Source organism: Litchfieldella rifensis (assembly GCF_042646605.1).
Taxonomy (GTDB): domain Bacteria; phylum Pseudomonadota; class Gammaproteobacteria; order Pseudomonadales; family Halomonadaceae; genus Litchfieldella; species Litchfieldella rifensis.
The window spans coordinates 1-85,580 of the sequence record NZ_JBHRUG010000023.1 but is presented as its reverse complement, the minus strand read 5'-3'; the positions used below and the strand labels follow the sequence as shown (position 1 = coordinate 85,580).

Sequence of the window (85,580 nt, the reverse complement as noted above, 5' to 3'; positions counted from 1 at the left end):
ATGCCGAACTCAGCAGTGAAACCGCTCAGCGCCGATGGTAGTGTGGGGTCTCCCCATGCGAGAGTAGGTCATCGTCAGGCACCTATCCGAAACCCCCGATCTCGTTCGAGATCGGGGGTTTTTGCTTTTCGGGCATCGGAACATCAAGAGCTTGGCTGTCCACTTTGGTCGCGAACGTTCCCGGCGCAGACTTCCATCCGCTAGAATAGGGCTTTTCCCGGCTGGGGCAATTGTCATGACCATCGGTGACCTGATCCGCTTGCTGAGCGATGGTGACTTCCACTCTGGTGAACAACTGGGGGAGCGCTTGGGAGTGTCGCGTACGGCGGTCTGGAAGCAGCTCAAGAAACTCGAAGCCATGGATATCCCGCTGGAGGCGGTCAAGGGGCTTGGCTATCGATTGGCCGAGCCACTCGAGCTGCTTGATGGGACGATGATCGTATCTGGCTTGTCCCGGAATAGCCGACACCATCTGGCCAGATTGTTCATCGAACAGGAGCTGCCATCCACCAACCAGTATCTGCGCGGGCGCTTCGAGCAAGGTGCCGGCCATGGTGAGGTATGCCTGGCCGAAAGCCAGAGTGCTGGGCGTGGACGGCGAGGGCGAGGATGGACCTGTCCCTGGGGGCATGGTCTGTTGCTGTCCATCGGCTGGCGTTTCGAAAGTGGCGCTGCAGCGCTGGAGGGGTTGAGCCTGGCCGTTGGTGTCGCCGTCGCTGAAGTGTTGGAGCGTCACGGCATGCAGGTGGCGTTGAAGTGGCCCAACGACGTCCTGGTAGTGCAGCAGCATGCGTATCGCAAGCTGGCTGGTATCTTGCTGGAGATCAGCGGCGATGTGGCGGGTCCCTGTGAAGTCGTCGTGGGGCTAGGTATCAATGTGTCGCTGCCGGCGGGCGTTCGTGCGCATATCGATCAGCCGGTAGCGGCGGTACATGATCAACTGCCGGCATTGTCGCGCAACCAACTAGCATCGGAACTCGTGGATGCGCTGCTGGATTTGTTGGCGCGGTTCGAGGCCGAGGGGTTCGTACCTTGGCAGGCGGCCTGGAATCAGCGTAACGCTCATGCGGGAAAAGAAGTGGAGGTTCGTCAAGGGGAGCGTCGCTATATCGCAGAAGTCGACGGTGTTGACGCATCGGGCAATCTGCTGGTGTACACCGTGACAGGGGTCGAGCGCCTCGCCGGTGGTGAAATCAGTGTGCGTGGTCACTCATGATCCTGGATCTCGACATCGGCAATACCTTGTCGAAATGGCGCCTGAAAGATACCGCCAGCAGTGAGATTCGCTCGCGAGGAGCGGTATGGACCCGCGAAGAGTGGCGGCCTGGGGCGGACATTCCTGACCTGGATGTCGTCGAGGCAGTGCGCATTTCCAGTGTTGCTCGCCAGACGGTGTTACGAGAGACGGTGGGGTTGTTGCGCCGCCAGGTCGGGGCGGTGTACGTGGCGCGCTCCACGTCGGAGGCGTTGGGCGTGACCAATGGATATGGAAACCCTGGGCGGTTGGGGGTGGACCGCTGGATGGGCGTTTTGGCCGGTTATCACCTGGCCGGCGGTTGTTGCAGTGTCGATTGCGGCAGCGCCATTACCATCGATTTCGTGCTGCCGGGAGGTCGCCATCTGGGGGGGTATATCCTGCCTGGTCTGCGCTTGATGAAGGAAAGCCTCCAGCTCGGCACGCGTAATGTCGCCATCGATCCCGATAGCGAGGCCGATGAACTCCTGGCGCCGGGCAAGAATACCGTCGAGGCGGTCAACCATGGCATCTTCATGGCGGCGGTAAGTGCCGTCAATCGTATCTACAGTGAGGTCTGCGATCGCGAAGGGGTGGCCCTGCCGCTGTTGCTGACCGGCGGCGATGCCCGCGTCGTATCACGAGGCATCCGTGTGCCCCATGCGCTATGGCCGGATATGGTCTATGGCGGCCTGGAAGCCTGTTTTCCGTTGACCGCTGCCGAGCGTGCCGGCAAGCTGTCGGGCGCGCCAAGGGTGCCGTCGCCGGTGGCATTAGAAAAAATACGCGCTGGGCTTGCATTCTCCATGCTGCTTTGACACAATTTCGCGCGTTCGCAGCGGGAGTGCCGCCGGGATCAGTCTCGGAAAAAGCAAGATAAACACTTGACAGTGTTGCGAAAAGCGGTAGAATTTGCCGCCAGTTGGAGGGGTTCCCGAGTGGCCAAAGGGAGCAGACTGTAAATCTGCCGCGAAAGCTTCGAAGGTTCGAATCCTTCCCCCTCCACCAGTTTCGCCGAGACGCACTTGTGCTTCGGCTGCAGGAGTGGGTAGGCGGGTATAGTTCAATGGTAGAACCTCAGCCTTCCAAGCTGATGATGCGGGTTCGATTCCCGCTACCCGCTCCAGTACTTGCGAGACGCGTTGTGCTCATGTAGCTCAGGGGTAGAGCACACCCTTGGTAAGGGTGAGGTCGACGGTTCAAATCCGTCCATGAGCTCCATATTGTCGAAAAGGCGGGCGTTTGGCTCGCCTTTTCTCTTTCTCGGCCTTGCCGGGGTTGTCAGATGGGTGTGCTTTCGCTATGATAGCGCCCGCTGTTGCGCAGGCTGCCTGCAAGAGGTGCGCGCAAGCGTTGATACAGGCCAGTAGCTCAATTGGCAGAGCAGCGGTCTCCAAAACCGCAGGTTGGGGGTTCGATTCCCTCCTGGCCTGCCAGTCTTCCCCAGGCTGGCGAGATCTCGTATACTTTCATGTTTCGATTGCCACGCCCTGAGGAGTCTCGTTTTCATGAAACATAACGCCGAGGTGCAAGAGTCGCGCCACGACGGGCTCAAGTGGGCGGTTGTTGTCACTCTCGTGGTTGTTGCTGTCGTCGGTAACTCCTATTTTGCCGATCAGGCTATTCTCTACCGCGTGCTGGGTGTGGTGGCAGTATGCGCCTTGGCCGCCGTGGTGGCGCTGACTACCGCCAAGGGGCGGAATCTGGTTGAGCTGGCTCGCAGCGCGCGCAAGGAAATACAGCGCGTCGTCTGGCCGACTCGTCAGGAGACCGTGCAGACCACCGCCATCGTGCTGGTGGCCGTGCTGGTGGTTGGCCTGATGCTGTGGCTGATCGACACCCTTCTTGGCTGGGCGATGTCCGGCGTCATTGGTTAGGAGATTCCATGTCCAAGCGTTGGTATGTTGTGCATGCCTACTCCGGCTTCGAGAAGCATGTCATGCGCTCGCTCATCGAGCGCGTGAAGATGTATGGCATGGAAGATCGCTTTGGCGAGATTCTGGTGCCTACCGAAGAAGTCGTTGAGATGCGCGACGGCAAGCGCCGCAAGAGTGAGCGCAAGTTCTATCCCGGCTATGTGCTGGTCGAGATGGAGATGGATGATGCGACCTGGCACTTGGTCAATGAGACGCCTCGGGTCATGGGGTTCATCGGTGGCACCAAGGAAAAGCCGGCGCCGATCACTCAGAAGGAAGCCGACGCCATTCTGCGTCGTGTACAGGACGGCACCGATAAGCCGCGTCCCAAGACCGTGTTCGAACCAGGGCAGTCGGTGCGTGTCGTCGATGGCCCGTTCGCCGATTTCAATGGCGTCGTCGAAGAGGTCAATTACGACAAGAGCCGCCTGCAGGTCAGCGTGCTGATCTTCGGTCGCGCCACTCCCGTCGAGCTGGAGTTCGCCCAGGTCGAGAAGGAGTGATTCTCGGCCCGCTATCGTCAAGCATGTTTCGCTCGAGTCGCTGCGGCGACTCGTTAACCCGGGGAGCCGCAAGGCGCTACTACCCAACTGGAGTCCATCATGGCCAAGAAAGTACAGGCTTACATCAAGCTGCAGGTAGCAGCCGGTAAGGCCAATCCGAGTCCCCCCGTCGGCCCCGCGCTGGGTCAGCACGGCGTCAATATCATGGAGTTCTGCAAGGCGTTCAACGCCGCAACCCAGGATATCGAGCCGGGCCTGCCGACGCCGGTGGTGATCACCGTCTATTCCGATCGCAGCTTCACCTTCGTCACCAAGACGCCGCCTGCCGCCGTCCTGCTGAAGAAGGCTGCTGGCATCAAGTCCGGCTCCGGTGAGCCGAACAAGAAGAAGGTCGGTACCGTGACTCGCGAGCAACTCGAAGAGATCGCCAAGACCAAGGAGCCGGATCTGACGGCTGCCGATCTCGATGCCGCCGTACGTACCATTGCCGGCAGTGCCCGTAGCATGGGCCTCAACGTGGAGGGCCTTTGATCATGGCTAAGTTGTCCAAGCGCGCACAAATGATTCGCGACAAGGTCGATGCCTCCAAGGTCTACTCCCTCGATGAGGCGGTGGCGTTGCTCAACGAGCTGTCCACCGTCAAGTTCAAGGAATCCGTGGACGTGGCCATCAATCTGGGGGTCGATCCGCGTAAATCCGACCAGGTCGTGCGTGGCGCCACCGTCATGCCTAACGGTACCGGCAAGGACGTGCGTGTCGCCGTCTTTACCCAAGGTGCCAACGCCGATGCTGCCAAGGAAGCCGGTGCCGACATCGTCGGTATGGATGAGCTGGCCGAGCAGGTCAAGAAGGGCCAACTGGATTTCGATGTGGTCATCGCCTCACCGGATGCCATGCGCGTGGTCGGTCAGTTGGGCCAGATCCTTGGTCCGCGTGGCCTGATGCCGAACCCCAAGGTCGGTACCGTGACGCCGGACGTCGCCACCGCGGTCAAGAACGCCAAGGCTGGCCAGGTGCGCTTCCGTACCGACAAGAACGGCATCATCCATACCACGCTGGGCAAGGTCGACTTCGATGCGACTGCCATCCAGGGCAACCTGGAAGCGCTGGTAAATGATCTCAAGAAGTTGAAGCCCAGTACCTCCAAGGGCATCTACTTCAAGAAAATGACCCTGTCCACTACCATGGGGCCGGGTCTGACCGTCGATCACAGCGCATACGTGTGATCGACGTGACAACAGGCAGTGACTTTGCGGTCCCCGTGCGCTGTTTCGACATGCGTCGGCGGGGCACCGTCAAAGACCGCAGGTGCCGTCCCATGCCACACGGTGAGACGGCTTAATCTTCCCCAGGGGATGCCTGCGCAGATGGTGTGGCCGCCAGTGCGCTGGTGTGCACCATCACCCAAGAGTCCTTCGCCATGTGGCGAAGGACAGATGGTAACCACCGGGGTTCGCGGTGTACTCGTTACGCAGCCGCCCCGGCACGAAGGAGTGAACACAGTGGCACTAGCTCTCGAAGGCAAGAAGGCAATCGTTGCCGAGGTCAGTGAAGCCGCCAAGGACGCTCTCTCCGTCGTAGTTGCCGACTCTCGCGGTGTGGATGTGGGCGCAATGACCGATTTGCGCAAACAGGCTCGCGAGAATGGCGTGCAGATTCGTGTTGTCCGCAACACATTGGCACGCCGCGCCCTGTCAGGCACTCCTTGGGAGTGCCTGGACGAGACTTTCTCGGGTCCGACGATGTTGGCGTTTTCCTATGAGCACCCGGGCGCTGCCGCCCGTCTGTTCAAGGAGTTTGCCAAGACGCAGAAGGACTTCGAAGTCAAGGCGTTGGCCTATGAAGGTGAGTTCATCCCGGCGTCCGATCTTGACCGGCTGGCAACCTTGCCGACGTACGATGAGGCGATCGCCAAGCTGATGTCCGTCATGAAGGAAGCTTCTGCCGGCAAGCTGGTTCGTACCCTCGCCGCGCTGCGCGACCAGAAACAGGAACAAGCCGCCTGAGCGGCGGAAGATTGTTTCAGCGCTCCGCGACCATTGATACATCGAGCCCTTGCCCTTCAGGCTGCAAGGCTCCGCAAAGTTTAGGAATACGAAAATGGCACTGACCAAAGAAGACATCATCAACGCCGTCGCCGACATGTCCGTGATGGAAGTCGCCGAGCTGGTTTCTGCGATGGAAGAGAAGTTCGGCGTTTCCGCTGCCGCCGCCGTCGTGGCTGGTCCGGCTGCCGCTGGCGAAGTCGCCGAAGAACAGACCGAGTTCGATCTGGTGCTGACTTCCGCCGGTGACAAGAAGGTCAACGTGATCAAGGTCGTTCGCGAGATCACCGGCCTGGGCCTGAAGGAAGCCAAGGGTGCCGTCGACGGTGCTCCGGCGACCATCAAGGAAGCCATGTCCAAGGATGATGCCGAAGCAGCCAAGAAGAAGCTGGAAGAAGCCGGCGCGGGCGTGGAGCTCAAGTAACCCTTGTGCCCATGGCTTCACGCGCTGCGTAAGCTTCCACGGCTGGTGGCGGGACACCCGCTGCCGGCCTTTTTCTGTTGTTACTAGCTGGCCGCCAATGTGGCGTAGCCGCTAGCCGAATTCCGACGGCGAGCTCTCTTCAGGGGGCTTGCCGTCAGCGCCTGACGGAGACACTCCGTTCGGTGGCGCCGACACGCATCGGTCACCCATGGTGAACAAGCTGGGGAATACAGATGGCTTACTCATACACTGAGAAAAAACGCATCCGCAAGGATTTCGGCAAACTGCCCCAAGTGATGGATGTGCCCTACCTGCTGGCCATCCAGCTTGATTCCTACTACGACTTTCTCCAGCAGGATCGCGCGCCGGAAGAGCGGCTGGAGGTTGGCCTCAACGCCGCCTTCAAGTCGGTATTCCCGATCGAGAGCTTTTCCGGCAACGCCGCTCTCGAGTATGTCAGCTACCGTTTCGGCACGCCGGCGTTCGACGTCAAGGAGTGCCAGCTGCGCGGGGTCACCTACTCGGCACCACTGCGGGTCAAGGTCCGCCTGATCATCTACGACAAGGAGTCGTCCAACAAGGCGATCAAGGACATCAAGGAGCAGGAAGTCTACATGGGGGAAATCCCCCTGATGACCGAAAACGGGACCTTCGTCGTCAATGGTACCGAGCGTGTCATCGTCTCTCAGCTGCACCGCTCCCCCGGCGTGTTCTTCGATCACGACAAGGGCAAGAGCCACTCTTCCGGGAAGCTGCTCTATTCCGCCCGCGTGATTCCTTATCGCGGCTCCTGGCTGGACTTCGAGTTCGATCCGAAGGACAGCGTGTTCGTGCGTATCGACCGTCGCCGCAAGCTGCCGGCCTCGGTGCTGCTGCGCGCGCTGGGGATGAGCGCCGAGGAGATTCTCGAGGAGTTCTTCGAGACCAGCGTCTTCCATGTCGAGCCGTCCGGCTTCTCGGTGGACCTGGTGCCCTCGCGCCTGCGCGGTGAAACCGCGACCTTTGACATCAAGGACAGTGACGGCAGCGTGATCGTCGAAGAAGGCCGTCGCGTCACCCAGAAGCATATCCGGCAGATGGAAAAGTCGGGCCTCGAGCGTCTCGAGGTGCCGATGGAGTACCTGTTCGGCAAGACGCTGGCCAAGGATCAGGTCGATTCCAACACTGGCGAACTGATCTGCGAATGCAACACCGAGATTACCCCGGAGTTGCTCGAGAAGCTGGTCAAAGCCGGTATCTCCACCCTCGAGACGCTGTACACCAATGATCTCGACTGTGGTCCCTTCGTCTCCGACACTCTCAAGCTGGACACCACGCGTACCCAGCTCGAGGCTCTGGTGGAGATCTATCGCATGATGCGTCCCGGCGAGCCGCCGACCAAGGAGGCCGCCGAGACCCTGTTCAACAACCTGTTCTTCACCGAGGACCGCTACGACCTGTCCGGCGTGGGCCGCATGAAGTTCAACCGCCGTCTGCGCCGTGACGCCGATACCGGCTCCGGAGTGCTCGACAAGCGGGACATCCTCGATGTGCTCAAGGAGCTGATCGCGATCCGTAACGGCTTCGGCGATGTCGACGATATCGATCACCTCGGCAACCGTCGCATCCGCTGTGTCGGCGAAATGGCCGAGAATCAGTTCCGTGTCGGTCTGGTGCGTGTCGAGCGTGCGGTCAAGGAACGTCTGTCGATGGCCGAGAGCGAAGGCCTGATGCCGCAGGACCTGATCAACGCCAAGCCAGTGGCAGCGGCGGTCAAGGAGTTCTTCGGTTCCAGCCAGCTCTCGCAGTTCATGGACCAGAACAACCCGCTCTCCGAGGTCACTCACAAACGCCGTGTCTCGGCGCTCGGGCCGGGCGGCCTGACCCGTGAGCGTGCCGGTTTCGAGGTGCGTGACGTTCACGCCACCCACTACGGCCGCCTGTGTCCGATCGAGACTCCGGAAGGCCCGAACATCGGCCTGATCAACTCGCTGGCCACCTACAGCCACACCAACAGCTACGGTTTCCTTGAGACGCCGTACCGCAAGGTCGTGGATCGTCAGGTCACCGACGAGGTCGTGCACCTCTCGGCCATCGAGGAGGGCGACTTCGTCATTGCCCAGGCCTCGGCCACCGTCGACGAGTCGAACAAGCTGGTCGATGACCTGGTCCAGGTCCGCCACCGGGGCGAGACCACCTTCATGGCGCCGGACAAGGTCACCCTGATGGATGTGTCGCCGCGCCAGGTGGTATCGGTGGCCGCGGCCCTGATCCCGTTCCTCGAGCATGACGATGCCAACCGCGCCTTGATGGGCTCGAACATGCAGCGCCAGGCGGTACCGACCCTGCGTGCCGACAAGCCGTTGGTGGGTACCGGCATGGAGCGCTTCGTCGCCCGCGACTCGGGCGTCTGCGCCGTGGCGCGCCGCGGCGGGGTCATCGACTCGGTTGACGCCAAGCGTATCGTGGTGCGGATCAACGAGGACGAGATCATCGGCGGCGAAGCCGGCGTCGATATCTACAACTTGACCAAGTATGTGCGGTCCAACCAGAACACATGCATGAACCAGCGCCCCATCGTGCGCCCCGGAGATGTGGTGGCGCGCGGCGATATTCTCGCCGACGGCCCGTCCGTCGACATGGGTGACCTGGCTCTGGGTCAGAACATGCGCATCGCCTTCATGCCGTGGAACGGTTACAACTTCGAGGACTCGATCCTGGTCTCGGAGCGTGTGGTGCAGGAGGATCGCTTCACCACCATCCACATCCAGGAACTGACCTGCGTGTCGCGCGACACCAAGCTGGGTGCCGAGGAGATCACCTCGGACATTCCCAACGTCGGTGAGTCCGCGTTGTCCAAGCTCGATGAGGCCGGCGTGGTCTACATCGGCGCCGAGGTCGGGCCCGGCGACATCCTGGTCGGCAAGGTCACGCCCAAGGGCGAGACCCAGTTGACCCCGGAAGAAAAGCTGCTGCGGGCGATCTTCGGTGAGAAGGCCTCTGACGTGAAGGATACGTCCCTGCGTGCGCCGACCGGCATGCGCGGCACCGTCATCGATGTCCAGGTCTTCACTCGCGATGGTGTGGAGAAGGATTCCCGGGCCTTGGCCATCGAGCAGATGCAGCTCGATGAGGTCCGCAAGGACCTGCAGGAGACCTACCGCATCGCCGAGGATGCCACCTTCGAGCGCCTCAAGCGCACGCTGTCCAGCCAGGTGGTCAACGGTGGGCCCAAGCTCAACAAGGGTGATGTGCTCTCCGACGACTATCTGGAAGAGTTGCCGCGCCAGCAGTGGTTCAAGTTGCGCATGCAGGATGAAGCACTCAATGAACTGCTGGCTCAGGCCGACGAGCAACTCGAGAACCGTCGCAAGGAGATGGACGAGCGCTTCGAGGACAAGAAGCGCAAGCTCACTCAGGGCGACGACCTGGCACCGGGCGTGCTCAAGATCGTCAAGGTCTACATGGCGGTCAAGCGTCGCATTCAGCCGGGCGACAAGATGGCCGGCCGTCACGGTAACAAGGGCGTCATTTCGGCGATCATGCCGATCGAGGACATGCCCTTCGACGAGAACGGCGAGCCGGTCGACATCGTCCTCAACCCGCTGGGCGTGCCGTCGCGCATGAACGTCGGTCAGGTGCTCGAGACTCACCTGGGCATGGCGGCGCGCGGTCTGGGCATGAAGATCGAGCGCATGCTGCGCGAGGCTCGCGAGCAGCAAGTGGCCGAGATCCGCGAGTTTCTGGATAACATCTACAACTCGCCGCATACCCGCGAGGAGGACCTCGACTCGTTGTCCGACGAGGAGGTCATCGCCCTGGCCAAGAACCTGCAGGGCGGCGTGCCGATGGCTTCACCGGTGTTCGACGGGGCCAAGGAGCATGAGATCAAACACCTGCTGAACCTTGCCGAGTTGCCGGAATCCGGTCAGATGGCGCTTTACGACGGCCGTACCGGTGAGGCATTCGACCGGCCGGTGACAGTGGGCTACATGTACATGTTGAAGCTGAACCACCTGGTCGACGACAAGATGCATGCGCGTTCCACCGGCTCCTACTCGCTGGTCACCCAGCAACCGCTGGGCGGCAAGGCGCAGTTCGGTGGTCAGCGCTTCGGTGAGATGGAGGTCTGGGCCCTGGAAGCCTACGGCGCAGCCTATACCCTCCAGGAGATGCTGACGGTCAAGTCCGACGATGTGGAAGGGCGTACCAAGATGTACAAGAGCATCGTCGATGGCGACCACACCATGCAGGCGGGTATGCCGGAATCCTTCAATGTGCTGGTGAAGGAAATCCGCTCGCTGGGTATCGATATCGAGCTGGAAGGCTAAGTGCCGACGCACTCGAGAATGACGGTCCGCGGGGGCGGACGTATTGCCGCCCTCGCCTATGACAACTCCGCAACGGAGCCGACCCCATGAAAGATTTGGTGAAAGTCCTCAAATCGCAGGCACAGTCCGAAGAGTTCGACGCGATCAAGATTACGCTCGCGTCGCCGGACATGATCCGCTCCTGGTCCTACGGCGAGGTCAAGAAGCCCGAGACCATCAACTACCGTACCTTCAAGCCGGAGCGTGACGGCCTGTTCTGTGCCAAGATCTTCGGCCCGGTGAAGGACTACGAGTGCCTGTGCGGCAAGTACAAGCGCATGAAGCACCGCGGCATCATCTGCGAGAAGTGTGGCGTCGAGGTGACCAAGGCAGCGGTGCGCCGTGAGCGCATGGGCCATATCGAGCTGGCCAGCCCCGTCGCGCACATCTGGTTCCTCAAGTCGTTGCCGTCACGTATCGGCATGTTCCTCGACATGACCCTGCGCGATATCGAGCGGGTGCTGTACTTCGAGAGCTTCGTGGTCATCGATCCGGGCATGACGACCCTGGAGCGCGGCCAGTTGCTCAACGACGAGCAGTACTTCGAAGCGCTGGAAGAGTTCGGTGACGACTTCGATGCGCGGATGGGTGCCGAGGCCGTGCAGGCGCTGCTCAAGGACATCGACCTGGGCGAAGAGATCGACCGGCTACGCGAGGAAATTCCGCAGACCAACTCCGAAACCAAGATCAAGAAGCTCTCCAAGCGCCTCAAGCTGCTGGAGGCTTTCCACAAGTCCGGCAACGATCCGGCGTGGATGGTCATGGAAGTGCTGCCGGTGCTGCCGCCCGACCTGCGTCCGCTGGTGCCGCTGGACGGCGGTCGCTTCGCGACCTCGGATCTCAACGATCTGTACCGTCGTGTGATCAACCGCAACAACCGACTGAAGCGCCTGCTCGATCTCAATGCCCCGGACATCATCGTGCGCAACGAGAAGCGCATGCTGCAGGAGTCGGTCGATGCGCTGCTCGACAACGGACGCCGCGGCCGTGCCATCACCGGCTCCAACAAGCGCCCGTTGAAGTCGCTGGCCGACATGATCAAGGGCAAGCAGGGGCGTTTCCGCCAGAACCTGCTGGGCAAGCGTGTCGACTACTCCGGCCGCTCGGTGATCACCGTGGGTCCGACCCTGCGCCTGCACCAGTGTGGCCTGCCCAAGAAGATGGCGCTCGAACTGTTCAAGCCGTTCATCTATTCCAAGCTGCAGTCCAGCGGGCAGGCCTCGACCATCAAGGCCGCCAAGAAGATGGTCGAGCGCGAACTGCCGGAGGTGTGGGACATCCTCGCCGACGTCATCCGCGAACATCCGGTGCTGCTCAACCGCGCGCCGACCCTGCACCGCCTGGGTATCCAGGCGTTCGAGCCCCTGCTCATCGAGGGCAAGGCGATCCAGCTGCACCCGCTGGTGTGTGCCGCCTATAACGCCGACTTCGACGGCGACCAGATGGCGGTCCACGTGCCGCTGACCCTGGAAGCGCAGCTCGAGGCCCGTGCGCTGATGATGGCCACCAACAACGTGCTGTCACCGGCCAACGGCGAGCCGATCATCGTGCCGTCGCAGGATGTGGTGCTGGGTCTGTATTACATGACCCGTGAGAAGATCAACGCCAAGGGCGAGGGCATGGTGTTCGCCAACCTCAACGAGGTCGAGCGGGCGTTCGGCACCCAGAGCGTGTCGCTGCACGCCCGGGTCAAGGTGCGCCTGACCGAGCATCTGCCCGAGGAAGAGGGCGGTGAACTGGTCAAGAAGCAATCGATCTTCGACACCACCGTCGGTCGCGCACTGCTGTTCCGGATCCTGCCCAAGGGCGCGCCCTTCGAGCTGGTCGACCAGCCGATGAAGAAGAAGGCGATTTCCCGGCTGATCAACGAGGTCTATCGTCGCACCGGTCTCAAGGAGACGGTGATCTTCGCCGACCAACTGATGTACACCGGCTTCCGCCTGGCCACTTGGTCCGGTGCCTCCATCGGCGTCAATGACTTCGTCATTCCCGATGCCAAGAAGGGTATCGTCGATGCCGCCGAGGACGAGGTGAAGGAGATCGAGGATCAGTTCTCCTCCGGTCTGGTGACCGCGGGCGAGAAGTACAACAAGGTCATCGATATCTGGTCCAAGGCCAACGACAAGGTGGCCAAGGCGATGATGGCGGGTATCTCCAAGGAGACCGTCGTCGACCGCGAGGGCACCGAGGTCGAGCAGGATTCCTTCAACAGCGTGTTCATCATGGCCGACTCCGGGGCGCGTGGTAGTGCCGCCCAGATCCGCCAGCTGGCGGGCATGCGTGGCCTGATGGCCAAGCCGGATGGGTCGATCATCGAGACGCCGATTACCGCCAACTTCCGTGAGGGTTTGAACGTACTTCAGTACTTCATCTCCACCCACGGCGCCCGTAAGGGTCTGGCGGATACTGCGCTCAAGACCGCCAACTCCGGTTACCTGACCCGTCGCCTGGTCGATGTGGCCCAGGACCTGGTGATCACGGAAAGCGATTGTGGCACCGAGGAAGGCCTGACGCTGCATCCCATCATCGAGGGTGGTGACATCATCGTCTCGCTGGCCCAGCGCGTCCTGGGTCGCGTGGTGGCGCAGGACGTCATCGATCCGGCTACCGACGAGGTGCTGATTCCCAAGGGCACCCTGCTCGACGAGGCCTGGTGTGCCGAGCTCGATACCATGGGTGTCGATGAAATCGTGGTGCGCAGCACCATCACCTGCGATACCGCCCACGGCGTGTGCTCGGCCTGTTACGGTCGCGACCTGGCGCGCGGTCACCAGGTCAACATCGGCGAGGCCGTGGGCGTCATTGCCGCCCAGTCGATCGGCGAACCGGGCACCCAGCTGACCATGCGTACGTTCCACATCGGTGGTGCCGCCTCGCGGGCCTCGGCGGTGGACAGCGTTCAGGTCAAGCATGGCGGCAAGGTGCGTCTGCACAACATCAAGTCGGTGGAACGTGCCGACGGCAAGCTGGTGGTGGTGTCCCGTTCCAGTGCCCTGGCGGTGGCCGACGAACATGGTCGCGAACGGGAGTATTACAAGCTTCCCTACGGCGCCGAACTCTCCGTCAAGGACGGCGAGCAGGTCGAGGCCGGCCAGGCGGTGGCCAAGTGGGATCCGCACACCCACCCGATCGTCGCCGAGGTCGAGGGCAAGGTGCAGTACATCGACATGGACGAGGGCATCTCCATCCACCGCAGCGTGGACGAGATGACCGGTCTGTCATCGATCGAGGTCATCGAGTCCGCCGCGCGTCCGGCTGCCGGCCGTGACAAGCGGCCGATGATCATGCTCACCGATGACGGCGGTCAGCATGTCTCATTGCCGGGCTCCAATACGCCGGTACAGTATCTGCTGCCCGGCAAGGCCATTGTCTCGGCGGAGAACGGCGCCAGCATCGGCATCGGGGAGATCGTCGCACGTATTCCAGTGGAGGCGTCCGCCAACAAGGACATCACTGGGGGTCTGCCGCGAGTCGCCGACCTGTTCGAGGCACGCAAGCCCAAGGAACCGGCGATCCTCGCCGAGGTCAGTGGCGTTATCAGCTTCGGCAAGGAGACCAAGGGCAAGCGTCGCCTGACCATCACTCCGGAGTCCGGCGATCCGTTCGAGATGCTGATACCCAAGTGGCGGCAGATCGCGGTGTTCGAGGGTGAAATGGTCGAGAAGGGCGAGGTGATCTCCGACGGCCCCAGCAACCCGCACGACATTCTGCGCCTGCTGGGTGTCGCGGAGCTGGCCAAGTACGTCACCGCCGAGGTGCAGGAGGTCTACCGCCTGCAGGGGGTGGGCATCAACGACAAGCACATCGAAGTCATCGTGCGTCAGATGCTGCGCAAGGTCGAGATCACCGATGCCGGTGATTCGAGCTTCATCACCGGTGATCAGGTCGAGCTGGTGCGGGTGTTGGAAGAAAACGCACGGCTGGTCCAGGAAGACAGGTTCCCGGCCAAGTACGAACGCCTGCTGCTGGGTATCACCAAGGCCAGCCTGGCCACCGAGTCATTCATCTCCGCGGCCTCCTTCCAGGAGACCACCCGGGTGTTGACCGAAGCGGCGGTGACCGGCAAGCGTGACTACCTGCGCGGCCTGAAGGAAAACGTGGTGGTGGGACGTTTGATCCCGGCCGGTACCGGCCTTACTCACCATGCGGAGCGCAAGCGCAAGCGTGAAGACGCCGAGCGTACGCTCCATCCGTCGGCCTACGACGTCGAGCAGGAGCTGGGCGCCCAGCTCACCGCCCTCGATGCCGATGACGACGATATCTAGGCGAGCCTCGTGTCGGCCGGCGCCCATCGGGCGTCGGCCTTGACGACGGTCGTCACAAGACAGTAGAATGCGCAGCCTTTAATAGTGGGGTGGGTACGCCCGCGCCTGCTGTAAAAGGCCAAGGCAACCATTGGAGTCAGCTACAGACCATGGCAACTATCAATCAGCTCGTGCGCAAGCCGCGCAAGCGTCCCGTCGCCAAGAGCGACGTGCCGGCGCTGCAGGCCTGCCCGCAGAAGCGCGGCGTCTGCACCCGCGTCTACACCACCACCCCGAAGAAGCCGAACTCCGCACTGCGTAAGGTGTGCCGTGTTCGCCTGACCAACGGTTTCGAGGTGTCCTCCTACATCGGTGGCGAAGGTCACAACCTGCAGGAGCACTCTGTGGTGTTGATCCGCGGCGGCCGTGTCAAGGACTTGCCGGGTGTGCGTTATCACACCGTGCGCGGTGCCCTCGACACTTCCGGCGTCCAGAACCGTAAGCAGGGGCGTTCCAAGTACGGCACCAAGCGTCCCAAGGCGTAAGCCTGTCAGCAGAATCGGACGCCTTACACACAGAATCGCAACGGTCAGATAAGAGTAAGGTCGAGCGTCGCCCAGTCAGAGCCACTGCGGGCGGGAGTTTCGAGTTTACCTGAAGGACCCTTTACCTGAGGGCTTATCATGCCTAGAAGAAGAGTTGCTGCAAAACGCGAAATCCTTCCGGATCCGAAATTCGGAAGCGAGCGTCTGGCAAAGTTCATGAATCACCTGATGGTCAGCGGCAAGAAGTCCGTAGCTGAGCGCATCGTCTACGGTGCGCTGGACAAGGTTGCCGAGCGTAGCAAGGAAGAGCCGCTGGAAATCTTCGACAAGGCGCTGGAAAGCATCCAGCCGATGGTCGAGGTCAAGTCTCGCCGTGTCGGTGGTGCTACTTACCAGGTGCCTGTGGAAGTCCGTCCCTCCCGCCGTCAGGCGCTGGCCATGCGCTGGCTTGTAGACGCTGCCCGTAATCGTGGTGAGAAGACCATGGTGCAACGTCTTGCCGGTGAAATGCTGGACGCCGCCGAAGGCAAGGGCGCTGCTGTGAAGAAGCGTGAAGACGTGCATCGCATGGCAGAAGCCAACAAGGCCTTCTCTCACTATCGCTTCTAAAAAGCATCGCTTTTTAATCAACGGGGAATTCCATCGTGGCACGTAAGACTCCGCTCAAGCGTTACCGCAATATCGGTATCGTTGCCCACGTCGACGCCGGGAAGACCACCACTACCGAGCGTGTCCTGTTCTATACCGGCCTGTCTCACAAGGTCGGCGAGGTTCATGATGGTGCCGCCACCATGGACTGGATGGAGCAGGAGCAGGAGCGTGGCATCACGATCACCTCCGCGGCGACGACCTGCTTCTGGCAGGGCATGAACAAGCAGTTCGATGAGCACCGCATCAACATCATCGACACCCCGGGGCACGTCGACTTCACCATCGAGGTCGAGCGTTCGCTGCGCGTGCTCGACGGTGCCGTGGTGGTGCTGTGCGGCAGCTCGGGTGTGCAGCCGCAGACCGAAACCGTTTGGCGTCAGGCCAACAAGTACGAAGTTCCGCGCATGGTGTTCGTCAACAAGATGGACCGTGCCGGCGCCGACTTCTTCATGGTCGTCGATCAGCTCAAGGAACGGCTCAACGCCAATGCGGTGCCGATTCAGATCAACTGGGGCGCCGAGGACGACTTCAAGGGCGTGGTCGATCTGATCCAGATGAAGGCCATCCTGTGGAACGAAGACGACCTGGGCATGACCTATGACCTGGTCGAGATTCCCGACGAACTGCGCGAAACCGCCGAGCAGTATCGTGAAGAGATGATCGAAGCCGCCGCCGAGGCGTCCGAAGAGTTGATGGACAAATACCTCGAAGGGGGCGAGCTGACCAACGAGGAGATCAAGGCTGGCCTGCGTCGTCGCACGCTGGACAACGAGATCGTGCTGGTCACCTGCGGCTCGGCGTTCAAGAACAAGGGCGTGCAGGCCGTTTTGGATGGCGTGATCGAGTACATGCCGTCACCCACCGAGGTCAAGGCCATCGAGGGTGAGCTGGACGACAAGGACGGCACTATCGAAACCCGCGAAGCGGACGATAGCGCTCCCTTCTCGGCATTGGCATTCAAGATCGCCACCGATCCGTTCGTTGGTACCCTGACCTTCATCCGCGTCTACTCCGGGGTGTTGAAGTCCGGCGACAGCGTCTACAACTCCGTCAAGCAGAAGAAGGAGCGCGTCGGCCGTATCGTGCAGATGCATTCCAATTCGCGCGAGGAGATCAAGGAAGTCTACGCTGGTGATATCGCCGCCTGTATCGGCCTCAAGGACGTGACGACCGGCGATACCCTGTGCGACATCGAGAACAAGATCGTTCTCGAGCGCATGGAGTTCCCGGATCCAGTCATCTCGGTGGCCGTGGAGCCGAAGTCCAAGGCCGACCAGGAGAAGATGGGCGTGGCACTGGGCAAGCTCGCCCAGGAGGACCCGTCGTTCCGCGTCAAGACCGACGAGGAAACCGGCCAGACCATCATCTCCGGCATGGGCGAGTTGCACCTCGACATCATCGTCGACCGCATGCGTCGCGAGTTCAAGGTCGAGGCCAATATCGGCAAGCCGCAGGTGGCGTATCGCGAAACCATTCGCGGTAGCGTCGAGCAGGAAGGCAAGTTCGTGCGTCAGTCCGGTGGTCGTGGTCAGTTCGGTCACGTGTGGCTGCGCATCGAGCCGCTGACCGAGGCGGACAAGGGCGACGACGAAGACATGCACTTCAAGTTCGCGTCCGAAATCGTCGGCGGCGTGGTTCCCAAGGAATACGTGCCGGCCGTCGAGAAAGGGGCCTATGAGCAGCTGCAGAACGGTGTCATCGCGGGTTATCCGATGATCGACGTCAAGGTCACGCTGTACGATGGCTCCTATCACGACGTGGACTCCAATGAGACCGCGTTCAAGATCGCTGCTTCCATGGCGATCAAAGAAGGTGCCAAGAAGGCCAAGGCCGTGCTGCTGGAGCCGATGATGAAGGTCGAAGTCGTGACCCCCGAGGATTTCATGGGTGACGTCATGGGCGATCTTAACCGTCGTCGCGGTCTGGTGCAGGGCATGGATGACTCGTCTTCGGGCAAGATCATCCGCGCAATGGTGCCGCTGGGCGAGATGTTCGGTTATGCGACCGACCTGCGTTCTCAGACCCAGGGCCGCGCAAGCTACACCATGGAGTTTGCGAAGTACGACGAGGCGCCCTCCAGCGTCGTTGAAGCCGTCATCAACCAGAACGGTTAACCGTTAGCTAACGTAAAGAGGTTATAGCAGTGGCTAAGGAAAAATTTGAACGTTCCAAACCGCACGTCAACGTCGGCACCATCGGTCACGTCGACCACGGCAAGACCACACTGACTGCGGCCCTGACTCGCGTTTCTGCCGAGGTGTTCGGCGGCGAATGGCGCCAGTTCGACTCCATCGACAATGCTCCGGAAGAGCGTGAGCGCGGCATCACCATCGCCACCGCTCACGTTGAGTACCAGTCCGAGCAGCGCCACTACGCACACGTCGACTGCCCGGGACACGCTGACTACGTCAAGAACATGATCACCGGCGCGGCGCAGATGGACGGTGCTATCCTGGTGTGTTCCGCCGCCGACGGCCCCATGCCGCAGACTCGCGAGCACATCCTGCTGTCTCGCCAGGTCGGCGTGCCGTACATCGTCGTGTTCCTGAACAAGGCCGACATGGTCGATGACGAAGAGCTGCTCGAGCTGGTCGAGATGGAAGTGCGCGAACTGCTGTCCGAGTACGACTTCCCGGGTGACGACACCCCGATCATCATCGGTTCTGCCCTGATGGCGCTGGAAGGCAAGGACGACAACGGCATGGGTACCACTGCCGTTGCCAACCTGATCAAGGCCCTGGACGAATATATCCCGGAGCCGGAGCGTGCCATCGACCAGCCGTTCCTGATGCCGATCGAAGACGTGTTCTCCATCTCCGGCCGCGGCACCGTGGTCACCGGTCGTGTCGAGCGCGGTATCGTCAAGAGCGGTGAAGAAGTCGAGATCGTGGGTATCCGCGACACCACCAAGACCGTGGTGACCGGTGTCGAGATGTTCCGTAAGCTGCTCGATGAAGGTCGTGCCGGCGAGAACATCGGCGCCCTGCTGCGTGGCACCAAGCGTGACGACGTCGAGCGTGGCCAGGTGCTGGCCAAGCCGGGCAGCATCACGCCGCACACCGTGTTCGAGTCCGAAGTCTACATCCTGTCCAAGGAAGAGGGCGGTCGTCACACTCCCTTCTTCAAGGGCTACCGTCCGCAGTTCTACTTCCGTACCACCGACGTCACCGGTACCTGTGAACTGCCGGAAGGTGTCGAGATGGTCATGCCGGGCGACAACGTCAAGATGGTTGTCACCCTGATCGCACCGATCGCCATGGAAGACGGTCTGCGCTTCGCCATCCGTGAAGGTGGCCGCACCGTGGGTGCCGGTGTTGTCTCCAAGATCGTCCAGTAAGCCTTAGGCTCACCCGATGATCGAAGGGGGCTCCTCGTGGAGCCCCCTTTCTGCGCATGTTTTCGCCCAAGTGTTTGACTCGGGTGACGGGCATGCCTATAATGCGCATCCTTTGAATGCGTGGGTAGACGGCTCGCGCCGTCGACATCCATTGGAGTTTAGGGCAAATGCAGAACCAGAAGATTCGCATTCGGTTGAAGGCTTTCGACCATCGCCTGATCGATCAGTCCGCCGCGGAGATCGTCGAAACCGCCAAGCGTACCGGTGCTCAGGTGCGGGGTCCGATCCCGCTGCCGACCAATCGTGAGCGTTACACCATTCTGATCTCTCCGCACGTCAACAAGGACGCGCGCGATCAGTATGAGATTCGCACTCACAAGCGTGTGCTCGACATCGTCGAACCCACAGAAAAGACCGTCGACGCACTGATGAAACTCGACCTCGCCGCCGGCGTGGACGTGCAGATCAAACTCGACTGATACCACACTAGACACTCGCGGCAAGCCGCTCGTCGAGCAGCCGCCGCCACGCCGGGATGGCGTCACACAATGTGCTAGTGGAATGCTCTGGAAAGGGCAGCCATAGCGGGTGATAGCCCCGTACACTATAGGAGACTGAACATGACTATCGGTTTGGTCGGTAAAAAGGCCGGGATGACCCGTGTCTTTACCGAAGATGGCGCTTCCGTGCCCGTAACCGTGATCGAGGTTGAACCTAACCGCGTGACTCGCGTCAAGACCGTTGAAAGCGACGGCTACAGCGCGGTGCAGGTGACAACCGGTTCCCGCAAGGCCAAGCACCTGACCAAGGCACAGGCTGGACAGTTCGCCAAGGCAGGTACCGAGGCCGGTCGTACGCTGATGGAGTTTCGTCTGGCAGAAGGCGATGAGACTCCGGCAGTGGGCGGCGAGCTCACCGTATCCCTCTTCGAAGCTGGTCAGAAGATCGACGTGACCGGCACCTCCAAGGGCAAGGGTTTCCAGGGCGCCGTCAAGCGCTGGAATTTCCGCACCCAGGACAACAGCCACGGTAACTCCCTGTCGCATCGTGCGCCGGGTTCCATCGGCATGTGCCAGACACCGGGCCGCGTTTTCAAGGGCAAGAAGATGGCCGGTCAGATGGGTAACGTCCGCTGCACCGTGCAGAGCCTGGAAGTCGTCCGCGTCGATGCCGAACGCAATCTGCTGCTCATCAAGGGTGCTGTCCCTGGTGCGCCGGGTAGCGATGTCGTCGTGCGCTCTGCCGTGAAAGCTCGCTGAGGGGGTTAGGACCGATGAATCTGAATCTTGCAGGTGCAAGCGCCGGCACTGTCGAAGTGTCCGATGCAACCTTTGGCAATGAATTCAACGAAGCGCTGGTGCATCAGGTCGTCACCGCCTATCTGGCCGGTGGTCGTCAGGGCACCCGCGCCCAGAAGAACCGTTCCGACGTGCGCGGTGGTGGCAAGAAGCCGTGGCGTCAGAAAGGCACCGGTCGTGCGCGTGCCGGTACCATCCGCTCGCCGCTGTGGCGTAGCGGTGGGGTGACCTTCGCGGCCCGTCCGCAGGACCATTCGCAGAAGGTCAACCGCAAGATGTATCGTGCGGCGATGCGCTCGATCCTCTCCGAGCTGGTGCGTCAGGAGCGCCTGGTGGCCGTCGACGAGATCACCGTCGAGGCGCCCAAGACCAAGCAACTGGTCGCCAAGCTCAAGGAGCTTGATCTGGAGAAAGTGCTGATCGTCACCGAGGAAGTCGACGAGAAGCTGTATCTGGCCGCCCGCAACATCCCCAACGTGGATGTGGTGGACGTCGCTGCCGCCGATCCGGTGAGCCTGGTCGCCTTCGACAAGGTGCTGGTCACCGTCTCCGCTCTGCGCAAATTCGAGGAGAAGCTGGCATGAACCAGGAACGCGTATTCAAGGTTCTGCTTGGTCCGCACATGACCGAGAAGGCCGCCTTCGCCGCCGAGAACAACCAGTACGTGTTCAAGGTGGCCGATGATGCGACCAAGCCGGAAATCAAGAAGGCCGTGCAGGCTTTGTTCGGCAAGAAGGTCGATCGTGTGCAAGTCCTTAACATGAAGGGCAAGACCAAGCGCACCGCACATGGTGTCGGTCAGCGCAAGGGTTACCGCAAGGCGTACGTGACCCTGGCCGCGGGCGAGACGCTCGAAGACTTCTCTGGCGCCGAATAAGGGCAGGAGTACGGATCATGGCAGTAGTCAAGACTAAACCCACATCCGCCGGTCGTCGTCACGTCGTCAAGGTCGTCAACGACGAGATCTACAAGGGCCGGCCCTACGCCGCGCTATTGGAGAAGCAGTCCAAGTCCGGTGGGCGTAACAACAACGGTCGCATCACCACCCGTCACGTGGGCGGTGGTCACCGTCAACACTATCGTCTGGTCGATTTCAAGCGTACCAAGGACGGCATTCCCGCCGTCGTCGAGCGCATCGAATACGACCCGAACCGCAGTGCCCATATCGCACTGTTGAAGTATCTGGACGGCGAGCGTCGTTACATCATCGCGCCCAAGGGCGTGAAGAGTGGCGATACCCTCGAGTCCGGTGTCAATGCGGCGATCAAGAAGGGCAATACCTTGCCGCTGCGCAACATTCCGGTGGGCTCCACCGTGCATTGCATCGAACTCAAGCCCGGCAAGGGCGCGCAGATCGCTCGCAGTGCCGGCACCAGCGCCCAGCTGGTCGCTCGCGAAGGCAACTACGCTTCGCTGCGCCTGCGTTCCGGCGAAATGCGCAAGGTGCTGGCCGAGTGCCGTGCGACTCTCGGTGAAGTGAGCAATTCCGAGCACAGCCTGCGTCAGCTTGGCAAGGCCGGTGCGAAGCGCTGGAGAGGTGTGCGTCCGACGGTTCGCGGCGTGGCCATGAACCCGGTGGATCACCCGCATGGTGGCGGTGAAGGCCGCACCAGCGGTGGTCGTCATCCGGTGACCCCGTGGGGCGTACCCACCAAGGGCCACAAGACCCGCAAGAACAAGCGCACCGACAATCTGATCGTTCGTCGCCGCAAGGCCCGGAACTGAGATCTAACGCCAAGACATTAAGAGGTAACGGCTGTGCCACGTTCACTGAAGAAAGGTCCCTTTATTGACCTTCATCTGTTGAAGAAGGTTGAGACTGCAGTGGAGAAGAACGACCGCAAACCGATCAAGACCTGGTCGCGTCGTTCGATGATCCTGCCCAACATGGTCGGGCTCACCATTGCAGTCCATAACGGTCGCCAACACGTCCCGGTGCATGTCTCCGAGGAAATGGTTGGCCACAAGCTGGGCGAATTCGCTGCCACCCGCACCTATCGCGGTCATGCGGCGGACAAGAAAGCCAAACGGTAAGCCAGAGAGGATTGAGAGATGGAAGTCACAGCTAAGCTGCGTGGCGCTCGTTTATCCGCCCAGAAGGCCCGTTTGGTGGCTGACCAGGTGCGCGGTAGACCGGTCGCCGAAGCACTCGACCTGCTGACCTTCTCACCGAAGAAGGCTGCCAAGCTGGTCAAGAAGGTGCTGCAGTCCGCCATCGCGAACGCGGAAGAAAACAACGGCATGGACATCGACGAGCTGCGTGTCTCGACCATCTGCGTCGATGAGGGCATGACGCTCAAGCGCATCCAGCCGCGCGCCAAGGGCCGTGCGGATCGAATCTTGAAGCGCACCTGCCACATCACCGTCAAGGTAGCCGAGAAGTAGGAGTCGACCAGATGGGTCAGAAAGTAAATCCGACAGGTATTCGGCTGGGTATCGTCAAGGATCATACCTCGGTGTGGTACGCCGAGCGCGGTGCCTATGCCGACAAGCTGAACAACGACCTCGAAGTACGTCGCTTCCTCGAGGAACGTCTGAAGAATGCGTCCGTGAGCCACATCCACATCGAGCGTCCGGCGAACAATGCACGCATCACCATTCACACCGCCCGTCCGGGCATCGTGATTGGCAAGAAGGGTGAGGATGTCGATCGCCTGCGTCGCGACGTTACCCAGATGATGGGTGTGCCGGTGCACGTCAACATCGAAGAGGTTCGCAAGCCGGAACTCGACGCCAAGCTCGTCGCGCAGAACATCGCCGGCCAACTCGAGCGTCGCGTGATGTTCCGTCGTGCCATGAAGCGTGCGGTGCAGAACTCCATGCGCCTGGGCGCCGGCGGCATCAAGGTGATGCTCTCCGGTCGTCTCGGTGGCGCGGAAATCGCCCGTACCGAATGGTATCGCGAAGGTCGAGTCCCGCTGCACACCCTGCGCGCGGACATCGATTACGCCACCTACGAAGCCCACACCACCTACGGCGTCATCGGCGTCAAGGTATGGATCTTCAAGGGTGAAATCCTCGGGGGCATCGAAGAGGTCCGCGCCAAGGCCAAACAGCCGCAGGCCGCGCCCTCCAAGAAGAAAGGTTCCAGGTAAGGGGAGAGCGAATCGATGTTACAACCCAAGCGTACGAAATTCCGCAAGATGATGAAGGGCCGCAACCGTGGCCTGGCGCATCGCGGAAACAAGGTGAGCTTCGGCGAATATGGCCTGAAAGCCACCGGGCGCGGTCGCGTCACCGCCCGCCAGATCGAAGCTGGTCGTCGTGCCATCACGCGTCACGTCAAGCGTGGCGGCAAGATCTGGATCCGGGTCTTCCCGGACAAGCCGGTCTCCAAGAAGCCCTTGGAGGTCCGTATGGGTAAGGGTAAGGGCTCCGTGGAGTACTGGGTCGCACAGATCCAGCCAGGCCGTGTCCTTTACGAGATCGAGGGCGTTTCCGAAGAGCTGGCGCGTGAGGCATTCGGCCTGGCCGCTCAGAAGTTCCCGGTCTCCACCACCTTTGTGAAACGGACGGTGATGTGATGAAAGCCCAGGAAATTCGTGAAAAGACAGTAGAGGAACTGCGCGAGCAGCTCTTCGAACTCCTCCGCGAGCAGTTCAACCTGCGCATGCAGAAGGCCACCGGCCAACTCAGCCAGTTCCATCTGCTCAAGCAGGTCCGTCGGGATATCGCCCGTGTGAAGACTGTGCTCAACGAGAAGGCAGGTGACTGAGATGGCCGAAGAGAAGAAACCCCGTATGCTCACCGGCAAGGTGGTGAGCGACAAGATGGACAAGTCCATCGTCGTGATGATCGAGCGCCGTGAGCGTCATCCGATTTACGGCAAGTACGTGAAACGCTCCACCAAGCTGCATGCCCATGACGCGCAGAATCAGGCGAAGGCCGGCGACACCGTTTCCATTGCGGAATCGCGTCCCCTGTCGAAGAAGAAAGCCTGGACGCTGGTCGAAGTGGTCGAGCAGGCCAAGGGCTGAGTTCGGCCTTCTTCGGAGCAGTGCGGTCAGATTAGGTTTGGAGAAAACCGATGATTCAGACTCAGACAATGCTGGATGTCGCCGACAACAGCGGCGCGCGCCGGGTGCAATGCATCAAGGTGCTGGGCGGTTCACACCGTCGCTATGCGCGCGTGGGCGACATCATCAAGGTCACGGTGAAAGAAGCCATTCCGCGGGGCAAGGTCAAGAAAGGCCAGGTCCTCAAGGCGGTAGTGGTTCGCACCCGTAGTGGCGTCCGTCGTGGTGACGGGTCGCTGATCCGCTTCGATGGAAATGCGGCGGTTCTGTTGAACAACACCAACGAACAGCCGATCGGGACCCGTATCTTTGGGCCGGTCACTCGTGAGCTTCGTACCGAGAAGTTCATGAAGATCATTTCCTTGGCGCCTGAAGTGCTGTAAGGAGCGAGGCGGATATGCAAAAGATCAAACGTGACGATGAAGTGATCGTCATTGCCGGCAAGGACAAGGGCAAGCGTGGCACGATCAAGCGCGTTCTCAAAGACGATCGCTATGTCGTGTCCGGTGTGAACATGATCAAGCGTCACACCAAGCCCAATCCCATGGCGGGCAACCAGGGCGGTATCGTCGAGCGCGAGGCTCCGATTCACGCGTCCAACGTAGCCATCTTCAATCAGGAGACCGGTAAGGCGGATCGCGTCGGCTTCCAGATCCAGGAAGACGGTACCAAGGTACGTATCTACAAGTCGACGCAGACGCAGATCGACGCCTAACGCGAGTCGGGTAGCAAAATGGCGAACTTGAAAGAACGTTATCAGAACGAGGTGGTGGCTCAACTCCAAGAGCAGTTCAGCTACGCCAATGTGATGCAGGTGCCCCGGATCACCAAGGTGACCCTCAACATGGGTATCGGCGACGCGACCAGCGACAAGAAGCTGATCGAAAATGCCGTCGGTGACCTGGAGAAGCTCTCCGGTCAGAAGCCGATGGTGACCAAGGCACGTAAGTCCATTGCGGGCTTCAAGGTGCGTGAAGGCTGGCCCATCGGAATCAAGGTCACGCTGCGCGGTGCGCGGATGTGGGAATTCCTGGACCGCCTGGTGAACATCGCGATCCCCCGCGTGCGTGACTTCCGTGGTCTCAACCCGAAGTCCTTCGACGGTCGTGGCAACTATTCCATGGGGGTGCGTGAGCAGATCATCTTCCCGGAGATCGAATATGATAAGATCGACCGGATTCGTGGTCTGGATGTCACTGTCACCACCACTGCCAACACCGATGAAGAAGGCCGTGCGCTGCTGAGCGCGCTGAACTTCCCGTTCAAGAAATAAGGGTGGGATCATGGCAAAGAAAAGCATGGTTGAGCGCGAACTGAAGCGCACCAAGCTGGTCGAGAAGTACGCCGCCAAGCGTGCGTCACTCAAGGCCATCATCAACGACGTGAACGCTTCCGACGACGAGCGCTTCGAGGCGCAGCTCAAGTTGCAGCAGCTGCCGCGCGACTCCAGCCCGGTGCGCCAGCGTAACCGCTGCCGTATCACGGGTCGTCCGCACGGCTTCTACAACAAGTTCGGCCTCGGCCGCAACAAGCTGCGTGAAGCCGCCATGCGTGGCGACGTTCCCGGACTCAAGAAGTCCAGCTGGTAACGGCCACGTAGAATCATCAGGAGCGCAACGTAATGAGCATGCAAGATACGCTGGCGGATATGTTCACCCGTATCCGCAATGCGCAGATGGCCACCAAGGAGACGGTCACCATGCCGTCCTCCAAGCTCAAGGTCGAGCTGGCCCGCGTATTGAAGGAAGAGGGCTATATCAGCGACTTCACCGTCGCTGAAGGGGCCAAGCCCGAGTTGACCGTGACCCTCAAGTACTTCGAGGGCAAGCCGGTCATCGAGCACATCCAGCGAGTTTCCAAGCCGTCCCTTCGCTCGTACAAGGGCAAGGACGCGCTGCCGAAGGTCGCCGATGGCATGGGGATCGCGATCGTTTCCACCTCCCAGGGCGTGATGACCGATCGTGCGGCCCGTCATGCCGGTGTCGGTGGCGAAGTCATCTGCACCGTATTCTAGGAGTTTGGAATGTCCCGCGTAGCCAAATATCCGGTTAAATTGCCCAGTGGCGTCGAGGTCAAGCTCGACGGCGACCAGCTGACCGTCAAGGGTGGTCAGGGCTCACTCGCCATGACCGTTCACCCTGACGTGGTGATCGGTCAGGAAGAGGGTCAGTTGACCTTCAACCCGAGCGAAACCGCCAAGAGCTGGGCAATGGTCGGTACCACTCGCGCACTGGTCCAGAATCTGGTCACCGGTGTCGCCGAGGGCTTCACCAAGTCCCTCGAGATCAACGGCGTCGGCTATCGTGCCCAGGCAAGTGGCAAGACGCTCAACCTGACACTGGGCTTCTCCCACCCGGTCGAGTACACGCTGCCCGAGGGTGTCACGGCGGAAACGCCGAAGAACACCGTCATCGTGCTGAAGAGCGCGGACAAGCAGAAGCTCGGCCAGGTTGCCGCGGAAATCCGCGCCTTCCGTCCGCCTGAGCCCTATAAGGGCAAGGGTATCCGGTACGGCGACGAGCAGGTCCGCCGCAAAGAAGCCAAGAAGAAGTAAGGCAGGGTTATGAACGCGAAGAAAGAATCTCGTCTCCGTCGTGCCCGCCGCGCTCGCGCCAAGATTCGCGAGCTGGGCGTGTATCGCCTGTGCGTCAACCGTACCCCGCGTCACATCTATGCGCAGATCATCTCGCCGGATGGTGGCAAGGTCCTGGCCAGTGCTTCTACGCTGGACAAGGCTCTGCGCGAGGGCGGTACCGGCAATACAGACGCCGCCGCCAAGGTGGGTGCGCTGATTGCGGAACGCGCTAAGGAAGCAGGCATCACTCAGGTGGCCTTCGATCGTGCCGGTTTCAAGTACCATGGCCGCGTCAAGGCCCTGGCCGATGCCGCACGTGAAGGCGGTCTGGAATTCTAAAGGGTTTTACGATGGCGAAGAATGAACAGAACGGCGGCGATCTGCAGGAAAAGCTCGTGCAGGTCAACCGCGTCGCCAAGGTGGTCAAGGGTGGTCGTATTTTCGGCTTCACCGCACTGACCGTCGTCGGCGATGGCAATGGTCGCGTTGGCTTCGGCCGCGGCAAGGCGCGTGAAGTGCCGGTCGCGATCCAGAAGGCCATGGATCAGGCACGTCGTAACATGATCAAGGTCAGCCTCAGTGGCAGCACGCTGCAGTACCCGGTCAAGGCCCGTCACGGCGCCTCCAAGGTGTACATGCAGCCGGCCTCCGAGGGTACCGGGATCATCGCCGGCGGTGCCATGCGCTCCGTGCTCGAACTGGCCGGCGTCCATGACGTCCTGGCCAAGTGCTACGGCTCCACCAATCCGGTGAATGTGGTGCGCGCGACCATCAATGGTCTTGCCTCCATGCAGTCTCCGGAAGACATCGCCGCCAAGCGCGGCCTGTCCGTCGAAGCGATCACGGGGTAAGAGACCATGGCAGCAACGATCAAGGTTACCCAGATCCGCAGCACCATCGGCGTCCTGGCCAAGCACAAGGCCACCATGAAGGGCCTGGGTCTGCGCCGTATCGGTCACACGGTCGAACTGGAAGACACCCCCGCCGTGCGCGGCATGATCCACAAGGTCAACTACCTTGTGCGTGTTGAGGGAGAGTAATCCATGAAACTCAATAGCCTGAGCCCGGCACCGGGCTCCAAGCACGCCGAGAAGCGCGTCGGCCGTGGCATCGGCTCCGGTCTGGGCAAGACCGGTGGCCGTGGTCACAAGGGTCAGAAAGCGCGTAGCGGTGGCACGGTGAAGCCCGGTTTCGAGGGCGGTCAGATGCCGCTGCAGCGTCGTCTGCCCAAGTTCGGCTTCACGTCCATGAAGTCGCTGGTCAGCGAAGAAGTGCGCCTGTTCGAGCTGGCCAAGGTCGACGGCGACATCGCCGACCTGGAGAGCCTGAAGAAGGCCAACGTGCTCAAGGACGCCACGCAGTATGCGAAGGTGATCCTCTCCGGCGAACTGAACAAGGCGGTCACCGTCCGTGGTCTCAAGGTCACCAAGGGTGCCCGTGCCGCGATCGAAGCCGCTGGTGGCAAGGTAGAGGACTAAATGGCTAAGTCAGGAAACATGCCGGCGATGGGCAGCGGTCTGGGTGAACTCTGGGCGCGCCTGCGCTTCGTGCTCCTCGCCATCGTGGTGTACCGCATCGGTGCCCACATCCCCGTGCCCGGTATCAATCCTGACCAGCTTGCTGCCTTGTTCAGGGAGCAGCAGGGCACCATCCTGGGCATGTTCAACATGTTCTCGGGCGGTGCACTGGAGCGCATGAGCATCTTCGCCCTGGGCATCATGCCCTACATCTCGGCGTCGATCATCATGCAGCTGTTGACGGCGGTCTCGCCCCACCTCGAGCAGTTGAAGAAGGAAGGCGAGGCCGGTCGCCGCAAGATCAGCCAATACACCCGCTACGGCACGGTGCTGTTGGCCTTCATTCAGGCCGTCGGCATGTCCGTCGGGCTGGCGGGCCAGGGTATCGCCTACACGGCCGACTTCAGCTTCTATTTCACTGCCGTGGTCACCTTCGTGTGCGGTGCGGTGTTCCTGATGTGGTTGGGCGAGCAGATTACCGAGAAAGGCATCGGCAACGGCATTTCGCTGTTGATCTTCTCGGGGATCGTCGCGGGTCTGCCGGGTGCGGTCGGCCAGTCCTTCGAGCTGGCGCGCAACGACGGTGCCTGGAATGTGCTGCCGCTGCTGGCACTTTCCGTGCTGGGTATCGCCACTGTGGCTTTCGTGGTGTTCATCGAGCGCGGCCAGCGCCGCATCACTGTGAACTATCCGCGCCGCCAGGTGGGTAACAAGATGTATGCTGGACAGAGCAGCTATCTGCCGCTGAAGGTCAACATGGCGGGCGTCATCCCGGCCATCTTCGCGTCCAGTATCCTGCTGTTCCCCGCGTCGCTCGGCCAGTGGGTCGGTGCCGGCGAGGGGCTGGGCTGGTTGCAGACGGCCTCCCTGGCTCTCGGCCCGGGACAGCCACTGTACATCTTGCTTTTCGGCGCGGCGGTGATATTCTTCTGCTTCTTTTACACAGCGCTGGTCTTCAACCCCAAGGATGTCGCTGACAACCTCAAGAAGTCGGGGGCCTTCCTGCCGGGCATTCGGCCTGGCGAGCAGACCGCTCGCTATGTCGACAAGGTCATGACCCGTCTGACCCTGTTCGGTGCCCTGTACATCACTGCGGTTTCCCTGATGCCCCAGTTCCTGATCGTGGCCTGGAACGTGCCGTTCTTCTTCGGCGGTACCTCCTTGCTGATCGTGGTGGTCGTGATCATGGACTTCATGGCCCAGGTGCAGTCGCACCTCATGTCGCATCAGTACGAGTCGGTGATGAAGAAGTCCAACCTGAAAGGCTACGGTAGCGGCGGCATCATGCGCTGAGGCGCGCCGCACGCGATTTGGAGAGAACGATGAAAGTTCGAGCTTCCGTAAAGAAAATGTGCCGTAACTGCAAGATCATTCGTCGCAATGGCGCCGTACGCGTCATCTGCACCGAACCGCGGCACAAACAGCGCCAGGGCTGATTCCTGACGACTGTCATGAACCGGGTGCCGGCATATCCCTTGCCCTTTGCTGGGTAAAGGGGTATGCTGTTGCGCCTTTTGTAGTTGATCAATCGAGCAAGCCGCTCAAATTTCGGAGTAAGCTGATGGCCCGTATTGCAGGCGTCAATATCCCGGACAACAAGCATGCGGCGATCTCGCTGACCTATATCTTCGGGATTGGCCGTACTCGTGCACAGCAGGTCTGTGCCGCTTCCGGCATTGCGCCGACCACCAAGATTCAGGATCTGTCCTCTGAAGAGCTGGACACCCTGCGTACTGAAGTCGGCAAATATACCGTTGAGGGCGATCTTCGTCGTGATGTGACGCTGAACATCAAGCGTCTCATGGACCTGGGTTGCTATCGTGGTCTGCGTCATCGTCGTGGTCTTCCGTTGCGCGGTCAGCGCACCAAGACCAATGCGCGTACCCGCAAGGGCCCGCGCAAGCCGATTCGCAAATAACACGCACGTTCTGGCGTCAAGACAGGAAGAAACATCAACATGGCTAACCCGCGTAGTACCCGTAAAAAGGTGAAAAAGCAGGTAGTGGATGCGGTCGCCCACATCCACGCCTCTTTTAACAATACGATCGTGACGATCACAGACCGCCAGGGCAATGCTCTCTCTTGGGCAACTGCCGGTGGTTCGGGTTTTCGTGGTTCTCGCAAGAGCACCCCGTTCGCTGCTCAAGTAGCAAGTGAACGTGCAGCGACCGCTGCAGCCGAGTATGGTGTGAAAAACGTCGACGTGCTGGTCAAGGGCCCCGGTCCTGGTCGTGAGTCCGCCGTGCGCGCACTGAATGCCGCCGGTTTCCGCGTGCAGAGCATTACCGACGCGACGCCCGTTCCTCACAACGGTTGCCGTCCGCCGAAGAAACGCCGCGTTTAAGGAGACAGACTCATGGCTCGTTATATTGGACCGAAGTGCAAACTGTCTCGTCGTGAAGGTACCGACCTCTTTCTGAAGAGCGGTGTCACTCCCTTCGAGAAGAAGTGCAAATCCGAGCAGATTCCGGGTGTGCACGGCCAGCGCCGTCAGCGTCTTTCCGACTACGGCTTGCAGCTTCGCGAGAAGCAGAAAGTACGTCGCATCTACGGCGTGCTCGAGAAGCAGTTCCGCAACTACTACAAGGAAGCAGCCCGTCTCAAGGGCGCGACCGGCGAGTTGTTGCTGCAACTGCTCGAATCCCGACTGGACAATGTCGTCTACCGCATGGGCTTTGGCTCCACGCGTTCCGAAGCGCGTCAGCTGGTGAGCCATAAGGCCATCACCGTCAACGGCCGCACCGTCAACGTGGCATCCTATCAGGTCAAGCCGGGTGACGTGGTGGCCGTGCGTGAGAAGGCCAAGAACCAGACCCGCATCCAGTCCGCGCTGGCGATTGCCGCGCAGCGTGGCGATGTGGCCTGGATCGACGTCGACTCCAAGAAGATGGAAGGCACTTTCAAGGCACTGCCTGAACGCGGCGACTTGTCTGCCGACATCAACGAAAACCTGATCGTCGAGCTGTACTCGAAGTAATTGCCCCCGTGGCAATGCCGGGCCCGGCCTCCGGGTCCGGTGGAGAGTACCGAGTATCCGTTTGGCAGCCTAAAGGTGTTCATAATGCAGCGTTCAGTGACAGAGTTTCTCCGTCCTCGCGATATCAAGGTCGAAGAGATCAGCGCGCACCACGCGAAGATCGTGCTCGAGCCGTTCGAGCGCGGCTTCGGTCACACCCTGGGGAATGCTCTGCGTCGCATCCTGCTCTCTTCCATGCCCGGCTGCGCCGTGGTGGAAGCCGAGATCGCGGGAGTCGACCATGAGTACAGTGCGATCGAAGGGGTCCAGGAAGACGTCATCGAAATCCTCCTGAATCTCAAGGACGTGGCGATCAAGATGCATAGCCGCGACGAAGCTGTGCTCACGCTGAACAAGCAGGGCCCGGGTGTCGTGACGGCCGGCGATATCGCCACCGACCACGATGTGGAAATCGTCAACCCCGAGCACGTGATCGCTCACGTCAACGAAGGCGCCGAGCTGAAGATGCAGCTCAAGATCGCCCGTGGCCGTGGCTACGAGCCGGCGGATACCCGTGAAGGTGCGGATGACGAGTCCCGGGCCATTGGTCGCCTGCAGTTGGATGCGACCTTCAGCCCCGTGCGTCGTGTTTCCTATGCCGTCGAAGCGGCGCGTGTCGAGCAGCGTACCGACCTCGACAAGCTGGTCATCGACCTGGAAACCGACGGCACCCTGGATCCGGAAGAGGCGATCCGGCGCAGCGCCACCATCCTGCAGGAGCAGTTGGGTGCGTTCGTCGACCTGGAAGCCGACAAGGAACAGGAAGTGGAGGAGGAAGAGGATCATATCGATCCCATCCTGCTGCGCCCCGTAGACGATCTCGAGTTGACCGTCCGCAGTGCCAACTGTCTGAAGGCCGAGAATATCTACTACATCGGTGATCTGATCCAGCGTACCGAAGTGGAGCTGTTGAAGACCCCGAATCTCGGCAAGAAGTCCCTGAATGAAATCAAGGACGTGTTGGCAGCACGCGGTCTGTCCCTTGGCATGCGGCTGGAGAATTGGCCGCCGGCGAGCCTGAAGGACGACAAGGCCTCTGCGTGAGCGTCGACTCGAGTCCCAGTTTGGTAAGGAATCACAACCATGCGTCATCGTAAGAGTGGTCGTCACCTCAATCGTACCAGCTCGCACCGTCAGGCCATGTTCAAGAACATGTGCGTGTCGCTGGTCGAGCACGAAGTGATCAAGACAACCCTGCCCAAGGCCAAGGAACTGCGTCGTCATATCGAGCCGCTGATCACCCTGGCCAAGCAGGACAGCGTTGCCAATCGTCGTCTGGCCTTCAGCCGTACCCGCTCCAAAGAAGCGGTCGGCAAGCTCTTCAATGAGCTGGGTCCGCGTTACGTCGAGCGTCCGGGCGGTTACGTCCGTATCCTCAAGTGCGGTTTCCGCACCGGCGACAACGCCCCCATGGCCTACGTCGAACTGGTCGACCGTCCGGTCGTCGAGGAAGCCGCTGGCGAGGAGTGATCCTCGGGCAGGCGTCGCCGACACGGCAGACAAAACCGGCTCCCCTGGGAGCCGGTTTTTTTATTTAGCTGTAAGCCTTAAGCTCTAAGCCATAAGAAACCCCGTCAGGTCCTGGCCTGCGGGGTTTCATGCTCTGCTTACAGCTTACAGCTTACAGCTTACAGCTTACAAGCTTACGCCGTAGCCTCCGGTTCCGCCTGGCGGTGCTCAGCGCGCTCCAATAGCGGCCTGAGAAAACGTCCTGTGTGCGATGTGTCCATTCTTGCCACTTGTTCCGGGGTGCCTTCGGCGATGATGCGTCCGCCGCCGGAACCGCCCTCGGGGCCCAGGTCGATGAGCCAGTCAGCGGTCTTGATCACGTCCAGATTGTGTTCGATGACCACGATGGTGTTGCCGTGATCGCGTAGTCGGTGAAGGACCGTCAGCAGTTGACGGATGTCCTCGAAGTGCAAGCCGGTGGTCGGTTCGTCGAGGATATACAGGGTCTTGCCGGTATCGCGCTTGGCCAGCTCGCGAGCCAGTTTGACGCGCTGGGCTTCCCCGCCGGACAGGGTGGTGGCACTCTGGCCCAGGCGGATATAGGACAGCCCCACGTCCATCAGTGTCTGCAGACGCCGGGCAATGGCGGGGACCGGGCTGAAGAATTCCAGGGCCTCTTCCACGGTCATCTCCAGCACTTCGTGGATGCTCTTGCCCTTGTACTGGATCTCCAGGGTCTCGCGGTTGTAGCGTTTGCCCTTGCACACGTCGCAGGGCACATAGATATCCGGCAGAAAGTGCATCTCGACCTTGATCATGCCTTCGCCCTGGCAAGCCTCGCAGCGTCCACCTTTGACGTTGAACGAGAAGCGACCGGGTTTGTAGCCGCGGGAGCGGGCTTCCTGAGTGCCGGCGAACAGCTCGCGGATCGGCGTGAAGATGCCGGTATAGGTGGCCGGGTTGGAACGCGGCGTGCGGCCGATGGGGCTCTGGTCGATGTCGATGATCTTGTCGAGCTGCTCGAGCCCCTCGATGGTATCGAAGGGCGCCGGGGTCAGGGTGGTGGCCTTGTTGAGCTCACGGGCGGCGATCGGCATCAGGGTCGAGTTGATCAGCGTCGACTTGCCGGAGCCGGAGACCCCGGTCACGCAAATGAACAGGCCCAACGGCAGATCCAGGGTCACGTTGCGCAGGTTGTTGCCCCTGGCACCGGTGAGACGCAAGGCCTTCTCGGGGTTGCCAGGGATGCGCCATGGCGGTACCTCGATACGCCGGGTGCCGGCCAGATACTGACCGGTGAGCGAGTGGGAAGAGGCCCGAATCTGCTCCGGGGTGCCCTGGGCGACCACACGGCCACCATGGACGCCGGCCCCGGGCCCGATGTCCAGCACGTGGTCGGCGGACATGATGGCTTCCTCGTCGTGCTCGACGACGATCACGGTGTTGCCGAGGTCGCGCAGGTGAACCAGCGTCTTGAGAAGCCGGTCGTTGTCGCGCTGGTGCAGGCCGATGGACGGCTCGTCGAGGATATACATCACCCCGACCAGGCCGGCACCGATCTGGCTGGCCAGGCGGATGCGCTGCGCCTCGCCGCCGGACAGGGTCTCGGCGCTGCGTTCCAGGTTGAGGTAGTCGAGGCCGACATTGACCAGGAATTCCAGGCGTGCCTGGATTTCGTTGATGATCTTGACGGCGATCTCGCCCTTGCGCCCGGGTAGCGCCAACGCCTTGAAGTAGTGCCAGGCATCGCCAATGGGTAAGCGCACGATGTCGGGTAGGGTGCGCTCGTCGATATAGACATGCCGCGACTCCTTGCGCAACCGGCTGCCATGGCAGGTCGGGCAGGACTGTACGGCGAGGTAGCGGGCCAGGTCCTCGCGCACCATGTTGGATTCGGTCTCGCGGTAGCGGCGCTGCATGTTGGGCAGGACGCCCTCGAAAGGGTGCTCGCGGGTAACCTTGCGGCCACGGTCATTGATGTAGCTGAAGGCGATATGGTCGTCGCCGCTGCCATGCAGGATGATCTCGCGCTCGTGACGCGCCAGGTCCTGCCAGGGCGTTTCCAGGGCGAAGCGATAATGCTCGGCCACTGCCTGCAACTGATTGAAATAATAGACGCTGCGCCGGTCCCAGCCCTTGATCACTCCTTCGGCCAGCGACAGTTCGGGATGGCTGATCAACTTGTCGGGGTCGAAGAATTGCTGTACCCCCAGGCCATCGCAGGTCGGGCATGCGCCAGCCGGGTTGTTGAACGAGAACATCCGCGGTTCGAGTTCGGCGATGGAGTAACCGCATACCGGGCAGGCGAAACGCGCCGAGAAGGTGATGTCATCGTGCTCGCCGTCCATGAAGTGGACGATGGCGATGCCGTCGGCCAGGCCCAGAGCCGTCTCGAAGGATTCCGCCAGGCGTTGCGCGAGACCGTCACGGACCTTGATGCGGTCCACCACCACGCTGATGTCGTGTTTTCTGTTCTTGTCCAGGGGGGCGATGTCGTCGAGTTCAAGGACCTGGCCGTCGATCAGGGCGCGCACGAAGCCTTGGGCCCGCAGTTCGCTGAGCAGTTGCAGATGCTCGCCCTTGCGACCCGTGATCACCGGGGCCAGCAGCATCAGCTTGCTGCCCTCCGGCAGCGCCAGGACCTGGTCGACCATCTGCGAGATGGTCTGTGCCTCGAGATCCTCGCCGTGCTCCGGACAGCGCGGGGTGCCGGCACGAGCGAACAGTAGGCGCAGGTAGTCGTAGATCTCGGTGATGGTACCCACGGTGGAGCGCGGATTGTGGGAGGTGGACTTCTGCTCGATGGAGATCGCCGGTGACAGGCCTTCGATATGGTCGACGTCGGGCTTTTCCATCATCGACAGGAACTGGCGGGCATAGGTCGACAGCGACTCCACGTAGCGACGCTGCCCTTCAGCGTACAGGGTGTCGAAGGCCAGGGACGACTTGCCGGAGCCCGATAGACCGGTGACCACGATCAGCTTGTCGCGTGGCAGTTCGACATCGATTTGCTTGAGGTTGTGGGTGCGGGCACCCCTGACCAGGATCCTGTCCATTGCCACCTCGTGCAGTGTGCAAAAGGTCGATTATACGGCGTCGGTCGATGTCACAGCAAAGCGATCCTGCCTTTCCTGCAGCGTGCCGCCTTTCCCTGGATGGCACCGAGCCGGTAGAATGTAGGGTCCGTACCGGGCGAGCCGTCGCCTCTTCACGTGAACGTTGGACATCCCGCCATATGGTCTCTCGTCTGCTGTTAGCCACCGAGCGTCGTGCCATCATCGGCCTGGCCGGTCTGTATGCCTCGCGCATGCTGGGCCTGTTCATGGTGTTGCCGGTACTGGCCCTGTATGCCGACGACCTTGCCGGCGCCACGCCGCTGCTGGTTGGCCTGGCGTTGGGTGGCTATGGTCTGACCCAGGCGATCCTGCAGATTCCGTTCGGTCTGCTGTCCGACCGTATCGGGCGCAAGGCGGTGATCGCGCTGGGCTTGACCCTGTTTCTGCTGGGCAGTGTGGTGGCCGCCCAGGCGGACAGCATTGGCGGAGTGATCCTCGGGCGCTGCCTGCAGGGCAGCGGGGCGGTGGCAGCAGCGATCATGGCGCTGCTCGCCGACCAGACCCGCGAAGAGGTGCGGACTGCGGCCATGGCCATCATCGGTCTGTCGATCGGTGTGGCCTTCGCCGTGGCCATGGTGTTGGGGCCGCTGGTGGCGGCGTCCTTCGGCCTGGCAGGCGTGTTCTGGTTCACGGCCCTACTGGCCGCACTGGGGTTGGTGGTGTTATGGCGTCTGGTGCCCAGGGCGCCTCGCCGGTCGCGGCATCGTGACGTAGTACTCGACCGTCACCAGTTGAAGGCCATTCTCGGGCGCAGCGACCTGCTGCGCTTGAATATCTCGATCTTCGCCCTGCACCTGATCCTGATGGCGATTTTCGTCGCTGTCCCCTTCCGTCTGCTGGCGGCGGGGATCGGTGCCGCACAGCATGGCGGCGTTTATCTGGCGATCATGGCATTGGCCTTCGTCGGCATGGTGCCGCTGGTGATCGTCGCCGAGAAGAAGCGCCGCATGAAGACAGTGTTTGTGGCGGCGGTGGCGAGCATGGCCACTTGTCTGCTGGCATTGGCGATGGTGGGCTCCTGGTGGGCGCTGGTCGCCCTGTTGCTCGGTTTCTTCACCGCTTTCAACCTGCTCGAGGCGACGCTGCCGTCGATGCTCAGCAAGCTGGCGCCGGCCGGTGCCAAGGGCACCGCCATGGGGATCTACTCGACCAGCCAGTTCCTGGGGGCCTTCCTGGGAGGCTTGCTGGGAGGCGGGCTGGCACAACACTTCGGCTATGATGCGGTATTCTATGGCTGTGGAGTGGTCGCCCTCGTTTGGCTGGCAGCGGTCTGGGGCATGCCGACACCGCGCCATCTGGCCAGTGAGGTGGTCGCGTTGGACGAGGAAACCCATGGCGATGCCCTGGACACCCTGATGGAGCGCTTCGCCGAGGTGGCGGGTGTGGAAGACGTGCTGGTGGTGCCCGACGAGCGGGTCGTCTATCTGAAGGTGGATCGGCAGCAATTGGACAGCGATGCCCTGGCGCGAGTCGTCGGGGCCCGGCACGATCACAAGGGCGTTTGAGGCGCCCATACTCAATACAGGCTGCATTAGCAGACAGTGCAAGGAGACCAGCATGGCCCGTGGTGTAAACAAAGTCATCTTGATCGGTAACCTGGGGCAGGATCCGGAAGTGCGCTTCACGCCTTCCGGCACCGCTGTCGCCAACCTTAACCTGGCGACCACCGACACCTGGACCGATCGCCAGAGCGGCCAGCGTCAGGAACGTACCGAATGGCACCGAGTGGTACTGTTCAACAAGCTGGCGGAAATCGCTCAACAGTACGTCAAGAAGGGCTCGCGGCTGTATATCGAAGGCCGCCTGCAGACACGCAAGTGGCAGGATCAGAATGGCCAGGATCGCTACAGTACCGAGATCGTCGCCAACGACATGCAGATGCTCGATTCGCGTAGTGGCCAGGGAGCCGGCGACTTCCAGCAACCGAGCCAGGGGTTCGGCAACGGCATGCCGCAACAGGGCAACTATGGTCAGCCACAAGGTGGCCAGCAGCGTCCCCCGCAGCAACAGCCGGCTTCGCAACCGCCCGCTCCGGGTGGCGCTCCCCAGCAGGGCAACAACTACGGGGCACCCAACCCTGGCAGCTTCGATGACTTCGATGACGAAATACCGTTCTAAACGCTACTCGCGAGAGGTTGTCGGATGCCGGTGATGGGGTAAGGAGTCGTCGTGAAGTTGCTGATACTGGATGCCGGGCATTGTCTGAGCCTGGCGCTGGCTCGTGAAGCCAATCGCCGCAGCGATACCGAACTGGTGATCGAGGCAGGGTTGGCATTGGCACCTGGCTGGCTCGAAGAGATCGCGCCGGATGCGTTGGTGATCCCCCCGCTGGCGCAGCCTATCAGCGCTGAGCCGGCGGCGGTCGCGGCCCACGCCGAGGCGGTCGAGGCCTGGCTGGAGGCATGCCAGCAGACGCATGTCCCCTTGGTCTGGTGCGTCTCCGACCAGCTTTACGAGGATGGTTCCGACGAGCCCATTGATGAGCACATGATTCCGGCGCCACGGGACGAGAGCCTGCGACGCTTGATTCTCACCGGTGATCGGATTCGCGAGCAGTATTCTCGGCACCTGATCGTGCGCTTGGGGCCGTTGTTCGCCCTGGAGGGAGCCGAAGCCTGGCTGAGCGAGCTGCTCGATAGCCTGATGGCCGGTGACGAGGTGCGGGTCGCCGAGGACGTGGTTTTCTGTCCGACGTCGGCGGATGCCGCCGCCATGGCCCTGCTGGGCATGTTGCATCAACTGCATTGCGGTGCCGATGCGTGGGGAGCCTATCACCTGGCGGGCACCGAGCCGGTCAGCGCCTATACCTTCGCTTCCATGGTTCGCACGCAACTGGCCACGCGTCTGGAAGGACTGGGCGAGCGAGTCGAACTGGGGCAACTCAAGGCGCTCAATCATCACCATGGCCAGCCTCTGCGTCGGGTGCTCAACTGTCGGCGAGTGCTGGAAGCCTTCGGCGTGCACCAGAAACCCTGGCGCCTCGAGATTGGACGGATGCTGGATGCCTGGTGCCATGCGCGGGCCGAGGAGCCGGCATGAACCTGATACGCAGTCTCTTGTTCTACGCCGGTTATTTTCTGGCCATGCTGGTATGCGGGGTACTTTTCCTGCCGCTGACTCCGCTGCTGCCATTGAGAGCGCGTTATCGTCTACTCAATCTCTATAACCACTTCATCGTCGCCTGGTTCCGAGTGAGCTGCGGAGTGCGCTACGAGATGCGCGGCCGTGAGCATCGGCCGACGGGGCCCTGCGTGATTCTTGCCAACCATCAGTGCGAGTGGGAAACCATCTACCTGCAGTTACTCAAGCCGCCGGTGTGCACGGTATTGAAGCGCGAGTTGCTGAATATCCCCGTTTTCGGCTGGGGGCTGCGGCTGCTCAAGCCGATCGCCCTGGATCGTTCGAAACCGGCGCGGGCCATGAGGCAGGTCTTGACCCAGGGGACCGCTCGCCTTCAGGAGGGCCTATCGGTGCTGATCTTCCCCGAAGGCACGCGAGTCGAGCCGGGCCAGCGGCGGCGTTACAACAAGAGTGGCGCGGTCATCGCTTGCCGTGCGGGGGTGCCGGTATTGCCGGTCGCCCACAATGCCGGCGAACGTTGGCCGGGACGCCATTGGATCAAGAATCCCGGCACCCTGCATGTGGTGGTCGGCGAGCCGATCGAGACCACCGGGCGTAGTCCGGAGGAAGTGCTGGTCGAGGTGGAAAGCTGGATCGAGGCGAGGCTCGCAGAGATCTCCGAAGTGCCGCGACCAGCGCGGGAGGCGGAACAGGCGACCGAGAAGCTGCCCGGCTAGGTTAGCCTTCTCAGTCGGTAATCCCGCATGAAAAACGGCGCCGCAAGGGGCGCCGTTTTCCGTTACCAGGGTGCGGTTAGCCGCTGAACTTCTCCAGCACCAGGCAGGCATTGGTGCCGCCGAAGCCGAAGCTGTTGGTCAGCACACGCTGGAGACCGGCACTGTCGCGGCGACTGGTGACGATGTCGAAGCCGCTGGCCTGGTCATCGAGCTCCTCGACATTGGCCGAGGCGGCCACGAAGTCGTGCTCCAGCATCAGCAGCGAATAGACGGCTTCCTGCACGCCGGTGGCGCCCAACGAGTGACCGGTCAGTGACTTGGTGGAACTCATCGCCGGGGTCTGGTCGCCGAACACTTCGCGGATCGCCTTGAGTTCGGCGACATCGCCCACTGGCGTGGAAGTGCCGTGGGTGTTGATGTAGTCGACGGAGCCCTCGACGGTGGCCAGTGCCTGGCGCATGCAGCGGGCGGCACCCTCGCCGGAAGGGGCGACCATGTCATAGCCATCGGAAGTGGCGCCATAGCCGACCACCTCGGCATAGATCTTGGCACCGCGGGCCTTGGCGTGTTCGAGCTCCTCGAGCACCACCATGCCGCCGCCACCGGCGATAACGAAGCCGTCGCGGGCCTTGTCGTAGGGGCGTGACGCCTTGTCGGGGCTGGCATTGTAGCTGGTGGACAGGGCGCCCATGGCGTCGAACAGACACGACAGGGTCCAGTGCTCCTCCTCGCCGCCGCCGGCGAAGACCACGTCCTGCTTGCCGAGTTGAATCTGCTCCACGGCACTGCCGATGCAGTGGGCCGACGTGGCGCAGGCCGAGGAGATCGAATAATTGACGCCCTTGATCTTGAACGGCGTGGCCAGACAGGCCGAAACGGTGCTGCCCATGGTCCGGGTTACCCGGTAGGGACCGACGCGGCGCAGTCCCTTCTCGCGCAGGACGTCGGCGGCCTCCACCTGGTTGGCGCTGGAAGCGCCACCGGAGCCGGCGATCAGGCCGGTACGTTCGTTGGAGACCTGCTCCGGCGTCAGGCCGGAATCTTCGATGGCCTGGGCCATGCTGACATAGGCATAGGCAGCGGCATCGCCCATGAAGCGGCGTAGCTTACGGTCGACCAGGGCGTCGAGATCGATATCGACCACCCCGGCTACCTGGCTGCGGAAGCCATACTCGGCATAGTCTTCCTTGAAACGTATACCAGAGCGCCCGGCCTTGAGCGCTTCGAGGACCTGGTGTTGGTCGTTGCCGAGGCAAGATACGATGCCCAGGCCGGTGACTACCACTCGTCGCATGGGAGCCTCCTGGTCAGAAATTCGCAGTGGAGGTAAACAGGCCGACCCGCAGGTCATTGGCCTGGTAGATCTCACGCCCGTCGACGGCCACGGTGCCGTCGGCGATGCCCAGAATCAGGCGCCGGGTGATGATTCGCTTCACATGAATATGGTAGGTGACCTTCTGGGCGTTGGGCAGAATCTGGCCGGAAAACTTGACCTCACCGCAGCCTAGCGCACGACCTCGACCGGGATGGCCGAGCCAGCCCAGGTAGAAGCCGACCAACTGCCACATGGCATCCAATCCCAGGCAGCCAGGCATTACGGGGTCGCCGGGGAAGTGACAAGCGAAGAACCACAGGTCGGGATGGATATCGAGCTCGGCGATCAATTCGCCTTTTCCGTGGTCACCGCCTTCCTCGTGGATATGGGTGATGCGGTCGAGCATCAGCATGTTGGGTGCCGGTAGCTGGGCATTGCCAGGACCGAACAGTTCACCTTGGCTGCATGCCAGCAGCTCTTCACGGCTAAAGGAGTGTTGCTTGATCACTGAGTCGTTCCGAGAGTCGAAGTTGTTGTGCGCCCCGTTCGGCGCAGCCCCGTGCATTCTACTGTCAGCGAGCCATGATTGCACGCCAGGGTCTGGCTAGCCACCACGAACGGGCCGGTCACCGCGGGTGAATACGCATTGCTTGCGCAGGGCTCAAGCACCGGGGCATGATGCCGATAACCCTATTCATGATGACATTACGCGAAATTGTCGATCAACCAATTGACCTCTAACGATTCGAATGAGACCTCATGTGGCCATCATTTTCCCTTAACCGTCCGCTGGTGTGGGTGGGCCTCGCCGCGCTGGCCGCCATTGGCTGGTTGCCCAGTGTGTGGTTGCGGCTAACGGCTCTGGTCTTCGTGGGGGCTGGCCTGGCGGACGCGTGGGTGCAGGCACGGCGTGAGCATCGTCGGCGGCGACTGTCGGAAGAGGCGTTGAAACTGTCCGAGGACGGCGTGGTGATCAGTGATGCCGGCAACCGTATCCTCACCGTCAACCCCGCTTTTACCCAGATCACCGGCTATACCCTCGATGAGGTCAAGGGGCAGGACACCTCGGTGCTGTCTTCCGGCCGTCACGACAAGGCCTTCTATGATCGTTATTGGCAAACCCTGCGCGCCACCGGCCGCTGGGAAGGCGAGATATGGAACCAGCGCAAGCATGGCGACCAGTACCCGGAATGGTTGCGCGTGCAGGCCTGCCCCGACAGCAAGGGACGGCTGAGTCATTACGTGGGGCTATTCACCGACATTTCCCGGCACAAGGCACGCGAGCAGGACCTGCGTCGCATCGGCTTCGAGGATCCGCTGACCGGTCTGCCCAACCGGCGTCGTCTGCACGACCTGATGACTTCGCGACTACGTCACCTGCGAGCCGGTGAGGGACTGGACATGGCATTGATCGATATCGACTCCTTCAAGGCCATCAACGATGCCATGGGGGTCGACTGTGGTGATCGCCTGCTGGCGCGTTTCGGCCAGCGCCTGGCCGGGCATGTCGCCGGTGGTGTCGTGGGGCGCCTGGGGGGAGACGAGTTCATGGTCATTCGCACCACCACCTTCGACGATCACGACAAGTGGGTCGGCGGCCTGCGCGATCATCTCAGCGAGCCTTTCGAGCTGGATGGCCATTCGCTGCGGCTGGGGCTGACCATCGGCAGTTGCCGCGCCCCGGAAGACGGCAACGACTCCGGGGTGCTGTTCCAGCGCCTGGAGTCGGCGCTGTATAGCGCCAAGCGGCATGGGCGCAATCATGACCAGCGTTTTCGTCCCTCGCTGGATGTGGCCGGAGATCGCCAACTCGCGCTGGTCAACGACCTGCGTACGGCGCTGGCCAAGGGCAGTCAGCTCGAACTGCATTACCAGACCCAGCACGAGCTCGGCAGTGGCGTGCTGGTCGGCATGGAGGCCCTGTTGCGCTGGCGTCATCCCGAACATGGCATGATCTCGCCGGGCGACTTCATTCCGTTGGCCGAGCGCCATGGCTTGATGTCGTCGCTGGGCAATTGGGTGGTCGAGCGTGCGGTTGCGGAGCTGGCCAGTTGGCGCATCGCCGGACTGCCCCAGGTGCCGGTGTGGGTCAATATTTCCGCATTGCAGTTGATCCAGGGGGATCTGGAGTCGCGGTTGGCGGCCGCTTTGGTCCAGCATCGGGTACCCGCCTCATTGCTCGGGCTGGAGCTCACCGAATCGGTGCTGTTGGACGAGCGTGCCGGGGACATTTATCCACGTCTCGAGGCACTGCGAGCACTCGGCCATCAGATTGCCATCGACGACTTCGGTACCGGCTACTCCTCGTTGAGCTATCTCAAGCGACTGCCCATCGACAAGCTGAAACTCGATCGCGCCTTCGTGCGCGCCCTGCCGGAGGACCGTGCCGATGCCGCCATCGTCAGCGCCGTGCTGGCCATGGCGCGCGGGCTATCGCTAGAGGTGATCGCCGAAGGCGTGGAGACCCCGGCCCAGCGTGATTTCCTGTACGACAATGGCTGCCCGCTGGTGCAGGGCTTCCTGTTCTCACGCCCGGTGCCGGCCGCCGAGATCGAAGCTCGGCTGCTGGGAGAGCCGCAGCCGGCCTGAGTGCCGGCGGCGTTGTCTGGGGGCGCGGGTCCCGCGATCCCCTGCCAACCCGGGAGTCGCGGCGTTTCTTCAGGCGTCGATCAGCGCCTTGAGCCTGGCGATAGCCTGTGGCGGGTCGTCGCCCAATACCGTGACACGGCTGTCCTGCAGATCGTTCTGGCGGATTCGCGCCACCGGTCCGTACAGACCCAAGGGCACCTCGAGTTGTTCGGCCAGGCGTGGTAGCTGGCGGCGGATCACATCGGCTCGTTGGGCCTGGCCACTGCACAGCAGCAGGGCGGCAGCCTTGAAGCGTTCCACGGCCAATGGCAGTTCGCTGAAGGGCAGCGGGGCGTCGAACAACTGCACCCGGTAGCCCTCCTGGGATGCCGCCAGGGCGATCATCAGGTCCCACAGGGTTCCCTGATCCTCGGGCAGGCGGCCGATCAGTAGCGTGGGGCCATGGCTCGCCAGGTTGGCATGATAGAGGCGAATGCCGATGCGGGTCCGCAGGAAGGCTTCCAGGGTCCGACGTTGCAGGGTGGCGCCGAGCTGGTCGTCCCAGCGCTCCTCGAGTTCGTCGACCATGGGTTTGAACAGTTCGGTCAGACAGGTGGTCACCGGATACAGGGCCATGCACTGATTGAACAGGGTTTCCAGTTGCGACAGGTCCAGGGCCTCTATCGCGGCAACCAGGTGCCGGCGCTGGTTTGGCCAGTCGCCGGCAACGGGCTCAGGGACCTCGACCGTGCGTGGCTGGTCGAGCAGTTCACGAACCTGGCTGACAGGGACGCCGCGATTCAGCCATTGCAGGATACGCTCGATGCGTTCGATATCGTCACGGGCATAGAGCCGGTGGCCCTTGGGGGTGCGCTGTGGGCGAATCAGGCCGTAACGACGCTCCCAGGCGCGCAAGGTCACCGAATTGACGCCGGTCAGCCGCGAAACCTCGCGTATCGGGTAAAGCGGTGCATCGGCCGGATGAGTCGCCTTGTCACTCATGCGCACTTGAAGCCTCTTGATGATGATTCGGCGGGAAGCGGGCAGCGTCGATTGTCTGTCAGGTCGTCCGGCGCGGCGTCGTCAAGTATCAGGATGGGACAGAATATTGTACAAGGCAAACCTTTTGTACAATTTAGTAACACCCGCCGGCTCGGACGGCGTCATGTATGCTGCGCGCGTTCATCGATGATGTTGGCTAGTGCCTCGACGAAGGCCGGATGCTCGCCCACCGGGGCCAGCAGGGTCAGGTCGATACCCGGATGTGCTCGGTGCAAGGCCTCGATCTGCCCGGGGACATCCTCACGCAGGTGGCGGCCGGCGGCAAAGAACAGCGGGAGAATATCGGCTTGCGTCGTGCCCTTTGCCTGCAGTTCGGCAACGGTGGTTTCGAGGGAGGGCTCGCAAAGCTCCATGTAAGCCAGGCGCAACGGTGTCGGCGAGCGTTGCGCCAAGGAGGCCGCCAATTGGTCGAAGGGGGCGCGCCAGTGTGGGTCGCGGGAACCGTGGGCGAGCAGAATCAACGCATGAGGCATGATGCGGTCTCCTCCGTGGGTAAACTCCGGCCTCGAGGATGGTCTCCATCGGCAGTCCGGTGCCGAGGCGCATGGCCTTGCGCCGGTGAGAAAGCCATCCTGAGCGTCGGTATGGGCTGTCGTCTAGACTACCAGAAGCGTATAAGCGCTGTATAACTCGTCGTGGCGCAATGCCCGCCGGCCGTATCTCCTCGCGAGCGTAGGGAGCCCGGCATTGCGGAGAGCCACTAGCGATAGCGGAGGGAACCAGCATGCGCATCTTGATCACGGGAGGCAGTGGTTTCGTCGGGCGCCGATTGTGCAAGCGCCTGGCCGAAGCGGGGCATTCGTTGCTGGTGGTATCCCGCGACCCGGAGAGGAAGCGACGGGTTTTGCCGGCCGGGACCGATATTCGAACCTCGGTACTGGATTTCACCGACGCTCGGCCGCAAGCGATCGTCAACCTGGCCGGTGAGCCAATCGCCGACAAGCGCTGGAGCGATGAGCAGAAGCTGCGGCTGATCGACTCCCGGGTCGATATCACCCGCGACCTGGTGATGCTCTGTCAGTACCTCGACACACCACCGTCGGTGATGGTGTCGGGTTCGGCCATGGGCTATTACGGCGACCAGGGCGACCGCGAGGTCACCGAGGACACCTCGCCCCACGATGAATTTGCCCATCGGCTCTGCGAGCGCTGGGAAACGACGGCGCGAGAGGCCGAGGAATATGGCGTGCGGGTCGCGCTGGTCAGGATCGGATTGGTACTTGAGCGGGGCGGCGGTAGCCTGGCCAAGATGCTGCCGCCCTTCAAGCTCGGGTTGGGCGGGCGCTTCGGCAGTGGACGTCAGTACATGCCCTGGGTGCATCGCGAGGATCTGGTGCGCATCATCGAGTTCCTGCTCGAGCGCGATGACTTGCGTGGCCCCTTCAATGGCTCGGCGCCGCATCCAGTGACCAATGCCGAGTTTGCCCGTCTGCTGGCGAGGCGCTTGAAACGCCCGGCGCTCCTCCCGATTCCGGCCGTGGTGCTCAAGGCCGGGTTCGGCGAGATGTCGCGGCTATTGCTGACCGGCGCCGACATGCGCCCGGCGCGCCTGAAGGCGGCCGGGTTCGAGTTTCGCTACCCGACCCTCGATACCGCGCTGGCCGACATCCTGGGCTAGGCGTCCTCGTGATCCACCGTAACGATCACCCGCACCGCGTCGAGGCGCAAGCGGGTGCCTTCGATGGCCGCGTCGAGAGCGGCGCGTTCGTCACGCAGCGCCTGCAGTTCGTCATCACGCACCGCCGGATTGTGCCTCGAGAGCGCCTGCAGGCGTGCCAGCTCATTGTCCAGCGTCTTGCGCATGCGGTGCTGGGCGGCCTCGACGATGCTCGGTAGCTCCCGTTCCGCTTCCGCTTCACCCGCGCTCAGCAGCTCGCGCAGTTGGTCGTGACGGCTCTTGATCAGATCGCGGGCCACGGCCTTCTTGACCTTCTGCAGGTTCTTCGACAGCCCGCCGAAGGAGACCTTGCCGGAAAGGTTGGCGCCCGACTCGTCGAGCAACACCCGTACCGCCGTGGCGGGCAGGAAGCGGTCGAGGTGCAGTCGCTTGGGCGCCGGGCAGTGGGTACGGAACACCAGCTCGGTCATGAGCCGTCCGGCGGGAATCGCCGGGTGCCGCAGCAGGGCCAGGGCGGTATTGCCCATGGTGCCGGTCAGGATGCGCCCCATCATCTCGCGCAGCAGCGGATGCTCCCAGGACAGCCGCTGCACGTCGTCACGCGCCAGCGCGCGGGCCCGGGACAGGGTCGCCGTGAAGCCCTCCTCACCCTTTACCAGTCCCGGCAGGCCGTCGAGCATCTGCGGCCCGGCTTGCAGGTGCAGGAGGGCTTCGCCGAGGTCCTGGCTGTCGACACCGAAGATGTCCAGTGCCTGGTCGAGATAGCGCGGCAGTGCCGGGTCATCGTCGAACTCGCGGATCGCATTGGCCACCGCGTCCGCCCGCTCGTGGCGACAGGCGTTGAGCTCCAGCAGGCGATTGCGACCGGCATCACGCTCCTCGAGCCGGGTATCGAACAGGGCGCGTGTCTCGCTGATGATCTCGTCGAGCCCCTCGCCATCGATCAGGGCATCGGCGAGGGCGTCGCCGAAGGCGTCGTAGAGCTCGTTGCCGATGCCATGGGGGGCACTGAAGGCATCCATGCCCTCGTCGTACCAGCGCAGCAGTTTGGCACCGGGGCTGTCGGCGAACACCGGGACATGCAGCTCGATGGCATGCTGCTGGCCGATACGGTCGAGGCGGCCGATACGCTGTTCGAGCTGGTCGGGGTGCAGCGGCAGATCGAACATCACCAGGTGGCGGCAGAACTGGAAGTTGCGTCCTTCGGAACCGATCTCCGAGCACACCATCACCTGGCTGCCGTCCTCGAGGTCGGCGAAGGCGGCCGCGGCGCGGTCGCGCTCGACCAGCGACAGGCCCTCATGGAACACCGGCGCATGCACCCCACCCAGCACCCGAAGGCCTTCGGCGAGGCCGATGGCAGTCTCGCGATCGTGGGCGATCACCAGCACCTTGTCATGGCCGGCCTCGGTGAGGCGCTCCAGCAGCCAGGTCACGCGTGGATCGAACTGCCACCAGGGTTCGGAGTTCAGCGGGTCTTCGGGCAGGGCGCGGTACATGGCATCCAGGTACAGCACCGCGTCCGGGTGATCGAGGCCGGTTTCGATCAGCAACTCGTCGAGATAGTCCTCGTCGCGTGCCAGTCGACGCAGTACCCGACGGTAGGACGAGGGAAGCTCCAGCGGTGCGATGTGCAGGTGACGCTCGGGAAACCCGCCGACATGACGGCGGCTGTTGCGGAACATAACGCGACCGGTGCCGTGGCGGTCGAGCAATTGTTCGCGAAGCTGGGTACGTACCGCTTCCCGTTGTGCCTCGCTGCTTTCGGGGTTGCTCAGGGTGTCGAGCAGCGCTTCACTGTCGGGGTCGTCGATCACCGCGCCGACGCTGTCGCGATCGGCGGCACCACCCTGGCCAGTGGCGGGCAGTCGCTCCAGGGCATCGATGGCCTCTGCGACCCGTACATAACCTTGTTCTTCGGCCTTGAAGCGTTCGAGGCTCTGGTAACGGTCCGGATCGAGCAGGCGCAGGCGCGCGAAGTGGCTTGCCATGCCCATCTGTTCGGGCGTCGCGGTCAACAACAGGATGCCGGGGACAGACGCCGCCAGGCGTTCCACGCAGGCATAGCCGGGGCCGCTGACCTGGGGTGTCCAATCCAGGTGATGGGCCTCGTCGACGATCAACAGGTCCCAATCGCAGGCTTCGGCCTGGGCCTGACGATGGGGATTGGCAAACAGCCACCGCTGGCTGGCCAGGATCAACTGGCCGCTGTCGAAGGGGTTGGCATCGCCATGGGCCTGGCTCTGGTGTTCATCGAGCAGGGTGACCTCGAGCGCGAAACGACGCAGCAACTCCACCAGCCACTGGTGGGTCAGGCTATCGGGCACCAGGATCAGCGCCCGCTCGGCCCGCCCGGTCAGCAGCAGGCGATGCAGGATCAGCCCCGCCTCGATGGTCTTGCCCAGCCCGACTTCATCGGCCAGCAGAACCCGCGGCGCATGGCGGCCGGCAACTTCGTCGGCGATGTACAACTGGTGGGGAATCAGGTCGATCTTGGGCCCGGCCAGGCCGAGTGCCGGGTTCTGTTCGATACGGTGGTGGTGATGCAGCGTGCGAAAGCGCAGGTCGAACCAGTCGTTGCGATCGACCTGGCCGGTCAGCAGGCGATCGCGGGCCTGGTCGAACTGCATGCTATCAGCCAGGCGGGCCTCGGGCAGTTCACGGACCCGGCCTTGGTCGTCTTCACCGATATAAACGATCAGACCGTCGACCTCCTTGCTGTCATCGATGGTCATCTGCCAGCCCTCGGCGGACTGGATGCGGTCGCCGTTGCCGAAGGCCACGCGGGTCAGGGGGGGCTGGCGGACGCTGTAGGTGCGGGTTTCCTGGCTGGCGCCGAACAGCACGGTCACGGTGCGGAAATCGCAGTTCAGGATGGTACCCAGGCCCAGCTCGGCTTCGCCGTCGCTGATCCAGCGCTGGCCGGGAGAAAATTCGCTCATGATGCCTCGGATGCTCTACAAGATGCTGCGCAAGTCGTCGATGGCCGTTCGCACGCGGGTCGCACGACCCGTGCGTCGGCAGGGGCGCGGTATGGTACCGGAAAGTGTCGCGCTGCTTAAGGCGCTGGACGGAATTATCTGCGGCGCAGGTCAGCGCTCGTCGAGCCAATCCTTCAGTTGCGCACGCGACAGTTCGCCGACGTGGCGCTCGAGCGCGCGGCCCTGTGCGTCGAATAACACGGTGGTAGGCAACCCCGGCGCCTCGATGCGCCCCATCAGTTCCTGATGAGGGTCGAGCAATGCATAACGGAACACGAGCCCCTGTTCGTCGAGATAGCGGGTCACCTGGAGCAGCGTCTCGCCCTGGTTGGCGACCACCACGGTGACGCCGTCACGCGCGTCGGCTTCGGCGAGCAGTGGCATCTCGCGCAGACAGGGGGGGCACCAGGTAGCCCACAGGTTGATCAGAATGCGCTCGCCGGGCAGCGTCTGCAGGTTGACAGGGTTTCCGTCGAGGTCTTCCAGGGCCAGATCCGGCAATTCCCGCAGCGCCATGCCGTTGCCGCCCGGGTTCAGTGTGACCAGGACCAGCCACAGGGCCGAGCTGCCCACGAGCAGGGCGATACCGCCGATCAGTCGCAGCGCGTGATCGCGAAAGGCCCAGGCGGTCCAGATCGCTGCGGCCAGCAGCCCCCATAGGCCATGGTAGCCGGGCTGCCAGAACTTGAGGATGTCCAGAGGCGCTCCCGCATAGGACTCCAGGTGGGTCAGCACATGCCCCAGTCGGGCGCCCAGTAGCCACACCAGCAGCAAAGTGTTGAACCAGCGGATGTGCTGGCGGCGCGACAGGCCCAGCAGCACCAGGCTGGACACCAGCAGCAGCAGCGCCGCGGCAAAGGCATACAGGCGGGGCAGGGAAATCAATACCGGGCCCAAGGCAATGGCATCCATGACGGTGTCGTCGCTCCAAGTGGTCCAAGGTCGGCGTCCGAGGCTGATCGGGTTACAATGCCACGATCTCCGCTAGCCTAATGTCACCATGACAGGCTGTCACCCATCTGCTGCGGGAGCGACCATGGCCAAGCCTGCTTTCGATGTGTTGCGTGCCCTGGCCATTGCCAGTCAGGCGTTGGGATTCATCGCCATCATCACGCTGGAAACCCTGATGGCCGATGCCGCACGGCCCTGGCAGGGGCTGACGCTGGCATTGATGGTGACCGCTGCGTTGTGGATTGCCCTGGTGCGCCTCTATCGGCGCAACAAGGCGCGCAAGGCCTGGGCAGCTCGCCAAACGGCTCGGCAAGAAGAGGACGGTTCCTAGGCCTGGCGATGGGGGGTGGTGAGCTGCAGGCTCGCGGGCGCGCAGCGCCGCGGGTCGATGCTGATCACTTGCAGATGGTGCCCCTCGGGCATCTCGCAATGCAGGACGCGCCAGGCACACCCCGGTGCACTGCTGCCCTCGCTCTCGAACAGCGTGGCGCCATGACGACGCAGGCGCTCGCAAACGCCGGGGAATTCCTCATCGGTGACTTCCAGCGTCATGCGCCGGGGAGGGGAAGGCCGTTCGGCGGCCAGCAGCATCAGTACCTGGGTGTGACCGTACTCATCGGCTCCCAGCTCGAAGGTCGCGCCACGCGGAGTGCGCAGCAACAGTACCAGATTCAGCACCTCCTGGCAGAAGCGCTGCATGGCATCGAGGTCACGGACCTCGAACACTGCCTTGTCCAGTGAGAGGCGTTGCATCATGGGCTCTCTGGTCAGGATATCGTCATAGTGATCAGTGTGAACCATGATGAGGCAAGCGACTGCTGGATTCTCTTCATACCGATGATTGAGCAAGACTATCTCTCTGCTGTCACAAGTGTTGAGGGGTCCTGGAGACGGCCGTGCTTTTCACAGGGGAAGCAGGAGTGGTCGCATGCCGGTGCACAACCAAGACATCGCCGAGCAGTTCGACGAACTCGCCGATCTGCTGGAAATCGAAGGTGCCAACGCCTTCCGTGTACGTGCCTATCACAACGCTGCGCGCACACTGCGGGATCTTCCGCACAGCGTTACCGAGATGGTCAGCGCAGGTGAGAACCTCACGGAGTTGCCCGGTATCGGCAAGGACCTGGCCAGCAAGATCGAAACCATCGTGGAAACCGGCAGGTTTCCACAGCTCGACGAGTTGAAGAAGGCGATGCCGAAGGGGCTCGCCGAGGTCAAGGACATCGCAGGGCTGGGTCCGAAGCGGGTCAAGGCGCTTCACGAAGCCCTCGGGGTGGAGGATGTGGAAGGCCTGAAAAAGGCGGCCCAGGCCGGCCAGCTTCACGAGTTATCCGGCTTCGGCAAGAAGACCGAGGAAAACATCCTCCACGAGCTGGAAACCCGTGGCAGTGGCGAAAAGCGACACCTGCTGCGCGAGGCGGAGAGCCGCGCCGAACCGCTGGTCGACTATCTCGGCCGTGTCGATGGCGTGAAAGAGGTCGTGGTTGCCGGCAGCTATCGCCGCAGGAAGGCCACGGTCGGCGACCTGGATATCCTGGTTTCTTGTACCAGGAACTCGCCGGTCATGCAGCGCTTCGTCGACTACGAGGACGTCAGCGATGTCATTTCCCACGGGGGGACGCGTGCCACCGTGGTCCTGAAGAGCGGCATGCAGGTCGACTTGCGCGTGGTGGCGTCAAGCAGTTTCGGCGCCGCTCTGCACTATTTCACCGGTTCGAAAGGACACAACATCCGGGTGCGCAAGATGGGGTTGGAGCGGGGGTTCAAGATCAACGAATATGGCGTCTTCCAGGGCGATACGCAGATCGCCGGCAAGACCGAGGCCGACGTCTATTCGCAGGTCGGCCTGCCCTACATCGAGCCCGAACTGCGCGAGGAGCGCGGAGAAATCGAGGCGGCGCGAGACGGCAAATTGCCGGAACTCATCGAGTTGGATGACATCAAGGGCAATCTGCATAACCACACCAAGGCGTCAGACGGCGCCGCTACCCTGCGCGAGATGGCCACGGCGGCGAAGGAGCACGGCTGGTCCTATCTCGCCATCACGGACCACTCGAAGGCATTGCGTGTGGCCAACGGCCTGGATGAGGATCGTCTGGCCAGGCAGGTCGACGAGATCGAGGCCCTTAACGATGAACTGGATGGCATCACGCTGCTGAAGTCGATCGAGGTCGACATCCTGGAGGACGGCAGTCTCGATCTCTCCGACGCCATCCTCAAGCGACTCGACCTGCGGGTCTGCTCCATACATAGCCACTTCCGGCTGTCCCGCGACAAGCAGACGGCACGTGTCATGCGGGCCATGGATAACCCCTACTTCAACATCCTGGCCCACCCCTCCGGCCGGCTGCTTGGCTCGCGAGAGGGCTATTCCATCGACATGGAGCGGCTCATCGACCACGCCAGGGAGAACGGATGCATCATGGAAGTCAATGCGCAACCGCAGCGGCTCGACCTCGACGACGTCTACTGCAAGATGGCCTGCGAGGCGGGCGTGAAGCTGGCCATCAGCACGGATGCGCATACGCCCCATCACCTGGACTTCATGCGCTATGGCATCGACCAAGCCCGCCGCGGCTGGGTCACGGCCGACGATGTGGTCAATACCCGTTCGCTGAAGGACTTGCGCAAGCTGGTGGCGCGGTAGCCGGCAACGAAAAACCGCCACCCGGCATGATCCGTAAGTGGCGGTTTTTTCCTGAATTCTGTGGTCGGAGCGACAGGATTCGAACCTACGACCTCTGCCTCCCGAAGGCAGCGCTCTACCAAGCTGAGCTACGCTCCGACATGTTGGGCTGGCGCCTCAACGGTGGCTAATTATACGCACTCGAGCCGCCGATGCAATATCCGATCCGGCTCAGTTCTGGCGGTCGACGGCCAGGCGCGCAAGGTCGGCCATGCTGTCGCGGTAGCAGCCGAAGGGCAGGGCATCGAGTTGCTCGAGTGCCCTGGCGGCCATTTCCTCGGCACGGGCGCGGGTATAGTCCAGCGCGCCGGTGTCGAGGACGATGGCCAGCACGTCATCGAGATGCTCGAGACCGCCTTGGCGGATCGCCTGGCGAATCAGCTTGGTCTGGGCGGGGGTGCCGGCACTCATGGCCTGGATCAGGGGCAGGGTGGGCTTGCCCTCGGCGAGGTCGTCGCCGACATTCTTGCCCATGGCCTGGGCGTCGCCCTGGTAGTCGAGCAGGTCGTCGATGAGTTGGAAGGCCAGCCCCAGATAACGCCCGTAGTACTGCAGCGCCCGTTCTTGTTCCGGGGTGGCGCTGGCAAGGATCGCACCGCTATGCGAGGCGGCTTCGAACAGCATTGCCGTCTTGCCCTGGATGGTCTCGAAGTAGGCCGCCTCATCGACATCGGGGTTGCCGACATTGGTGAGTTGCAGCACTTCCCCTTCGGCGATGGTGCAGGTGGCGGCCGACAGCACTTCCATGACCCGCATCGAGCCGACCTCGACCATCATCTGGAACGAGCGCGAATAGAGGAAGTCGCCGACCAGGACCGAAGGGGCATTGCCCCAGGCATCATTGGCGGTGGACTTGCCGCGGCGCATGTGCGATTCGTCGACCACATCATCATGCAGTAGCGTGGAGGTGTGCATGAACTCGATCAGGGTCGCGAGGGTAACGTGCTTGTCGCCTGCGTAGCCTAGCGAACGCGCGGCCAGCAACACCAGCAGCGGGCGCAGGCGTTTGCCGCCACTCTCAATGATGTAGTGGGCAATGGTTTCGACGAGCGGGACCCGGGAGGCCAACTGGGCGAGGATGGTACGATCGACGGAGGCAAAATCCTCTGCCACCACTGCATGGATGGGCGATGCTGTAGGCTGCATGGGCAAGCTGCTTGTATAAGGTGGGGCCGGGGGCAGCGATAGCCGTGCCGGCCTTGGGCTGGGAGCTATGCTATGGGGGCCCCCGAGGGGCGTCAAGCAAGGAGGATGTCTGAGCCCACTTGTGTCGTTCTGGGCGCGCGGTTATAATCCGCGACCCGACTCATCATGCTCCCTGTCAGATGGCTGCCGAAAGGGGCGCCACTCGCCGCAGGCCGATGAAGAGCGCAACCCGATGAGTGTTTGGAGAACGTCTATCATGTATGCAGTTATCAAGAGCGGTGGCAAGCAGTACCGCGTTCAGGAAGGCCAGACCCTGAAGCTCGAGAAGCTGGAAGTGGCCACCGGTGAAGCTCTGGAGTTCGACCAGGTCCTGCTGGTTGCCGACGGCGACGACGTCAAGGTCGGTGCGCCGCTGGTCGACGGCGCCAAGGTCGCGGCCGAGGTCGTGTCCCACGGCCGTGGTGACAAGGTGACCATCATCAAGTTCCGTCGCCGCAAGCACCACATGAAGCGTCAGGGCCACCGCCAGTGGTTCACCGAAGTCAAGATCACCGGGATCTCCGCCTAAGCGGACACGCCCCTGAAAGAGCGAGGTATTTGCAATGGCTCACAAGAAGGCAGCCGGTTCCACGCGCAACGGCCGCGATTCCGAATCCAAACGCCTTGGCGTCAAGCTGTACGGCGGCCAAGTGGTCACCCCGGGTAACATCATCGTCCGTCAGCGCGGCACCAAGTTCCATGCCGGCACCGGCGTTGGCATCGGCAAGGATCACACCCTGTTCGCCTTGAACGAGGGCGTGATCAAGTTCGAGACCAAGGGTCCGAAAAACCGCAAGTTCGTGAGCGTCGTCTCCGCCTGAGAGATCACGAGCGTTGCACTGAAAAGGCCCCGCCCGTGCGGGGCCTTTTCGTATCATGACGGTATTGGCCGTCAGGAGAATGACAGATGCAGTTCGTCGACGAAGCCTCGATCATCCTGGAGGCCGGCAATGGCGGTAATGGCTGCCTGAGTTTCCGGCGCGAGAAATATGTGCCCAAGGGTGGCCCCGATGGTGGCGATGGCGGTCACGGCGGCAGTGTCTACCTGATCGGTGACGACGCGTTGAACACCCTGATCGACTTCAAGTACCAGCGCTTCTACAAGGCCCAGAACGGCCAGCCGGGCATGGGGCGGCAGATGAGCGGCAAGGCCGGCGAGGATCTGCATGTCAAGGTGCCGGTGGGCACCACGGTGATCGACGAGGACACCCTCGAGGTGATCGCCGACGTCACCGAAGTCGGTCAGGTGGTGCTGGTGGCGCAGGGTGGTCGCCGCGGGCTGGGCAATGTCCACTTCAAGTCGTCGACCAACCGTGCGCCACGGCGCACCACGCCGGGCACCGAAGGGGAGCGGCGCAACCTGCGCCTGGAAATGAAGGTGATGGCCGATGTCGGCCTGTTGGGCATGCCTAATGCCGGCAAGTCGACGCTGATCCGCGCCGTTTCCGCCGCCAAACCCAAGGTCGCCAATTACCCTTTCACGACGCTTGTCCCCAACCTGGGGGTGGTGAAGCTCGGTCACCATGAACACTTCGTGATGGCCGATGTGCCGGGCCTGATCGAAGGCGCCTCCGATGGTGCCGGGTTGGGCCTGCGTTTTCTCAAGCATTTGACGCGTACGCGGCTGTTGCTGCACGTAGTGGACGTGGCGCCGTTCGACGAGTCCGATCCCGTGGAAGCCGCTGAGGCGATCGTGCACGAACTGGAGCAGTTCTCGCAGGCGCTCTCCGAGCGCCCGCGCTGGCTGGTGCTCAACAAGCTCGATCTGCTGCCCGCAGACGAGCGCGAAGCGCACGCCAAGGAAATCGTCGAGCGCCTGGGCTGGGAAGGACCGGTGTTCTGCATCTCGGCGATTGCCGGTGAGGGGACCGAGCCCTTGGTACAGGCCGCGTATCGCTGGCTGACCGAACAGCGACGCCTCGAGAACGAGGACGAACAGGCCGCCGAGCGCGAGCGCGAGATGCGCCGCCGCATGGAGGCCGAAGCGGTGGCACGAACCGAGGCGCGTCTGGGTCGCAAGCGCAAGCGCGACGACGAGGATGACGACGATTTCGACGACGATGATTATGATGTCGAGGTCGAATACGTGCCTTGAGTGTGAAGGACTCACCGCTTTCGTAGGAGCGGCTTCAGCCGCGATGGGGGCGATGTCGAGGCGTTCCCTGTAGTGACGTTGAGAAGATGGCGATGACAGACAACGAACAGGCACCGGGGCGCGAAGCTCTGGCCGGCGCGCGGCGAATCGTGGTGAAGATTGGCAGTGCGCTGCTGACCAATGACGGACGTGGCCTCGACGATGCCGGCATCGGCAGATGGGTGGATCAGGTCGCGGCATTGCATCGGCGTGGCATCGAGGTGGTGCTGGTGTCTTCCGGTGCTGTGGCCGCGGGAATCGTGCGGCTCGGCTGGCAGGCGAGGCCGTCGGCGGTGCATGAGCTGCAGGCCGCCGCCGCGGTAGGGCAGAACAGCCTGACCGAATGCTACGAGGGGCACTTCGCTCGCCATGGGCTGCTCACTGCCCAGATTCTGCTGACCCACGACGACCTGTCCAACCGCAAGCGCTATCTGAATGCGCGCTCGGCGCTGCGCACCCTGGTGGGGTTGCGCGTGGTGCCGGTGATCAACGAGAACGATACCGTGGTCACCGACGAGATCCGCTTCGGCGACAACGATACCCTGGGCGCGCTGGTCGCCAACCTGCTCGAAGCCGATGCACTGGTCATTCTCACCGATCAGGAAGGACTGTTCGATGCCGACCCGCGGCACAACCCCGAGGCCAGCCTGATTCGCGAAGGGCGGGCCGGCGATCCGGCCCTTGCCGCCATGGCTGGCGGTGGTGGTGCCCTGGGGCGGGGAGGCATGACCACCAAGGTACTGGCCGCTCGACTGGCGGCCCGCTCTGGGGCCGTGACGGCGATCGCCAGCGGCCGTCAGCCCGAGGTGCTCACCCGCCTGGTCGGCGGCGAACGGCTGGGCACCTTGTTGCGCCCGGAACAGGCGCCGATCGCCGCACGCAAGCGTTGGCTGGCGGGCCAACTGCAGGTGCGCGGCAGCCTGACGCTGGATGCCGGTGCGGTGAAGGTATTGCGCGGTCGTGGCTCCAGCTTGCTGCCGGTGGGCGTCAAGGCGCTTTCGGGCGGCTTCGTGCGTGGCGACATGGTGGTCTGTGTCGATGAGCAGGGCGAGCGGGTCGCCAAGGGGCTGGTCAACTACGGTGCCGAGGAAGCAGCCAAGATCCTCGGCAAGCCCAGCCATCAGATCGAGTCGATCCTGGGTTACATGGAAGCGCCGGAGTTGATCCATCGCGACAACCTGGTGGTGCTGTGAGCCGCGTCATGGCGTTGCGCATCAGATTCGGCAGCGGCAACGGAAGGGTGGAGAAGCCCTGATCATGCGGTAGCAAGGGGGACAGCGGCGTGATAGAATGCGCCATCCTCTCAGACATGGCCCGGTGGTTGCGTTCAACCAGAACAGGGCGAACCGGTTGGAACTGCAGGATTGTTCCAATCAGGTCAAACACTTACCGAATAGACGGTTAGAATTTCTCCAAGGAGACAGTAGTGGCTAACAGCAAGCAAGCCCGCAAGCGCGCCCGTCAGGCGGAAAACCGCCGCGTCCTCAAGGCGAGCCAGCGCAGCATGGTGCGTACCTATATCAAGCGTGTCATCAAGGCCATCAACGGCGGTGACCACGCCCAGGCCATGGCCGAATTCAAGGTCGCCCAGCCGGTCATCGATCGCATCGCCGACAAGGATGTGCTGTCGAAGAAGAAAGCGGCGCGCCTGAAGAGCCGTCTGAACAAGCGAATTAAGGCGTTGGCTGCGTAAGCCGGACGCTTCAGGGACGTCTCGGAACTCAACGCCTACGCGCTTCGATTCCGCAACGTCCCGCAAGGAAACCGGCTTCGGCCGGTTTTTTTGTGGCCGGTCCAACGCCGGGCAATGGACTCCATGGCAACAGGATTCGACGATTAGCGTGGCCGACGACGATCAACACACCCCACAAGTGAGCGATACTCCCGAGGCGGCCGCGGCGGCACAACCCCCGGCGCGCGCCGGTCTGCTGCGTTCAGGAATGATCGTCAGCGTGATGACCATGCTGTCACGGGTCATGGGATTGGCGCGCGATGTGGTAATCGCCGCGCTGTTCGGCGCCGGCAGTGGTGCCGATGCTTTCTTCGTCGCCTTCAAGATTCCCAATTTCATGCGCCGGCTGTTCGCCGAGGGTGCGTTCAACCAGGCCTTCATTCCGGTGCTTTCGGAATACGCCACCCGGCGTTCGAAGGCCGAGGTGCGTGAGTTGCTGGATGCGGTGGCCGGTAGCCTCGCGGTGGTCCTGGCGCTGATCACGGCCATTGCCATGCTGGCGGCGCCCTGGCTGGTATGGCTGTTCGCCCCCGGCTTCGGTCGCGATCCCGACAAGCTGGCCATGACCGCCGACATGCTGCGGCTGACGTTCCCCTACCTGCTGCTGATTTCGCTGACGGCCTTCTCGGGCAGCGTACTCAATACCTGGAGCCGCTTTGCGGTGCCGGCCTTCACGCCGGTGCTGCTGAACGTCTCGCTGATCGGGGCGGCCTTGCTGCTGACACCGCTGATGACGGAGCCCGCCATGGCGTTGGCTTGGGGGGTGCTGATCGCCGGCGCAGCCCAACTGGCCTTCCAGGTGCCCTTCCTGGCACGGCTGGGGCTGTTGCCACGGCCCTGGCCGGGCTTCGCGCATCCCGGGGTCAGGCGCATCCTGCTATTGATGACACCGGCACTGTTCGGGGTCTCGGTGTCACAGATCAACCTGCTACTGGACACCGTGCTGGCGTCGCTACTGACGCCGGGCAGTGTGTCCTGGCTGTACTATTCCGATCGTCTGGTGGAGCTACCGCTGGGGGTATTCGGCATCGCCATCGGCACGGTGATCCTGCCGGCGTTGTCCAAACGACACGCCGAGCAGTCAGCGGAGCATTTCGCCAGGATGCTCGACTGGGCGCTGCGCGCGGTGCTGCTGCTGGGGCTACCGGCGGCTGTGGCGCTGGTGGTACTGGCCGAGCCGTTGCTGATCAGCCTGTTCCACTATGGCGCCATGACCGATCGCGATATCGCCATGGCGGCCATGAGTCTGCGTGCCTATGCCCTGGGACTGGTGGCGTTCATGCTGATCAAGGTGCTGGCGCCGGGTTTCTTCGCTCGTCAGGACACCAAGACGCCGGTCAAGATCGGCATCATCGCCATGGTCGCCAACATGGTGTTGAATCTGTTGCTGATCTGGCCGCTGGCGCATGCCGGTCTGGCGCTGGCCACCGCCCTTTCGGCGTTCCTCAATGCGGGGTTGCTGGGGTGGCTGTTGAGGAAGGATGGTGTGTTGACCTTCCAGCCCGGATGGGGCCGCTTTGCCTGGCAGTTGGGTGGTGGCTGCCTGGTATTGGGGGGCGGGCTCGTGTGGTTGGCGCCGGCCTGGCAAGAGTGGCTGACTTGGGGGTTATGGCCCCGCGTGTATCACCTGAGCGGGCTGGTCATCGGTGGTGCGGCGCTATACTTCGCCTGGCTGGCGGCGTTCGGCGTGCGGGTCCGGCATTTCCGGATGAAGGGGTAGAGCCGCTTCTGCAGGAGCTGTCGGCCGGCGCTACTATGAGGGGATGACACATCACAAAGACCGGGAGAGTCAGGCATGGACGCAGGGAGCGGGAAGCGCAGCATCGATGGTGGGGTCGTGCGGCTGCTGATCATCGTGCTGCTGGGGATGGGGCTGATCAGCGTGCCCTGGTTGACCCACAATCGTCTGGTGGCGAGTGAAGAGACGGTCGACGCGGCCTGGGCCGATGTCGAGAGCAACCTGCAGCGGCGTGCCGACCTGGTGCCCAATCTGGTGCGCAGCCTTCAGGAATACATGACACACGAGAGCGAGACCCTGGTGCGCCTGGTCCGTGAGCGCGCCGAGGCGTTGAGCGAGGCGCTGGAGAGGTCCCGCGAGATCGAGACCTCCAGGGTTGCCGAGCTGAATTCGGCCCTGTCGCAGGATCTTGGCCGGCTGATGCGGCATGCCGGCGAGCATCCCGAACTGCGCTCCGGCGACCAGTTCCTGCGTTTCCAGGCGCAGCTCGAAGGCAGCGAGAATCGCCTCAATGTGGCACGCATGCGCTACAACGAGGCGGTGCGGGAGTACCAAGCCGGCCTCCGCGGTTTTGTGGGCCGCTGGGTCGCCGAATCGATGGGACTGCGGTCGCGAGACTACTTCGAGGCGAGCCCCGCCGCTACCGAACCCTTCGCGGTGGAGTTCTAGCTGTGGCCATCGAGCTGGTGGTCGGGGTCGGGGCCGGGCTGTTGATCCTGGCGCTGCTGCTGGCTGGGCGTGGGTGGCGCTTCCCCTGGTGGGGGATCCTGGGGCTGTCGGCGCTGGTGCTGTTGAGCTCGCCCTGGTGGCCACGGGCGCCCGAACTGGTGGAGGACCGGGTCGGGCTGCTGGCGGACGCCGAGCGAGAGCGCCTGGGTGATCGCCATGCGCTGCTGCGGGCCGATCACGGCATCGACTACCGGGTGGTGATCGGCCGTGAGCTCGGCGACCTGGACCGCTTCGCCGTCGACTATTTCCGGCGCCACGAGCTGGGCGCGGGGGGGAATGCCGGCCGGGGCCTGCTGCTGGTGCTGGACGTGGCGGCCAACGAGGTGCGCCTCGAGGTGGGATATGGGCTGGAGGCGGTCTTCGTCGATGCCTTCGTCGCCTACCTCGAGGCGCGGCAGATGACTGAATTCTTCGCCGTGGGCCGGGTGGCCGACGGCATTCTGGCCAGTACGGAGCTGATCGTGGCGCAGGCCGAGACAGCCGAGGGCGAGGTGCTGCCGGCCCTCGCGGGCAGTGGGGGTGCCGGGGCGCGGATGCCGGCGCGCCTGGGGGAGGGGGCTGCGTCCCCCGGCGCGGCGCAGGTGGCGGCCGGCGACGGTGCTTCGCCGCGCGATGTGCTGGCGGCCTATCGCCGTGCGATGCAGCAGCGCAACGACAACCCCGAGCTGACGATCTACGGCCGCGAGACGCGACGCATGCTGGCCGACTGGGTGATGACCCCGGCGCAAATGGACAACATGGCGCAGAGCCTGGCGGCCTGTCCGATCGCCCGTGAGCTGACCGCCGCCGACGGCCGGCGCGTGGTGCTGCTCGCCCCCCTGGCCGAGCGCCGCTGCCCGCCGTATTTCTTTATTCGCGAGGGGCAGGCCTGGCGACTGGACCTGGCCGGCATGATGCAGGCCGTGCGTTTCGGCCGCGACAATCGCTGGCACTTGGAGGTCGGGGCCCTCGGTCCCTACGGGTTCGGTTTCGAGGCCTTGGCGCTCGATGCCCGAGGCTATCCTGTGGTGCCGTAGCCTCCCTTTGGGCGGTGTAGGCCAAAGACCAAGCCGGGCCGGCTGTCAAGGGGCCGGCTGTCCGGTATAATCCAGCACTTTACATGTTCAAACCTCTACGGGGCCTGTGGCGATTCCCATGCGAGTGATTCGAGGTCTGCACAATCTGCGCGAGGAGCATCGCGGCTGCGTGGCCACCATCGGCAATTTCGATGGGGTGCACCGCGGTCATCAGGCGATCCTCGAGCAATGCCGCGAGCGCGCGGCGGCACTGGGGCTGCCGGTGATGGTGGTGGTCTTCGAGCCGCAGCCTCGCGAATACTTCGCCGGTGACCAGGCGCCGCCACGGCTGACGCGGTTGCGCGACAAGGTCGAGCTGCTGGCCGCCTACGGTGCCGATCGGGTGTTGTGCCTGCCGTTCAACGACGCCCTGCGCAGTCTCACGGCACGCGAGTTCATTGATCGGGTCTTGATCGACGGTCTCGGGGTGCGTCACTTGGTGGTGGGGGACGATTTCCGCTTCGGTTGCGAGCGTGACGGCGATTTCGCCCTGCTGGCACGGGTGGGCAAGGAGGCGGGATCCGGACGCGGGTTCGACGTCGAGCATACGCGGACCTTCGTGCTCGATGACGAGCGTGTTTCCAGCTCGCGGGTGCGCACCCTGTTGGCGAGTGGTAACTTCGCCCAGGCCAGGCGCATGCTGGGGCGCCCCTACCGATTGACCGGACGGGTGGTCGCCGATCAGAAACTGGGGCGTACCATCGGCGTGCCGACCGCCAACCTGCCGTTGCTGTCGTTGCCGCTGACGCTGCGCGGTGTCTACGCGGTGATCGCCGAGTTGGCCGATGGCCGCCGTTTCAGCGGGGTCGCGAACATCGGCTGGCGCCCCACGGTGGGAAGCGCGCGCCCGGTACTCGAGGTCCATCTGTTCGATTTCGACGAGGACCTCTACGGCCAGCGCCTGACGGTATTCCCGTGTGCGAGATTGCGCGGCGAGATCAGCTTCGCTGACTTCGAGGCCTTGAAGCGCCAGATTCGGGCCGATCTGGCCCGCGCTCGGCGCTACTTCGACCACCATGGCATCCGGGCCCAGGCCCAGTCGGGCGTGACAGTCGATGACGATGCGGCATTTCCTCTGGCATCGGCGCCGCTGGCGCGCGAGGCTGCGACTTCTGATTCCTCGGTAGGCCACCCGGCCGCCGGGTGCGACGATGACGGACACTCATGAGCGATTACAAGCATACCCTGAACCTGCCCGAAACCGACTTTCCCATGCGTGGCAACCTGCCCAAGCGTGAGCCCGAGCGGGTGGCGCGTTGGCAGGCCATGGACCTCTACCAGCGCCTGCGCGAGGAGGGGCGAGGTCGCCGGAGCTTCGTGCTCCACGATGGCCCTCCCTACGCCAATGGCAGTATCCATATCGGGCACGCCGTCAACAAGATCCTCAAGGACATCATCGTCAAGTCCAAGGCCCTGGCCGGGTTCGATGCCCCTTACGTGCCGGGCTGGGATTGCCATGGCCTGCCCATCGAGCACAAGGTCGAGACCACCCACGGCAAGCACCTGCCGGCCGACAAGGCGCGGGCGCTGTGTCGCGAATATGCCAGTGAGCAGATCCAGGGCCAGATGCAGGACTTCGTGCGCCTGGGCGTGGTCGGCGACTGGGACAACCCCTATCGCACCATGGACTATGCCAATGAGGCCGGCGAGATCCGCGCGCTCGCCGAGATGGTCAAGGGCGGCTATGTCTTCAAGGGCCTGAAGCCGGTCAACTGGTGTTTCGACTGCGGCTCGGCGCTGGCCGAGGCCGAGGTCGAATATGCCGACAAGCAGTCGGATGCCATCGACGTGGCCTTCCCCTGTGCCGACGAAACCAGGCTGGCAGCGGCCTTCGGCCTGACCGAGCTGCCCAAACCGGCGGCGGCGGTGATCTGGACCACCACGCCCTGGACCGTTCCCGCCAACCAGGCGCTGAACGTCCATCCCGATTTCACCTATGCCCTGGTCGATACCGGCGACCGGCTGCTGGTGCTGGCCGAGGAGCTGGTGGAGTCCTGCCTGGCGCGTTTCGGTCTCGAGGGCGGGATCATCGCCACCGCCCAGGGGCAGCGGCTTGAGTTGATCGAGTTCCGTCACCCCTTCTATGATCGGGTTTCGCCCGTCTACCTGGCCGATTATGTGGAGGTCGACGAGGGCAGCAGCGGTATCGTCCACTCGGCGCCGGCGTACGGCGTGGACGACTTCGTCACCTGTCGTGCCTATGGCATGGAGTTCGATGAGATCGAGAACCCGGTGCAGGGCGATGGCGTCTATGTCGACGACCTACCGTTCTTCGGCGGCCAGATGATCTGGAAGGCCAACCCCGCCATCGTCGCCAAGCTCGAGGAAGTCGGCGCACTGCTGGCACACCAGAAGATCATGCACAGCTACATGCATTGCTGGCGCCACAAGACGCCGGTGATCTATCGCGCCACCGCCCAGTGGTTCGTGGGCATGGATATCCAGGGCAAGGACGGCAGGACGCTGCGGGAACGCGCCCTGGAAGGCATCGAGCAGACCCAGTTCGTACCGTCCTGGGGCAAGGCGCGCCTGCACTCGATGATCGCCAATCGCCCGGACTGGTGCATCTCGCGCCAGCGCAACTGGGGGGTGCCGATCCCCTTCTTCCTGCACAAGCAGAGCGGCGAGCTGCATCCACGCACCGTCGAGCTGATGGAGGAGGCCGCCAAGCGTGTCGAGGCCGGGGGCATCGACGCCTGGTTCCGCCTGGAGGCCAGCGAACTGCTGGGCAGCGAGGCCTTGGAATACGACAAGGTCACCGACACCCTCGACGTGTGGTTCGATTCCGGCACCACGCATTGGCATGTGCTGCGTGGCTCCCACGGCCTCGGCCACGCCGAGGGTCCGCGCGCCGACCTGTATCTGGAAGGGTCCGACCAGCATCGCGGCTGGTTCCACTCGTCGCTGCTGACCGGCTGTGCCATCGATGGCCATCCGCCCTACAAGGGGTTGTTGACCCATGGCTTCACCGTCGACGCTCAGGGCCGCAAGATGTCCAAGTCGGTGGGCAATGTCGTGGCGCCCCAGGAGGTCATGGACAAGCTGGGTGCCGATATCCTGCGGCTGTGGGTGGCCTCCACCGACTATTCGGGCGAGATGGCGGTGTCCGACGAGATCCTCAAGCGCACTGCCGACGTCTATCGGCGTATCCGCAATACGGCGCGCTTTCTGCTCGCCAACCTCAATGGTTTCGAGCCGAACCGTGACGCGGTGGCGTTCGATGAGATGCTGGCACTGGACCAATGGGTGGTCGACCGGGCCGCCCAGCTGCAGGCGCGCATCGAAACCGCCTATGCCGACTACCGTTTCCTCGACGTCTACCAGCAGGTGCACACCTTCTGTGCGCGTGAGTTGGGGGGCTTCTATCTCGACGTGATCAAGGACCGGCAGTACACCACCCAGAGCGACTCGCTGGCACGCCGGAGCTGCCAGACCGCGCTGTACCATGTGGTCGAGGCGCTGGCGCGCTGGGTGGCGCCGATCCTGTCGTTCACCGCCGAGGAGGTCTACGAGCATATTCCCGGCAAGCGCCGCGAGAGCGTGCTGTTCGAGACCTACTACCCGGGGCTTGGCACGCTGGCTGACGGTGCTGCCTTCGATCGCGACTTCTGGGAGCAGGTGCTGGAGGTCAAGCAAGCGGTCAACAAATGCCTGGAAGATGCCCGTAACGCCAAGTTGATCAAGAGCGGCCTGGCCGCCGAAGTGACCCTCTACGTCGACGACGCCTTGCACGACACACTTGCCCGGCTCGGCGACGAGCTGCGCTTTGTGCTGTTGACCAGTGACGTACAACTGGCGTCGCTGGCCGAGGGTGCGGCGGGGGAAGCCACCGAGCTCGACGGTCTGCGGGTGGCCGTGGCCGCTTCCGCACACACCAAGTGCGAGCGCTGCTGGCACCATCGTGAGGATGTTGGAACCCACGACGACCACCCGGATCTGTGCGGGCGCTGCATCTCCAATCTGCCGGAGGGAGCGGGTGAAGAACGTCACTATGCCTGAACGTCGGCAAGAAGGGCTCGAACGGGCCATGCACAAACCGCTGCGCTGGCTATGGCTGGCGGCGCTGGTGATCGCGCTCGACCTGGTGACCAAGGCCATGGCCAGCGCCTGGCTGACTTATGGGCAGCCAGTGGAAGTGCTGCCGGTGTTCAACCTGACGTTGCTGCACAACACCGGGGCGGCCTTCAGCTTTCTGGCCGGTCACGACGGCTGGCAGCGTTGGTTCTTCGCTGCGATCGCCGTCGGTGCCAGTGTTGGCATGGCGGTCTGGATGAGCCGACTGAAGCGCCACGAGGTATTGCTGGCCGTGGCGCTGGCGCTGATCATCGGCGGTGCTCTGGGTAACCTTTACGACCGGCTGGTGCTTGGCTATGTGGTCGACTTTCTGTCGTTCCACTGGGGGGCCTACTATTTCCCGGCCTTCAACCTGGCCGATGTCGCGATTACCCTGGGCGCTTTCGGGCTGATCTGGGAATCATTACGCGATGTCCGGCGTCACAAGAAGTCCTGACCCTATCTGCAGCGAGAGACAGCATGAGTGATTACCGTATCGGTGAAGGCATGGAGGTGACCCTGCACTTCACCCTCAAGCTCGAAGATGGCACCGTGGTCGATTCCACTCGCGACAAGGCCCCGGCAACCTTCCAAGTTGGCGACGGCAATCTGCCGCCGGGATTCGAGGCACCGATCAAGGGGCTGACCGATGGCGACAACGGCAGCTACGAGATCGTCCCGGAGCACGCCTTCGGTCAGCACAATCCGCAGAACGTGCAACTGCTCAAGCGCGACGATTTCGAGGACCTCGAGCCGGAAGTGGGTACCGTGATGTCCTTCTCCGATCCTGCCGGCGGCGAGCTGCCCGGGGTGATCGCCCGGGTCGATGACCAGCAGGTGGAAGTCGACTTCAATCATCCGCTTGCAGGGCGTACCCTGACCTTCGAAGTGGATGTCATCAGCGTTCGCCCAGCGACCACGCACTGAGCCTGTTGCAGGCAAGCGAGGCAACTATGCAGATCAAGCTGGCCAATCCCCGTGGCTTCTGTGCCGGCGTCGATCGCGCCATCGAGATCGTCAACCGTGCCCTCGACGTTTTCGGCCCCCCGATCTATGTGCGTCACGAGGTCGTGCACAACCGCTTCGTGGTCGACACCTTGCGCAACCGCGGCGCGATCTTCGTCGAGGAGTTGCATGAAGTGCCCGATGACAAGATCGTGATCTTCTCCGCGCATGGGGTGTCCCGGGCCGTGCAACAGGAAGCCGAGCGGCGCGGTTTGCGGGTATTCGATGCCACCTGTCCGCTGGTCACCAAGGTGCATCTGGAAGTGCTGCGTTACGCCAGGCGTGGTGAGGAGTGCATCCTGATCGGCCATCAGGGCCACCCGGAAGTGGAGGGCACCATGGGGCGCTACGACACCTCGCATGGCGGTGCCATCTACCTGGTGGAAGACGAAGCCGACGTGGCCTCGCTCGACGTCAAGGACCCCGGTCGTTTGGCCTTCGTGACTCAGACCACGCTGTCGATGGACGATACCGCCCGGGTGATCGATGCCCTGCGGGCCAGATTTCCCGAGATCCAGGGGCCGCGCAAGGACGATATCTGCTATGCCACCCAGAACCGCCAGGATGCCGTCCGCGGTCTGGCCCTGGAAAGCGACCTGGTACTGGTGGTCGGCAGCCCCAACAGCTCCAACTCCAATCGCCTGCGCGAACTCTCCGAACGGGTCGGCACCCCGGCGTACCTGGTCGATGATGCCGGCCAGATCGACCCGGCATGGCTGAAAGACGTCGGGACGATTGGTATTACTGCTGGCGCCAGTGCTCCCGAGGTGCTGGTCAAGGGGGTGATCGAGCGTCTGCAGTCGCTGGGGGCCAGTGCGCCGGAAGAGCGCCAGGGACGCGAGGAAACCATCACCTTCTCCATGCCGCGCGAGCTGCGTGAGCGAGTGATTGCTAGTGAATAGGTACTAACCGCTCATACGCCATGCTGTATGAGGGCTGCGATCATGAAACCGGGCTTCAGGCCCGGTTTTTTTGATCCTGGACCTGTTGTGGATGGCACTCCTGAGACATACTGAAACCAAACGTAATCCTCGTTGGTGGGAGAGTTTCCATCGTGGCGCGACCAAAACTGCTGAGATATCACTCAGGCTTTACGCTGATCGAGCTGCTGATCACGGTAGCCGTGATCGGCATCCTCGCCGCCATTGCCTATCCCCTCTATACCGGCTATGTCGAGCAGGCCCGTCGGTCCGATGGCCAGTCCATGCTGATGCAGACCGCCGGCCGATTGGAGCGCTGCTATACGGCGAGCAGTTCCTACCAGGGCTGTATCGCAGGACTCGATGACGGTGGCCTCGAGTCCGCCGATGGCCATTACACCATTACCGCCTCCACACTCACGGCTTCTACCTACACGCTGTCGGCGTCCCCCAATGGCGCCCAGGCCGATGACAGTTGCGGCAGCCTGACGCTGGACAGCCGAGGCGCAAGGACTCCTGATGGCTGCTGGTAGCGCAAGGCGAGTCACGGGCTTCACCCTGATCGAACTGCTGGTCACGCTGGCGGTAGCGTTCATTCTGGCCACCGTGGCGATGCCCGGGCTTCAGCGTCTGATCGTCAGCAACCGCCTGGCCAGCGATTACAACGAGATCCTGGCGGGACTGCATTATGCCCGGAGCGAGGCGGTGAAGCGTCGGGAAGCCGTTCAGGCGGTGCTGGCGCAGGGGGAGGGTGGTGCCTGGCAACTGACGGTTAGCGTCGTGGACGGCCCCGAATTGCGGGTAAGAACGGCGCGCGATGACGACATCTCCACCGGGGCGATAGAGGTGACTTTCAACTCGCTCGGCAGAAGGGCTGCCTGCGCTCCCGATACCTGTGACGTCAGTATCGGGGGCAAGGAGATCCTGGTGGGCCCGTCGGGACGCATAGGGAAGCCCTTCGATGCTTAGTCACCGGGCCCAATACGCGACAAGGGGCTTTACGCTGGTCGAAGCCCTGATCGCCTTGCTGGTGCTGTCGTTCGGCCTGCTCGGGGTGGCGGCGATGCAGCTCAAGGCGATGCAGGGCGCGCATGTCTCCTACCAGCGCTCGCTGGCCACCGTGATCGCCTCGGATGCCAACGAGCGGCTGTGGGCCGCATTGGGCATCGGCAGCGGAACCTGTCCCAGTGACAGTAGTGTGCAAGCACAATGGTTGGACCATTGGGACGATGCCTTGCCTAGCGTGGGGGCCAGCTCGATCGTAGCGCAGGCCAGCTGTGAATATACGATCACCGTGACATGGGACGACGAACGCTTCAGTGCCGAGGGCGATATCTCGACGCTGACCTATGTCGCACGCCTGCCTGGAGCGCCATGACCATGAGTGCTGAGCAGGAACTCCAACAAGCGCCGGGCGCGCAGCGGGGGTTTACCCTCGTCGAACTGATGGTGGCGTTGGTGATTGGTTTGATCATCACCTTGGGTGCCACTCAGCTTTTCATTGCCAGCAAGCGCTCCTACGACCGCATCGAGTCCTTGGCCCAGCGACAGGAAGCGACCCGGTTTCTGGTCAGTGTCCTGTCGCAGGACATTCGAGGGGCGCGGGCGGTCATCCGCGAGCCTGCCGATCCCGACCAGGCGATAGAGCACTTGGACCTGGTTTTCGATGGTCGCGAGGATGATGTGTATTGCTCGGGTGGCCAGCAGTTGAGCGCTCTGCGTTACTCCTTTTCCGACAATATATTGCGCCTTGACATGAATTGCGGCGGTGAAGGATTTACGGGGGAGCCGCAGCCCCTGGTCAGCGGTTTGACAGCGTTCGATGCGGTACCAGACGCTTCGTCGCTGTTCCTGGACGTGATGCTGGAGTTCGAGCCTCTCGGCGCCGACGAACCGGAGGATCGGCGGCGGATAACGTTCAGGGTTGCCAACCGGACCGAGGTGGTCGGGACGTTCGATTGACCGAACGGCATGCCGATTTTCCCGGGGTAGGCGCCTCTGGCCGGTGTCAGTCGTGCCGAGCAGGAAGCGATCGCTTAGCAGCGATGCCTGGTGGCTCATGGGGTCTGGCAGCCAGTCGCCCCTTCCTGGCGCACCCGTCCCAAATTGCTCATCACCACCTGTGCCGCCCGCCCGTGCTTCCCACAGATGGTAAACGTGCCGTTATACCCTCGTGGCCACCCACTTGCAGGGAAGCGAATGACGCGATAGTCATTGCGGAAGTTGACGGACTCTACTTCACCGGCGTCCAGGACTTTGAGGATGGGCTCGTTCGCCTTGCGAGTTCCTCCCGCGGCGCGGCCTTCGATGATCAGCAATGGCGCCGACCAGTCGGCCAGACAGGTTTCCCGGTCTTGGCTGGGGCAGACGGTGATCGTGGTCCTTCTGGCCACGGCAGTATTCCTGGCTTGGGCCAGCGCGGTCCTGAGGCGTAGCACCTCCGTTGTCACCTGGTGGCGAGCGGTGAAGGCCTGAAGGCCGGGAATGGCCCAGCTAGCCATGATGAATGCCACGGCGACCACCACCAGCAATTCGATTAGCGTGAAACCGCAAGACCGACGGGCGGAGAGGCGAGTCGACCGGCCACAGGCGCAGCCTGGCCTGTTATGCTGGAGGTGGTATGGCATGCTGCCCTCCCTGGCAGACGTGCTGGTGGCGTTAGCATAGTCGAATCTGGTGTAAGCCAAATCGCAACTTCGTGTGAGTGATTGCCCATTGTGAGTGATTTCCTGATCGTGGGGGGCGGGGTCATCGGCATGATGACGGCCCTGCAACTGGCCGATGCCGGTCACGCGGTCACGCTGCTGGAGCGTGGCGAGTGTGGTCGCGAGGCCTCCTGGGCCGGGGGCGGCATCGTCTCGCCACTATACCCATGGCGCTACAGTGCACCTGTCTCGAACCTGTCGCGCTGGTCGGAAGGGTTCTATCCGGAACTGGCGCTGCGCTTGCTGGAAGAGACCGGGATCGACCCCGAGTATCGCCAGAAGGGCCTGCTGTATCTGCGCGTCGATGACGAACCTCAGGCACTGGCCTGGGCGCGTGAGGTGGGCAAGCCGCTGGAGCGGGTGGGGCCTGACTTTCTCTATGCCAAGGAGGCCAATGCCGCGCCTGGCTGCGATGGGGCGCTATGGATGCCGACACTTGGCAGTATCCGCAATCCGCGGCTGATCAAGGCGCTGCGCACGCGCTTGGTGGCGATGCGGCGAGTGACCTTGAAAGAGGGCATGGAGGTGACTGGCCTGCAACGGCAAGGGAGCCGCATCACCGGGGTGGAAACCGCAACAGGGTCGGTATCATGCGAAAGAAGTCAGGTGATCGTATGTGGCGGTGCCTGGGCGGCGCAACTGCTGGCCGGGGTGGGGATCAACCTGCCGGTGCGGCCGATCAAGGGGCAGATGATTCTGTTCAAGGCGCCGCAAGGGTTGGTGCAACGGGTCGTGCTGATGGATGGTCGCTACGTGATACCGCGTGGCGATGGCCGTGTGCTGGCCGGTTCGACGCTGGAAGATGTAGGCTTCGACAAGACGACCACCGACGACGCGCGCGATTCTCTCTGGCACAGCGCGGTCAGGATCGTGCCCCGGCTGGCCGACTGTGAGGTCGAGCATCACTGGGCAGGGTTACGCCCGGGATCGCCGAAGGGGGTGCCCTTCATCGGTGCCCTACCGGGCTTCGACAACCTGCATGTCAACGCGGGCCACTACCGCAACGGCCTGGTATTGGCTCCGGCCTCGACCCGCTTGCTGGTTGATCAGCTACTGAAACGGGAACCGATCATCGACCCTGAGCCATACCGGCCAACGGAGGCGTTGTCGTGGTAGCGTTTCAACCTTGGGGTGGCTTCTGCTCTTCCAGGAACTTGTCACGGTGGGCGCCGCAGCAGAACCATTCGCCACGCTCGCGCAGCGCGTCGTTCTCCGGCAGGTGAACGTGGCAATAGGTACAGCGCACCATATGTCCCCCTTCATTGCGGGTGGTATCGCTATCCAGCAGTTCCTCGCGCTCCAGCTTCCATTCGCGATACATGCGGTAAAGCTTGAGACCGGCGAAGAGCAGTAGGGCGAAGATGATCAGACGAATGATCAAAAGATTCATCCTTATGTAACTCCCTGAAGAGGTCGTTCGCTTTTGCCTGCGAGGCGACCATGCGGGACAATAGAGTTATCCGAGAGTTTCGAGAGATTTTCACGCCCATGCAAGACCTGACACTGGTGATGGCCCAACTCGATCCCTTGGTCGGCGATATTCCCGGCAATGCCGACCTGGCCATCGAGACGGTACGCGAAGCGCGCCTCGAGCACGGCGCCGATATCGTGGTGCTGCCCGAACTGTTCCTGACCGGCTATCCGCCGGAGGATCTATTGCTGCGTCCCTCGATGGAGAAGCGCTTGCGCGAGGCCCGCGCGAAGATGGCCGAAAAGATCGCTCGCGATGTGCTGGTGATCGTTGGCTATCCGGGGCGCCGCGAAGGTAAGCTCTACAACCTGGCGGGGCTGCTCCACAACGGCGAGTGGCATGAGGAATATGCCAAGCAGGAATTGCCCAACTACCAGGTATTCGATGAGCAGCGCTACTTCAGCCCGGGACGGAAGCCGCTGGTATTCAAGCATAAAGGGGTGCGACTGGGTATCCTGATCTGCGAGGACCTGTGGAAGGAAGCGCCGATACGCGCCGCCCGTGAGGCGGGGGCCGATATCCTGATCACCCTCAACGCCTCTCCCTATCACCAGGACAAGCCGGCCGAGCGTCTGCAACTGCTGAGCGAACGGGCCACGCAGGTGAAGCGGCCATTGGTCTATGTCAACCAGATCGGCGGCCAGGACGATCTGGTCTTCGACGGGGGCTCGGTCGTGGTCGATGCCCAAGGACACCTCAAGGTGCAGGCACCATACTGGCAGGTCGGCTTGATGCCGGTGCAGTTCGTCAAGACGAAGGGCGGTTGGCAGCCTCAGGACGGCGAGGTCGAGCCTCAAGTCGAACCGGAGGAAAGCCTTTACTGCGCCTTGGTCACCGGCCTGCGCGACTACGTCAACAAGAGCGGCTTCGAGGGGGTAGTGCTGGGGTTATCCGGGGGGATCGACTCGGCACTGTCGCTGGCCATTGCCGTGGATGCACTGGGGCCGCAGCGCGTGCATGCGGTGATGATGCCCTATCACTATACCGCGGAGATCTCCAAGGAAGACGCCGCCGCACAAGCGGGAATGCTTGGCGTGCATTATGAGGTGTTGCCGATTGCGTCGATCGTCGAAGCCTGTGACGAGACATTGGCGGAGAGCTTCGCCGGCACTCCCCGCGATACCACTGAAGAAAACCTGCAGTCGCGGGTGCGTGGCGTGTTGCTGATGGCGATTTCCAACAAGAAAGGCTTGATGGTGCTGACCACGGGCAACAAGAGTGAGATGGCGGTGGGGTACGCCACGCTCTATGGCGATATGGTGGGTGGCTACAATGCCTTGAAGGATGTCTACAAGACGTGGGTCTATCGCCTGGCCAAGTGGCGCAACGCCCAGGGACCGGCGATTCCCGAGCGTGTGATCGAACGTCCGCCTTCCGCCGAGCTGGCGGCGAACCAGCAGGACAGCGATTCGCTGCCCGATTACGATACCCTGGACGCCATTCTGTCACGCTATATCGAGGGCGACATGAGCGCCGAAGCGATCATCGACGCAGGGTTCGAGCGCGATGACGTCTACCTGGTGGTCAAGCTGGTCGACCGCAGCGAGTACAAGCGTCGCCAGGCGCCGGTGGGGGTGCGGGTCACGCCGCGCGGGTTCGGTCGCGACCGGCGCTACCCGATCGTCAACGGCTGGCAGCCGGGGGAATAGGCGCTACGCGCGGGCCTCGTAGCTCGTAGCTCGTAGCTCGTAGCTCGTAGCTCGTAGCTCGGTCAGCTACCCAGCGACAAGGGGCGGGCGTTGACATGCAGCGGGCGGAAGGTTCGGCCGCGCAGGCGCTCGTTGTCGGGATCGTTCTCGATCAGGGTCGCCAACACCTCACGTGCCCGATCACGCATTTCCAGGCCCAGGTAACCTTCCACCATCACCGCCAGGGCATCGCGGGTCGCGGGAGCTTCCGGATAATTCTCGATCACCCAGCGGCCACGTTTCACGGCGGCGAGATAGGCGCCCTTACGCAGGTAGAAGTCCGCCACATGGAGCTCGTGCTCGGCCATGACGTTGCGCAGGTAGACGATGCGCTGGCGAGCATCGGGGGCATATTCACTATCGGGGAAACGCTCGAGCAACTCGCGGAAATCGGCATAAGCGTCGCGAGTGGCGCCCAGGTCGCGCTTGGAAATGTCGATCAGCTTGAGCCGCTCGAGACTGAAGCGCCCGGCCTGGTAAGCGGCCAGACCGCGCATGTAGTAGGCGTAGTCGACTTGGGGGTGGTCCGGGTTCAGGCGAATGAAGCGGCTGGCGGCGGCGCGTGCCGCTTCCCAATTGTCCACCTGATAATAAGCATAAATCAGCTCGAGCTGAACCTGTTCGGCGTGTTCACCGAAGGGGAAACGGGTGTCGAGCGCCTCGAGCCGGTCGACGGCAGTGCTGTAGCTCCCCCTGTCCAGTGCTGAGCGGGCTTCCTGGTAGAGCTCGTTTTCCGCGAGCTGGGGAACGTCGCTCTCGCCATTGCTGGCGCAGCCTGCCAACAAGGCCGCAGCGAGAACAAAGGCACCTAGCCGGGTGCCGCTAGTGAAAACGCGCATCATGATCCTCGTATCAACCAACTCGGGCAGCCATGGTAGAATCGCCCACATTCGGCTCACTATAAAGCTCTCCACTATAAAGTACAGGCAGGCCCCATGAAATACGGTCCTGCTTGCGGAGAGCCGGCCCAGACACAACTCAACGCACAGGCGCGCTTCCTCTTATGACCGAAACCCTTCACCGCGACGAACGCGTTCCCGACGCCATGGCAGGCCAGCGCCTGGACCAGGCGGCGGCCGAGATCTTCGCCGATTTTTCCCGCGAGCGGTTGAAGGCCTGGATCAAGCAGGGAGCGCTGACGCTGGATGGCAGCCAGGCTCGTCCCAAGGACAAGGTCTATGGCGGCGAACGCCTCGAACTGCACGCCGAACTCGAGGATGACACGCGCTTCGAACCGCAGGCGATCGCGCTGGATATCCTCTTCGAGGACGACGAGGTGCTGGTGGTCGACAAGCCTGCCGGCCTGGTGGTGCATCCCGCGGCCGGCAACCCGGACGGCACACTGTTGAACGCGCTGCTGCACCATTGCCCTCAGCTTGCCAGCGTCCCGCGTGCGGGGATTGTGCATCGCCTCGACAAGGACACCACCGGCCTGATGGTGGTCGCCAAGACGTTGGCGGCGCAAGCCGCCCTGGTCGAGCAGTTGCAGGCGCGTACGGTGTCGCGCGAGTATGACGCCGTAGTGACCGGCGTGATGACCGCCGGGGGGACCGTGGATGCCCCGATCGGACGACATCCCAAGGACCGCAAGCGCCAGGCAGTGACGGCATCGGGCAAGCCGGCAGTGACCCATTATCGGGTGGTCGAACGCTTCCGGGGGCATACGCACGTCCGCTGTCGGCTCGAAACCGGTCGCACGCATCAGATCCGGGTGCATCTGGCCTACAAGCGTTTTCCTCTGGTCGGCGACAGTGTCTATGGTGGGCGCCTGAAGCTGCCGGCCGGAGCCGCCGAGGGGCTCAAGGAGCTGCTGCGCACCTTCCCCCGGCAGGCCCTTCACGCACGTAAATTGGCCTTCCTGCATCCGCGAAGCGGCGAGCCGGTCGAGTTTCGTGCCGAGTTGCCTGATGACCTCCTGTTGCTATTGGACTACCTGCGCGACGACCACGAGACCATGCGATGACGGATGCCGAACTCTCCCAGCAACCGACGCTGATCCTGCCCGACTGGCCGGCACCCACCACCGTGGGGGCCTTCATGACGACGCGTGAAACCGGCCCCAGTCAAGGCGACTTCGCGGCCTTCAATACCGCCAGCCATGTGGGTGACGATGTCGAGCGAGTGGCACTCTGTCGAGAACTGCTGCGTGCCCAGCTCGACGACGATCGGCCGCTGTTATGGCTCGACCAGGTGCACGGTGCCAAGGTCCAGCAAGCCTACTCGCCGGAGGTGCCCGAGGCCGATGCGGCAGTGGCCTTCAACAAGCGCTACGCCTGCGTGATCCAGACTGCCGATTGCCTGCCGGTGTTCTTCTGCGACCGGCGTGGGACCCGGGTGGGCCTGGCGCATGCCGGCTGGCGCAGCCTGGCCGGTGGAGTGCTGGAGGCCAGCGTGGCAGCGCTCGGTGTCGACCCCGACCAGCTATTGGCCTGGCTGGGCCCAGCGATTTCCAATGCCCAGTTCGAGGTCGGTCCGGAGGTGCGCGACGCCTTCGTCGCCATCCAGGCGGAGGCCGACACCGCCTTCGACCCCAGCCCCTATCGCCTGGGTCACTATATGGCTGATCTCTACCGGTTGGCGCGGCTGCGCCTCGAGCGCCTCGGGGTCTCGCATATCAGCGGCGGCCATTTCTGTACCGCCTGTGAGTCGCGCTTCTACTCCCATCGCCGCGACGACGGCAAGACCGGCAGGATGGCCAGCGTGATCTGGTTACGCTAGCTTAACAGGCTGCGGGCTGCGGGCTGCGGGCTGCGGGCTGCGGGCTGCGGGCTGCGGGCTGCGGGCTGCGGGCTGCGGTTCAAGATGCTCGCGGCTCGCCGCCCGCTGCTAGAAGCTCGTAGTGCCTTGATCCACATCAACCCCTCGTGACTTTCCTCTGCGGCTGACTTGAAAGCTGACCACCATACCTCCATTGATACTGTCAATACGCAATGACAGGGCCAAACGGGGCGTCCGAACGCGCCGTTACCCCACTGGAGGACATTCGATGCGATTCGACAAATTCACCGGCAAGCTGCAGAACGCGGTGGCCGATGCCCAGTCACTGGCCGTGGGTCGCGGGCATAACCAGCTTGACCCCGGCCATCTGCTGATGGCGTTGCTGGATGACCGCGACAGTGGCTTGAAGGGCTTGGTTCAAAAGGCCGGGGGCGATGCAGGCGGGCTGCGCAATGGCCTGGCTCAGTACGTGGACAACCTGCCGCAGGTCGGCCAGTTCGATGGCGAGGTGCAGCCCTCGCGGGATCTGGTGCGGCTGTTCAACCTGGCCGACCGCGAGGCGCAGACCCGCGGTGATCAGTTCATTGCCAGCGAGCTGATACTGCTGGCGGCACTCGGTATGAATCATGCTGTCAGCAAGGTGCTGAGCCAGGCTGGACTGACCCGCAAGGCGGTCGAGTCGGCCATCGACAGCCTGCGTGGCGGCCAGACTGTCGACGATCCCAATGCCGAGAACAATCGCGAGGCGTTGGACAAGTACACCCTGGACCTTACCGCCCGTGCCGCCGAGGGCAAGCTTGATCCGGTGATCGGTCGTGACGATGAGATCCGCCGTACCATTCAGGTGCTGCAGCGGCGCACCAAGAACAACCCGGTGCTGATCGGCGAGCCCGGTGTGGGCAAGACCGCCATCGTCGAGGGGCTGGCCAACCGGATCATCGATGGTGAGGTGCCCGAGGGGCTCAAGGACAAGCGGGTGCTGTCGCTGGACATGGGCGCGTTGCTGGCCGGCGCCAAGTTCCGCGGCGAGTTCGAGGAGCGCCTCAAGGCGGTGCTCAAGGAACTGGCGCAGGAAGAGGGGCAGGTGATCCTGTTCATCGACGAGCTGCACACCATGGTCGGCGCCGGCAAGGCCGAGGGCTCCATGGATGCCGGCAACATGCTCAAGCCGGCGCTGGCGCGCGGTGAGCTGCACTGCGTGGGGGCCACCACACTCGATGAATACCGCAAGCATATCGAGAAGGACGCCGCGCTCGAGCGCCGCTTCCAGAAGGTGTTGATCGACGAGCCCTCCGAAGAGGACACCATTGCCATCCTGCGTGGCCTCAAGGAGCGTTACGAGGTCCATCACCGGCTGAATATCACCGATTCGGCGATCATCGCGGCGGCCAAGCTGTCGGCGCGTTACATCACCGACCGTCAGTTGCCCGACAAGGCCATCGACCTGATCGATGAGGCCTCGTCACGAATTCGCATGGAACTCGATTCCAAGCCGGAGGAGATGGACCGCCTCGATCGACGCCTGATCCAGCTCAAGATGGAGCGCGAGCAGCTCAAGAAGGAGACCGACGAGGCATCGAAGAAACGCCTCGAGACGCTGGAAGCACAGATCGACGAGCTGAGCCGCGAGTATGCTGACCTGGAAGAGGTGTGGAAGGCCGAAAAGGCCAGCATCGAGGGCGCGGCCCAGTACAAGGCCGAGCTCGACAAGGCGCGCGTCGAGCTCGATGCCGCCAAGCGGCAGAGCGACTTGGGTCGCATGTCCGAGCTGCAGTACGGGGTGATCCCCGCGCTGGAACGCAAGATCAAGGAGGCGGAAGAGGGCGAGGCCACCCAGGCCGCCGAACATAAGCTGTTGCGTTCCAACGTCACCGAGGAAGAAGTGGCCGAGGTGGTGTCGCGCTGGACCGGTATTCCGGTCGCCAAGATGCTCGAGGGTGAGCGCGACAAGCTGCTGCGCATGGAAGAGGCGTTGCATCAGCGGGTCATCGGCCAGGACGAGGCGGTTACCGCGGTCGCCAATGCCGTGCGTCGCTCGCGCGCCGGGCTTGCCGACCCCAACCGGCCCAATGGCTCCTTCCTGTTCCTCGGTCCCACCGGGGTGGGCAAGACCGAGTTGTGCAAGTCGCTGGCCAATTTCCTGTTCGATACCGAGGAGGCCATGGTGCGCATCGACATGTCCGAGTTCATGGAGAAGCATTCCGTGGCGCGGCTGATCGGGGCGCCTCCCGGCTATGTCGGCTACGAGGAGGGCGGCTACCTGACCGAGGCGGTGCGTCGCAAACCCTATTCGGTACTGCTGCTCGACGAGGTCGAGAAGGCCCATCATGACGTGTTCAATATCCTGCTGCAGGTGCTGGAGGATGGTCGCTTGACCGACGGGCAGGGCCGCACCGTGGACTTCCGTAACACCGTGATCGTGATGACCTCCAATATGGGCTCGGACATCATCCAACGTATGGGCGCGGGGAGCGACAACGGCGACGTCGACAAGAGCTATGCCGAAATGAAGGAAATGGTGATGGCAGTGGTGTCCGATCACTTCCGCCCCGAGCTGATCAACCGTATCGACGAGGTGGTGGTGTTCCATGCCTTGGGACAGGAGCAGATCCAGGCCATCGCCGGCATCCAGCTCGACCGCCTGCGCGAGCGACTCGCCGAGCACGATCTCAAGCTTGCAGTCAGCGACGACGCCCTGGCGCAGCTCGCAGTGGTTGGCTTCGATCCGGTCTATGGCGCACGACCGCTCAAGCGTGCGATCCAGAGTCGCCTGGAGAACCCGTTGGCTCAGGACCTGCTGGCCGGGAAGTTCTCACCCGGCGATACCATCAAGGTCACCACCGAGGACGGTCACCTGGTCTTCGACAAGTAAACCCATCATCCGGTCGAGTCCACGACCCTTCGGCCCGCCTCTTCTCTGGAGGCGGGCTTTTTAGCATCTCGAGCACCAGTTTTTCTTGCCGATTGATGGCGTTTGCGCTACTCGACACGGTTTCGCGGTTGACAGCCACGCGGCGCTATTGGAATCTTGACGGTTCCTGATTGCGGGCGCGGAACAAAACGGGCAATCCCCTATCACCGCGTGACGGGTAGGTCGCAAGGCCTCTACCCGCCGAAGGACTTTCCAGGTTCGGGTTAACCGCCTGACCTGGCCAACGCCCCCGACGCGGCGAACCGCCGTGATGAGAGTGCAGGCCCCAACCGGGCCCAAGGACGCCAGGGTTTGGCATCAGGTGCCGGCAACGGCCGGCAGCGGCATACCGCCGCACTCGAACGTCGTGACGCCATCCGCGCACGGCATGGCACTCGAGACCTCCAGGGGAGATACACTGTGGAACTGCTTTCCGGCGCCGATATGATCGCCCGCTTCCTCCAGGACGAGGGCGTCGAATATATCTATGGCTATCCCGGCGGGGCGGCGTTGCATATCTATGACGCCCTGTTCCGTCAAGACAAGGTCAAGCACATTCTGGTGCGACACGAACAGGCTGCGACCCACGCGGCCGATGGCTACGCCCGGGCCTCGGGCAAGCCGGGTACCGTGCTGGTCACCTCAGGTCCCGGCGCGACCAACGCCGTGACCGGCATCGCCACCGCCTATATGGACTCGATTCCCATGGTGGTGCTGTGCGGTCAGGTAATGAGTCACCTGATCGGTGACGATGCCTTCCAGGAAACCGACATCATCGGCGTGACCCGTCCGATCGTGAAGCACAGCTTCTCGATCCGGCATCCGTCAGAAATTCCCGAAGTCCTCAAGAAGGCTTACTACCTGGCCTCGACCGGACGTCCCGGCCCGGTGGTGGTGGACATTCCCAAGGACATGACCGCGCCCACCGAGCGTTACGAGTACGTCTACCCGAAGAAGGTCAAGCTGCGCTCCTATAATCCGGTCACTCGCGGGCATACCGGGCAGATCAAGAAGGCCGTGGAGCTGATGCTCAAGGCCAAACGGCCAGTCTTCTATACCGGGGGCGGCGTCGTCACCGGCAATGCCAGCGAAGGCTTGACCGATCTCGTGCAGCGTCTGGGCTATCCGATCACCACCACTCTGATGGGGATCGGCGCTTACCCGCAAAGCGATCGTCAATCGCTGGGCTGGTTGGGCATGCACGGCTCCTACGAGTCGAACATGGCCATGCACCATGCCGATCTGGTGATCGCCATCGGGGCGCGCTTCGACGACCGGGTGACCAACAACACCTCCAAGTTCTGCCCCACGGCGAAGATCATCCACGTCGATATCGACCCCAGTTCGGTGTCGAAGACGGTGCGCGCCGATGTGCCCATCGTCGGACCAGCGCAGAGCGTGATCAACGAGATGATCAGCCTGGTGCAGGGCAAGGAGATCGCACATCCCGAGGCGCTCGCCGAGTGGTGGCAGAAGATCGACGGCTGGCGCGAGGAGCGCCACGGCAAGCTCTATGAGCCCTCCGCTCCGGGAGAGCCCCTCAAGCCGCAGGAAGTGATCGAAGCGGTATGCAAGATCACGCGTGGAGAGGCTTTCGTGACCACCGACGTGGGCCAACACCAGATGTTCGCGGCCCAGTATTACAAGTTCGACAAGCCGCATCGCTTCATCACCTCGGGAGGGCTCGGCACCATGGGCTTCGGCTTCCCGGCGGCGATGGGCATCAAGATGAGCTATCCGGACGACGAGGTGGTCTGCATCACCGGTGAGGGCAGCTTCCAGATGATGATGCAGGAGCTGTCGACCTGTAAGCAGTACGGGGTCGGGGTGAAGATCGTCAACCTCAACAATGGCTCTCTGGGTATGGTGCGCCAGTGGCAGGACCTGAACTACAAGTCCCGCCACGCCCACTCCTACATGGAATCGCTGCCGGACTTCCAGAAACTGATCGAGTCCTATGGTTTCACCGCTCTCAAGGTAGAACGTCACGAGGATCTCGAACCCGCTCTCGAGCGGGCTTTCGCCGACAACAACGAGCTGGTGTTTCTCGACATCTATGTCGACCCGCGCGAGCACGTTTATCCGATGCAGGTGCCCCTGGGCTCCATGCGTGACATGCTGCTTTCGAAGACGGAGCGGACCTGATGCGCCATATCATCTCGATCCTGATGGAAAACGAACCCGGCGCTCTGTCCCGTGTGGTGGGGCTGTTCGCCCAGCGCAACTACAACATCGAAACGCTCAACGTCGCGCCTACCGACGACCCGACACTGTCGCGGCTGACGGTGACGACAGTCGGCGACGACCGGGTCATCGAGCAGATCACCAAGCACCTCAACAAGCTGATCGATGTGGTCAAGCTGGTCGACCTGACCGAAGGCAATCACATCGAGCGCGAGCTGATGCTGGTCAAGGTCAAGGCGCTGGGGGCGGCTCGTGACGAGGTCAAGCGCACCGCGGATGTCTTCCGCGCGCAGATCGTCGACGTGACGCCGAGCCTGTATACGGTCCAGATCACCGGCGATGCCGGCAAGCTGGATGCCTTCCTGCAGGCCATGGCACCGGTCGGCATCCTCGAGGTGGCGCGCACCGGGGTGTCGGGGATCGCCCGCGGCGACAAGGTGCTGAGCCTGTAGTACCCGTCGGTCGATGGCAAGCCGCTCTTCGGAGCGGCTTTTTCATGCCTGCCGTTCGGAAACTTCCGACCACAGTGCCCGGATCAGCGGACTTTTCAGGCGCCGCCGGGCTACGCACAACCCAACCTCGTAGTGCGGCAGCTCCGGCTTGACCGGCAGGATGCGGATACGCTCGACCAGCGGGCTGTTGTCGAGCACGATCCTGGGCACCACCCCGACCCCGAAGCCCAACCCGACCATGCTGACGATGGCCTCGTTGCCGGCGACCTGTGCATAGATGTGAGGAGTGATGCCGAGCGCCTTGAACCAGGTATCGCTGTGCTCGCGTGCCAGGCCCGACTCGGAGAGGATCATCGGCACTCGCGTCCATTGCTCGGCTGTCGGTACCTCGGGGGTGGCGGGAATCCAGGCGGCGCCATCACTCGGGGCAATGAACACCAAGGGGGAGATGGTCATCGGCTTGAAGGCCAGGGCATCCGGTAAGGTCCGGGGACGTGGGGTGATCGCCATGTCCTCTTCTCCAGCCAGCACGCGGGCCATGGAGTCAGCCGGGTCGCCGGTATGCAACTTGAGTTCGATGCGCGGGTGGCGCAAGCGGAAATCGCTGAGAAGCTCGTAGAGGAAACTGTAGCTGGCGGTAACCGAGCAGTAGATGCTGATTTCGCCAGCCAGTTCCTGGGTCTCCTCCATCAGCGCATGGCGGATCAGCTCCCACTGCTCGAGTGCCTCCCGCGCATATTCCTGGAAGGCTCGCCCCTGCCGAGTCAAGGCGACGTGGCGGTTGTCGCGCTCGAACAGCGGGACGCCGAGGGTGGCCTCGAGTTGGCGAATCGAGCGACTCAGCGTCGAAGGACTGACATGGCAGACATCGCTGGCGCGGCCGAAATGCAATGTCTCGGCTAGGCTCAGGAAGTGTTTCAGCGGGCGCATATCCATGACGGCAGTATTTCATCTTTTGGTTCGTAGTGTTGCAAATATAGCGTTTTACGCAACGCGCTGCCTGACGTATCTTGTCCGCATCGGCACCATGAACATCAAGCGCCGCGCAAGACGGCGTGGGTTGCCATCAACGCTGACACCATGCTTCTCATCATTCGACACTCAGGAGTGCACCATGCGCGTCTATTACGATAAGGACTGTGACCTGTCCCTCATTCAGGGCAAGAAAGTCACCATCGTCGGTTACGGTTCCCAGGGCCATGCTCACGCCAACAACCTCAAGGAATCCGGTGTCGACGTGACCGTCGCGCTGCGCCAGGGCTCGTCCTCTGCGGCCAAGGCCGAAGGTGCCGGCCTCAAGGTGGCCTCCGTGCCGGAAGCCTGCAAGACCGCCGATGTGGTCATGATCCTGGCCCCGGACGAGAACCAGAAGGCCATCTACGAACAGGAAGTCGAGCCGAACCTGAAAGAAGACGCGACCCTGGCCTTCGCTCACGGCTTCAACATCCACTACAACCAGATCGAGCCGCGCCCCGACCTGGACGTGATCATGATCGCGCCCAAGGCCCCGGGGCATACCGTGCGTTCCGAGTTCGTCAAGGGGGGTGGCATTCCCGACCTGATCGCCATCCACCAGGATGCCACCGGTTCCGCCAAGGAACTGGCACTGTCCTATGCCGCCGCGATCGGCGGTGGCCGCAGCGGCATCATCGAGACCACCTTCAAGGACGAGACCGAGACCGACCTGTTCGGCGAGCAGACCGTGCTGTGCGGCGGCGCCGTGGAGCTGGTCAAGGCCGGCTTCGAGACGCTCACCGAAGCGGGCTACGCGCCGGAGATGGCCTACTTCGAGTGTCTGCACGAGCTCAAGCTGATCGTCGACCTGATGTACGAGGGCGGCATTGCCAACATGAACTACTCCATCTCCAACAACGCGGAGTATGGCGAGTACGTCACCGGCCCGGAAGTCATCAACGAACAGTCTCGTGAGGCGATGCGCAATGCCCTGAAGCGCATCCAGACAGGCGAATACGCCAAGATGTTCATCAACGAAGGCAACACCAACTATCCGTCGATGACGGCACGCCGTCGCCTGAACGCCGAGCACGAGATCGAGCAAGTCGGTGCCAAGCTGCGCGCCATGATGCCTTGGATCGCCGCCAATCAGCTGGTCGACAAGTCCAAGAACTGAGCCTGTCGCGGCCTGAATGCGAGAAGGGTGCGGATTTCCGCGCCCTTCTTGCATTGTGGAGGCCTGGCATTCGCTATCGTTAATGGAGCCAGAGTGTAGAATGGTGGGCGCGCTTCGCGCGCTCCTGTATGGCAACGGAACGAGACTCATGAGCCAAGAGCCCAGCAAGCCTAATCACGAAGACGTCGAGCACGAAAAGGCCGAACACGCCGATGAGGACGTTGCCTCCGCCTTCGTGCGTGAAACGGAAGTCGTCGAAGAGGCGGTGGAGGATGGCAGGAAGGTGCGGCGGCGGGGGATCTACCTGCTGCCCAATTTGTTCACTACCTCGGCGTTGTTCTCCGGGTTCTTCGCCGTGGTGGCCGGGATCAATGGCGACTTCACGGCCGCTTCCGTCGCGATCTTCATCGCCATGGTCCTCGATGGCCTGGATGGGCGAGTTGCGCGCATGACCAATACCCAGAGCGCCTTCGGTGCGGAGTATGACAGCCTTTCCGACATGCTCTCTTTTGGCGTGGCGCCGGGGTTGGTCGCCTTTACCTGGATCCTTCAGGACATCGGCAAGACCGGCTGGGTGGTGGCCTTCCTGTACGTGGCCTGTGCCGCCCTGCGTCTGGCGCGTTTCAACGTGCAACTGGGCAGCGTCGACAAGAAGTGGTTCATCGGGTTGCCCAGTCCCTCGGCCGCGGCATTCGTGGCAGCCAGTGTGTGGACGTTCCACAGTTTCGATGCCGAGGCCTTCGGATTCAAGTTGCTGATGCTGCTGGTAGTGGCGGCGGCGGGGGTGTTGATGGTCAGCAATATTCGCTATTACAGCTTCAAGGACATCGACCTCAAGGGGCCGGTGCCTTTCGTGGTGCTGCTGGCCATCGTGCTGGGGTTCGTGGTGATTTCGGTCGAACCCTCGGTGATGTTGCTGTTGCTGTTTGGCGCTTATGTCGCCTCCGGCCCGGTCATGGCCGTGATGCGCAAGATGAGACGTCCCCCGGCCAGCGACTGAGCGAGGGCCATTGCCTTACCGACGACGCCCGCCGAGGCGCCTCGGCTGCGACCGAGTGGAATCACCGGCCGGCCTGCAGTGGTCATGGCAAGATGAGCAAAGGGTGAAAAAAACCCCTTGCAGGCGGCGTCGGAACGCCGTAGAGTACGCATCCGCTGCCGACGACGGGCATACGTCGCGGGCGGTGGAGGGTGGTGGAAGCGCTTGTTTCTGTTGAGGTTTTCGGGATCGCTGTGGCGATCGTGGCTTGACAGCGGCGCGGGCATTCGCGAGAATGCGGCCCCACTCGCTCGGCGGCCCTCGGGGCCGTGCGCCAGGCGTCGACTGACGGGCTGGCGGCACGCGAAACGCCTTGACAGCGCGCGCCGAGTCAGTAGAATACGCCTTCCTCGCAGGGCGCTGGTGAGCCACCCGGTGGCCCGGCAGCGAAGCGAGACGCTCCCCTCTTTAGTCGAGGCCGGAGCCGCTCTTTAACAATCGATCAGGTAATTCATGTGGGCGCTTGTCGGTGAAGGGGTGAGCAGTCACCAAGACCTTCAAGGCAAGCGACTCGTCA

General features: G+C 62.7%; 89 protein-coding genes, 5 tRNA genes and 1 rRNA gene. 81 read left to right on the top strand and 14 right to left on the bottom strand.

Going from position 1 to position 85,580, the window contains the following annotated elements; translation table 11 throughout:
* The 47 genes from rrf to rplQ all read left to right on the top strand — a co-directional run.
* Window positions 1-80: ribosomal RNA gene (gene rrf / locus ACFOEV_RS22420) — 5S ribosomal RNA — on the top strand; the annotation flags it as partial.
* A gap of 155 nt (window positions 81-235) precedes the next feature.
* On the top strand, window positions 236-1,216 hold the full coding sequence (locus tag ACFOEV_RS11675; protein WP_386774067.1) for a biotin--[acetyl-CoA-carboxylase] ligase: 981 nt from the start codon (window positions 236-238) through the stop codon (window positions 1,214-1,216).
* Complete coding sequence (locus tag ACFOEV_RS11670) at window positions 1,213-2,052, top strand: type III pantothenate kinase (RefSeq protein ID WP_386774065.1); 840 nt, start codon at window positions 1,213-1,215, stop codon at window positions 2,050-2,052. Before ACFOEV_RS11675 ends, ACFOEV_RS11670 begins: the two co-directional genes overlap by 4 nt.
* A 106-nt stretch (window positions 2,053-2,158) precedes the next feature.
* Window positions 2,159-2,242 (top strand) — tRNA-Tyr (locus tag ACFOEV_RS11665).
* Between the two features lie 44 nt (window positions 2,243-2,286).
* A tRNA-Gly gene (locus ACFOEV_RS11660) sits at window positions 2,287-2,360 on the top strand.
* Window positions 2,361-2,380: 20 nt separating this feature from the next.
* Window positions 2,381-2,455, top strand: a tRNA-Thr gene (locus ACFOEV_RS11655).
* Between the two features lie 139 nt (window positions 2,456-2,594).
* Window positions 2,595-2,670: transfer RNA gene (locus ACFOEV_RS11650), tRNA-Trp, on the top strand.
* Window positions 2,671-2,742: 72 nt separating this feature from the next.
* Complete coding sequence (gene secE, locus ACFOEV_RS11645; RefSeq protein WP_386774063.1) at window positions 2,743-3,111, top strand: preprotein translocase subunit SecE; 369 nt, start codon at window positions 2,743-2,745, stop codon at window positions 3,109-3,111.
* Between the two features lie 8 nt (window positions 3,112-3,119).
* A complete protein-coding gene (gene nusG / locus ACFOEV_RS11640) occupies window positions 3,120-3,653 on the top strand; it encodes a transcription termination/antitermination protein NusG (protein ID WP_386774061.1) in 534 nt (177 codons plus the stop codon).
* Window positions 3,654-3,752: 99 nt separating this feature from the next.
* On the top strand, window positions 3,753-4,184 hold the full coding sequence (gene rplK, locus ACFOEV_RS11635; RefSeq protein WP_102626767.1) for a 50S ribosomal protein L11: 432 nt from the start codon (window positions 3,753-3,755) through the stop codon (window positions 4,182-4,184).
* A 2-nt stretch (window positions 4,185-4,186) separates the two neighbouring features.
* Entirely contained in the window at window positions 4,187-4,879 is a 693-nt protein-coding gene (rplA, locus tag ACFOEV_RS11630) for a 50S ribosomal protein L1 (protein ID WP_386774058.1), read from the top strand.
* Window positions 4,880-5,155: 276 nt separating this feature from the next.
* Window positions 5,156-5,659 carry a 50S ribosomal protein L10 gene (gene rplJ / locus ACFOEV_RS11625; RefSeq protein ID WP_386774056.1) on the top strand — a complete coding sequence of 168 codons (504 nt, stop codon included), beginning with the start codon at window positions 5,156-5,158 and terminating at the stop codon, window positions 5,657-5,659.
* 94 nt (window positions 5,660-5,753) lie between these two features.
* Entirely contained in the window at window positions 5,754-6,122 is a 369-nt protein-coding gene (rplL, locus tag ACFOEV_RS11620) for a 50S ribosomal protein L7/L12 (protein WP_386774054.1), read from the top strand.
* Window positions 6,123-6,355: 233 nt separating this feature from the next.
* Entirely contained in the window at window positions 6,356-10,432 is a 4,077-nt protein-coding gene (rpoB, locus tag ACFOEV_RS11615) for a DNA-directed RNA polymerase subunit beta (RefSeq protein ID WP_386774052.1), read from the top strand.
* A gap of 86 nt (window positions 10,433-10,518) precedes the next feature.
* Entirely contained in the window at window positions 10,519-14,736 is a 4,218-nt protein-coding gene (gene rpoC / locus ACFOEV_RS11610) for a DNA-directed RNA polymerase subunit beta' (RefSeq protein ID WP_386774050.1), read from the top strand.
* A gap of 149 nt (window positions 14,737-14,885) precedes the next feature.
* Window positions 14,886-15,260 carry a 30S ribosomal protein S12 gene (rpsL, locus tag ACFOEV_RS11605; RefSeq protein WP_076749620.1) on the top strand — a complete coding sequence of 125 codons (375 nt, stop codon included), beginning with the start codon at window positions 14,886-14,888 and terminating at the stop codon, window positions 15,258-15,260.
* A 138-nt stretch (window positions 15,261-15,398) separates the two neighbouring features.
* Entirely contained in the window at window positions 15,399-15,869 is a 471-nt protein-coding gene (gene rpsG / locus ACFOEV_RS11600) for a 30S ribosomal protein S7 (protein ID WP_386774048.1), read from the top strand.
* Between the two features lie 35 nt (window positions 15,870-15,904).
* Window positions 15,905-18,025, top strand: a complete 2,121-nt coding sequence (fusA, locus tag ACFOEV_RS11595; RefSeq protein ID WP_386774046.1) for an elongation factor G — start codon at window positions 15,905-15,907, stop codon at window positions 18,023-18,025.
* Between the two features lie 29 nt (window positions 18,026-18,054).
* Window positions 18,055-19,248, top strand: coding sequence for an elongation factor Tu (gene tuf / locus ACFOEV_RS11590; protein WP_386774044.1), 1,194 nt, complete (start codon window positions 18,055-18,057; stop codon window positions 19,246-19,248).
* A 167-nt stretch (window positions 19,249-19,415) separates the two neighbouring features.
* The gene (gene rpsJ, locus ACFOEV_RS11585) at window positions 19,416-19,727 is read left to right on the top strand and encodes a 30S ribosomal protein S10 (RefSeq protein WP_016419080.1); all 312 of its coding nucleotides are present in this window, start codon (window positions 19,416-19,418) and stop codon (window positions 19,725-19,727) included.
* A 141-nt stretch (window positions 19,728-19,868) separates the two neighbouring features.
* Window positions 19,869-20,507, top strand: coding sequence for a 50S ribosomal protein L3 (rplC, locus tag ACFOEV_RS11580; RefSeq protein ID WP_386774041.1), 639 nt, complete (start codon window positions 19,869-19,871; stop codon window positions 20,505-20,507).
* Window positions 20,508-20,521: 14 nt separating this feature from the next.
* A complete protein-coding gene (rplD, locus tag ACFOEV_RS11575) occupies window positions 20,522-21,130 on the top strand; it encodes a 50S ribosomal protein L4 (protein ID WP_386774039.1) in 609 nt (202 codons plus the stop codon).
* Complete coding sequence (rplW, locus tag ACFOEV_RS11570) at window positions 21,127-21,423, top strand: 50S ribosomal protein L23 (protein WP_386774037.1); 297 nt, start codon at window positions 21,127-21,129, stop codon at window positions 21,421-21,423. The genes rplD and rplW overlap by 4 nt, the downstream gene beginning before the upstream one ends.
* 17 nt (window positions 21,424-21,440) lie before the next feature.
* The gene (gene rplB / locus ACFOEV_RS11565; protein WP_386774035.1) at window positions 21,441-22,271 is read left to right on the top strand and encodes a 50S ribosomal protein L2; all 831 of its coding nucleotides are present in this window, start codon (window positions 21,441-21,443) and stop codon (window positions 22,269-22,271) included.
* A 33-nt stretch (window positions 22,272-22,304) separates the two neighbouring features.
* The gene (rpsS, locus tag ACFOEV_RS11560) at window positions 22,305-22,580 is read left to right on the top strand and encodes a 30S ribosomal protein S19 (protein WP_072824351.1); all 276 of its coding nucleotides are present in this window, start codon (window positions 22,305-22,307) and stop codon (window positions 22,578-22,580) included.
* Between the two features lie 18 nt (window positions 22,581-22,598).
* Window positions 22,599-22,931: a 50S ribosomal protein L22 gene (gene rplV, locus ACFOEV_RS11555; RefSeq protein WP_386774031.1), complete on the top strand. Its 333-nt coding sequence runs from the start codon at window positions 22,599-22,601 to the stop codon at window positions 22,929-22,931.
* A gap of 11 nt (window positions 22,932-22,942) precedes the next feature.
* Complete coding sequence (rpsC, locus tag ACFOEV_RS11550) at window positions 22,943-23,641, top strand: 30S ribosomal protein S3 (RefSeq protein WP_386774029.1); 699 nt, start codon at window positions 22,943-22,945, stop codon at window positions 23,639-23,641.
* Window positions 23,642-23,656: 15 nt separating this feature from the next.
* A complete protein-coding gene (gene rplP, locus ACFOEV_RS11545) occupies window positions 23,657-24,070 on the top strand; it encodes a 50S ribosomal protein L16 (RefSeq protein WP_386774027.1) in 414 nt (137 codons plus the stop codon).
* Window positions 24,070-24,261: a 50S ribosomal protein L29 gene (gene rpmC / locus ACFOEV_RS11540; RefSeq protein WP_386774025.1), complete on the top strand. Its 192-nt coding sequence runs from the start codon at window positions 24,070-24,072 to the stop codon at window positions 24,259-24,261. Before rplP ends, rpmC begins: the two co-directional genes overlap by 1 nt.
* A gap of 1 nt (window position 24,262) precedes the next feature.
* Window positions 24,263-24,523: a 30S ribosomal protein S17 gene (gene rpsQ, locus ACFOEV_RS11535; protein ID WP_386774023.1), complete on the top strand. Its 261-nt coding sequence runs from the start codon at window positions 24,263-24,265 to the stop codon at window positions 24,521-24,523.
* A gap of 50 nt (window positions 24,524-24,573) precedes the next feature.
* Window positions 24,574-24,945 (top strand): 50S ribosomal protein L14, encoded by a 372-nt coding sequence (gene rplN / locus ACFOEV_RS11530; RefSeq protein WP_016419090.1) that lies wholly within the window; start codon window positions 24,574-24,576, stop codon window positions 24,943-24,945.
* A 14-nt stretch (window positions 24,946-24,959) separates the two neighbouring features.
* A complete protein-coding gene (gene rplX, locus ACFOEV_RS11525; RefSeq protein WP_386774020.1) occupies window positions 24,960-25,277 on the top strand; it encodes a 50S ribosomal protein L24 in 318 nt (105 codons plus the stop codon).
* 18 nt (window positions 25,278-25,295) lie between these two features.
* Entirely contained in the window at window positions 25,296-25,835 is a 540-nt protein-coding gene (gene rplE / locus ACFOEV_RS11520) for a 50S ribosomal protein L5 (RefSeq protein WP_386774017.1), read from the top strand.
* 10 nt (window positions 25,836-25,845) lie between these two features.
* The gene (gene rpsN, locus ACFOEV_RS11515) at window positions 25,846-26,151 is read left to right on the top strand and encodes a 30S ribosomal protein S14 (protein ID WP_386774015.1); all 306 of its coding nucleotides are present in this window, start codon (window positions 25,846-25,848) and stop codon (window positions 26,149-26,151) included.
* A 32-nt stretch (window positions 26,152-26,183) separates the two neighbouring features.
* Window positions 26,184-26,576, top strand: a complete 393-nt coding sequence (rpsH, locus tag ACFOEV_RS11510) for a 30S ribosomal protein S8 (protein ID WP_386774013.1) — start codon at window positions 26,184-26,186, stop codon at window positions 26,574-26,576.
* A 9-nt stretch (window positions 26,577-26,585) separates the two neighbouring features.
* The gene (gene rplF, locus ACFOEV_RS11505; RefSeq protein WP_386774011.1) at window positions 26,586-27,116 is read left to right on the top strand and encodes a 50S ribosomal protein L6; all 531 of its coding nucleotides are present in this window, start codon (window positions 26,586-26,588) and stop codon (window positions 27,114-27,116) included.
* Between the two features lie 9 nt (window positions 27,117-27,125).
* Complete coding sequence (rplR, locus tag ACFOEV_RS11500) at window positions 27,126-27,476, top strand: 50S ribosomal protein L18 (RefSeq protein ID WP_386774009.1); 351 nt, start codon at window positions 27,126-27,128, stop codon at window positions 27,474-27,476.
* 11 nt (window positions 27,477-27,487) lie between these two features.
* Window positions 27,488-27,988 carry a 30S ribosomal protein S5 gene (rpsE, locus tag ACFOEV_RS11495; protein ID WP_386774007.1) on the top strand — a complete coding sequence of 167 codons (501 nt, stop codon included), beginning with the start codon at window positions 27,488-27,490 and terminating at the stop codon, window positions 27,986-27,988.
* Window positions 27,989-27,994: 6 nt separating this feature from the next.
* On the top strand, window positions 27,995-28,177 hold the full coding sequence (gene rpmD, locus ACFOEV_RS11490) for a 50S ribosomal protein L30 (protein ID WP_386774005.1): 183 nt from the start codon (window positions 27,995-27,997) through the stop codon (window positions 28,175-28,177).
* Window positions 28,178-28,180: 3 nt separating this feature from the next.
* Window positions 28,181-28,615 carry a 50S ribosomal protein L15 gene (gene rplO, locus ACFOEV_RS11485; RefSeq protein WP_386774003.1) on the top strand — a complete coding sequence of 145 codons (435 nt, stop codon included), beginning with the start codon at window positions 28,181-28,183 and terminating at the stop codon, window positions 28,613-28,615.
* Complete coding sequence (gene secY, locus ACFOEV_RS11480; RefSeq protein ID WP_386774001.1) at window positions 28,616-29,947, top strand: preprotein translocase subunit SecY; 1,332 nt, start codon at window positions 28,616-28,618, stop codon at window positions 29,945-29,947. It begins immediately after the preceding gene.
* 29 nt (window positions 29,948-29,976) lie between these two features.
* Window positions 29,977-30,090: a 50S ribosomal protein L36 gene (rpmJ, locus tag ACFOEV_RS11475; protein WP_031384759.1), complete on the top strand. Its 114-nt coding sequence runs from the start codon at window positions 29,977-29,979 to the stop codon at window positions 30,088-30,090.
* A gap of 125 nt (window positions 30,091-30,215) precedes the next feature.
* On the top strand, window positions 30,216-30,572 hold the full coding sequence (rpsM, locus tag ACFOEV_RS11470; RefSeq protein ID WP_386773998.1) for a 30S ribosomal protein S13: 357 nt from the start codon (window positions 30,216-30,218) through the stop codon (window positions 30,570-30,572).
* 39 nt (window positions 30,573-30,611) lie between these two features.
* Window positions 30,612-30,998 carry a 30S ribosomal protein S11 gene (gene rpsK / locus ACFOEV_RS11465; protein ID WP_386773996.1) on the top strand — a complete coding sequence of 129 codons (387 nt, stop codon included), beginning with the start codon at window positions 30,612-30,614 and terminating at the stop codon, window positions 30,996-30,998.
* 12 nt (window positions 30,999-31,010) lie between these two features.
* Complete coding sequence (gene rpsD, locus ACFOEV_RS11460; RefSeq protein ID WP_386773994.1) at window positions 31,011-31,631, top strand: 30S ribosomal protein S4; 621 nt, start codon at window positions 31,011-31,013, stop codon at window positions 31,629-31,631.
* Window positions 31,632-31,715: 84 nt separating this feature from the next.
* Window positions 31,716-32,714: a DNA-directed RNA polymerase subunit alpha gene (locus ACFOEV_RS11455; protein ID WP_386773992.1), complete on the top strand. Its 999-nt coding sequence runs from the start codon at window positions 31,716-31,718 to the stop codon at window positions 32,712-32,714.
* 39 nt (window positions 32,715-32,753) lie between these two features.
* Window positions 32,754-33,140 carry a 50S ribosomal protein L17 gene (gene rplQ / locus ACFOEV_RS11450; RefSeq protein ID WP_016419104.1) on the top strand — a complete coding sequence of 129 codons (387 nt, stop codon included), beginning with the start codon at window positions 32,754-32,756 and terminating at the stop codon, window positions 33,138-33,140.
* A gap of 173 nt (window positions 33,141-33,313) precedes the next feature.
* Here rplQ and uvrA read toward each other — a convergent pair whose 3' ends face one another.
* Window positions 33,314-36,175 carry an excinuclease ABC subunit UvrA gene (gene uvrA / locus ACFOEV_RS11445; RefSeq protein WP_386773990.1) on the bottom strand — a complete coding sequence of 954 codons (2,862 nt, stop codon included), beginning with the start codon at window positions 36,173-36,175 and terminating at the stop codon, window positions 33,314-33,316.
* Window positions 36,176-36,354: 179 nt separating this feature from the next.
* Here uvrA and ACFOEV_RS11440 point away from each other — a divergent pair, with 179 nt between their 5' ends.
* The 4 genes from ACFOEV_RS11440 to ACFOEV_RS11425 are packed head-to-tail and all read left to right on the top strand — an operon-like array spanning window position 36,355 to window position 40,032.
* Window positions 36,355-37,740, top strand: a complete 1,386-nt coding sequence (locus tag ACFOEV_RS11440; RefSeq protein ID WP_386773988.1) for an MFS transporter — start codon at window positions 36,355-36,357, stop codon at window positions 37,738-37,740.
* A 52-nt stretch (window positions 37,741-37,792) separates the two neighbouring features.
* The gene (gene ssb / locus ACFOEV_RS11435; protein WP_386773986.1) at window positions 37,793-38,353 is read left to right on the top strand and encodes a single-stranded DNA-binding protein; all 561 of its coding nucleotides are present in this window, start codon (window positions 37,793-37,795) and stop codon (window positions 38,351-38,353) included.
* A 51-nt stretch (window positions 38,354-38,404) separates the two neighbouring features.
* A complete protein-coding gene (locus ACFOEV_RS11430; protein WP_386773984.1) occupies window positions 38,405-39,274 on the top strand; it encodes a sugar nucleotide-binding protein in 870 nt (289 codons plus the stop codon).
* Window positions 39,271-40,032 carry a lysophospholipid acyltransferase family protein gene (locus ACFOEV_RS11425; RefSeq protein ID WP_386773982.1) on the top strand — a complete coding sequence of 254 codons (762 nt, stop codon included), beginning with the start codon at window positions 39,271-39,273 and terminating at the stop codon, window positions 40,030-40,032. The genes ACFOEV_RS11430 and ACFOEV_RS11425 overlap by 4 nt, the downstream gene beginning before the upstream one ends.
* Window positions 40,033-40,108: 76 nt before the next feature.
* Here ACFOEV_RS11425 and fabB read toward each other — a convergent pair whose 3' ends face one another.
* Both fabB and fabA read right to left on the bottom strand, forming a co-directional pair.
* Window positions 40,109-41,326 (bottom strand): beta-ketoacyl-ACP synthase I, encoded by a 1,218-nt coding sequence (fabB, locus tag ACFOEV_RS11420; protein ID WP_386773980.1) that lies wholly within the window; start codon window positions 41,324-41,326, stop codon window positions 40,109-40,111.
* A gap of 13 nt (window positions 41,327-41,339) precedes the next feature.
* A complete protein-coding gene (gene fabA, locus ACFOEV_RS11415; protein WP_386773978.1) occupies window positions 41,340-41,855 on the bottom strand; it encodes a 3-hydroxyacyl-[acyl-carrier-protein] dehydratase FabA in 516 nt (171 codons plus the stop codon).
* A 251-nt stretch (window positions 41,856-42,106) separates the two neighbouring features.
* On the opposite strand from fabA, the gene ACFOEV_RS11410 reads away from it, so the two are divergent.
* Entirely contained in the window at window positions 42,107-43,936 is a 1,830-nt protein-coding gene (locus tag ACFOEV_RS11410; RefSeq protein WP_386773976.1) for a putative bifunctional diguanylate cyclase/phosphodiesterase, read from the top strand.
* A gap of 69 nt (window positions 43,937-44,005) precedes the next feature.
* On the opposite strand, the gene ACFOEV_RS11405 is transcribed toward ACFOEV_RS11410, so the two are convergent.
* On the bottom strand, window positions 44,006-44,917 hold the full coding sequence (locus tag ACFOEV_RS11405; protein WP_386773974.1) for a MerR family transcriptional regulator: 912 nt from the start codon (window positions 44,915-44,917) through the stop codon (window positions 44,006-44,008).
* 161 nt (window positions 44,918-45,078) lie between these two features.
* Window positions 45,079-45,450, bottom strand: a complete 372-nt coding sequence (locus ACFOEV_RS11400) for a sirohydrochlorin chelatase (RefSeq protein ID WP_386773972.1) — start codon at window positions 45,448-45,450, stop codon at window positions 45,079-45,081.
* Window positions 45,451-45,701: 251 nt separating this feature from the next.
* Between ACFOEV_RS11400 and ACFOEV_RS11395 the strand changes: the two genes are divergently transcribed.
* The gene (locus ACFOEV_RS11395; protein ID WP_386773970.1) at window positions 45,702-46,595 is read left to right on the top strand and encodes a TIGR01777 family oxidoreductase; all 894 of its coding nucleotides are present in this window, start codon (window positions 45,702-45,704) and stop codon (window positions 46,593-46,595) included.
* Here ACFOEV_RS11395 and rapA read toward each other — a convergent pair.
* Together rapA and ACFOEV_RS11385 are read right to left on the bottom strand one after the other, a co-directional pair.
* Window positions 46,592-49,537 carry an RNA polymerase-associated protein RapA gene (rapA, locus tag ACFOEV_RS11390; protein WP_386773967.1) on the bottom strand — a complete coding sequence of 982 codons (2,946 nt, stop codon included), beginning with the start codon at window positions 49,535-49,537 and terminating at the stop codon, window positions 46,592-46,594. The two genes, ACFOEV_RS11395 and rapA, sit on opposite strands and share 4 nt — an antisense overlap.
* Window positions 49,538-49,687: 150 nt before the next feature.
* Window positions 49,688-50,488: a redoxin family protein gene (locus ACFOEV_RS11385; RefSeq protein ID WP_386773966.1), complete on the bottom strand. Its 801-nt coding sequence runs from the start codon at window positions 50,486-50,488 to the stop codon at window positions 49,688-49,690.
* 124 nt (window positions 50,489-50,612) lie between these two features.
* Between ACFOEV_RS11385 and ACFOEV_RS11380 the strand changes: the two genes are divergently transcribed.
* Window positions 50,613-50,858 (top strand): hypothetical protein, encoded by a 246-nt coding sequence (locus ACFOEV_RS11380; protein WP_386773964.1) that lies wholly within the window; start codon window positions 50,613-50,615, stop codon window positions 50,856-50,858.
* Here ACFOEV_RS11380 and ACFOEV_RS11375 read toward each other — a convergent pair.
* Window positions 50,855-51,283: a VOC family protein gene (locus tag ACFOEV_RS11375; RefSeq protein WP_386773962.1), complete on the bottom strand. Its 429-nt coding sequence runs from the start codon at window positions 51,281-51,283 to the stop codon at window positions 50,855-50,857. The two genes, ACFOEV_RS11380 and ACFOEV_RS11375, sit on opposite strands and share 4 nt — an antisense overlap.
* 172 nt (window positions 51,284-51,455) lie before the next feature.
* Between ACFOEV_RS11375 and polX the strand changes: the two genes are divergently transcribed.
* Complete coding sequence (gene polX, locus ACFOEV_RS11370) at window positions 51,456-53,174, top strand: DNA polymerase/3'-5' exonuclease PolX (protein WP_386773960.1); 1,719 nt, start codon at window positions 51,456-51,458, stop codon at window positions 53,172-53,174.
* Between the two features lie 61 nt (window positions 53,175-53,235).
* Here polX and ACFOEV_RS11365 read toward each other — a convergent pair.
* Window positions 53,236-53,312: transfer RNA gene (locus ACFOEV_RS11365), tRNA-Pro, on the bottom strand.
* 72 nt (window positions 53,313-53,384) lie between these two features.
* Window positions 53,385-54,359, bottom strand: a complete 975-nt coding sequence (gene ispB, locus ACFOEV_RS11360) for an octaprenyl diphosphate synthase (RefSeq protein WP_386773958.1) — start codon at window positions 54,357-54,359, stop codon at window positions 53,385-53,387.
* 256 nt (window positions 54,360-54,615) lie between these two features.
* Between ispB and rplU the strand changes: the two genes are divergently transcribed.
* From rplU to ACFOEV_RS11275, 17 genes are all read left to right on the top strand, one after another.
* Entirely contained in the window at window positions 54,616-54,927 is a 312-nt protein-coding gene (gene rplU / locus ACFOEV_RS11355; RefSeq protein WP_386773956.1) for a 50S ribosomal protein L21, read from the top strand.
* Window positions 54,928-54,961: 34 nt separating this feature from the next.
* Window positions 54,962-55,219 (top strand): 50S ribosomal protein L27, encoded by a 258-nt coding sequence (gene rpmA / locus ACFOEV_RS11350; RefSeq protein ID WP_386773954.1) that lies wholly within the window; start codon window positions 54,962-54,964, stop codon window positions 55,217-55,219.
* Between the two features lie 86 nt (window positions 55,220-55,305).
* Window positions 55,306-56,493 (top strand): Obg family GTPase CgtA, encoded by a 1,188-nt coding sequence (gene cgtA, locus ACFOEV_RS11345; protein ID WP_386773952.1) that lies wholly within the window; start codon window positions 55,306-55,308, stop codon window positions 56,491-56,493.
* A gap of 92 nt (window positions 56,494-56,585) precedes the next feature.
* Window positions 56,586-57,725 (top strand): glutamate 5-kinase, encoded by a 1,140-nt coding sequence (proB, locus tag ACFOEV_RS11340; protein WP_386773949.1) that lies wholly within the window; start codon window positions 56,586-56,588, stop codon window positions 57,723-57,725.
* Between the two features lie 233 nt (window positions 57,726-57,958).
* A complete protein-coding gene (gene rpsT / locus ACFOEV_RS11335) occupies window positions 57,959-58,225 on the top strand; it encodes a 30S ribosomal protein S20 (protein WP_386773947.1) in 267 nt (88 codons plus the stop codon).
* A 178-nt stretch (window positions 58,226-58,403) separates the two neighbouring features.
* Window positions 58,404-59,984: a murein biosynthesis integral membrane protein MurJ gene (gene murJ / locus ACFOEV_RS11330; RefSeq protein ID WP_386774075.1), complete on the top strand. Its 1,581-nt coding sequence runs from the start codon at window positions 58,404-58,406 to the stop codon at window positions 59,982-59,984.
* A gap of 75 nt (window positions 59,985-60,059) precedes the next feature.
* A complete protein-coding gene (locus ACFOEV_RS11325) occupies window positions 60,060-60,671 on the top strand; it encodes a LemA family protein (RefSeq protein WP_386773945.1) in 612 nt (203 codons plus the stop codon).
* A 2-nt stretch (window positions 60,672-60,673) separates the two neighbouring features.
* Window positions 60,674-61,747, top strand: coding sequence for a TPM domain-containing protein (locus tag ACFOEV_RS11320; RefSeq protein ID WP_386773943.1), 1,074 nt, complete (start codon window positions 60,674-60,676; stop codon window positions 61,745-61,747).
* A 118-nt stretch (window positions 61,748-61,865) separates the two neighbouring features.
* Window positions 61,866-62,954, top strand: coding sequence for a bifunctional riboflavin kinase/FAD synthetase (gene ribF, locus ACFOEV_RS11315; RefSeq protein WP_386773941.1), 1,089 nt, complete (start codon window positions 61,866-61,868; stop codon window positions 62,952-62,954).
* Window positions 62,951-65,785 carry an isoleucine--tRNA ligase gene (ileS, locus tag ACFOEV_RS11310; protein WP_386773939.1) on the top strand — a complete coding sequence of 945 codons (2,835 nt, stop codon included), beginning with the start codon at window positions 62,951-62,953 and terminating at the stop codon, window positions 65,783-65,785. Before ribF ends, ileS begins: the two co-directional genes overlap by 4 nt.
* Before the next feature lie 28 nt (window positions 65,786-65,813).
* Entirely contained in the window at window positions 65,814-66,296 is a 483-nt protein-coding gene (lspA, locus tag ACFOEV_RS11305; protein ID WP_386774071.1) for a signal peptidase II, read from the top strand.
* Between the two features lie 23 nt (window positions 66,297-66,319).
* Window positions 66,320-66,766 (top strand): FKBP-type peptidyl-prolyl cis-trans isomerase, encoded by a 447-nt coding sequence (gene fkpB / locus ACFOEV_RS11300; protein WP_386773938.1) that lies wholly within the window; start codon window positions 66,320-66,322, stop codon window positions 66,764-66,766.
* Window positions 66,767-66,792: 26 nt separating this feature from the next.
* Complete coding sequence (gene ispH, locus ACFOEV_RS11295) at window positions 66,793-67,746, top strand: 4-hydroxy-3-methylbut-2-enyl diphosphate reductase (RefSeq protein WP_386773937.1); 954 nt, start codon at window positions 66,793-66,795, stop codon at window positions 67,744-67,746.
* Window positions 67,747-67,898: 152 nt separating this feature from the next.
* Window positions 67,899-68,297, top strand: coding sequence for a type IV pilin protein (locus ACFOEV_RS11290; RefSeq protein ID WP_386773935.1), 399 nt, complete (start codon window positions 67,899-67,901; stop codon window positions 68,295-68,297).
* Window positions 68,284-68,733, top strand: coding sequence for a GspH/FimT family pseudopilin (locus tag ACFOEV_RS11285; protein WP_386773933.1), 450 nt, complete (start codon window positions 68,284-68,286; stop codon window positions 68,731-68,733). The genes ACFOEV_RS11290 and ACFOEV_RS11285 overlap by 14 nt, the downstream gene beginning before the upstream one ends.
* Window positions 68,726-69,142: a type IV pilus modification protein PilV gene (gene pilV, locus ACFOEV_RS11280; protein WP_386773931.1), complete on the top strand. Its 417-nt coding sequence runs from the start codon at window positions 68,726-68,728 to the stop codon at window positions 69,140-69,142. Before ACFOEV_RS11285 ends, pilV begins: the two co-directional genes overlap by 8 nt.
* Window positions 69,139-69,726, top strand: a complete 588-nt coding sequence (locus ACFOEV_RS11275) for a prepilin-type N-terminal cleavage/methylation domain-containing protein (RefSeq protein ID WP_386773929.1) — start codon at window positions 69,139-69,141, stop codon at window positions 69,724-69,726. The genes pilV and ACFOEV_RS11275 overlap by 4 nt, the downstream gene beginning before the upstream one ends.
* A 95-nt stretch (window positions 69,727-69,821) precedes the next feature.
* Here the strand turns inward: ACFOEV_RS11275 and ACFOEV_RS11270 are convergent, their stop codons facing one another.
* Window positions 69,822-70,391 carry a GspH/FimT family pseudopilin gene (locus ACFOEV_RS11270; RefSeq protein ID WP_386773927.1) on the bottom strand — a complete coding sequence of 190 codons (570 nt, stop codon included), beginning with the start codon at window positions 70,389-70,391 and terminating at the stop codon, window positions 69,822-69,824.
* A 90-nt stretch (window positions 70,392-70,481) separates the two neighbouring features.
* On the opposite strand from ACFOEV_RS11270, the gene thiO reads away from it, so the two are divergent.
* On the top strand, window positions 70,482-71,585 hold the full coding sequence (gene thiO, locus ACFOEV_RS11265; protein ID WP_386773925.1) for a glycine oxidase ThiO: 1,104 nt from the start codon (window positions 70,482-70,484) through the stop codon (window positions 71,583-71,585).
* 4 nt (window positions 71,586-71,589) lie between these two features.
* Here thiO and ACFOEV_RS11260 read toward each other — a convergent pair whose 3' ends face one another.
* Complete coding sequence (locus ACFOEV_RS11260) at window positions 71,590-71,859, bottom strand: PP0621 family protein (protein WP_386773923.1); 270 nt, start codon at window positions 71,857-71,859, stop codon at window positions 71,590-71,592.
* Window positions 71,860-71,957: 98 nt separating this feature from the next.
* Between ACFOEV_RS11260 and ACFOEV_RS11255 the strand changes: the two genes are divergently transcribed.
* Window positions 71,958-73,589, top strand: a complete 1,632-nt coding sequence (locus ACFOEV_RS11255) for an NAD+ synthase (RefSeq protein WP_386773921.1) — start codon at window positions 71,958-71,960, stop codon at window positions 73,587-73,589.
* A gap of 62 nt (window positions 73,590-73,651) precedes the next feature.
* Here ACFOEV_RS11255 and ACFOEV_RS11250 read toward each other — a convergent pair whose 3' ends face one another.
* Complete coding sequence (locus ACFOEV_RS11250; protein WP_386773919.1) at window positions 73,652-74,467, bottom strand: outer membrane protein assembly factor BamD; 816 nt, start codon at window positions 74,465-74,467, stop codon at window positions 73,652-73,654.
* A gap of 164 nt (window positions 74,468-74,631) precedes the next feature.
* Between ACFOEV_RS11250 and rluD the strand changes: the two genes are divergently transcribed.
* The 5 genes from rluD (at window position 74,632) to ilvN (ending at window position 81,893) form a co-directional block, all read left to right on the top strand.
* The gene (gene rluD / locus ACFOEV_RS11245; RefSeq protein WP_386773917.1) at window positions 74,632-75,591 is read left to right on the top strand and encodes a 23S rRNA pseudouridine(1911/1915/1917) synthase RluD; all 960 of its coding nucleotides are present in this window, start codon (window positions 74,632-74,634) and stop codon (window positions 75,589-75,591) included.
* Window positions 75,588-76,346, top strand: coding sequence for a peptidoglycan editing factor PgeF (gene pgeF, locus ACFOEV_RS11240; RefSeq protein ID WP_386773915.1), 759 nt, complete (start codon window positions 75,588-75,590; stop codon window positions 76,344-76,346). The genes rluD and pgeF overlap by 4 nt, the downstream gene beginning before the upstream one ends.
* 268 nt (window positions 76,347-76,614) lie before the next feature.
* Window positions 76,615-79,218: an ATP-dependent chaperone ClpB gene (clpB, locus tag ACFOEV_RS11235; protein ID WP_386773913.1), complete on the top strand. Its 2,604-nt coding sequence runs from the start codon at window positions 76,615-76,617 to the stop codon at window positions 79,216-79,218.
* Window positions 79,219-79,677: 459 nt separating this feature from the next.
* Window positions 79,678-81,402, top strand: a complete 1,725-nt coding sequence (locus ACFOEV_RS11230; protein ID WP_386774069.1) for an acetolactate synthase 3 large subunit — start codon at window positions 79,678-79,680, stop codon at window positions 81,400-81,402.
* Window positions 81,402-81,893: an acetolactate synthase small subunit gene (gene ilvN / locus ACFOEV_RS11225; RefSeq protein ID WP_386773911.1), complete on the top strand. Its 492-nt coding sequence runs from the start codon at window positions 81,402-81,404 to the stop codon at window positions 81,891-81,893. The genes ACFOEV_RS11230 and ilvN overlap by 1 nt, the downstream gene beginning before the upstream one ends.
* Window positions 81,894-81,935: 42 nt before the next feature.
* Here the strand turns inward: ilvN and ilvY are convergent, their stop codons facing one another.
* Complete coding sequence (gene ilvY, locus ACFOEV_RS11220) at window positions 81,936-82,829, bottom strand: HTH-type transcriptional activator IlvY (RefSeq protein WP_386773909.1); 894 nt, start codon at window positions 82,827-82,829, stop codon at window positions 81,936-81,938.
* Between the two features lie 178 nt (window positions 82,830-83,007).
* Here ilvY and ilvC point away from each other — a divergent pair, with 178 nt between their 5' ends.
* A complete protein-coding gene (gene ilvC, locus ACFOEV_RS11215; protein ID WP_386773907.1) occupies window positions 83,008-84,024 on the top strand; it encodes a ketol-acid reductoisomerase in 1,017 nt (338 codons plus the stop codon).
* Between the two features lie 148 nt (window positions 84,025-84,172).
* On the top strand, window positions 84,173-85,024 hold the full coding sequence (gene pssA, locus ACFOEV_RS11210) for a CDP-diacylglycerol--serine O-phosphatidyltransferase (RefSeq protein ID WP_386773905.1): 852 nt from the start codon (window positions 84,173-84,175) through the stop codon (window positions 85,022-85,024).
* Window positions 85,025-85,580: the final 556 nt, after the last annotated feature.

What these genes read in the sequence shown, in the direction of transcription:
- rplV (WP_386774031.1), top strand. Translation starts at nt 22,599, where the DNA reads ATGGAAGTCACAGCTAAGCTGCGTGGCGCTCGTTTATCCGCCCAGAAG.
- uvrA (WP_386773990.1), bottom strand. Translation starts at nt 36,175, where the DNA reads ATGGACAGGATCCTGGTCAGGGGTGCCCGCACCCACAACCTCAAGCAA.
- rplN (WP_016419090.1), top strand. Translation starts at nt 24,574, where the DNA reads ATGATTCAGACTCAGACAATGCTGGATGTCGCCGACAACAGCGGCGCG.
- ssb (WP_386773986.1), top strand. Translation starts at nt 37,793, where the DNA reads ATGGCCCGTGGTGTAAACAAAGTCATCTTGATCGGTAACCTGGGGCAG.
- pilV (WP_386773931.1), top strand. Translation starts at nt 68,726, where the DNA reads ATGCTTAGTCACCGGGCCCAATACGCGACAAGGGGCTTTACGCTGGTC.
- proB (WP_386773949.1), top strand. Translation starts at nt 56,586, where the DNA reads ATGACAGACAACGAACAGGCACCGGGGCGCGAAGCTCTGGCCGGCGCG.
- rpsH (WP_386774013.1), top strand. Translation starts at nt 26,184, where the DNA reads ATGAGCATGCAAGATACGCTGGCGGATATGTTCACCCGTATCCGCAAT.
- rpsJ (WP_016419080.1), top strand. Translation starts at nt 19,416, where the DNA reads ATGCAGAACCAGAAGATTCGCATTCGGTTGAAGGCTTTCGACCATCGC.
- ACFOEV_RS11425 (WP_386773982.1), top strand. Translation starts at nt 39,271, where the DNA reads ATGAACCTGATACGCAGTCTCTTGTTCTACGCCGGTTATTTTCTGGCC.
- rplQ (WP_016419104.1), top strand. Translation starts at nt 32,754, where the DNA reads ATGCGTCATCGTAAGAGTGGTCGTCACCTCAATCGTACCAGCTCGCAC.
- rpsK (WP_386773996.1), top strand. Translation starts at nt 30,612, where the DNA reads ATGGCTAACCCGCGTAGTACCCGTAAAAAGGTGAAAAAGCAGGTAGTG.
- ispH (WP_386773937.1), top strand. Translation starts at nt 66,793, where the DNA reads ATGCAGATCAAGCTGGCCAATCCCCGTGGCTTCTGTGCCGGCGTCGAT.
- ACFOEV_RS11275 (WP_386773929.1), top strand. Translation starts at nt 69,139, where the DNA reads ATGACCATGAGTGCTGAGCAGGAACTCCAACAAGCGCCGGGCGCGCAG.
- ACFOEV_RS11375 (WP_386773962.1), bottom strand. Translation starts at nt 51,283, where the DNA reads ATGATGCAACGCCTCTCACTGGACAAGGCAGTGTTCGAGGTCCGTGAC.
- rplF (WP_386774011.1), top strand. Translation starts at nt 26,586, where the DNA reads ATGTCCCGCGTAGCCAAATATCCGGTTAAATTGCCCAGTGGCGTCGAG.
- ilvY (WP_386773909.1), bottom strand. Translation starts at nt 82,829, where the DNA reads ATGGATATGCGCCCGCTGAAACACTTCCTGAGCCTAGCCGAGACATTG.
- ACFOEV_RS11385 (WP_386773966.1), bottom strand. Translation starts at nt 50,488, where the DNA reads ATGGATGCCATTGCCTTGGGCCCGGTATTGATTTCCCTGCCCCGCCTG.
- rpsC (WP_386774029.1), top strand. Translation starts at nt 22,943, where the DNA reads ATGGGTCAGAAAGTAAATCCGACAGGTATTCGGCTGGGTATCGTCAAG.
- rplU (WP_386773956.1), top strand. Translation starts at nt 54,616, where the DNA reads ATGTATGCAGTTATCAAGAGCGGTGGCAAGCAGTACCGCGTTCAGGAA.
- rplC (WP_386774041.1), top strand. Translation starts at nt 19,869, where the DNA reads ATGACTATCGGTTTGGTCGGTAAAAAGGCCGGGATGACCCGTGTCTTT.
- rplO (WP_386774003.1), top strand. Translation starts at nt 28,181, where the DNA reads ATGAAACTCAATAGCCTGAGCCCGGCACCGGGCTCCAAGCACGCCGAG.
- lspA (WP_386774071.1), top strand. Translation starts at nt 65,814, where the DNA reads ATGCACAAACCGCTGCGCTGGCTATGGCTGGCGGCGCTGGTGATCGCG.
- clpB (WP_386773913.1), top strand. Translation starts at nt 76,615, where the DNA reads ATGCGATTCGACAAATTCACCGGCAAGCTGCAGAACGCGGTGGCCGAT.
- cgtA (WP_386773952.1), top strand. Translation starts at nt 55,306, where the DNA reads ATGCAGTTCGTCGACGAAGCCTCGATCATCCTGGAGGCCGGCAATGGC.
- rplX (WP_386774020.1), top strand. Translation starts at nt 24,960, where the DNA reads ATGCAAAAGATCAAACGTGACGATGAAGTGATCGTCATTGCCGGCAAG.
- rplR (WP_386774009.1), top strand. Translation starts at nt 27,126, where the DNA reads ATGAACGCGAAGAAAGAATCTCGTCTCCGTCGTGCCCGCCGCGCTCGC.
- ACFOEV_RS11285 (WP_386773933.1), top strand. Translation starts at nt 68,284, where the DNA reads ATGGCTGCTGGTAGCGCAAGGCGAGTCACGGGCTTCACCCTGATCGAA.
- ACFOEV_RS11400 (WP_386773972.1), bottom strand. Translation starts at nt 45,450, where the DNA reads ATGCCTCATGCGTTGATTCTGCTCGCCCACGGTTCCCGCGACCCACAC.
- ispB (WP_386773958.1), bottom strand. Translation starts at nt 54,359, where the DNA reads ATGCAGCCTACAGCATCGCCCATCCATGCAGTGGTGGCAGAGGATTTT.
- rluD (WP_386773917.1), top strand. Translation starts at nt 74,632, where the DNA reads ATGACCGAAACCCTTCACCGCGACGAACGCGTTCCCGACGCCATGGCA.
- rpoB (WP_386774052.1), top strand. Translation starts at nt 6,356, where the DNA reads ATGGCTTACTCATACACTGAGAAAAAACGCATCCGCAAGGATTTCGGC.
- rpsD (WP_386773994.1), top strand. Translation starts at nt 31,011, where the DNA reads ATGGCTCGTTATATTGGACCGAAGTGCAAACTGTCTCGTCGTGAAGGT.
- ilvN (WP_386773911.1), top strand. Translation starts at nt 81,402, where the DNA reads ATGCGCCATATCATCTCGATCCTGATGGAAAACGAACCCGGCGCTCTG.
- polX (WP_386773960.1), top strand. Translation starts at nt 51,456, where the DNA reads ATGCCGGTGCACAACCAAGACATCGCCGAGCAGTTCGACGAACTCGCC.
- rplW (WP_386774037.1), top strand. Translation starts at nt 21,127, where the DNA reads ATGAACCAGGAACGCGTATTCAAGGTTCTGCTTGGTCCGCACATGACC.
- rpmA (WP_386773954.1), top strand. Translation starts at nt 54,962, where the DNA reads ATGGCTCACAAGAAGGCAGCCGGTTCCACGCGCAACGGCCGCGATTCC.
- fabB (WP_386773980.1), bottom strand. Translation starts at nt 41,326, where the DNA reads ATGCGACGAGTGGTAGTCACCGGCCTGGGCATCGTATCTTGCCTCGGC.
- ACFOEV_RS11670 (WP_386774065.1), top strand. Translation starts at nt 1,213, where the DNA reads ATGATCCTGGATCTCGACATCGGCAATACCTTGTCGAAATGGCGCCTG.
- ACFOEV_RS11410 (WP_386773976.1), top strand. Translation starts at nt 42,107, where the DNA reads ATGTGGCCATCATTTTCCCTTAACCGTCCGCTGGTGTGGGTGGGCCTC.
- rplK (WP_102626767.1), top strand. Translation starts at nt 3,753, where the DNA reads ATGGCCAAGAAAGTACAGGCTTACATCAAGCTGCAGGTAGCAGCCGGT.
- secE (WP_386774063.1), top strand. Translation starts at nt 2,743, where the DNA reads ATGAAACATAACGCCGAGGTGCAAGAGTCGCGCCACGACGGGCTCAAG.
- rplE (WP_386774017.1), top strand. Translation starts at nt 25,296, where the DNA reads ATGGCGAACTTGAAAGAACGTTATCAGAACGAGGTGGTGGCTCAACTC.
- pgeF (WP_386773915.1), top strand. Translation starts at nt 75,588, where the DNA reads ATGACGGATGCCGAACTCTCCCAGCAACCGACGCTGATCCTGCCCGAC.
- rpsM (WP_386773998.1), top strand. Translation starts at nt 30,216, where the DNA reads ATGGCCCGTATTGCAGGCGTCAATATCCCGGACAACAAGCATGCGGCG.
- ribF (WP_386773941.1), top strand. Translation starts at nt 61,866, where the DNA reads ATGCGAGTGATTCGAGGTCTGCACAATCTGCGCGAGGAGCATCGCGGC.
- ilvC (WP_386773907.1), top strand. Translation starts at nt 83,008, where the DNA reads ATGCGCGTCTATTACGATAAGGACTGTGACCTGTCCCTCATTCAGGGC.
- ACFOEV_RS11440 (WP_386773988.1), top strand. Translation starts at nt 36,355, where the DNA reads ATGGTCTCTCGTCTGCTGTTAGCCACCGAGCGTCGTGCCATCATCGGC.
- rpmJ (WP_031384759.1), top strand. Translation starts at nt 29,977, where the DNA reads ATGAAAGTTCGAGCTTCCGTAAAGAAAATGTGCCGTAACTGCAAGATC.
- rpsG (WP_386774048.1), top strand. Translation starts at nt 15,399, where the DNA reads ATGCCTAGAAGAAGAGTTGCTGCAAAACGCGAAATCCTTCCGGATCCG.
- rplB (WP_386774035.1), top strand. Translation starts at nt 21,441, where the DNA reads ATGGCAGTAGTCAAGACTAAACCCACATCCGCCGGTCGTCGTCACGTC.
- rpsE (WP_386774007.1), top strand. Translation starts at nt 27,488, where the DNA reads ATGGCGAAGAATGAACAGAACGGCGGCGATCTGCAGGAAAAGCTCGTG.
- ACFOEV_RS11325 (WP_386773945.1), top strand. Translation starts at nt 60,060, where the DNA reads ATGGACGCAGGGAGCGGGAAGCGCAGCATCGATGGTGGGGTCGTGCGG.
- ileS (WP_386773939.1), top strand. Translation starts at nt 62,951, where the DNA reads ATGAGCGATTACAAGCATACCCTGAACCTGCCCGAAACCGACTTTCCC.
- rpmD (WP_386774005.1), top strand. Translation starts at nt 27,995, where the DNA reads ATGGCAGCAACGATCAAGGTTACCCAGATCCGCAGCACCATCGGCGTC.
- ACFOEV_RS11270 (WP_386773927.1), bottom strand. Translation starts at nt 70,391, where the DNA reads ATGCCATACCACCTCCAGCATAACAGGCCAGGCTGCGCCTGTGGCCGG.
- fkpB (WP_386773938.1), top strand. Translation starts at nt 66,320, where the DNA reads ATGAGTGATTACCGTATCGGTGAAGGCATGGAGGTGACCCTGCACTTC.
- rpsQ (WP_386774023.1), top strand. Translation starts at nt 24,263, where the DNA reads ATGGCCGAAGAGAAGAAACCCCGTATGCTCACCGGCAAGGTGGTGAGC.
- rplD (WP_386774039.1), top strand. Translation starts at nt 20,522, where the DNA reads ATGAATCTGAATCTTGCAGGTGCAAGCGCCGGCACTGTCGAAGTGTCC.
- rplL (WP_386774054.1), top strand. Translation starts at nt 5,754, where the DNA reads ATGGCACTGACCAAAGAAGACATCATCAACGCCGTCGCCGACATGTCC.
- rplA (WP_386774058.1), top strand. Translation starts at nt 4,187, where the DNA reads ATGGCTAAGTTGTCCAAGCGCGCACAAATGATTCGCGACAAGGTCGAT.
- nusG (WP_386774061.1), top strand. Translation starts at nt 3,120, where the DNA reads ATGTCCAAGCGTTGGTATGTTGTGCATGCCTACTCCGGCTTCGAGAAG.
- ACFOEV_RS11260 (WP_386773923.1), bottom strand. Translation starts at nt 71,859, where the DNA reads ATGAATCTTTTGATCATTCGTCTGATCATCTTCGCCCTACTGCTCTTC.
- rplP (WP_386774027.1), top strand. Translation starts at nt 23,657, where the DNA reads ATGTTACAACCCAAGCGTACGAAATTCCGCAAGATGATGAAGGGCCGC.
- ACFOEV_RS11255 (WP_386773921.1), top strand. Translation starts at nt 71,958, where the DNA reads ATGCAAGACCTGACACTGGTGATGGCCCAACTCGATCCCTTGGTCGGC.
- secY (WP_386774001.1), top strand. Translation starts at nt 28,616, where the DNA reads ATGGCTAAGTCAGGAAACATGCCGGCGATGGGCAGCGGTCTGGGTGAA.
- rpsL (WP_076749620.1), top strand. Translation starts at nt 14,886, where the DNA reads ATGGCAACTATCAATCAGCTCGTGCGCAAGCCGCGCAAGCGTCCCGTC.
- rpmC (WP_386774025.1), top strand. Translation starts at nt 24,070, where the DNA reads ATGAAAGCCCAGGAAATTCGTGAAAAGACAGTAGAGGAACTGCGCGAG.
- rpoC (WP_386774050.1), top strand. Translation starts at nt 10,519, where the DNA reads ATGAAAGATTTGGTGAAAGTCCTCAAATCGCAGGCACAGTCCGAAGAG.
- ACFOEV_RS11675 (WP_386774067.1), top strand. Translation starts at nt 236, where the DNA reads ATGACCATCGGTGACCTGATCCGCTTGCTGAGCGATGGTGACTTCCAC.
- ACFOEV_RS11455 (WP_386773992.1), top strand. Translation starts at nt 31,716, where the DNA reads ATGCAGCGTTCAGTGACAGAGTTTCTCCGTCCTCGCGATATCAAGGTC.
- ACFOEV_RS11395 (WP_386773970.1), top strand. Translation starts at nt 45,702, where the DNA reads ATGCGCATCTTGATCACGGGAGGCAGTGGTTTCGTCGGGCGCCGATTG.
- ACFOEV_RS11250 (WP_386773919.1), bottom strand. Translation starts at nt 74,467, where the DNA reads ATGCGCGTTTTCACTAGCGGCACCCGGCTAGGTGCCTTTGTTCTCGCT.
- ACFOEV_RS11405 (WP_386773974.1), bottom strand. Translation starts at nt 44,917, where the DNA reads ATGAGTGACAAGGCGACTCATCCGGCCGATGCACCGCTTTACCCGATA.
- rpsN (WP_386774015.1), top strand. Translation starts at nt 25,846, where the DNA reads ATGGCAAAGAAAAGCATGGTTGAGCGCGAACTGAAGCGCACCAAGCTG.
- rapA (WP_386773967.1), bottom strand. Translation starts at nt 49,537, where the DNA reads ATGAGCGAATTTTCTCCCGGCCAGCGCTGGATCAGCGACGGCGAAGCC.
- ACFOEV_RS11380 (WP_386773964.1), top strand. Translation starts at nt 50,613, where the DNA reads ATGGCCAAGCCTGCTTTCGATGTGTTGCGTGCCCTGGCCATTGCCAGT.
- pssA (WP_386773905.1), top strand. Translation starts at nt 84,173, where the DNA reads ATGAGCCAAGAGCCCAGCAAGCCTAATCACGAAGACGTCGAGCACGAA.